Annotated in this window: 80 protein-coding genes and 5 pseudogenes (2 of these 85 only partly in view); 33 read left to right on the top strand and 52 right to left on the bottom strand. The window is 43.5% G+C overall.

Translation table 11 applies throughout. From position 1 onward, the window contains the following. Positions 1-1497, top strand: partial view of an Hsp70 family protein gene (locus OCV19_RS06630; RefSeq protein ID WP_065676966.1) — the 3' portion only. 468 nt of this gene lie to the left of the window's left edge; only the last 1497 of its 1965 coding nucleotides appear in the window; its start codon lies off the left edge, out of view; its stop codon occupies positions 1495-1497. Positions 1498-1651: 154 nt separating this feature from the next. Next, positions 1652-4492 (top strand): Hsp70 family protein, encoded by a 2841-nt coding sequence (locus OCV19_RS06625; RefSeq protein WP_065676967.1) that lies wholly within the window; start codon positions 1652-1654, stop codon positions 4490-4492. 163 nt (positions 4493-4655) lie between these two features. Here OCV19_RS06625 and OCV19_RS06620 read toward each other — a convergent pair whose 3' ends face one another. From OCV19_RS06620 to OCV19_RS06585, 8 genes are all read right to left on the bottom strand, one after another. Next, entirely contained in the window at positions 4656-4871 is a 216-nt protein-coding gene (locus tag OCV19_RS06620; protein ID WP_012604204.1) for a hypothetical protein, read from the bottom strand. Between the two features lie 268 nt (positions 4872-5139). Then, complete coding sequence (locus OCV19_RS06615; protein ID WP_017060433.1) at positions 5140-5613, bottom strand: DUF2947 domain-containing protein; 474 nt, start codon at positions 5611-5613, stop codon at positions 5140-5142. A 152-nt stretch (positions 5614-5765) separates the two neighbouring features. Further along, positions 5766-6353 carry a ribosomal protein S5-alanine N-acetyltransferase gene (gene rimJ, locus OCV19_RS06610; protein WP_017060432.1) on the bottom strand — a complete coding sequence of 196 codons (588 nt, stop codon included), beginning with the start codon at positions 6351-6353 and terminating at the stop codon, positions 5766-5768. Between the two features lie 18 nt (positions 6354-6371). After that, positions 6372-7916, bottom strand: coding sequence for a transcriptional regulator TyrR (tyrR, locus tag OCV19_RS06605; RefSeq protein ID WP_048611644.1), 1545 nt, complete (start codon positions 7914-7916; stop codon positions 6372-6374). Positions 7917-8039: 123 nt separating this feature from the next. After that, positions 8040-9092, bottom strand: coding sequence for a YcjF family protein (locus tag OCV19_RS06600; RefSeq protein WP_065676968.1), 1053 nt, complete (start codon positions 9090-9092; stop codon positions 8040-8042). Between the two features lie 14 nt (positions 9093-9106). Then, on the bottom strand, positions 9107-10480 hold the full coding sequence (locus OCV19_RS06595; protein WP_017067718.1) for a YcjX family GTP-binding protein: 1374 nt from the start codon (positions 10478-10480) through the stop codon (positions 9107-9109). A gap of 211 nt (positions 10481-10691) precedes the next feature. Next, on the bottom strand, positions 10692-10877 hold the full coding sequence (locus tag OCV19_RS06590; protein ID WP_004734731.1) for a hypothetical protein: 186 nt from the start codon (positions 10875-10877) through the stop codon (positions 10692-10694). 164 nt (positions 10878-11041) lie between these two features. Beyond that, complete coding sequence (locus tag OCV19_RS06585) at positions 11042-12559, bottom strand: fumarate hydratase (protein WP_017068776.1); 1518 nt, start codon at positions 12557-12559, stop codon at positions 11042-11044. 254 nt (positions 12560-12813) lie between these two features. Here OCV19_RS06585 and pabB point away from each other — a divergent pair, with 254 nt between their 5' ends. Next, a complete protein-coding gene (gene pabB, locus OCV19_RS06580) occupies positions 12814-14193 on the top strand; it encodes an aminodeoxychorismate synthase component I (RefSeq protein WP_065676969.1) in 1380 nt (459 codons plus the stop codon). Positions 14194-14355: 162 nt separating this feature from the next. On the opposite strand, the gene OCV19_RS06575 is transcribed toward pabB, so the two are convergent. Together OCV19_RS06575 and OCV19_RS06570 are read right to left on the bottom strand one after the other, a co-directional pair. Further along, on the bottom strand, positions 14356-16074 hold the full coding sequence (locus OCV19_RS06575) for an ATP-binding protein (protein ID WP_065676970.1): 1719 nt from the start codon (positions 16072-16074) through the stop codon (positions 14356-14358). A 1-nt stretch (position 16075) separates the two neighbouring features. After that, positions 16076-16618, bottom strand: a complete 543-nt coding sequence (locus tag OCV19_RS06570; protein WP_017060423.1) for a heme NO-binding domain-containing protein — start codon at positions 16616-16618, stop codon at positions 16076-16078. Between the two features lie 303 nt (positions 16619-16921). On the opposite strand from OCV19_RS06570, the gene OCV19_RS06565 reads away from it, so the two are divergent. From OCV19_RS06565 to OCV19_RS06555, 3 genes are all read left to right on the top strand, one after another. Then, entirely contained in the window at positions 16922-17521 is a 600-nt protein-coding gene (locus OCV19_RS06565) for a CoA pyrophosphatase (protein ID WP_017065423.1), read from the top strand. Positions 17522-17830: 309 nt separating this feature from the next. Continuing rightward, entirely contained in the window at positions 17831-19084 is a 1254-nt protein-coding gene (locus tag OCV19_RS06560; RefSeq protein ID WP_052878186.1) for an aromatic amino acid transport family protein, read from the top strand. A gap of 120 nt (positions 19085-19204) precedes the next feature. Next, positions 19205-20566 carry an L-serine ammonia-lyase gene (locus tag OCV19_RS06555; RefSeq protein ID WP_065676971.1) on the top strand — a complete coding sequence of 454 codons (1362 nt, stop codon included), beginning with the start codon at positions 19205-19207 and terminating at the stop codon, positions 20564-20566. Positions 20567-20720: 154 nt separating this feature from the next. Here OCV19_RS06555 and OCV19_RS06550 read toward each other — a convergent pair whose 3' ends face one another. Continuing rightward, positions 20721-21863, bottom strand: coding sequence for an amino acid permease (locus OCV19_RS06550; protein WP_086738256.1), 1143 nt, complete (start codon positions 21861-21863; stop codon positions 20721-20723). 780 nt (positions 21864-22643) lie between these two features. On the opposite strand from OCV19_RS06550, the gene OCV19_RS06545 reads away from it, so the two are divergent. Further along, positions 22644-24266 carry a methyl-accepting chemotaxis protein gene (locus OCV19_RS06545; protein ID WP_261875692.1) on the top strand — a complete coding sequence of 541 codons (1623 nt, stop codon included), beginning with the start codon at positions 22644-22646 and terminating at the stop codon, positions 24264-24266. 85 nt (positions 24267-24351) lie between these two features. Here OCV19_RS06545 and OCV19_RS06540 read toward each other — a convergent pair whose 3' ends face one another. After that, positions 24352-25842: a SulP family inorganic anion transporter gene (locus OCV19_RS06540; protein ID WP_065677448.1), complete on the bottom strand. Its 1491-nt coding sequence runs from the start codon at positions 25840-25842 to the stop codon at positions 24352-24354. Positions 25843-26400: 558 nt separating this feature from the next. On the opposite strand from OCV19_RS06540, the gene asnS reads away from it, so the two are divergent. Further along, positions 26401-27801 carry an asparagine--tRNA ligase gene (gene asnS, locus OCV19_RS06535; protein WP_065677449.1) on the top strand — a complete coding sequence of 467 codons (1401 nt, stop codon included), beginning with the start codon at positions 26401-26403 and terminating at the stop codon, positions 27799-27801. Positions 27802-27934: 133 nt separating this feature from the next. Here the strand turns inward: asnS and OCV19_RS06530 are convergent, their stop codons facing one another. Both OCV19_RS06530 and OCV19_RS06525 read right to left on the bottom strand, forming a co-directional pair. After that, the gene (locus tag OCV19_RS06530; RefSeq protein ID WP_065677450.1) at positions 27935-28141 is read right to left on the bottom strand and encodes a hypothetical protein; all 207 of its coding nucleotides are present in this window, start codon (positions 28139-28141) and stop codon (positions 27935-27937) included. A 127-nt stretch (positions 28142-28268) separates the two neighbouring features. Then, positions 28269-29672 (bottom strand): aminotransferase-like domain-containing protein, encoded by a 1404-nt coding sequence (locus OCV19_RS06525; protein ID WP_065677451.1) that lies wholly within the window; start codon positions 29670-29672, stop codon positions 28269-28271. A 218-nt stretch (positions 29673-29890) separates the two neighbouring features. On the opposite strand from OCV19_RS06525, the gene OCV19_RS06520 reads away from it, so the two are divergent. The 3 genes from OCV19_RS06520 (at position 29891) to OCV19_RS06510 (ending at position 33438) form a co-directional block, all read left to right on the top strand. Beyond that, complete coding sequence (locus tag OCV19_RS06520) at positions 29891-30190, top strand: hypothetical protein (RefSeq protein WP_065677452.1); 300 nt, start codon at positions 29891-29893, stop codon at positions 30188-30190. A 352-nt stretch (positions 30191-30542) separates the two neighbouring features. Beyond that, positions 30543-32045, top strand: coding sequence for an HD-GYP domain-containing protein (locus tag OCV19_RS06515; RefSeq protein ID WP_065677453.1), 1503 nt, complete (start codon positions 30543-30545; stop codon positions 32043-32045). A 202-nt stretch (positions 32046-32247) separates the two neighbouring features. Beyond that, a complete protein-coding gene (locus OCV19_RS06510; protein ID WP_017065416.1) occupies positions 32248-33438 on the top strand; it encodes an amino acid aminotransferase in 1191 nt (396 codons plus the stop codon). Between the two features lie 86 nt (positions 33439-33524). Here the strand turns inward: OCV19_RS06510 and OCV19_RS06505 are convergent. From OCV19_RS06505 to OCV19_RS06495, 3 genes and pseudogenes are all read right to left on the bottom strand, one after another. Next, a pseudogene (locus OCV19_RS06505) lies at positions 33525-34397 on the bottom strand (IS3 family transposase); the annotation flags it as partial. Beyond that, positions 34364-34873, bottom strand: a complete 510-nt coding sequence (locus OCV19_RS06500; protein WP_261875691.1) for a helix-turn-helix domain-containing protein — start codon at positions 34871-34873, stop codon at positions 34364-34366. The pseudogene OCV19_RS06505 and the gene OCV19_RS06500, both read right to left, overlap by 34 nt. A gap of 118 nt (positions 34874-34991) precedes the next feature. Next, a complete protein-coding gene (locus tag OCV19_RS06495) occupies positions 34992-35633 on the bottom strand; it encodes an outer membrane beta-barrel protein (protein WP_029405474.1) in 642 nt (213 codons plus the stop codon). A 150-nt stretch (positions 35634-35783) separates the two neighbouring features. Here OCV19_RS06495 and OCV19_RS06490 point away from each other — a divergent pair, with 150 nt between their 5' ends. Both OCV19_RS06490 and OCV19_RS06485 read left to right on the top strand, forming a co-directional pair. Next, the gene (locus tag OCV19_RS06490; RefSeq protein ID WP_019822585.1) at positions 35784-37673 is read left to right on the top strand and encodes a DUF294 nucleotidyltransferase-like domain-containing protein; all 1890 of its coding nucleotides are present in this window, start codon (positions 35784-35786) and stop codon (positions 37671-37673) included. A gap of 5 nt (positions 37674-37678) precedes the next feature. Then, positions 37679-38395 carry a 3'-5' exonuclease gene (locus OCV19_RS06485; RefSeq protein ID WP_065675169.1) on the top strand — a complete coding sequence of 239 codons (717 nt, stop codon included), beginning with the start codon at positions 37679-37681 and terminating at the stop codon, positions 38393-38395. Between the two features lie 207 nt (positions 38396-38602). On the opposite strand, the gene OCV19_RS06480 is transcribed toward OCV19_RS06485, so the two are convergent. The 4 genes from OCV19_RS06480 to OCV19_RS06465 all read right to left on the bottom strand — a co-directional run bounded on the left by OCV19_RS06480 (position 38603) and on the right by OCV19_RS06465 (position 44533). After that, complete coding sequence (locus tag OCV19_RS06480; RefSeq protein WP_065675168.1) at positions 38603-40492, bottom strand: GGDEF domain-containing protein; 1890 nt, start codon at positions 40490-40492, stop codon at positions 38603-38605. 20 nt (positions 40493-40512) lie between these two features. Further along, positions 40513-41661 carry a sugar ABC transporter substrate-binding protein gene (locus OCV19_RS06475; RefSeq protein ID WP_065675167.1) on the bottom strand — a complete coding sequence of 383 codons (1149 nt, stop codon included), beginning with the start codon at positions 41659-41661 and terminating at the stop codon, positions 40513-40515. Positions 41662-42012: 351 nt separating this feature from the next. Continuing rightward, entirely contained in the window at positions 42013-43107 is a 1095-nt protein-coding gene (gene serC / locus OCV19_RS06470; RefSeq protein WP_065675166.1) for a 3-phosphoserine/phosphohydroxythreonine transaminase, read from the bottom strand. A 163-nt stretch (positions 43108-43270) separates the two neighbouring features. Continuing rightward, entirely contained in the window at positions 43271-44533 is a 1263-nt protein-coding gene (locus OCV19_RS06465; RefSeq protein ID WP_065675165.1) for a DUF945 family protein, read from the bottom strand. Between the two features lie 183 nt (positions 44534-44716). On the opposite strand from OCV19_RS06465, the gene OCV19_RS06460 reads away from it, so the two are divergent. The 3 genes from OCV19_RS06460 (at position 44717) to OCV19_RS06450 (ending at position 47980) form a co-directional block, all read left to right on the top strand. After that, the gene (locus tag OCV19_RS06460; protein ID WP_065675164.1) at positions 44717-46660 is read left to right on the top strand and encodes an ATP-binding protein; all 1944 of its coding nucleotides are present in this window, start codon (positions 44717-44719) and stop codon (positions 46658-46660) included. After that, a complete protein-coding gene (locus OCV19_RS06455) occupies positions 46653-47150 on the top strand; it encodes a response regulator (protein ID WP_065675163.1) in 498 nt (165 codons plus the stop codon). Before OCV19_RS06460 ends, OCV19_RS06455 begins: the two co-directional genes overlap by 8 nt. Before the next feature lie 287 nt (positions 47151-47437). After that, entirely contained in the window at positions 47438-47980 is a 543-nt protein-coding gene (locus OCV19_RS06450) for a hypothetical protein (RefSeq protein ID WP_048609214.1), read from the top strand. A gap of 161 nt (positions 47981-48141) precedes the next feature. On the opposite strand, the gene OCV19_RS06445 is transcribed toward OCV19_RS06450, so the two are convergent. Next, positions 48142-48723 (bottom strand): TfoX/Sxy family DNA transformation protein, encoded by a 582-nt coding sequence (locus OCV19_RS06445; protein ID WP_017060401.1) that lies wholly within the window; start codon positions 48721-48723, stop codon positions 48142-48144. A 357-nt stretch (positions 48724-49080) separates the two neighbouring features. On the opposite strand from OCV19_RS06445, the gene OCV19_RS06440 reads away from it, so the two are divergent. From OCV19_RS06440 to OCV19_RS06420, 5 genes are all read left to right on the top strand, one after another. Next, positions 49081-50001 carry an HDOD domain-containing protein gene (locus OCV19_RS06440; RefSeq protein ID WP_065675162.1) on the top strand — a complete coding sequence of 307 codons (921 nt, stop codon included), beginning with the start codon at positions 49081-49083 and terminating at the stop codon, positions 49999-50001. A gap of 54 nt (positions 50002-50055) precedes the next feature. Continuing rightward, on the top strand, positions 50056-50961 hold the full coding sequence (locus tag OCV19_RS06435) for a lysine exporter LysO family protein (protein ID WP_017071961.1): 906 nt from the start codon (positions 50056-50058) through the stop codon (positions 50959-50961). A gap of 173 nt (positions 50962-51134) precedes the next feature. Continuing rightward, the gene (locus OCV19_RS06430) at positions 51135-51662 is read left to right on the top strand and encodes a hypothetical protein (RefSeq protein WP_065675161.1); all 528 of its coding nucleotides are present in this window, start codon (positions 51135-51137) and stop codon (positions 51660-51662) included. Positions 51663-51780: 118 nt separating this feature from the next. Beyond that, complete coding sequence (panP, locus tag OCV19_RS06425; protein WP_065675160.1) at positions 51781-53424, top strand: pyridoxal-dependent aspartate 1-decarboxylase PanP; 1644 nt, start codon at positions 51781-51783, stop codon at positions 53422-53424. A gap of 359 nt (positions 53425-53783) precedes the next feature. Further along, a complete protein-coding gene (locus tag OCV19_RS06420; protein ID WP_004734686.1) occupies positions 53784-54638 on the top strand; it encodes a MurR/RpiR family transcriptional regulator in 855 nt (284 codons plus the stop codon). Positions 54639-54762: 124 nt separating this feature from the next. On the opposite strand, the gene OCV19_RS06415 is transcribed toward OCV19_RS06420, so the two are convergent. Next, entirely contained in the window at positions 54763-56055 is a 1293-nt protein-coding gene (locus OCV19_RS06415) for an iron-containing alcohol dehydrogenase (RefSeq protein ID WP_019822608.1), read from the bottom strand. A 406-nt stretch (positions 56056-56461) separates the two neighbouring features. Between OCV19_RS06415 and OCV19_RS06410 the strand changes: the two genes are divergently transcribed. Beyond that, positions 56462-56725, top strand: coding sequence for a GrxA family glutaredoxin (locus tag OCV19_RS06410; protein ID WP_009847069.1), 264 nt, complete (start codon positions 56462-56464; stop codon positions 56723-56725). Between the two features lie 119 nt (positions 56726-56844). Here the strand turns inward: OCV19_RS06410 and OCV19_RS06405 are convergent. The 5 genes and pseudogenes from OCV19_RS06405 to bglX form a co-directional block, all read right to left on the bottom strand. Continuing rightward, positions 56845-57083 (bottom strand): annotated as a pseudogene (locus OCV19_RS06405) (IS4 family transposase); the annotation flags it as partial. A gap of 386 nt (positions 57084-57469) precedes the next feature. After that, complete coding sequence (locus OCV19_RS06400; RefSeq protein WP_276206523.1) at positions 57470-57940, bottom strand: sugar O-acetyltransferase; 471 nt, start codon at positions 57938-57940, stop codon at positions 57470-57472. A gap of 155 nt (positions 57941-58095) precedes the next feature. Further along, the gene (locus OCV19_RS06395) at positions 58096-61443 is read right to left on the bottom strand and encodes a hypothetical protein (RefSeq protein WP_065675159.1); all 3348 of its coding nucleotides are present in this window, start codon (positions 61441-61443) and stop codon (positions 58096-58098) included. A 105-nt stretch (positions 61444-61548) separates the two neighbouring features. Further along, entirely contained in the window at positions 61549-63198 is a 1650-nt protein-coding gene (locus tag OCV19_RS06390) for a sulfatase family protein (RefSeq protein ID WP_065675158.1), read from the bottom strand. Between the two features lie 58 nt (positions 63199-63256). Next, the gene (bglX, locus tag OCV19_RS06385) at positions 63257-65674 is read right to left on the bottom strand and encodes a beta-glucosidase BglX (RefSeq protein ID WP_240508216.1); all 2418 of its coding nucleotides are present in this window, start codon (positions 65672-65674) and stop codon (positions 63257-63259) included. Positions 65675-66011: 337 nt separating this feature from the next. Between bglX and OCV19_RS06380 the strand changes: the two genes are divergently transcribed. Beyond that, entirely contained in the window at positions 66012-67445 is a 1434-nt protein-coding gene (locus tag OCV19_RS06380) for a glucoamylase family protein (RefSeq protein ID WP_083994243.1), read from the top strand. Between the two features lie 122 nt (positions 67446-67567). Here OCV19_RS06380 and OCV19_RS06375 read toward each other — a convergent pair whose 3' ends face one another. The 11 genes and pseudogenes from OCV19_RS06375 to OCV19_RS06330 all read right to left on the bottom strand — a co-directional run bounded on the left by OCV19_RS06375 (position 67568) and on the right by OCV19_RS06330 (position 81816). After that, entirely contained in the window at positions 67568-68839 is a 1272-nt protein-coding gene (locus tag OCV19_RS06375; RefSeq protein WP_065675157.1) for a BatD family protein, read from the bottom strand. Between the two features lie 5 nt (positions 68840-68844). Beyond that, positions 68845-70686, bottom strand: a complete 1842-nt coding sequence (locus OCV19_RS06370; RefSeq protein WP_065675156.1) for a VWA domain-containing protein — start codon at positions 70684-70686, stop codon at positions 68845-68847. Next, positions 70679-71422, bottom strand: coding sequence for a VWA domain-containing protein (locus OCV19_RS06365; RefSeq protein ID WP_370736603.1), 744 nt, complete (start codon positions 71420-71422; stop codon positions 70679-70681). The genes OCV19_RS06370 and OCV19_RS06365 overlap by 8 nt, the downstream gene beginning before the upstream one ends. A 218-nt stretch (positions 71423-71640) precedes the next feature. Further along, a complete protein-coding gene (locus OCV19_RS06360) occupies positions 71641-72099 on the bottom strand; it encodes a DUF4381 domain-containing protein (RefSeq protein ID WP_065675154.1) in 459 nt (152 codons plus the stop codon). After that, on the bottom strand, positions 72089-72868 hold the full coding sequence (locus OCV19_RS06355) for a DUF58 domain-containing protein (protein ID WP_167352274.1): 780 nt from the start codon (positions 72866-72868) through the stop codon (positions 72089-72091). Before OCV19_RS06355 ends, OCV19_RS06360 begins: the two co-directional genes overlap by 11 nt. Before the next feature lie 146 nt (positions 72869-73014). Beyond that, positions 73015-73983 (bottom strand): AAA family ATPase, encoded by a 969-nt coding sequence (locus OCV19_RS06350; RefSeq protein ID WP_065675152.1) that lies wholly within the window; start codon positions 73981-73983, stop codon positions 73015-73017. Between the two features lie 229 nt (positions 73984-74212). After that, positions 74213-75562 carry a CehA/McbA family metallohydrolase domain-containing protein gene (locus tag OCV19_RS06345; protein ID WP_139093554.1) on the bottom strand — a complete coding sequence of 450 codons (1350 nt, stop codon included), beginning with the start codon at positions 75560-75562 and terminating at the stop codon, positions 74213-74215. Between the two features lie 717 nt (positions 75563-76279). Then, positions 76280-78187 (bottom strand): family 43 glycosylhydrolase, encoded by a 1908-nt coding sequence (locus OCV19_RS06340; protein ID WP_065675150.1) that lies wholly within the window; start codon positions 78185-78187, stop codon positions 76280-76282. Positions 78188-78677: 490 nt separating this feature from the next. Further along, positions 78678-78806: pseudogene (locus OCV19_RS24955) on the bottom strand (fibronectin type III-like domain-contianing protein); the annotation flags it as partial. 69 nt (positions 78807-78875) lie between these two features. Continuing rightward, positions 78876-79938 (bottom strand): annotated as a pseudogene (locus OCV19_RS06335) (ISAs1 family transposase); the annotation flags it as partial. Between the two features lie 207 nt (positions 79939-80145). After that, entirely contained in the window at positions 80146-81816 is a 1671-nt protein-coding gene (locus OCV19_RS06330) for a sulfatase family protein (RefSeq protein ID WP_206377674.1), read from the bottom strand. 600 nt (positions 81817-82416) lie between these two features. Between OCV19_RS06330 and OCV19_RS06325 the strand changes: the two genes are divergently transcribed. Then, positions 82417-83805, top strand: coding sequence for a glucoamylase family protein (locus tag OCV19_RS06325; RefSeq protein WP_083994240.1), 1389 nt, complete (start codon positions 82417-82419; stop codon positions 83803-83805). A 327-nt stretch (positions 83806-84132) separates the two neighbouring features. Here OCV19_RS06325 and OCV19_RS06320 read toward each other — a convergent pair whose 3' ends face one another. Beyond that, complete coding sequence (locus tag OCV19_RS06320) at positions 84133-85140, bottom strand: hypothetical protein (protein ID WP_065675148.1); 1008 nt, start codon at positions 85138-85140, stop codon at positions 84133-84135. A gap of 584 nt (positions 85141-85724) precedes the next feature. Between OCV19_RS06320 and OCV19_RS06315 the strand changes: the two genes are divergently transcribed. The 4 genes and pseudogenes from OCV19_RS06315 (at position 85725) to OCV19_RS06300 (ending at position 89466) form a co-directional block, all read left to right on the top strand. Further along, positions 85725-86066 carry a hypothetical protein gene (locus OCV19_RS06315; RefSeq protein WP_065675147.1) on the top strand — a complete coding sequence of 114 codons (342 nt, stop codon included), beginning with the start codon at positions 85725-85727 and terminating at the stop codon, positions 86064-86066. A 10-nt stretch (positions 86067-86076) separates the two neighbouring features. Next, a complete protein-coding gene (locus OCV19_RS06310; RefSeq protein WP_065675146.1) occupies positions 86077-87486 on the top strand; it encodes a putative glycoside hydrolase in 1410 nt (469 codons plus the stop codon). A 112-nt stretch (positions 87487-87598) separates the two neighbouring features. Then, positions 87599-87832: a sulfatase-like hydrolase/transferase gene (locus tag OCV19_RS06305; protein ID WP_139093552.1), complete on the top strand. Its 234-nt coding sequence runs from the start codon at positions 87599-87601 to the stop codon at positions 87830-87832. 179 nt (positions 87833-88011) lie between these two features. Further along, positions 88012-89466, top strand: a pseudogene (locus tag OCV19_RS06300) (sulfatase family protein). A 73-nt stretch (positions 89467-89539) separates the two neighbouring features. Here the strand turns inward: OCV19_RS06300 and OCV19_RS06295 are convergent. The 12 genes from OCV19_RS06295 to OCV19_RS06240 all read right to left on the bottom strand — a co-directional run bounded on the left by OCV19_RS06295 (position 89540) and on the right by OCV19_RS06240 (position 107103). Beyond that, positions 89540-91165, bottom strand: coding sequence for a sulfatase family protein (locus OCV19_RS06295; protein ID WP_083994239.1), 1626 nt, complete (start codon positions 91163-91165; stop codon positions 89540-89542). Between the two features lie 74 nt (positions 91166-91239). Further along, the gene (locus OCV19_RS06290; RefSeq protein ID WP_065675142.1) at positions 91240-93444 is read right to left on the bottom strand and encodes a glycoside hydrolase family 3 N-terminal domain-containing protein; all 2205 of its coding nucleotides are present in this window, start codon (positions 93442-93444) and stop codon (positions 91240-91242) included. Between the two features lie 68 nt (positions 93445-93512). After that, a complete protein-coding gene (locus OCV19_RS06285; protein ID WP_065675141.1) occupies positions 93513-93992 on the bottom strand; it encodes a hypothetical protein in 480 nt (159 codons plus the stop codon). Further along, positions 93992-94813, bottom strand: a complete 822-nt coding sequence (locus OCV19_RS06280) for a carbohydrate ABC transporter permease (protein ID WP_065675140.1) — start codon at positions 94811-94813, stop codon at positions 93992-93994. Before OCV19_RS06280 ends, OCV19_RS06285 begins: the two co-directional genes overlap by 1 nt. Then, positions 94810-95691, bottom strand: a complete 882-nt coding sequence (locus OCV19_RS06275) for a carbohydrate ABC transporter permease (protein WP_065675139.1) — start codon at positions 95689-95691, stop codon at positions 94810-94812. Before OCV19_RS06275 ends, OCV19_RS06280 begins: the two co-directional genes overlap by 4 nt. A 43-nt stretch (positions 95692-95734) precedes the next feature. Next, complete coding sequence (locus OCV19_RS06270) at positions 95735-96979, bottom strand: extracellular solute-binding protein (RefSeq protein ID WP_065675138.1); 1245 nt, start codon at positions 96977-96979, stop codon at positions 95735-95737. A 109-nt stretch (positions 96980-97088) separates the two neighbouring features. Then, positions 97089-98075 carry a LacI family DNA-binding transcriptional regulator gene (locus tag OCV19_RS06265; RefSeq protein ID WP_065675137.1) on the bottom strand — a complete coding sequence of 329 codons (987 nt, stop codon included), beginning with the start codon at positions 98073-98075 and terminating at the stop codon, positions 97089-97091. Between the two features lie 190 nt (positions 98076-98265). Then, on the bottom strand, positions 98266-101649 hold the full coding sequence (locus tag OCV19_RS06260; RefSeq protein ID WP_065675136.1) for a GH36-type glycosyl hydrolase domain-containing protein: 3384 nt from the start codon (positions 101647-101649) through the stop codon (positions 98266-98268). Between the two features lie 43 nt (positions 101650-101692). Next, positions 101693-102802, bottom strand: a complete 1110-nt coding sequence (locus OCV19_RS06255) for an ABC transporter ATP-binding protein (RefSeq protein ID WP_065675135.1) — start codon at positions 102800-102802, stop codon at positions 101693-101695. 413 nt (positions 102803-103215) lie between these two features. Continuing rightward, positions 103216-103569, bottom strand: coding sequence for a DUF2799 domain-containing protein (locus OCV19_RS06250; RefSeq protein ID WP_065675134.1), 354 nt, complete (start codon positions 103567-103569; stop codon positions 103216-103218). Positions 103570-103967: 398 nt separating this feature from the next. After that, positions 103968-105683 carry a sulfatase family protein gene (locus OCV19_RS06245; protein WP_065675133.1) on the bottom strand — a complete coding sequence of 572 codons (1716 nt, stop codon included), beginning with the start codon at positions 105681-105683 and terminating at the stop codon, positions 103968-103970. Between the two features lie 88 nt (positions 105684-105771). Next, positions 105772-107103, bottom strand: a complete 1332-nt coding sequence (locus OCV19_RS06240; RefSeq protein ID WP_065675132.1) for a hypothetical protein — start codon at positions 107101-107103, stop codon at positions 105772-105774. 718 nt (positions 107104-107821) lie between these two features. Between OCV19_RS06240 and OCV19_RS06235 the strand changes: the two genes are divergently transcribed. The 5 genes from OCV19_RS06235 to OCV19_RS06215 form a co-directional block, all read left to right on the top strand. Then, positions 107822-108160, top strand: a complete 339-nt coding sequence (locus OCV19_RS06235; RefSeq protein WP_065675131.1) for a hypothetical protein — start codon at positions 107822-107824, stop codon at positions 108158-108160. Positions 108161-108239: 79 nt separating this feature from the next. Continuing rightward, the gene (locus OCV19_RS06230) at positions 108240-109670 is read left to right on the top strand and encodes a sulfatase-like hydrolase/transferase (RefSeq protein WP_065675130.1); all 1431 of its coding nucleotides are present in this window, start codon (positions 108240-108242) and stop codon (positions 109668-109670) included. A gap of 309 nt (positions 109671-109979) precedes the next feature. Further along, positions 109980-111281 carry an anaerobic sulfatase maturase gene (locus tag OCV19_RS06225; protein ID WP_065675129.1) on the top strand — a complete coding sequence of 434 codons (1302 nt, stop codon included), beginning with the start codon at positions 109980-109982 and terminating at the stop codon, positions 111279-111281. Positions 111282-111399: 118 nt separating this feature from the next. After that, on the top strand, positions 111400-114018 hold the full coding sequence (locus OCV19_RS06220) for a glycoside hydrolase family 3 C-terminal domain-containing protein (RefSeq protein ID WP_065675128.1): 2619 nt from the start codon (positions 111400-111402) through the stop codon (positions 114016-114018). Positions 114019-114207: 189 nt separating this feature from the next. Further along, positions 114208-115343: the 5' portion of an efflux transporter outer membrane subunit gene (locus OCV19_RS06215; RefSeq protein ID WP_065675127.1), read on the top strand. 235 nt of this gene lie beyond the right edge of the window; 1136 of the gene's 1371 nt are visible here — the first part of the coding sequence; the start codon lies at positions 114208-114210; its stop codon lies off the right edge, out of view.

Genomic DNA, 115343 nt, shown 5'->3' with positions numbered 1-115343 from the left:
CTTGAGCACCTTAAAGACGCTTGGAACCACGCTAACCCAGAACACAAGCTGGCAGACCAAGATGTAACGATCACAGTTCCTGCTTCGTTTGATCCTGCGGCTCGTGACCTAACAGCAGAAGCTGCACGTAATGTTGGTTTCACTCACCTAACGCTTCTTGAAGAGCCACAAGCGGCTCTTTACAGCTGGATTGATAACAGCAACGACACATGGCGTGATGAAGTAAACGTTGGTGACATCGTTCTTGTTGTCGATATCGGTGGTGGTACAACCGACCTTTCGTTAGTTGAAGTAACACAAGATGACGGTAACCTAAGCCTGAACCGTATCGCAGTAGGTGAACACATCCTACTTGGCGGCGACAACATGGACTTAGCTCTTGCTTACCGCTTGAAGATGAAACTGGCGCAAGAAGGCAAAGAGCTGGCTCCTTGGCAGGTTCAAGCAATGACTCACGCATGTCGTGATGCGAAAGAAGCACTGCTTAACGATGCTGAACTGCAATCTGTGCCTATCGTTGTTCCAAGCCGTGGTTCTAAACTACTTGGCGCAACACTGAAAACAGAACTGACTCAGCAAGAAGTACAACAAACATTGGTTGATGGCTTCTTCCCGAAAGTGGCCGTGACTGAGCACCCAGTACAAAAAACGCGTGGTGCACTGACTCAAATGGGTCTGCCTTACGCTCAAGACGCAGGTATTACTCGTCACATTGCCGCATTCCTTTCTAAGCAAGCGAACGCGCTTTCTGGAAATAGCGAAGCGGCTCAGCAAGATTTCAACCCGTTTGCAAACATGCCTGGTATGCCAGGGTCAGAAGCGCCAGCGGCTGACTTCATCAAACCAACAGCAATCCTGTTCAATGGTGGTGTTCTAAAATCGAACCTACTTGCTGATCGTCTTTCAGATACGATCAATGAATGGCTAATTAATGCTGACGAAGAGTTCGCAAAACAGCTTTCAGGTTTAGATTTAGACCTAGCGGTTGCAAGTGGCGCTTCTTACTACGGCGCAGTTCGTCGTGGGCAAGGCGTTCGTATCCGTGGTGGTATCGCATCTTCTTACTACGTTGGAATTGAAAGCGCGATGCCAGCTATCCCAGGTATGGCTCCTCCAATGGAAGCACTGTGTGTTGCACCATTTGGTATGGAAGAAGGCTCAAGCGTTCAAGTTCCTAGCCAAGAGTTCGGTCTAGTGATTGGTCAGCCAGTTCACTTCCAATTCTTCGGTTCAACCACTCGTCGTGAAGATGAAGCGGGTACGCACCTTGATCACTGGGCTCCAGAAGATCTGGATGAGCTTCCTGAAATCCAAGTAACACTGCCTGTATCTGAAGGCCGTCGCGAAGGTGAAGTCGTTCCAGTAACTTTGGCTTCTCGCGTTACTGAGCTAGGTACCTTATACCTAGAAGCGATTGCTACTGACAACGGTCAGAAATGGCACGTTGAGTTCGACGTTCGTGAAGACTCGAATAACGACTCAAACGAACAAGCATAATGAATCAACGGCACCTTAGCGGGTGCCGTTTCTTTATCAATACGGTTCTCAACCTAGTCCTGCCTGTTTCTCAGGAATGGCGTTTACGAATAACAACAATAAGACCAAAGCTATCAAAAAAACTGGTCATCACTCTGGAAGAATAAGGTTTTGTATGGCAACTCCTCGTTTTTTAGTCGGCATTGACTTAGGCACAACCAATACGGTTGTCGCTTACTGTGAAATCAACGACGACCTACAACATGCTCCCGTTTCTCTTTTCGATATTGACCAACTCATCGGCCCCGGTGAAGTGGTTCGCAAGCCCCTACTCCCATCATTTCGTTACCACCCAGCACAAGGTCAAATCTCCCCTTCTGACCTGACAATGCCATGGGAACCAAGCCCCGTTGAAGGCGATATTAAGAACGTTATCGTCGGTGAATGGGCACGTGAATTAGGCGCTAAGGTTGAAGGCCGCCAAGTATCGAGTGCTAAGAGTTGGCTATCACACCAAGCGGTTGATCGTAACTCCGACATTCTGCCTTGGGCTGGCGCAGCTGATATCGATAAAGTCTCGCCAGTTGTGGCGAGTGCAAGCTACCTCAACCACATTCGCCAAGCATGGAACTACCGTAACCCGAGCAACAAGCTAGAAGACCAAGATGTTGTGGTTACCGTTCCTGCTTCCTTCGATGAGACCGCACGTAAGCTAACACTCGAAGCCGCAGAACTGGCGGGCTTAGGTAATATTCTATTACTCGAAGAGCCGCAAGCCGTTTGTTATGACTGGTATGCCCGTCACCAACAAACCGCAGCAGATGAACTTCAACAAATCCCACTGATTCTAGTGTGTGATGTTGGCGGTGGTACCACCGATTTAAGCTTAATTGAAGCCAAATTCGATGCGAACAGCGACGGTAATAACGAGCTCGCACTCGACCGTATCGGCGTTGGTGAACACTTGATGCTTGGTGGTGATAACCTCGATTTAGCACTTGCTCACCTCGCTGAGCAACGCTTCAATCAAAACAAAAAGCTGAATGCCTCTAGCCTAACCAAACTAATTCAACAAACTCGCGCCGCAAAAGAGAGCCTACTTTCTGCCAATGCACCCGATGATGTGAAGATCACAATGCTAGGCAGCGGTTCTAAACTGCTTGGCGGTACTAAGAGTATTGGCTTAACCAAACAAGAAGTTCATCAAATCGCATTGGAAGGTTTCTTCCCGCTTTCTGAGTTTGCTGAAACACCCGACAAACGCCGCAGTGCTGTGGTTGAGTTTGGTCTGCCTTACGTGGCTGATCCTGCGGTGAGTAAGCACGTCGCAGAATTCCTAACAACACACCAACAAGTATCTAAAGCCGCATTAGAAAACTCAGACTCTATTGAGTTCGATGACACCAAACCTGCAATTCCAGTTGGCGTGCTGCTCAATGGTGGTGTGTTTAACAGTGAATTGGTCACTGAACGAATCACACAGCTACTTGGCAACTGGAACGGTTCTCCGATCACAGTGCTTGATAACCCTCATCCAGATTGGTCTGTTGCCCTTGGCGCGGTTGCCTTTGGTAAAGCCCGCCGTGGTGCACAACTGAAAATCGGTGGTGGTGCAGCTCGTTCTTACTTCTTGCATCTACAAGAGAAGAACAAGATGGGTAAAGCGCTTTGTCTGCTTGCCAAAGGTACTGAGGAAGGACAAGAGATACGCTTAAACAGCCGTCGTTTCTCGCTGACTTTAGGTGAGCCAGTACGATTTAATCTACTGACTTCAACACACGATCAAATTGCTCACGACACCGCCATTCAAAACGGTGTGATGGTCAATGTGGATGCCGACTTGTTCTCCCCTCTCCCACCGTATATTTCTACGTTGGAAGGCTCAGGTACTGCAGAACTTCAAGCCAACCAAAAAGAGCGTGTTGAAGTCCTGCTCGCTTGTCAGTTAACCGAAGTCGGCACACTGAAAATGGAGTGTGTGAGCACAGAAGATGACTCTAAGCGTTGGTTGCTTGAGTTTGAAGTAAGAAATAAGCAAGGCGATGAATCTGATACCTCCGCGCTTCACCCAAGATTGGAAGAGTGTAAGGAATTGATTTCTCGCCTGTACAGCGGCAACAAGAAAAGTGCTGAATCGAAAGAGATCAAAACGCTATCGAAAGATCTTGAGAAGCGACTAGGTAAACGCGATGAATGGGACTTCACGACCCTTCGTAACCTATTTGATACCTTCTCATTAGGTCGTAAGCGTCGTCGCCGCTCAGAAGCACACGAGAAGAACTGGTTACGTTTGGCGGGATACTCGCTACGTCCTGGCTTTGGCGATCCGACTGACTCATGGCGTATCAAGCAAATTTGGGGCCTTTACCAACAGAACATTCAGTTCAAGAACCACCAAGGCTGGACAGACTGGTGGGTATTCTGGCGTCGTGTGGCCGGTGGACTAAACCAAGAGCAGCAAGAGAGTATCTTGGCGGACATCGCTAAATACCTTCACCCAGGTGCAATGAAGAACTCTAAGACAGCCAAAGATGCGCAAGACAATGGTTATGAAGCCATGGTTCGTTTAGCGGCGTCACTTGAGCAACTTGAGGTTGAAGACAAAGTGCTGCTGGCAAGTTGGTTCTTAAGCAAGGCGATTAACCATAATCAGTTTGAGCAAGCGCACTGGTGGGCGCTAGGTCGATTGGCTTCAAGAACACCTTTGTATGGTAGCCAACACAGCGTGATTCCTAGAGAACAAGCTGAACAATGGTTACCCAAACTGCTTGAGCAGAACTGGCATAAAGAGCAGATGATCGCCTTTGCAGCGGTGATGATTTGTCGTAAAACCGGTGACCGTCAGTTTGATATCTCTGACGACTATCGCAATCAAGTGATTGAGAAGCTTAAGCAAAGCAAGGTACCTGATTCATGGTTAACACTAGTGAGTGAAGTGACTGAACTTTCTGAGAGCGAATCTAAGCGTGTGTTTGGTGATGCGTTACCAAGCGGGTTAAGCCTGATTAATAACTAGTTTTAGGGCTCATTAGATTGGATCGCTAACTAGTAAAGAAAAAGCCACTTTCGATTCGTTGAAAGTGGCTTTTTTATTGGTGGCTTAAGGCTGGTATGTTTCGGGTTTAGTCGACTTATAGCTTTTTGGTTAAGAGCCTTAGCCGTGTTGCAGTTCATCATTATTAATGTTTTGTTCCAGTTGGGTTGATAGGAAAATCCGTATTTTCATAAATGTCAGATAGTTTTTTCGGTTTCTTCTCTTTTGCTCCTTTGTTTGATTGATTATGAGTTTCGCTTAAAAGCCATTCCTCATGCATTTTTGCTGAATCCAAAAACTCTGGATCCTCCATTGCTTCCTTGCGAAGTTTATTTACACGTTCGAGAGTATCCCAAATCATAATACTTCACCTCCACTAAGGCAGTAATATAAAGATAGCCCAACCCCACAAAACTTCAACTAACCCAATGAGATAGCGATCTCAATTTCGTAATTCACTCGCTTTAAATGAGTGGATATGGTCACCTTTAGTTGGGCTCAAATAGTGAGTATTTCCCCATGATCTTCGAAGATCATTAGGCACAAAAAAAGCGAGATCAATGCTCGCTTTTTGTTTGTCTGTCTGTTGTTCGAATCACCAACAGCTGCTCGATTAAATCACACCGAGGTTAAGCACGGTTACCGATTTTCACCTTGCCATTGGTAGCAAACCAAAGGGCTTCTGAACGACGGCGACCGATTAGAATCGGGCCATCATCGTAGAACAAGAAGTTCTTCCAATGCTTCTTGAAAATCGCCCATTTGGTTTCAAGAACATTGTACTTTTCGTAACAAAAATAAACAGTTACGTCATCTTGCCAATCAATAAAGTTAAGAATCTCTTCTGGCATTTCTGGCTCATCCGCTTCCCAATGCGCCATCCAGCTGATCTCTTCATTCCAGTTCGATGCTTTGCTTGGCCAGTCTTGCGAGCTCAGTCGTTCTGCGTCTGGACTTTGAGGGCTCACGTTCTCTTTCCAGAACTGAGATGCTCTCGCCTGTGTCATTGGCTTAATCTTTTCCAAGTCCTCTGCCGGCAGCGGCATTGACTGGTGTGTGAAAATCCATTTTCTTTGGTATTCGTCCAAAGTTGTGTATGACATCAAAATTCCTCAAATATCTTCTCAGGCTGATGGATTTACCATGCCTATCTGTTCTTTTTGATGCAGTGACGGTTTCATTTTATCTATGTCGTCACTGCCTCTAAATCTGTATTTACGCTTAATTGGTACTTACGCCTAATGACTATTGATCTCTATACAGCGCGTCTATCTTCCCAGTTTGGGTTAACTAATGCCGTCAGTATATGGTCTTCCCATTTACCGTTAATCTGTAGGTAGTCTTTAGCAAAACCTTCTCGGACAAAACCAAGATGTTCTAATACACCAGCACTGCGTTCGTTGTGAGGCATGTAGCCCGCCATTAAGCGGTGCATGTTCTGCACATCAAACATGTAGTCTTTAGCCATGCTCAAGCCTCTGCGCATGTAACCGTGGCCCTGTGCACTTTGCGCCAATGAGTAACCGACATTACAAGCGTAGAACGGGAAACGCGACAAATTACTGAACGATATGGTGCCTAACATTTCATTAGAGTCAGCGTTAATCAGTAAACAGTAATAGCCTAGCCCCATTTTATGAAGCTCGTTTAACTTGATCAGTCGCTGCGCCCAACTCGCTCTATCAAAGAACGCGTCTTCGCGAATCGGTTCCCAAGGTTTCAGGTACTCTCTGTTAACCTGAAAGTACTCGCTGATCATGCCAGCGTCATCAATTTCAGCCGTGCGTAGAATCAGATTACCATCATGCTTATAAATGCGCTCTGGTGTACTCAAATCTTCCATAATCTTGTTCTTATTCGATCAGTTCTTTCTGATACCGTAATCACGAAGCTTATTCGCAATTGAGGTATGAGATACATTCAAACGTTTTGCTAGCTTCCGGCTTGATGGGAAAGACTGATAAAGCTTCTCTAGAATCTGAGATTCATAGTCTTTCATGATTTCATCGAGCGAGCCGTCTAGGCTTAAGTTCGCCATTCCTGCCGTCATTGTTTCAAGCTGTGGCAAATGGAATTGCTCAACCGTTAGTGTGTCTGAATCTAGCTCTGTTAGTGCGCGTAGAACCATGTTGTCTAACTGACGAATATTGCCCGGCCATTGGTAATTACCAAGCTGGTCGACTAATTCTTGAGTCAGTTTTGGTTTTAACATACCTAATTGCTGCGCGTACTTTGCAACGAACAGTTCCAACAGCGGCGCTACGTCGTTTGAGCGTTCACGCAATGCAGGGATAGACAGAGTCAGTACATTCAAGCGGTAGAACAAGTCTTCACGGAACGAACCCGAGTCGGCTAATTCAGAAAGACGGTGGCGCGTTGATGCAATAATACGAACATCAGCGTGCATCTCTTCTTCTTCACCAACACGACGGAATGAACCATCTTGTAGGAAACGCAGCAGTTTGATTTGTAGATGCGGGCTCATCTCGCCAATTTCATCTAAAAATACCGTACCACCATTCGCTTGTTCGAAAATACCTTTATGACCTTGCTCATGGTTGAATGAACCCGGCGCATGACCAAACAATTCCGTTTCCGCTACGTCATCAGGCATCGATGCACAGCTTAGAATCAAGAATGGGAAAGACGATCGATTTGAACGGTTATGACACGCTTTCGCCAACATCTCTTTACCCGTACCCGTATCGCCTTCAATTAATAGAGGCTGATCCAGCATAGCCAATTTCTTAGCTTGGCTGATCAAGGCTTTATGGCGATTAGAGACACCAACAAAGTGTTCGAAACCTAGGTTGTTCTGTTCTGGGATTGAATCTGGCGAGTTCATCTCTTGATTACAAGAGCGAATCGTCATTACTGCGCTTGCCAGTACCGCTTCGTTGACATCACCACCAAGGTAAATCGGCAGGATCTCAATAGAGAAATCTAAACCATCCAACACGACAACTTCACGATGACGCGTTACATCGCCTTCGATCCAGCGAGCAAAGTTAAAGCTAGGAACAAACGTCGCTAGCGGTTCACCGATGACTTCATCTTCTTGTTTGTTGAAGAGGTTCAATGCAGCGTGGTTAGCCATATCGACTGAGCCTTTAAGGTCAATCGCAATCACAGGATCAGGTAGGTTTGCCAGCAGAGCAATCAGCTCTGTGTTATGCCTTTCGCTTGGCATAAATTGGATTTTACGTACATCCTTCACACCTGAAATTCGGCGAATTTCAGCCATAAGTTCACTAAAAGCATCAAAATCGATATCAGGGCAGTTTAGGTAAATAATGCCTTTAACATCAATTTCGATTCCTCTTAAATCAATGCTTTTTGAGGCCAAGATATCGAGCAACTCACGCGTTAAGCCGAGTCTGTCTTCACACAATACTTCAAGACGCACAAATAGTCCTATTATAGGTGTCAGGATAAGTTGACAGTAGTGTGGATTAAGCTCTGAGTTCAGTCAAGAAGAAGAGTAAACATATGTTTACTCTTCTTCTCAAACTATTGAGCTTCAAATGCTTTATTTGAGAGTGATACGCTTTATTTCAGAAAGGACGGCTTTGCGGAGGTCTGCCAGTTTTACTTTTCGTTCGTTATGCCAAGGCATCGGACGCAGCAATGTCATGGCTTTTAGACCCAGTCTCGCAGTAAGGATACCGACACCTAGACCCTGCCCTGCTCGAGCTGAAACCTTACCTGCAAGATCCATCGAGACGAGATCCATACTTGCATCAATCGCGAGCTCACTGGCTCCTGCAGCAGCCATGTTGATTAACACCAGTTTGAATAGCTTAATCCGAGACCAGTAGCCAAGCTCAATGCCATACACATCAGTAAGCTTGTCTATCATGGTGAAATTTCGCCAAGCCACCAGCAACATATCTGCAGCCGCCAATGGGCTCACTGCAACCAAAGCCGCCGATTCGGTCGAAAACTTAGTGACGATTTGAGTCGCTACTTTGTCTTGTTGACTCACGACTAACGCATCGTACATATCCAACACTTCTGCATCACTGTGTGCTGGGTTAATGCTGTTTCGCCACTTATCGTACGAAGGCGACTCAGCGATAATGCCGCCTTGCTTGGCGATGTTTTCACAGAACGCTTTGCCCTTACCGACACTTTGACTTTGGAGTAGCTCTTCACTCTGCTCTTGCACACTAAAGTGATCTTTAAGTAAGCGCAGTTTCCACAGCTCTTTGCCTATTGCGCCTAAACCCAATGAAGCAATGGCAGCAATAAAGCCAGCCCAACCTAACGCAAGCCAGTCACCCGTTTGAATCGCGGTAATGACCGAATCAATTGCCTGCCATCCAACTAGGCCAGAAAAAGCGACCAATAGACCCGTCCCAAACCACTTCTTCTTTTTGCTCGGTCGAATCACTTGTTCCAATTGCTGCTCAGCTTCACCATCAAGATCGGTTTCCACTTGTGGTGCGACAGGGACAAATTTCTCTTGCTCTGTGAACAGTTGTTGAGCACCTAAATCAGGGCCAACGTCGCTCTTGTCTTGCTCATCAAAAGAGGTCTTCAACGGTTCATTAAAGACCTGCTTTGTTTTTAATTCACTCATTTTGATTGCCTCAATTACTTCAACTTGTCGCCAATGAGATACTCTAAAACCTTGTCGACTCTTAGATGTTGGCAAGGCTCATCGGAGTGTTGTTCCATTGGCCTAAAGCTCGTGAAATCAAACTGGTTGGTTTCCCAATACTGTTTGTTCGGCAGTTTGCGCGGCACCTCTCCCGGATACATGGTTTGAGGAACATTATCCAAAGTCACACCTTGCAACGCCGGAACATTGTCTGAGCCCGACGAGATATAGCCCGCGCTGGTCGCTTGAATAGACGCGATACTCATACAACTCATGTCGATGTGTTCAAACGCCGCCTGCTGCCAAGCCGGATGTACCATCTGTTGTAACAGTGACACCAAGTTCGGATGTTGATCCGGTGTCACGTGGTCAGCCTTGGTGGCTGCAAACAAGATTTTGTCGATCTTCGGTGCAAACAGACGCCTTAAGATATTGCTTCGCCCGTACTTAAAGCTCTTAAGTAACTGTTCTAACGCGCCACGCATATCCATGAACGAGTCATAGCCCGCATTAAGTGGCTGTAAACAATCCACCAGCACGATTTGTCTGTCGAACGTCGCGAAGTGATTCTTGTAGAACGCTTTCACGACCTTCTGTTGATACTCTTCATAACGCGCTTTTAAAACCGCGTAGTTACTTGTTTTTGAAAACTTACCTTCAGGAGCGATACACGGGAAAAATTGCAGCACAGGCGCGCCTTCAAGCTCACCGGGTAATACGAATCGACCCGGCTGTACCCAATGCAGCCCGTTACTTTTACAAGTATGAAGGTACTGGGTGTAGCTATCGGCAATCGCGACCAGTTTCTTTTCGTCCGCTTCTGCTAGCAAATCGATATCACCGCGCATTGCGTTCCACTGTTGGGAGTAAGTTTCTCTGTCGCCTTTCAATGCGGCAAACTGAGATTGGCTCCAGGTATCGAAGTCCATATCCAGTAACGGCAAATCAAGCAACCATTCACCTGGATAATCGACAATATCGAGATAAAGGGTGCTGTTTTTACTCAGTAGCTTCTTTGCGCCCTTCGCAGGCTTATATTTGATTGCTAAACGAATCTCACTGACATCACGCGTTGGCACCGGCCATTCTGGTGGCTGTGCATTCAACGACTCCATCGCTTCATCATAAGAGAAGCGTGGGATCATCATGTTGTGTTGCGGGATGCGCTTTGCGCCAATAATTCTTCCATCTCTCGCTGATGCAAGCAGAGGTAGATTTTTGTGGGTAGACGTATGAAGAAGCTGATTAACCAGCGAAGTTATGAATGCTGTCTTACCCGCACGAGAAAGCCCCGTGACCGCTACTCGAATATGAGAATCCGTTCCTCTGCTTATAAAGTCACTCATTTCTTGAGTTAGGTGTTTCATTTGAACGACTCCGTGATAATTAGGCTAGCTGGTTATGATAATAAAGAGGCAAGCCTATGTTTTTTCCCAGTTGGGATAGTTTGTATGCTTTTGTTTGTTCTTTTGCTAATAGTGGTGAGTATGCAATATCCATTCTTAATGCTAGATGAATAAAAGCCCCTGACTACATTCATAATCAGGGGCTTTAGAATTTTTGCACGATATCCGACGTTTAATCGTCTTCAATCAACTTGTAGATAACAAACAGTGCAATCTCTGCAATTAGCCAAAGCGCACATGTAATCGTCACGTATTTATTATCAAAGATACTGATCCCTTTCAAGATCAGGTCGTAGCCAACAAAAGCACCAATCACCACTGCCAAGATAATCTGTAGGATCTGAATAAAACGAGGCATTCCTCTCTCCTATGTTCTTATATCAAACTATGTGTTTATCACTATATCATTGATAATATGACAAAAGTGCAGATAATGCTGCACTTTTGTCTTTAACTTTCTGTCAAAAATTGCAATTCAAACGCTGAAGTTAGCGACAATTACGATTTTTTGGCTTCGGTTAGTTACGCTTTCTCAGCTTCAGCAATCTTCACTTTCCACGTGTCAGGGCCGATCTGGTGTGCGTTCACGCCGTTAGAGTCAACCGCTACCGTTACAGGCATATCTTCAACTTCAAACTCGTAAATCGCTTCCATACCGAGATCTTCAAACGCAACTACGCGTGCTTTTTTAATTGCTTTCGCTACTAAATAAGCTGCACCGCCAACCGCCATTAGGTAAACCGCTTTGTGCTCTTTGATTGATTCAACCGTTGCAGGGCCACGTTCCGCTTTACCGATCATGCCCATAATGCCAGTTTCGTTCAGCATCATGTCAGTGAACTTATCCATACGTGTTGAAGTTGTTGGACCCGCAGGACCTACCGCTTCATCACCTACAGCATCAACAGGACCCACGTAGTAAATGAACTTGCCTTTGAAATCAACGCCAGCTGGTAAGCCTTCGCCGCTTTCTAGCATGCCTTGAATACGTTTATGAGCAGCATCACGACCGGTTAAGATCTTACCTGACAGAAGAACCGTTTCTCCGGTCTTCCACTCTTGTACGTCTTCTTTAGTCACTTCATCAAGGTTAACACGGCGTGTATTTGCGCCCGCTTCCCAAGTGATGTCTGGCCACTCTTCTAGTTTAGGTGGCGTTAGTTCTGCTGGGCCGCTGCCGTCTAGTGTGAAGTGAACGTGACGCGTTGCTGCACAGTTCGGGATTAGGCAAACTGGCTTAGATGCTGCGTGCGTTGGTGCAGTTTTGATTTTCACGTCAACCACAGTCGTTAGACCGCCAAGACCTTGTGCACCAATACCAAGCTTATTTACACGGTTGAAGATGTCTAAACGAAGCTCTTCTTCTGCGTTCTCTGGGCCTTTTTCGATCAGCTCTTGAATATCGATGTGTTCCATCAAAGATTCTTTTGCTAGTACCGCTGCTTTTTCAGCCGTACCGCCGATGCCTATACCTAGCATGCCCGGTGGACACCAGCCTGCACCCATTGTTGGCAGCGTCTTCTCTACCCATTCTGCAATATCATCAGAAGGGTTCAGCATAACCATCTTGGTTTTGTTCTCAGAACCGCCGCCCTTAGCCGCGATTTGAATTTCAACTTTGTTGCCTGGAACCATATTAATATGGACAACCGCTGGTGTGTTGTCTTTGGTATTAATACGCTTACCTGCAGGGTCCATTAGGACAGATGCACGCAATGGGTTATCTGGGTTGTTGTAAGCTTGACGAACGCCTTCATCAACCATCTGTTGTACTGTTTGATCCGTTTCCCACCTAACATCCATACCGATGTTCACGAAACAAGTAACAATACCCGTATCCTGACAAATTGGACGATGGCCTTCCGCAGACATGCGTGAGTTGATAAGAATCTGAGCAATAGCATCTTTAGCTGCTTGGCTCTCTTCTTTCTCGTACGCTTTTTCTAGGGCTTGGACAAAGTCTAAAGGGTGATAATAAGAAATGTACTGAAGTGCGTCAGCGACACTGCTGATCACATCTTGCTTACGAATAACCGTCATTGCATGCCTCTTTATTGTTCTGGTTCCATGTGGGTTCACAGTTTGACTATATGTGCCAAATCGAATTAGGTGGTTTAGCTTTTTATTGTGTTGAGCTGTATTTAGTTGCTTTAGCAATCGCTTGCATAGCTTTAAACTAAACCACTTGGATTACTCCGTTCTAATCAAGAACCCATTTTATTTTCAATTTATGATACTCTTGCTTCCTCTCACACGCCATGCAGTGATCGAACTCTTTGTCACAAATTAAACAAATGAATAACAACGAATTTCGCTCTATCCAAATCAAGCCGCTTGAATATCAATCAACTTTAGCTAAACAGCTGTTTTCCCATATTGAAAACCTGCCGTGGGCAATGCTATTACGCTCCGCTTCAGAAAGCCACGTTGATAGTCGATACGATATTTTAGTTGCTCAACCCATCGCCACCTTCGAAACGATCGGTGCAAAAACGACCGTTAATGTTAATGAGACGTGCGAGGTTTCAGACTCCGATCCTTTCGAACTACTCGACCAATATCAGCAACAGTTATTGCCTGCGACTAAAGAGCACACTGAGTTGCCATTCGTTGGCGGCGCTTTAGGCTATTTTAGTTATGATTTAGGGCGCAGAGTAGAGACACTTCCTTCACTCGCAACGCGTAATATTGAAGCACCTGACATGGCGGTTGGCTTATATGAATGGGCTGTTATCGTTGATCACCAACTGAAAACGGCGTGTATTGTCGGTAACAATATCGATGAACATCATGATTGGCTGATGCAGAAAATGGGTCAATCACACCTAACACATGCGCCCTTTGGATTAACCACACCGTGGAAATCCAATATGAGCGAAGAGAGCTACGCCACCAAGTTCGATAGCGTTCAAGAATACCTGTTATCCGGGGACTGCTATCAGATCAACTTAGCTCAGCGCTTCAATGCTCAATACAAAGGCAGTGAATGGCTGGCTTATGACAAGTTAGAGCAGTACAACTCAGCGCCCTTTTCGGGTTTTATCCGTTTGGCCGACTGCGCAATCATCAGTGTTTCGCCAGAGCGTTTCTTAGAACTCAAAGACAATGTGATTGAAACCAAGCCAATTAAAGGCACACGACCTCGTTCTGAGAACCCGATGATTGATGATGCTAACGCGCAAGATCTGGCAAGCGCCGATAAAGATCAGGCGGAAAACTTGATGATCGTCGACCTACTTCGTAATGACATTGGCCGAGTGGCAAAACCGGGCACAGTGCATGTACCAAAGTTGTTCGATATTGAGAGCTTCCCTGCCGTGCACCACTTGGTAAGCACGATACGAGCAGACCTTGATGAGCAATATTCTGCGACTGACCTTCTGAGAGCGTGTTTCCCTGGAGGATCGATTACTGGCGCACCAAAAGTTCGCGCGATGCAGATCATTGAAGAGTTAGAACCACATCGACGTTCAGCGTACTGCGGCAGTATTGGCTACATCAGCCGAAATGGCAGAATGGACACCAGCATTACCATTCGTACATTAGTCGCCGAGAATAATACGCTTTATGCATGGGCTGGCGGAGGTGTGGTGTTCGATAGTGATTGTGCTTCTGAATACCAAGAAACACTGGATAAGCTGAGTCGAATTCTACCGGTACTTGAAGATTGCTAAACCTAATGTCATTAACTGCGAGTTCCGCGATTTAATGACGAGTTCCGCTGCTTAACGGCCAGCAAAAACTCGATATAAAAAGAAACCGAAGGATCGCAAGATCACTTCGGTTTTTTAGTCTTTGAACTAGAGTACATGACTCACAACGCTTTATTCGCGTGTTTAAGCGACCTTCACCGCTGAGACACCCCACTTCTTGAGCATCTCTTTCAGATCGTTGGCGGTGTAAGGCTTACTCAAAATGTCATCCATGCCACACTGAATACAACGTTCGCGTTCTTCAAGAGTCGTTCCGGCAGTCAGTGCCACAATAGATTTAACGTAACCTTTCTCTCTTAGCTTCTCTGTTGCTTCAAACCCGTCCATAACAGGCATTCTGCAATCCATGAATACAATGTCGTATTCGTTGTCTGACGCGAGCTCAAATCCTTCGACACCATTACTTGCGATAGCTGGTTCAATCTCATGTTTACGGAGCATCTGTTGGATGATGATCTGGTTCATCTTAATATCATCAACCACCAGCACTTTAAGTAGTGACAATTCCACTTCAGACTCAAAGCCCTTGGTAACACTATCACTCTCAGCTGGAACATCGACAACTTGAAGAGGAATCGAGATGGTAAAGGTCGTACCTGAGCCAACAACACTGGTCACCCCAATATCGCCATTCATCAAAGCCACCAGCTTGCGACAAATCGCTAACCCAAGCCCGGTGCCCTCATAGTTTCGGCTACTTGAGTTGTCTGCCTGCGTAAAAGGTTCAAACAGCGTCTTATGCGCCGATTCAGCAATTCCGACTCCGGTATCTTCTACAGAGAAAACAAATTGGTTTTTGTCCCACTCAATATCAACATTCACATGCCCCTCTTCTGTAAATTTAATCGCATTACCGATTAAGTTCACAAACAGCTGTGTGATGCGCTCTAAATCGCCTTGGAAATGGGAGGGAACATTTGACGCAACACTGATATTGAATTCAAGCTGCTTCTCTATTGCTCGATTGACGAAGATGCTTTCAATCGTGTTTCGCAAGTCATTCAGGGCAAATTTCTTTGGAATCAGTTCTAACATCCCTGCGTTAATTTTGCTGAAATCCAGCAAGTCATTAATGATGGTTCTGAGAAACTCTCCAGACTGGCGCAGGTTGTTCACTATTTCACGTTGAGAGCTGTTTAGTTCCGTATCACTGATCAATTCTGCACTACCTAACAAGCCATTAAGCGGAGTTCTTAACTCATGGTTAATCATGGCCACAAAGTCACGCGTTGCCCTTTCGGACTCTTCCGCTCGTTTACGTGATTCAATATTTCGGTTGATTGCTAGTTGATGGGTTAAGGCACTGCAAATAAGGTCCGTTACTAACAACAGTTGGCTTTGTATAAACTCGTAGTCTTGGTCTAACAACCTGACTCTGACGATTAACGCGCCAACTATGACTTTTTCAACCTCTAAAGGCACGGTCAGCAGGTCGTCTTGCCAATGAGGTTCTTGAATGTCTTGCTCTAACACCTCGACAGTCTCATCGCCATAATCACAGGTCTGTAACTGAGGGATGAGCTTGGGAGGTAGAATCAAACGACTGGCTTCGATTAAGTAACTGCTGGTCACATTGGTCGTTAATTCAGATAGCATAACATCATCGAGATCATTTCTTAGAAACGCGCGCCCAAAATCAATCAACAGGTTGTCGATTTGTTCTTGGAATTCAATGCGGCGTATATTCGCGTTGGAGCGCTTTTCTAACTGACGCAAAGCAAGCTCAAGTTGTTGGTTAGCCTCGAACAGCTCGAGGCTCTTCTGTTCCAACAATCCTTCAGCCGCTTTTCTTGCCGCGATTTGACGTTTGAGCTTCTTCTCTAGGGCAGATGCCAGATCCATATTACTTTTCTACTTTGAGATTAAACCTAACCACGCTTTGGTCATCATTTTGTGGCGTCATCTCCACCGCGATAGATTCACCGTGGTATTCAGCGCATCCTTCTATAAGTCCTAAGCAAACATGAGACATACACCTTGCGCTTTTGTAGTCAAAAACAAGTTGTGCTTCGGTAGTGGTGATAAAACTGAATTCAGGTGGCTCAGCATCTGGATAGAGCTTCTTCACTTCAACGTGAATGTAGCGCTCTACGTGCTGAATAAATTGAAAGGTGGTATTGCTGTGAGCAAGGCTCGCTTTATTTGGTAATGAGGCCAGTAAGTTCTTAAAAACAGACTGCCCAAAAACGCGTTGCAAGCTTGCTGCATCAATATCGGTTTTCTTACTCAAGTTGATAATCAACCTGACAAGGTCTTTGTGGTCGTAACTGCCGACCGACGTATAGATCCCTTCATCTTCTGACATTTCTAGAACTTCTTCCAAAAGCTCTAGCCCAAACTTGTCTTCAACAAGCTCTAAAAATTCGGTGAATATGATTCCTTTCATCTCATACCTTTTCTTCTATTTCTTTTTAGAATGGTCCACTAAGTTATTGTTATCAAATTCTTAAACAAAAAATATACGTTTCGTCACCCAATTTTATGACATCGATAACGCTTACTCGCCTGTATGCACACATTGAATATAGCAAAAATCGTCATGTTGAGGAGATTCAGTGGTAAAAAGCCCCTCATGGCATCCAATTGATAACTAAAAGAGGGAAAGTAAATGAAGAAAAACTCAATATTGGTAATCAACCCACGGTTATGTCTATACTTAAAATCATAATAATCAATATATTGGCTTGATATGAATAAAGAAAACTTCCTTCAGCAATTCCAACTTAACCCTACCGTTGGCTATCACCCTGAGTCAGTAGAGCGTGTTTCGCACATCAGTGGCGAGCAATTACGTAAAGCGGCAGTGGTGGTAGGTTTAGTTGAAAGAGAAGATGGTTTACATGTCATTTTTACTAAAAGAGCGGCTCATTTAAAGCATCACCCCGGCCAAGTCAGCTTTCCTGGTGGTAAACACGAACTTTCTGACCCTTCTATGCAATTCACTGCACTCAGAGAGCTCCATGAGGAGGTGGGAATTCGATCGGATCAAGTTAAAATTGTTGGGCAATTACCTGCATTGAGTACTATTAGTAAATTTTCTGTGACGCCGATTGTTGCCATGGTCGATCCTGACTATAAAGCCATCATCGATGAGAACGAAGTTGCCTCAATTTTTGAGGTGCCCGCTACCTATGTTTTAGACCAAGCCAAGTTACACAGCCACACTGTTAACTTTAAACAAATCAAGCATCGAGTTTTTGCTATGCCCTTCCAAGAGCACCTAATTTGGGGCGTTACGGCGCAAATCATCCAATCACTGCAGCAGCATGTAGTGCAACGAATTACATAGCAACTACGTTTTATTTAATCTCTGTTAACAAAATCCAGACTTTCTATGGAACAGATTTATTAATGCAATTTTACGCAAACGTTTCCCTGGTATAAATCTATACAACCCCGCCTTTCGCATAAATAAAACTAATACCAAGCATAAACATAAATCACCTGTAGCACGCTATTTTCGTGATCAAAAATCCGTTTTTCGCATATCATGTGACGCGCCGTTTCATTACATGATTTAGATCTATTTTTTGCAGACGAAAATTCTGCAGAATTAGCCCCGACTTATTTCCTGTTCCCAAAAAATGAGTAATTTAACATGAACACAACAACTTCTTCGGCAAATGCCGTTAAAGATTCAAGCAAGTTTAACTATAAAGATTTTACCTGGTGTTTATCACTATTCGGTACAGCAGTTGGTGCTGGCGTACTATTCCTTCCAATCAAAGCTGGTGCGGGTGGTTTTTGGCCATTAGTTATCCTAGCTCTAATTGCGGCACCAATGACTTGGTTCGCACACAAATCTCTAGCTCGCTTCGTACTGTCTGCTAAAAACCCTGAAGCTGATATTACAGACACAGTTGAAGAGCACTTCGGTAAGACTGGCGCAAACATTATTACTTTTGCTTACTTCTTCGCTATCTACCCGATCGTTCTTATCTACGGTGTTGGTATCACAAACACGGTTGACTCTTTCCTAGTAAACCAAATGGGTATGGAATCTATTCCACGTCCTCTTCTTTCTGGTGCACTTATCCTTGCTATGACAGCAGGTGTTGTATTCGGTAAAGAGCTGATGCTTAAAGCAACTTCAGCAATGGTTTACCCACTAGTATTCATCCTACTAGCGCTATCTTTCTACCTAGTTCCTGATTGGAACACTTCAATGATGGACGTAAGCCCAGAATGGTCAACAATGCCTTCTATTATCTGGCTTGCTATTCCAATCATCGTGTTCTCTTTCAACCACAGCCCAATCATTTCACAGTTCTCTAAAGAGCAACGTCGTGTATACGGTGAAGACGCAGTTAAGAAAACTGACGCAATCACTGGTGGCGCAGCAATGATGCTGATGGGTTTTGTAATGTTCTTCGTATTCTCTGTAGTGCTTTCTCTATCTCCAGAGCAACTAGCAACAGCGCAAGCACAGAACATCTCTGTTCTTTCTTACCTAGCTAACGTTCACGAGTCTCCACTTATCTCTTACATGGGTCCTCTTGTAGCATTCGCAGCGATTACTTCTAGCTACTTCGGTCACTTCCTAGGTGCTCACGAAGGTCTTGTTGGTCTAATCAAGTCTCGCTCTGGTTCTTCAATCTCTAAGATTGAGAAAGCATCTCTAGCGTTCATCGTTGTTACAACTTGGATTGTTGCGGTAGTTAACCCAAGCATCCTAGGTATGATTGAAACAATGGGTGCTCCAATGATTGCAGCTATCCTGTTCCTAATGCCTGTATTCGCGATGCAGAAAGTACCAGCTATGGCTAAGTACAAAACTTCAGCACCTGTGCAAATCTTTACAGCTTTATGTGGTCTAGCGGCTATTAGTTCTGTAATCTACGGCGCTCTTTAATCTCAAGCCCTTTTTATAAGATGGCATCCATCTTATATCGCGAGATTAGACAAAAAATATAATGATAATAAATGAGCCTCCCTACTCCCCTTGGGAGGCTCTCTTTTTGAGGTAATCGCTATGATTAGTGTATTTGATATCTATAAAATCGGTGTTGGTCCATCGAGCTCACACACAGTTGGACCAATGAAAGCGGGTAAAGAATTTATTGATGACCTACGTTCAATGGGAAAATTGCGCGACATCACTAAAATCACCGTGGACGTATATGGATCACTATCACTGACAGGGAAAGGTCACCACACAGATATCGCAATCATCATGGGTCTTGCTGGCAATACTCCTGAGCGTGTTGATATCGATTCTATTGCTGGCTTCATTGCTCGCGTAGAAGAAACTGAGCGCCTTCCTGTTGGCATGCACTGTCATACAGTATCGTTCCCACGCGATGGCGGTATGAACTTCCACACTAGCAACCTTTCTCTACACGAGAACGGCATGAGCATTCATGCATGGGTTGGTGACGAAGTTGCATACTCAAAAACGTACTACTCAATTGGTGGCGGTTTCATCGTTGACGAAGAGAACTTCGGCAAAGAAGAAGAAAACCCAATCAAAGCACCTTACGAATTCACAACAGCTGAAGAGCTGGTTAATCAGTGTAAAGAAAGCGGTCTTTCTATCAGTACACTGGTTATGAAAAACCAAGCAGCATTCCACTCAGACGAAGAGTCTCGCACTTACTTCGCTAACATTTGGAAAACGATGCGTGAGTGTATGGATCGCGGTATGAATACTGAAGGTATCCTGCCTGGTCCACTGCGTGTACCTCGTCGTGCAGCAGCACTTCGCCAACAGCTAATGACTTCAGAAAAAACAACCAATGATCCAATGACAGTTGTTGACTGGGTAAACATGTTTGCTTTCGCAGTAAACGAAGAAAACGCAGCTGGCGGTCGTGTAGTAACGGCACCAACAAACGGCGCATGTGGCATCATCCCTGCTGTATTGGCTTACTACGATAAGTTCATCCAAACAGTGACAGAGAAAGACTACATCCGTTACTTCGCAGCTTCTGGCGCGATCGGTGGTCTTTACAAGCGTAACGCTTCTATCTCTGGTGCTGAAGTTGGCTGTCAGGGTGAAGTTGGTGTGGCATGCTCTATGGCTGCTGCTGGTCTTGCTGAGCTTATGGGTGGTAGCCCTGAGCAAGTATGTATGGCTGCAGAAATCGGCATGGAGCATAACCTAGGTTTAACGTGTGACCCAGTTGCTGGCCAAGTACAAGTACCATGTATCGAGCGTAACGGTATTGCTGCAGTTAAAGCAATCAACTCAACTCGTATGGCACTTCGTCGTTCTTCTGCTCCTACTGTTTCTCTAGATAAAGTTATCGAAACAATGCTAGAAACAGGTAAAGACATGAACGCTAAATACCGTGAGACATCTCAAGGTGGTTTGGCTGTTAAGGTTGTTTGTTAATTAGCATTAGTTTGCTAATAGCCTCTAACACAGCTTGCTTGGTAACGAGCAAATAATAAAAAAGGAACGCCGATGCGTTCCTTTTTTTCTATCTAAATTCCGGCTACTTATATCTAAGATGCTCGATTTGCATCTTAGATAATGGGCCAAAGAACTAGATCACTTGTGAGATAAGCAGGAAGCAACCAAACAGCAGTGAGAACAACATCATTGCGCTGCCACCTTCTGCTCGGTATCGGTCATCAGCAACTTTCATGAAACGCTGTTTGTGGACCATAACCAGAGGAACAAACACCGCTAGGAATACCAAGATGATGCCTGCGTAATTCAGCACTTGTAGGAACTTGTCTGCAGCAAGCAATGAACCCGCTAACGGCAAGATAAAGCTAATGCAGTACGTTACCGCTGTATTTTGGTTGAACATGTCTTTGTTCTGGTTGAACAATGCCATCGCTACACCAAAGAAAGAGGTCAACAACGCCAAGCCTGTGAAGGTAGACAGAACGTTACCCACCCAAGGAGACTGAGCCTCAAAAGCCGCCATCAAATCTGATACGTTCTCAAAGCTTCTGAATTGCTCTTCACTCAAGTTACCCACTACCGCGAACAACCAACACAGGTAACACACTAATGGGATCAGAGAACCGATGATCACCATGTTACGCAGCTGTTTGTCTGTCGCTTCGTGGTTGTAAGAAACCAAGGTTGGAATCACCACCATAAAGCCAAAGCTCGTAAACAGGATGGCACTGGTTTTGATTAGTTCAACGTGGTCATGGCTGGTTACCTGCATCAAGTTTTCTTGAGTCATGCTCGGCGCTAAGAAGGCCATAGTTGCAAACAAGCTAGCAAGCATTACGAAGAACAATGCTCGGTTGAGCTTATCAATCACACCAGTACCACTTGCGACTACTGCGCCAGCAAGCAAGGTAAACACGGTTTGGCTGGTAGTCGCGGTAATTTCGACGCCAAAGTTAGACAGTAACTTACTCAGCAAATCACCTGCGCCCAAGATGTAAGCCATTAATAGGCAGATCAACAACGCGTATAGCAAGCCGTTAGTCAGTAACTGACCTTGTTTACCCAAGGTTTTTCGGGCAATTGAGTTTAGTCCTAGGCCGCCACCCGCTTTGATGGTCGCTTCTAGAAGTAGTAATGCTGCGTAAGTCGTACCGAAACAAATCAGTACCATAAGCAGTGTGCCGTAAAGCAATCCGAATTGAGCTAATACCATTGGGATCGCAAGCATACCAGCACCGAGAGCGGTACCAGCGATAATTAGGGAGCTACCCATCATTTTAATATTCATTGTTTTTAACTTATTTGTTTAGTTTTTATAGATGTGAGTCTTCGTTCATCGAGCGGATGACAAAGGAGTTCAGATAGAAATAAAGTTATAAAACGAATAACAATAGGAGCGATAAGCGGTAAAGAAGCGTGCAGAGACGTTGTCGAACAGGGCGTTCAAAGGGGAGCTTGTCTTAAAAGAGGTAAAACGAGAAGCGTGAGTAAGCATTAACTGATGTGGTGAACCTTCCGTAGGTTCAATAATCGGCGATGTAATCTTGAATTTCATGTATGTGTCCAATAAGTCACATTCCATAGTATTTGAAGCAGCGTATCCGTTGCTGCCCTACCTCTATCATAGAGGTCTTTTCATCTTATCGAATGAGCCTCGAAACACAACGCAATAACCACAATTTTTGCTATTAAATTGAACAAAACAGCCATTTGGATATAAATTGACCACTAAGTCGCCTAAAACAATAGCCTTTATTGATAAAAGACAAGCGGACAAATACATCGAGCGAATTAACAACCTAGGCTTTTCTAATTATCAGCACAATCAAAACTCGATGCTGCACTTCAATTTTCCCAAAACAACAGTCTGTTTTAAGAACAGCGAGGAGCTTGAAGCGCGTTCCATTTCAACACCAGATTCCGCACAAACTTGCTACATCACAGAAACATAACCACAACCGGAGTATGGTCACACAATTCGTTATACCCCATAGGTGGTAGGGATTCTTACTAGTACAGTATTTACGTCATTATAATTAATAAAAACAAACACCTTATGCGCTCAACAATCACCTTTAAAATCCTAGTGGCCCTCGCCATCGTGTTCACTTTTTTGCTGGCAATATCGACCTATTTCCAATATTCGCAACAAAAGCAACTTGTAAACTCAGTGTTAAGTGAGCAGCTTCACGACAAAGCAAGTAACTACTTCGATAGCCTCAACATGATGATGCTCACCGGCACCATGGCACAAAAAGAGACCCTTCGTCAGAAAGCACTGGCTCAAGAAGGCATCGAAGACGTTCGTGTCTTACGCGCTGACGCTGTCAGCAAGTTATATGGTCCAGGTAATGATAACCAAACGCCGGTTGACGATATTGATAAACGAGCGCTAGCGGGCGAAACCGTTATCGAACCTTTTTCTGCTGATTGGGGCAAAGGCTTGGTTATTGCTCTGCCAATGAAGTCGAGTGAAGATTACCGAGGAACCAATTGTGTCGCCTGTCATATGGCACCAGAGGGTGAAGTCTTGGGTGCGATTCGCCTCGAATATAACCTCAACCATGTTAACTCGTTGATCAACACTCAAACCATGGCTGCTATTGGCATTATGGCGGTGATCTCGTTTGCCGGATTCGTGCTTACGATGGGATTAATTCGTAAGATTATCGTACGCCCTCTACAACAGACTTCTCGCTTTATGACCCAAGTCAGCAACGATAAAAACCTATCCACTCGCCTGCCCGAACAAAGCAAGGATGAGATTGGCACGCTGGCTAACTCCATCAACTCTTTCATGGGAACCGTATCTGACAGCTTAGAAAAGGTACAAAACACCTCGCACAAGTTGAATGCCTCGGCTAACCAACTGACTAGCGTCGCGCAAATTACCGAGCAAGCTGCCAGCGACCAGCAAAGCGAAACCGCCGAGGTGCAATACAATGTCGAAGGGATACAGTCACAACAAGTCAATGTAGAACAAGCGACTTTAACGGCTTCAGAGCTTATCAATCACACCGCTGATGTGGCGTGTAAGAGTGCCAACCAAGCACACGACGCAAGCAGTGAGATAAAAAACCTCGTTAGCAGCATAGAAGAAGTGAAACACAAAATACTGACACTCAATGAGCAAACCGGAGAGGTCTCTTCAATATTGAGTGTAATTCGTGGCATTGCAGACCAAACCAACCTTCTGGCATTGAATGCAGCGATTGAAGCGGCGCGAGCGGGAGAACAAGGGCGTGGGTTTGCGGTAGTGGCTGATGAAGTTCGCCATCTTGCATCGCGAACCGCAGAAGCAACAGGCAGCATTGAGTCAATCATTCATCAATTCCAGCAAGGCAGCGAAGAGTCGCTGAATTCTGCCGACCGCGTTTGCGAACAAGCCCATCAAAGCTCAACCGATATCGACGCACTTTCAATTGAAATGAATGGTGTGGTCGAAGAGATGAAACAGGTGCTGGCTCACGCACAGAATATTCAGCAGCAAACGCAATCCACCACACAAGCGACTCAGGATGTTCAACAAAAGGTTGAAACCATCACCTCTCACGCAAACAACACGTCGCAATCTGCGGCTGAAACTCGAGACATCAGCAATGACTTGGAAGAACTGTCTGATCACCTTGAATCACTGATTAATCAGTTTACTTTGTCGAGTACAAAGAAGAAGTCATAGATCGCCAACAAAAAAGCGCTCAACAATGAGCGCTTTATCTTCCTAGCAATGTCTAGTGAAGCGTTCAAAGAACCTTAAACAATGATTAGTGTGTAATGGAAACCGCGGTTAAGTCTTTATGCTTGTGATACATCGCGTGTTTGACTATCAGATTCGCACTCACGCTATCCATTCCTGACACTTCAACGTAAGCCCCTTTTTTACGGAACTTGAACACAACCTTATCAAGCGCCTCGACCGAGGTATTATCTAAGAATGACGCATCCGATATATCGATGGTCACTAAAGAGGTCGCGTTGTCATAATCAAATAAGTCGACAAACGCATCTGACGAAGCAAAGAAGACATGACCTTTTACTCGGTGAATGGTATGCATTTCGTTTGTCACGACTTCATCGGATATAAACACCATGGATTTGCTGGCATGTGCATAAAACAGAGCCGACAACACCACGCCAACCGCAACACCTATTGCTAAGTTATGAGTAAACACCACCACCGCCACGGTTGCCAGCATGGTTACATTGGTTGGCAGTGTGTGATCTTTAAGCTCAACAATGGAACGCCATGAGAATGTGCCGATTGAAACCATGATCATCACAGACACTAAAGCGGCCATCGGTATCAGCTTCAACCAATCAGAAACAAACACCACCATTAGCAACAAAACCACTCCAGCGATCAGGCTGGATAATCGGGTTAAGCCACCTGATTTGATGTTAATGATCGACTGGCCAATCATCGCACAACCCGCCATGCCACCAAAAAGGGAAGCCACGATGTTCGCAACGCCCTGCCCTTTACACTCATTGTTTTTGTTACTTTCAGTATCTGTCAGATCATCGACGATTGTCGCCGTCATCAATGATTCCAATAAGCCAACCAGAGACAGAGCGATAGAATATGGAAGGATGGTTGCAAGTGTATCAAACGTGAATGGAATATTAGGAATCAAGAACACAGGCAGTGAGTCGGGAAGCTTGCCCATATCGCCAATTGTTCTCACGTCTAAGCCGAACAACAAACTAATGATTGTCAGGGCGACAATAGCGACCAGTGGAGAAGGTATTGCACGACCAAACTTTGGAAAATAAGGAAGCAGATAAATGATCGCCAAACCCAAAGCGACTAATACGTAAACGCTTGATGGGACGTTGATCAATTCAGGAAGTTGAGCCATGAAAATTAAAATTGCGAGCGCGTTAACAAATCCAGTAATCACCGATTTAGAAACGAAATTCATCAGGTTACCAAGCTTTAGGTATCCAGCCACGATTTGAATGACACCAGCTAAAAATGAAGCAGCGAGTAGATATTCTAGTCCGTGCTCTCTCACCAAGGTGACCATTAATAGCGCCATAGCGCCTGTTGCACCAGAAATCATTCCCGGACGACTGCCAACCAAAGCAGTGACGACACAAATACAGAACGAGGCATAGAGCCCTACTTTAGGGTCAACGCCTGCAATAATTGAAAATGCGATGGCTTCAGGGATCAGTGCGAGTGCAACCACAATCCCAGATAATGAATCTCCTTTAACGTTTGATAACCAGTGTTTTTTTAAATAATTAAGCATGTAATTCTCTTTTACTTGTACAGCCAGTCCTGCCTTGTTGAGACATAATTTGATCGACTGTTTTTCTTGAATGAGCGAGCGCTCGAAAAGTGCGGGTGTAGAGAGAATGCAGGGGTTAAGGCGGCGTAATTAACACGTAGATATTAAACTCCTCTTGTTGCTTTAGTGGGAAATTAAGAAGGTGACCAAGTCCAATATGACTGAATCCGCGCCAATATAGAGTGAGTCTCAACACAATCACACTCCCATTATTGAAAACAAAGGTTTCGATTACGCCTTGCTCGTTCAACAGCTCACATAGGGTCAAAGGTAAGGCTGACGCTAATATCGAACAAAAAACACACCCTCAAACCTATTTATCGTCAGTAGACACAATATTTCTTTCACCAAGCAAGAATAAAGGTTGAAGCTGTCGGTATGACAGGTAATATGTTCAATCGATTTAAAAAGTTTATACAACTTAATGTTTCGGTTAATTATTGTGCAAATGTATGTTTATTTGCAGCAATGCCAGAGACTTTGAGTTGAATTTGTCCCTCAATGGAGAATGAAATCAACATGACTTACGCGCCTGTAACAGACGTACTTGGCGGCAAGCTAGCGGTAGACAGTGAAGTAACTGTTCGCGGCTGGATCCGTTCACGTCGTGATTCCAAAGCTGGAATCTCTTTCCTTGCCATTTATGACGGCTCTTGTTTCGACCCGATTCAGGCCGTGGTTCCTAATAATCTTAATAATTACGAAAACGAAGTATTAAAGCTAACGACTGGCTGCTCTGTTGAAGTAACGGGTAAGATTGTTGAGTCTCCTGCGAAAGGTCAAGACTTCGAACTAGCAGCAACTGACGTTAAAGTTGTAGGCTGGGTTGAAGACGCTGACACTTACCCAATGGCTAAGACACGTCACTCTATCGAATACCTTCGTGAAGTTGCTCACCTACGTCCACGTACAAACGTGATTGGCGCAGTAGCACGTGTACGTAACTGTCTATCTCAAGCGATTCACCGTTTCTACCACGAGCAAGGCTTCTTCTGGACTTCTGCTCCGCTTATCACTGCATCTGATGCAGAAGGCGCTGGTGAAATGTTCCGTGTTTCTACGCTAGACATGGAAAACCTACCACGCACTGAAAAAGGCGACGTAGACTTCAACGAAGATTTCTTCGGCAAAGAGACGTTCCTAACAGTATCTGGCCAACTTAATGCTGAAGCTTACGCTTGTGCACTAAGCAAGGTTTACACGTTCGGTCCTACGTTCCGTGCTGAAAACTCAAACACAAGCCGCCACCTAGCCGAGTTCTGGATGGTTGAGCCTGAAGTTGCGTTTGCAGACCTTAACGATGTAGCGAAACTGGCTGAAGACATGCTTAAGTACGTTTTCGCTGCTGTTCTTGAAGAGCGCCGCGACGACCTTGAATTCTTCGCTTCTCGCATCGACAAGCAAGCAATTACTCGTCTAGAGCAATTCGTTAACGCTGACTTCGCACAAGTTGACTACACTGACGCAATCCAAATCCTACTAGACTCTGGTAAGAAATTTGAGTTTGACGTTGAGTGGGGCATCGACATGTCTTCTGAGCATGAGCGTTACCTAGCTGAAGAGCACTTCAAAGCACCTGTTATCGTTAAGAACTACCCGAAAGACATCAAAGCTTTCTACATGCGCTTAAACGACGACGGCAAAACAGTTGCGGCAATGGACGTACTTGCACCAGGCATCGGTGAAATCATCGGTGGTGCACAACGTGAAGAGCGTCTAGACATTCTAGACGAGCGTATGATTGCTATGGGTATCGACCCTGAGCACATGAGCTGGTACCGCGACCTACGTAAATACGGCACAGTGCCACACGCTGGTTTCGGTCTTGGTTTCGAGCGTCTAGTATCTTACGTAACAGGTATGGGCAACGTTCGTGACGTGATTCCATTCCCACGTACACCACGCTCTGCAAACTTCTAATTCGAAACCTATTCGATATTAAAAGTTAAGAACAAATAAAAACCTCCGCACTTGCGGAGGTTTTTTTATGTTCGGAATAAAACGAGACGACGGCTGTTTCTGCGTACTACCATCTGGACTCCTTATTCAAAAGCTAATCCACGTCTTGGTCGATAGCGTATTTTATTGCGAGACCGCAGATTGCCATCATAACGAATGGGATCGCGGCAGTGGTGTATTCAGCCCACGCCATATCAGCGAATGCTTTTGCAAGCAGTACGTGGCCGAGAACAAGCAGAAGCGCACACACAATCGCGACAATAATCAGCTTAACTTCATTTCCCATAGTCATTTTCAACATAACGGTATCTCCAATATTTGGTCTACCGTTATTGAATCACAACTCTTTGGTCAATTAGGCGTACAGTTACCCCACAAACAACCCGTACAGTTGGAATGATTGTCTTTTTTATGAGGGACTTAAGGTTTTACGAGTGCGTAAGTTGATGTGCCAGTTTGCCAAGCCAGATGAGCGCCTGTTCTTTCTCTTCTGTCAGTTCATAAGAGAAGTTCAATCGTATCGCGTTATCCACTCTGCCCTGCTCACTAAACAGATCGCCAGATGCGACGCTAATACCTTGTTCGATAGCCAGTTGATGAAACTGTTGGCTGTCGAATTTTTCAGAGAAACGAATCCATACCAAGTAGCCACCAGCCGGTTCTTCAATCTCGATTGAATGCGGAAAGTACTGCTTAATGACATCGATAAATCGCTCTTTCCTGACGACAAGGTTTTTACGCAGTTTACGAAGGTGATTGTCGTAGCTTTCATGTGTTAAGAAATGGGCGACACCAAGTTGAACGGGAGCGCTGCTTGATAACGTAGAAAGAAGCTGTAACTTTTGAATCGCATCGTTAAAACGCGTGTTCACAACCCACCCTACTCGATAACCCGGACATAGGCTTTTTGAATACGACCCACAAAGCAAAACGGAATCGGTCTTATCGAAGGCCTTAAGTGGCTTCGGCTTATGCCCTTCGTAATAAAGATCGCCATACACGTCATCTTCAATAATGTAGGTTTCGTGTTGTTCTGCAATTTCTACCACACGGCGCTTTGCCTGTTCCGACAAACTGGTTCCCGTTGGGTTTTGAAAAGTCGTCATCAGCCAACACGCTTTAACATCTTGGTTTTGTAGTGCGTTTTCAAACTGCTCTATATTCAACCCATTGATTGGGCAAACGTCCACTTCGATAGGGTTAAGCCCTAGCCTCTCGACCGCCTGCAGAGCACCATAGAATGCGGGAGACTCAATCACGACGTTATCACCCGACTTGGTGACCGTTTGCAGGCTCAAGTTAAGCGCTTCCATTGCGCCAGAGGTAATCACGATGTCTTGATGATTAACCGTGATCCCTTGCTGCAGATAACGCTGCGCGATTTGTCTTCTCAAGGACTCACTGCCCGGTGGTAAATTATTGATCACACTGGCGCCAGTCATTTTCCTGCCCGCGCTGGCAAGGTTTCGAGTCAAGGTAGGTAACGGGAACAGGTCAGGATCTGGGAATGCAGAGCCGAAAGGAATCACTCCTTCAGCTGAACTCGACTTCAAGAAATCAAATAAGCGGTCATTAATGGCTTTCTTTTCACTAACGAGAGGCTGTGCGTAATCAACGCCGTCCAGCCTTGGCGCTACAAAGTAGCCCGACTGAGGTTTAGCGATGATCCACCCTTCGCTTTCTAGCAACTGGTAGGCTTGTAAGACAGTACTATTGCTGACGTTGTAATTTCGACAACTCATGCGTACCGAAGGGATCTTCTCTCCGGATCGCCACGTATTGTTGGCTATCTGAGTTCGAATATCCTTTGCAAGCTCTTCATAACGCGCCATCTAATTGTACTACCTAGAGAAATTCTGTGAGCCGGTGATTTTATCACTTACGCCAACAACTATTGCTGCTATCCATATGATCGCACCTAATTTCCACAATAGTGTGAATTGGTTCACAGATAACTTTGTAAGCTTTGCTAAGTTTGTACCCAAGGTAGGAGCTAAGTTGGCTTTCTACCTCAATAATTTGATGTAACCCAAAAACATGCGAGATAACAATGAAAAAAATAGAAGCAGACCAATTAAGTTATAAAGGAGAGTCAAACGGTGTTCACAGTTGGACAACACCGAGCGGTCAGCCATATTACTGGCACCCAGATTGGCTCCATATTGCTGAAGATGCGACAGGCTCACATCCAAAGCAAAAGATCGATGTCGAACAAGACCAAGCACCAACGGAAAAACACGCGGTGTCTGCTATTCTGAAACACATCAACCAATGGGCTGCAGACAAACTAGCGTCTCACCCTGAGATTGAAACCAGCTCTATTGAAGCTGAAATCAATCTGAAAAAGTAATTTGATTTAAAGTAAGTAGCGACCCCAATTACTCGCGACTTTGCTCAAATATATCGACTGAATAGCCTCGAACCTCATTGAGGCTATTCATGTATCTTCATAGTAACGCTGCAATAACCTCCATCCAGTTTACAAATCACTCACGCAATCCACTTTCTTGTATCAATCAACGAAAGCTATCGATAGAATTCTCGGTCTTATTCACATTAGCTATACATTTAACTCTTAATTCCAAGCTCGTGAATCAATATCAGACTTACGTAAAACAAAAAGAGTTTCTTAAATCGGGCAAAAACCTGAGAAACCGGTGTGAATTACGTGAACCTAAAAAGAACTGAACCAAGGCTTATCGATGGATACTTCAAACTATAATCAATCGCTAACGACTAAGTTATACGTCATTGCTGGCGTGCTGTTTGGCACCTATGGCAGTCGGGTGTGTCCTATGCTCGAGAGCTTAACGGCGTTAGAGATTTTCACACAAGTCAGTATTGTGTTTGTCTTATTATGGCTCGCGCGTCGTTACCTATTAGCTCAACATACCTTGGTCAAGCAAGGCCGATTCGCGCAACTCGATACCCTGCTATTTTTTGTTGCAAGTGTGCCTTTCGCGCTCTACTACAACTTAAGCTATGAATTCACCATAGATAGCAATTTGAAGGTGCTGTTTGGAATGAGTCTATTCGGCTTCTTTACCGGAACCATTCTTCAATTGAACGCCAAGCTCAGCCAAATGGATAAAATGGAGACGACTGGTCAATTTGATTTCCAACTGGTTGGTGAAAGAAGTTCACTGGTCAAGCAGATGATAGGCTTGGTTATCGTGCTTCTGGTAACACTGACGACTATGTTGACGATGATTGCCGTCAAAGACATCTTCTGGCTAGAACATAACCCTGACCGCTTATTAGATGGCACCGGCAAGATCAGCGTGATCAAAGAGTTTATTTATTTGGCTGTGGTGCTGGGTGGCTACGCGATAACCATCATGACGCTTTGGAGCAAGCTAATTAAGCGTATTCTCCTAAGCCAAGAGCACGCATTAAACAAAGTCACCAATGGCGAGCAAGGCGTTCGCTTACCTATTTTCGGCTACAACGAGCTTGGCTCTATGGCTTCTATGACTAATACCATGCTTGATAGCCTAGAAACCGCGCAAAACGAAGTCAAAACCACACGTGACGTCGCCATTGTGAGCTTATCGGCATTGGCTGAATCTCGAGACAATGAAACGGGCGCTCATATCCTAAGAACTCAAGAATATGTAAAGGTACTCGCACAAGAACTCAGCAAATCAGAAACCCACTCAAGCTTGTTAACACCAAACTACATCGAGTTGCTCTACAAATCTGCGCCTTTGCACGACGTGGGCAAAGTCGGTGTGCCTGATAGCGTATTATTGAAACCTGGTAAATTGACGGACGAAGAGTTTGAGATAATGAAAGGTCACCCCGCGATTGGTGCTGAAGCGTTATCTATCGCAGAAAAGCAGTTGGGAAGTAGCTCTTTCTTAAGAGTAGCAAAGGAGATATCTCTGACTCACCACGAGAAATGGAATGGCAGTGGTTATCCTAATCAGTTGTCTGGTGAAGATATCCCGTTATCTGGCCGTTTAATGGCATTAGCTGATGTTTATGATGCGCTCATCTCGAAGCGAGTCTACAAGCCAGCCTTTACTCATGAACAAGCTAAACAGATCATCTTAGAGGGCAATGGGACGCATTTTGATCCGCAAGTTGTCCAAGCTTTTCTAGCGGTTGAACAAGCGTTTGTTTCAATTGCCGCGACCTACAAAGATGGCAAAAATGTAGCGAGTGAACTCGAGCGCGAAAGCTTTATTGCTCAACCAGCGTAATCTATTCAAAATCCACTAACTTCTTGCACCCTATAGGTTAATCCGTAGGGTGTTTTGTTATCAAATACCCTCTTTAGTCAATAAATCTGATTGAAATGGATTTTTTTTGGTCTTTCTGTTCACTTCGTATTGTCTTAAAAATTCCATACAGGTATAACTACCCATAGATACTATCCCCTCTCAATTGACATGGATGAAGATTATGTTTGAAAAAGTGTTAGCTGCTCCCGCCGATCCTATCCTCGGCCTTACTGAAGAGTTTAAAAAAGACTCTCGTGCAGAGAAAATCAACCTTGGCGTTGGCATCTACAAAAATGAAGATGGTCAAACACCAGTACTTAAAACAGTAAAGAAAGCAGAAGCTGCACTTCTTGAAAACGAAAAAACCAAATCTTACCTAACGATTGAAGGTACAGCTGAATACGGTCTAGCGGTTCAGAAACTTCTTTTCGGTTCAGACGCAGAGATCGTTGCATCTCAACGCGCTAAAACAGCACAAGCTCCAGGTGGTACAGGTGCACTTCGCGTAGCGGGTGAATTCATCAAGCGCCAATTGGGCGAAGTGAAAATCTGGATCAGTAACCCAACTTGGGCTAACCACAACGGCGTTTTCGCAGCTGCGGGTATCGAAACTGCTCAATACAGCTACTACAACGCTGAAACTAAAGACAAAGACTTCGCTGGCATGGTTGCTGACCTAGAGAAAGCTTCTGAAGGCGATATCGTTCTTCTTCACGGTTGCTGTCACAACCCAACAGGTATCGACCCAACAACTGAAGAGTGGGAAGTACTGGCTAAATTGGTTGCTGAGAAGAAACTGCTGCCTCTATTCGATTTTGCTTACCAAGGTTTTGCAAAAGGCGTTGAAGAAGATGCTGCTGGCCTACGTATTTTTGCTCAATACAACAAAGAGATCCTTGTTGCTAGCTCGTTCTCTAAGAACTTCGGCTTGTACAACGAGCGTGTTGGCGCATTCACTCTGGTTGCAGAATCTGCAGACGTAGCAACAACTGCGTTCTCTCAAGTTAAGAGCATTATCCGCTCTATCTACTCTAACCCACCAGCGCACGGCAGTGCTGTCGTTACTCACATCCTTGGTGATGCTGATCTACGTGCTGAATGGGAAGCAGAAGTAGCAGAAATGCGCGACCGTATCCAAGAGATGCGTGAGCTATTTGTAACGACACTGAAATCTGAAGGTGTTGATGCAGACTTCACATTCATCGAACGTCAAAACGGCATGTTCTCTTTCTCAGGTCTAAGCAAAGAGCAAGTAACTCGCCTAAAAGACGAATTCGCAATCTACATTGTTGGTTCTGGCCGTATCAGTGTTGCTGGTATGACTAAGTCAAACATGGGTCCTCTATGTAAAGGTATCGCTGCGGTTCTTTAATCGAAAAGCGAAACCTGCACTTGCAGACCAATAGATGTGTAAAAGCCAGCAATTATGAAGTGACCCCATAAAGTTGGACATTTCTGTTAAGCGGCTTTCAAGGCCTGAGTTCGATATTCTATCGGAGTCAGGCCTTTTAGTTTCACTTTTATACGTTTGGTATTGTAGTACTCGATGTATTCTTTAATTTGCTCTATCAGAGCATCTGCATCTTCAAAGCTTTGGTTGTGATACATCTCGGTTTTGAGTAAAGCAAAAAAGTTTTCAGCAACAGCATTATCCAAGCAGTTACCTTTTCTCGACATGCTTTGCGTTAACCCACTCTCCGCTACCTTTTTCTGATACTGTCGATGGCGATATTGCCAACCTTGATCGCTGTGTATAATTGGCTTTGAGTTGGGTTTCAGCGTTGATATAGCCTCCGTCAACATATCCGTGACAAGCGGCAAGCAGGCATTTTTGGCCACTCTATAAGCTACCACTTCCTGAGTAAACAAGTCGACAACTGGAGACAAGTATACTTTCTGCTCTTTGACTTTGAACTCCGTGACATCAGTTACCCACTTTTCATCGGGTTGAGTCGCACTAAAATCTCTTTCAAGCACGTTGGGAGCAGCTTTTCCTGACTCTCCTCGGTATGAACGATACTTTTTAATCCTGACCGTCGATTTAAGGTTGAGCTGAGCCATAAGCCTTTGAACCGTTTTGTGATTAAGCGAGACCCCCTGATTTTTTAGTTCTAAATGAATACGACGATAACCGTATCGGCCCTTATGTTCATGATAAATTGACTTTATCAACCGCAGCTCACGTTCGTAGCTATTTGGGCGCTTGCTCGTTTGAGCCTGATAATAAAAGACACTTTTTGCCAGCTGTAGAGTCTGCAGTAAGTGCTTCAACAGGTACTTGCCTTTAAGAGTTAGAGCTATGACCGCTTTTTCTTTGTTCGACGGTTTTTTTCCTGCTCCAACTCTTCCAACTTTTTTAAAACAGCATTCTCGGTTCGTAAGTAGACTAACTCCTCTTTTAGCTCCTCAAGTGTCATTTCATTATCAGGCTTAGTGGTTCGTTGAGGTTGCTGTTTCATTGAGGGTCTTCCTTTCTGGCGCATTTTGAGCCCCTTGATACCGAGCTCATTAAATCGTTTGAGCCAGGCAGACAGTGTCCCAGGGGATGAGAGGTTTAATACTGCGCTAGTGTGCGTGAGAGACCATTCATTCGTCCACATTAAATTCAATGCTTTTCGTTTTGTTTGAGCAGTCGCGGCATGCTTAGTTGGTAAAAATGAATCAGTACCATGGATGGCAAAGACTTGAGCCCAATACCGTATCTGCCTTGAAGAAATTGAATATTGTTTTGCTAAGTAGAGAGATGACGTGCCATCTAAGTATTGCTTAGCAATGATACATTTTAGCTCTCGGCTATATTTGGACATAAAAAGACCCCCAATAATTGGTGTCCAACTATTGGGGGTCAGTTCATTAAGCTGGCTTTTTTGTGTCTGTCTCTTTATATATAAGATCTATTAGGGCACGTAGCCTTTCCGTTACTGGCTAATACTCTAGGAAAAATTCCACACCTAGCTCGTTAGTACGCTCACTACGAATCTTACCTTCACCATCTCGATGTTGGTATGACCCACCAATCGCAAACTTGTTGGTCACTAGATAACGTAAACCTAAGTGATAGATCTCTTCATCAAACAGGTCACTTCGATTCACTTGCACACTCCCGTTAGCTATCCAACGTTTCGCAAAGCCATAGTTAAGCTCAGCTTTTACCCCTTGGATGAACTCAGTGTCTGAAGATTCAGTTCGGTTGGTGTCATTATCTTCAACCTTACCTTTCGTGATACCAAGCAGGTAGTAAGCCACTATATCTAAATCTTTCTTAATGCTGTAACGGTAACCAACACCTGGCATCAGCGTATCAATTCGAGTTGTGGTGTCATCAGGGTGAATAAAGCGTGCGCTGTAGTCTCCCAGCAACAACCAATCATCCGTCATCGCGTAACTGACGCCTAATCCATACGACGAGGCATTGTTATTACTGCCTGCATCTTCATTTAAACTGCCCGAATGCGCCGTGGCATAAATATGGTCGTAATCCAAAATATCCACCGCGTTAGTGTCCGCCCACAAACTTGGAGAAAACATAAAAACCGCAGATACAAAACTAAGCTTCCACTTCGACATTCCTATCATCCTTAAACTGTCACTCCATTAATTGAAAGGTTAGTCTATCCATAAGACTTTAAAAAGGTTTTAGCTCACAGATTGATTTGTGACGGCAAAATATTATCAAATGTTGTACCATGAAATCATACAAACCAATGGATGATCATTATGGATGCTGAGTTATTAGAGATTCAAAACTTTCTGGCACAATACCCCCCTTTCACAGAACTCCCTGAGGAGATGTTGGCGAAAGTGACCAGTAGCGTGGAAATTTCTTATTACCGCCAAGATACCCCTATCATTCACTTTGGTGATCAAATTCATGACTTATACATCGTTCGAAGTGGCGAAGTCGAAGTCTACCGTCGTAAAGGCGAACTCTATAACCGCCTTGATGAAGGCCACTTGTTCGGTCAAATGGGCCTACTGACCAACAACAAGGTGCGTTTCCCTGTTAAAGCGACCGAAGACACCCTGCTCTACTGTATTCCTGAGCCTATCTTCCAAGAGCTCTACGACAACTATGACTCCTTTGCCGATTTCGTAGAAGTAGAAGATAACGCGCGACTACGCCAAGCCAACTCAGACAGCAACGACGCTAACGACCTAACAACATCCAAGGTTAAAACGCTACTGACCAGCGAAGCGCCAATGATCGAAAAAACGCGCACGATTCAGCAAGCTGCGACCATGATGGCACAAGATAATGTTTCGTCTTTGCTGATCATCGACCCAGATATCGTTGAAGATGATGAAGATGACTCAACACCCGTGATTGGCATCATCACCGACCGAGATTTGTGTACGCGTGTTCTCGCCGAAGGTCTTGATCCATCGGATGAAGTATCCAGCGTTATGACGCCTGAGGTTATCTCACTCGACCATAATGCTTACGTATACGAAGCTATGATGACCATGCTTCGCTATAACGTGCACCACTTACCAGTGCTTAAAGATAAGAAGCCGATTGGTATTATCGAAGCGACCGATATTGTTCGTTATGAGTCTCAAAACTCGCTGTTATTGGTAAGTAGTATCTTCCAGCAACAAAGTATCGAAGACCTGAAGGTGCTTTCCGAGCAAGTGAAAGATAGCTTTGTGCGCTTAGTTAACGAAGATGCCAATGCCCACATGGTGGGTACTGCAATGTCGGTAATTGGCCGTAGTTTTAAACAGCGTATTATCGAGTTGGGTGAAGAGAAGTTAGGTAAATCACCAATCCCATACTGTTTCCTTGCGTTAGGTTCGATGGGACGTGATGAGCAACTACTGGTTACCGACCAAGATAACGCCATCATCCTCGATGACACATACGACGAAGCAAAACACGGTAAGTACTTTGAAGAACTTTCAAAATTCATTTGTGACGGCTTAGACCAATGTGGTTATGTTTACTGTACTGGCGACATCATGGCGACCAACCCAACGTGGCGTATGACTCGTCGACAATGGGAAGAGTGCTTTGCCGATTGGATTGATGATCCAAACCCGAAAGCCCTATTGAATGCTTCTATCTTCTTCGACTTAGATGGCGTTTATGGTCGTCTGAAATGGGCTGAGCAATTGAACAGCTTTATTGTTCGACGCGCACGTAAGAATAACCGCTTCTTAGCGTGTCTTGCACGTAACGCACTCAACCGTACACCGCCGCTTGGCTTCTTCAAAGATTTCGTGATGGAAAAAGATGGCCGTCACAACAACTCTATCAACCTTAAGCGTCGTGGTACTGCGCCACTGGCTGATTTGATTCGTGTTCACTCACTGGCGGTAGCCTCTCGCTCTAAGAACTCGTTCGAACGCTTAGATGACATTATTGATGCTGGTATTCTGCCAAAAGGCCGAGCTCAAGATTTGAAAGATGCGATGGAGTTTATCTCTCTGGTTCGTATTCGCCACCAAGCACACGATGTCGACAACAACATCGAGCCTGATAACAACATCGAGCCAGAGAACCTGTCTGACTTCGAACGACGTAACCTAAAGGATGCATTCCAAATATTAAGTAATGCACAAAACTTCCTTAAGTTCCGTTATCAAGCCAGCAACAAATTTAAGTAGGGCCTATGAACAAACTATTCAGATCACCTGCGGTCGATTGGCCATTTAAGTTTGCTCAGAAGCTAGAACGAGCGAGAGACGAACGCTTAAAGCACTTTTATAGCCAGCCTCTTCCTGCGCCTGATACGCCACTTTCAGAAGTGATGTTCTTGGCTGTCGACTTTGAAACCACGGGGTTAAACCCAAACAAAGACGGCATCATTACCATTGGTTTAGTGCCATTTACACTCAATCGCATCTACTTACGACAGGCCAAACACTGGACTCTAAGACCAAAACAGAAGCTTGAAGAAGAATCTGTCGTGATTCATGGCATCACTCACAATGACATCATTGATGCGCCAGACCTTAGCGAAGTGTTGGGCGAGATCTTAGAATCAATGGCGGGACATATACCTGTGGTTCACTATCGTCGTATCGAACGTGACTTTTTGGACAATGCATTGAAAGTACGACTCGGTGAAGGTATTGAGTTCCCAGTCCTCGACACGCTCGAGATTGAATCTCGGATCCAAAATAAACTGGCTGGCGGCTTGTGGAATAAGTTGAAAGGTAAGAAGCCAGCTTCAGTGAGGCTGGGGCAGAGTCGTCGTCGATACCACCTGCCCGACTACACGCCGCACCATGCGCTAACCGATGCCATAGCGACCGCAGAGCTTCTCCAGGCGCAGATTGCTCATCACTTTGACGCAGAGATGCCTTTGAAGAGTTTCTGGCTCTAGCTGGCGTTGAACGGAACGTACACATTTAAAGCCCACTACTTCCCATAAGTGGGCTTTATCATTTTTATCGTCTGTGTTTATACGGCAGTTGGCCCAACCAAACGCTTCTCCCAAAAGCGTTTAAAGCTTATTTTAACGTCACGCCACAGCAGTTCCGCTCTAATGGGCGTCGAAAATCGTGATCGCTATTTGTAAGCGTGATTGGCATTACTTCCCAAACACAGACAACGTTTGGTAATAACGACGCTTTTGCTGATACATATTCTCATCAGCGACTGAGAACAATTGCTCAACGTCTGTTGAATCACTAGAGGCTGCACCAATCGAGAATCTGACAGGAATAGAGATACCCGCTTTGGTCTCGATTGCCTGTTGCTCCTGAGCAATATACAACTGCTCAGCCATCTCTGCGACATTGAGCGAATTCGACTTACCAGACGTTAAGGTAAGCACCGTAAATTCATCTCCACCCAAACGATATAGATTACTGGCAGGTGTCAATTCGTGGCTGATTACGTCTACGCAGCGCTGTATCAGCTCATCCCCGACTTCATGTCCATGAACATCATTCGTGGTTTTCAAGCCATTGATATCAATAATGATCAAAGAAATCTGATTTTGGTTGTCGTTAATGCTGCGTTTACTGAACTCGAAATCTTCATTAAAAGCTTTACGATTCAAACAGCCAGTTGGCATGTTGATGCGCGTAATATTTTCGAGCTCTAGCCAACCGGCTAATTGTTTTTGGTACATGTCAAAAATCAGAAGATCTTCTTCACTGAGTAGAGCAAATGAGCTCGAACAAAAATACCCAATTGCCGTCCCCTGCGAGTCACAGAGTATCAAGTCAGCCTCGCCAGTTCGGTTAAAATGAAATTGAATTGAATGTTGAACAAGTAATGTCTTTAACTCTTGATCGACCATTTGAGGAATCAACCGATATTCAGCCGCCTGTCTCGATGATGCAAACTGCACGATCTTCAAAATACGATGCTTCTGGGATTCTTCACGCGCAAGCGAATACGTTAACTTGCTGGTTTTCTCTTCAACTAAGTCCTCTAGCTGTACATTAAATCTTTCGAGTTTATCGTTGCTTTCGGTCAGTTCACGGACTTGGTATTGTATGCGACCCCACATGGTTTCCAATAAACGACTCAGTGTGACGAACTCAGTAAAACGATGTTCATCCACACTATGAGTCGGTGATTGGTTATGCGAATACGACTTAACAGATTCAGCCAACAAGTTTAACTGCCCTGAGAACCAGCGGCTTAGGAACAGAGCAAACACAATCGCGATGGCAAGCGTCGCCACCAATATTCTGACAAAAACCACCTGAGCTTGTTGCATCTCTAATAAGCGCGCACTGTCGGAAATATGATGTTTGACGTTCAGTACCAACTTGTCGGTAAAGAATTTACTGTCGATAGAGATAATGTTCGCACTTTGTTCAGAAGACTGAGCATCCGTTGAATCAACATAGTTAAACTCAACCGACTCATTTTGATAAAGGAAAGGCGTCACTTTAGTGTTAAGTCTGTCATACCCCATAAGAACCACAAGATAACCCTGCGGCGTGTATGTAGAACCTTCTATCAAACGATAAGGTAGAATCGGCGCGACAAAAGCAATACCGGCAGTGGCATTGTCCGCCACTTCAGTTTCGGTAAACTCGGTGTGGAACAATTTCCCTTGCCCATAAACCGATTGAGGACGCTTCAAGCTTTCTAATAACTGGCTCTGCTCAAAATGGTACAAGCTGCCTTTGCTGTCATAAATGGGCTTCCAGTTTTGGTCCAGAATATAAGTTGCGGACACACTCTCCGCTAGCGCATTGAAGCTATCCATCTTGTCCCAAACAACACTCGAGAAAAAGATATTACCACCCGCTTTAATCAATGATCGGTCTTGCGAATACCATTGGGTTAGGCTCGCCGTCAGATTAATTTGCTCTTGTACGGTTTGACGAATACCGGTCGTAGAGTTGTCCAGCTTGGTTTCTTTTTGCTCTAAAGAACTTTGGTTCTGTTTATTGAGAATCAACTGTCCCGCTAGGTAAACAGGAAGCATTGAGCAAGCCAGCAACACCAAGCCCATGGTGTATTTTAAAGATAGCTTCAATCTCTTACCCTCATATTCGCCGAGTAATATTGAACAAAACCATTGTAAAACTTATGCAGTTCACTCTTTGGCATCCCTGACTTGTAACGCTGATACGCCCGAGCCGATGCCTCCCAAACGATCGCCATCTTGTAGTCACTCGACATCATTTGCGACGCTTGAAACTCATCGTACATATTTGAAAATGTCTGGTTACCTTCCTTAACACGACGTTGATTAACCTCATAAAACGGCGAAACCATGGCACTCGAGTGAGCTAAATAGGTGAAACTGTTTGATTGCAGGTATTGAATGACTTCTTTCAAAGCTAATTTCTTATCTGGGTTCTTCATGCCTTTTTCCGTGACAGCAAAAATCTTCGCGCCACTAAATGAAGACATACTCTCACCACGATAGGTCGGCAACGAATTGATATACAAATCTCGACCAAAAGCGGCATCGAGTTCGCTGAACGCCCAATCACCGTCAATCAAAAACTCGACTTCCCCATTGATAAATCTCTGTCTCGCGCAAATATCACTGCACGATGATTCGATGACTTTTTTCTGCTGCAACATATCGATGAAATCAAAAATGGCAACTAATCCTTCACCGTTAATATTGTTCGACGATAATAAGTCTTCAGAAAAAAGCTGATAGAAAGCCAAATAGAAGTACATGTTTGGATTGGGAAAAAGCACACTCACTTGATCAGACTGATCAGAGCGCTCAATGAGACTTTCCCATGTCACAACTTGCGCTTGAGGTTTGATCGAATACAGAACGACCTGGTTTCCAATACCAACCGGTAACGCCTTAAGCTCACCGTTAATGACCACCGCATCGAGCGCCTTTTTCTCATAGCGTTGGGTATCAACCCAAGCCTCGGGAAGTGTCGCTAATTCGATATATTCAGTTAGACCTAAGAAGTCAGAAGGAACCCAAATGGCGTCGGGAAAAGTATTGTCTCTAGGGTCAGCAACAAGAAGTTCAGAACGAATACTGTTGACGTCAAACGAACGAATTTCTACGCGATGATCCGTCATCGCTTCGATATGTTCTTTTACATAATCGGCCGTTTCATAATTAATACCAGCCCATATTTCAAGTGTGGACGAACAAGCAACGGCTGGAAATAGCATCGCAAATAGACTCAATAACCTCACTCTTGCTTCCTTGTGGTAAAAATTAGACGTTGGATTTTAATCGCCAATCAATAAACCGGGCGATGCGACTTATCGCTCGCTGCTCATGATTAGAGACCTAACTTTGGGCGACACGTTATATAGTAAAAAGTGCCTGAATAACAGTTGCTACTCTCGCTTTAAGAGAAAGGTCTGCTCATTCCGATACATCCGTCATATCTCTGGATGACTGTTCTTACAATAAATCAACATACCATACCCTTTATTATTAACGACAAAAAAAATGCCGCAAAAGCGGCATTTATCTCGTTTGGTGCATTCGACACAATAAAAATCAAATAAGCAATTTATCGGTCAAAGCCCTGTCATCGATTAAGCGTACTTCTCTTCGAAATCTTTCATGAAGCTAACCAGTGCTTGAACGCCTTCCAGAGACATCGCGTTGTAAAGTGATGCTCGCATCCCACCTACCGCTCTGTGGCCTTTTAGTGATTTCAGACCAGCAGCATCAGCCAACTCTAAAAACTTAGCATCTAGCTCTGGTTTCGCTAATTGGAATGGCACGTTCATTCTTGAACGGTTTACTGTATGAACATCGTTTCTGTAGAAAGCTGAGCTATCAATCGCATTATAAAGCAGCGCAGCTTTCTCTTTGTTCACTAATTCCATCGCTTCAACACCACCTTGAGCTTTCAACCACTTGAATACGAGGCCTGATAGGTACCAAGCATACGTTGGCGGTGTGTTGAACATTGAGTCTTTTTCAGCAAGTACTTTGTAGTTAAGAATGCTCGGCAATACGTCGTTTGCTAGCTCTAGCAGATCATCACGCACGATAGCAATGCAAATACCAGCAGGGCCTATATTCTTTTGAGCGCCAGCGTAGATAACACCGTACTGAGACACATCGATCTTACGAGACAGAATGTTAGATGACATATCCGCTACGATTGGCTTATCCGTTTGAGGAAGCTCACTGATTTCAATACCATCGATGGTCTCATTTGGACAGAAATGTACATACGCCGCTTCCGGGTCGATTTTCCAATCTTTAGCTGGAACAACCGCTGCTTTGCCATCAATTGACGTCTTGGCGTTGAATACATCGATTTCGCAATATTTGCTCGCTTCAGTCACTGCACTTTCTGCCCAGTAACCCGCATCAATGTAAGTCGCTTTCGTCGCGTCACCTAAAAGGTTTAGAGGAACAGCAGCGAATTGAGCACGAGCGCCCCCCTGACAGAAAAGAACTTTGTAGTTGTCTGGGATGTTCAGAAGATCACGTAGGTCCTGTTCGGACTCGTCAGCAACTTGAATAAATTCCTTGCTGCGATGGCTGATTTCCATCACGGAAGTCCCTAAACCATTCCAATCAATAAAGTCCGCCTGCGCTTGTTTCATTACCGGTTTAGGCAGTGCAGCTGGGCCAGCACTGAAGTTGAATACGTTATCTAATGTAAGTTCCATGGGGATGATTGCTCCTGCTAAATAATAACTATGCAAGTAATACCATGTTTTACCCAACATAAAAACAACAAAAGAGGTCTTAAGACCTCTTTTGTTTTGTACCGTATAAAATGTTTAAGCTGAACCTGCTAAATCACCCTATCAGTATTCAAGCCTGTTCTGTTTATTGAACAAAAACCGGCATAAGTAGAGCGATTAATGGAATTTCTTGTCCATTTTCGAACACTAGGTTTCCATTTTCTAAGTCAGCGCTGATTTCATAACCACTTTCTGTTTCCTTGATCATTTCCATCACAAGCAATTCATCAATACCTTCACGGATGAATGGGTACTCTTCAACAAGCTCATTTGAGAAGCTAGAGTGAACGTTACCCTTTAATGCAGGTACAATCATCGAAGGATTACTGCTGATGTTTTCGGTTCCTTCCGGTACGCTCACTAACCACTTAGATTCGAATTGACCCTTACCTAGATCTAACGACATATTGTTCATTGAAAGGTCGAAGCCTTTAGCAAACAGGATATCGATAAATGGAATGATCTCGGCAACGTCTTCTTGCGTCATTATTGGATTAGATTGGTAAATCTCAAAGATTTTCTCAAACGATTCGCTATCCAATTTCGACATTTCGAAATCGACGTTTAGGTTGTTCAACTGGCCTTCACTGGTCTCGATGTTTGCGATATCCAGCTTAAGGTTGCTGCGCAGACGCTTAGTCGCTTCATCTAGATGTGATTCAAAATCGTACTTAGAGTTTTCAATGGTCATGAAAGGCTGCATTGCAGAGTCTGAAACCAAGAAGCTATCGATAGTAAAATTCTGAGTACCTAACCAGTAGCCTTTCGCTTGTTGGCCTGAACCCACACCTTTCAGATTAGACAGCGTTACCTCTTCACCGGTTTCAAAATCAATTTGAACTGAAGGGATTGAAAGCTCGTAATCGACTTGGCCTAAAACAGTCGCATGGCCAGAAAGATTCGATTTAGTGATCGAGACCGACGTACCATTCTCATCAGATCCTTGATGATTGAACTGGCTTAACTCGAAGTTAAAGTCAGTGTTGCCGTTTAGCTCAGTGCTAGTTGTCAGAGTTAGAGGCAGAATATCGGTATTCTCAAACGTCGACAGTGCATTTAGGCTCACTAAACCGTGGCTGACTGCACTATTGATGACAAACTCACTCGGCAGCCCATCAATCGCAAGTTGCTCTTTCAGGTTTTCATCCGTCACAGTTAAACGAGTGGTTACGTTGGAAGACAAGTAACCTCTATCGTATTCCACGATCTCAGCTTGAATGCTTGAATTGTTAAGCTTTGCAACGCCATCAGTAATCGCATTTTGTCCAATTTGGCCAACCGCTAAAGGCCAGCAAAGAGCCAATGAGATTGCGCCGCCAATTGCACCAATTTTTCTTAACTGTTCCATGAGTTCTCTTTCTACACGTGTCTGTTTTTTTTAGTCTAACCCATCAGTAGCAAACAAGAAACATTGAGTTAAATCAGTCTATTGCTCGATACTTCGATTGCCTCAATAAATTAACGGCTAGCTCTCATCCTTATTAGGCGGTTCTTGCTAGGCTAGAGACGTCGCTACTATTAAGGTTGAGCTGTGAATCAATACGCTGTTATCTGTTTGGACAATAATCCGGTTAGCATTGAAAGAATACGTTCGGAGCTGGCTCCGTTGGCTTCTGTATTCGATATTTATACTGCCGAGAACCTAGAAGACGCACATCACGCATTAGAAGATATCCATGATCACAACCAAACCGTTGCCTTGGTGATCACTCATCATCATTCTGAATTTAATGGCGTGCAATTTCTGATTGAACTCGAACAGCTGCCCCATAGTAATACCGCAAGAACGATATTAGTCAGCGCTTCGTCAGACATTCAATCCATTCTAACCGCTGTGAATGAAGGCAGGCTCAACCACTGTCTAACCAAACCAGTTCAAGATCAGGTTCTGTTCAAGTCCGCACAAAAAGAGCTGACCTCTTTTGTAATCCAATACGACTCAGAAAACCTGCTCTCTTACAGTAATGCATTGGATCAACAGCGCTTACTCAGAGCGCACATTGAACAAAAGATTCACTCTTTCCAATCGGGTTTCATTCACGATTACCACCAGCTTTCGGATAACGCCCTTGCAGAGCGTGTCGTCAGTGCCTTACAAGATGTGTTTTCAAAAGATGACAAAACCAAAGCCATTCGTGATTACTCGCCCGAACACCTGCTCACTGTGGAAGGCGAAGACAATCGCTTTTTATGGCTGATCATTGAGGGTGAAGCGGCTTTATATAAGAAAGATGAACTCGGGCAACAGCGGGAAGTGGTACGTCACTCCAAGGGGAACATTGTTGGCGGGATGTCATTTGTGACAGGTGAGCCTTCATTTTCTACCGCGATCACCCTAACGCAAACACGCGTTATCAAGCTGGATAAAGATAGCTTTGCTCAGGTGATGCATTCAAACAATACCCTGCTGCCTTTATTTACCAATCTATTGCTTCGTCATTTCAATCGACGTTTGCAACGCAGCATCACCAATAAGATCAAACTGCAGCAAACACTAGAATCATTAGAGTCCGCACATCAACAACTGATCGAAAAAGAGAAAATGGCGATGCTCGGGCAGCTTGTCGCGGGAGTCGCACATGAGCTGAATAACCCGATTGCAGCCATATTGAGAAGCATCGAAACTCTGTCAGACCATCTCGACCAGATATTGGCCAACCTGTCCGTTCCTGAGTCGAATAAAGGGACTGACGTACTGGCACATTCAAAGTTAGCTAAGCCACTATCAACAGCTCAAGAAAGACAGCTCGTAAAGCATCTGGCGTCGACTATTGATGACCGTGCGTTAGCAAAAAAAGCCGTGAGACTAAACCTAAGCCAAGACTCTACGGTGCTAGACACATTAAAAGCGTCCCCTGTCGCAGGCAAAGAGCTGCTCAATGACTTAGAGCATTACCACTATGTTGGAAACTCTATCCGCTCAATTCAAGTGTGCAGCAAGCGTATTGCCGACATGGTCAAAAGCCTAAAAAGCTACGCTAGAGAAGATGAAGAAGTTCGCCACTACACAGATATCCACGAAGGACTTGAAGATACCTTAGTGATCTTCGAAAACAGGCTTAAACATCACCAACTCGAAAAGCATTACGATACCGACTTACCACCTTTATTGTGCCAGTCGCTCTCGCTGCAACAAGTGTGGACCAACCTTATCTCCAATGCGCTCGATGCCCTAACTGAACGAGGAAAAGTGTCCATTACTACCTCTCAACAGATAAAAGGCGACGACGCGTTTCTTGTGGTGCAAATCTCCGATACTGGCCACGGCATTGCCAAAGAAGACATCAACACCATTTTCAACCCAAACTTCACAACCAAAAAAGAAGGCAACTTTGGTTTAGGGATTGGGTTATCCATTTCTCAACAAATCGTTTCGGCTCATCAAGGATTTATTTTGGTGGAGTCAGAGGTAGGCAGTCATACAAACATGCAAGTGTGGCTTCCATTCAAACAAGAAGGAGCACCTCATGAATAAGTACCTAATTTTATGTGTCGATGATGAACCTGAAGTTCTCAATAGTGTCCTTCAGGACTTGGCGATATTTGAAGAGAACTTTCTGGTTGAAGGTGCTGAGTCGGTCGATGAAGCCAAGCAAGTCATCAAAGAAATGGGACAAGATGGTATTAAGCTCGCGTTAATCTTGTGCGACCACATCATGCCAGAAGAAACCGGCATTGATTTTCTGATCGAACTCAACCAACACGACGCGACTAAACCAACACGTAAGCTGCTGCTCACAGGGCAAGCTGGGCTGGAAGATACCGTCACGGCCATTAACAACGCTGCACTTGATTTCTATATTTCAAAACCTTGGCAAGGCAACCAACTGAGAGACACTATTACTCAACAATTGACTGACTATGTCATTGCCAACGACAAACAATTACTTAACTGGACTTCCATCTTGGATACCGAGCGCATACTGACTTCAATGGCGGATAAACGCACCAGTTTTGGTGAATAGCACTGATTGGTTAATCGATACTGAGAAAAGCGGCATTCGATATAAGAAGCGTCCGAACACATACAAATTTTGGATAATTCGCTCGTCTATTTTTCTCATTCGCCCTAAAACATGAGATCTCCGTTACAGACTGATCCTTAATTTGCTTGTTTTTTAACTAAATGAGTAAGGTTTTACATTTTAAAGGATTACTTTTCCGTGAGTTAGATTAAACTGTCTCAATGTTTATGGTTTGCCGATTTGTCTCAAACCAAAGGAATTAACACTAATATAGGTTTACGGTCGTTATGCGCAAAATTCTACTTACTACCGCTATGCTATTGGCTTCTGGTCAAGCACTAGCTGTTGATGAACAACCACAGGTAATGAGCAACTTTAACTATGATTACTTTGAAGCACGCATCGGTGCTAGCCCTGTAACATTTGGTGGTGCGTTCAGTAAGTCAATTCACCCGAACGCTCACGCTATAGCACGTATCGATTCAGAATTTGAAGGCGATTACGACTCAGCTGTAGGTCTTGGTTTCCATGCTCCATTAAACAACTGGGCAGACCTAACTGGTGAAATGCTAGCTCGTATCGTTCAGCCTGAGAACTCAAGCTCTACTGATATCGGTATGGAAATCAACGTTGGTGTTCGCCAATGGCTTGGTCCACAACTAGAAGTTGGTGGTAAAGGTGGTTACGTTTCTATCGATGACAACGATGATTGGACAGGTTCTGTTTACGCGCGTTTCCACTCTACAGAGCTTTTCTCTTTAGGTGCCGAAGCTCGTATTAACGACTTCTACGGTGACCAACTTATGTTCACTGCTCGCTTCAAGTACTAATACTTAAAGCTCAAGCCCTAGCAAATAAGCTCTCTATGAACACTTAGCCTTTTGATACTTAGTCTTTTAAGAAATCCGGCTAAGACAGAAACAAAAAAACCGAGGACATTCCTCGGTTTTTATTTATTAACAGTAATCTTAAGCATATAAGGCAAACTTCTTTAGTGGCAGCTCTTTAGTAATTGCTGCTTGCGTGGCTCTTGTAATAGTTTCCAGTGAATACCATCAATTGCACCCGCAAATTTCCAAAGTAGTTTTAGGTCAACATCGTTTCCGTACGCTTCGCGAACCTTATTAAACACTTCAGGTGCGCCCAACTGCATAAACATTGAAACATCATCCACACCCGCCTTTTTAACCATGCGCTCTAACGTAAGCTGCATGTTTGGTAGATCTCTTAATCTACGGCTAGCTGATGACTTCTTGAAGCTACGCTGCTGAATTGAATTATCGATTGAAGTACGAATAATACTATCCAATTCAGGATGTTCACAGGTAAACAGATCCGTAATGTCGTAATAGTTTACGGTTGCTGTTGTCTGCTTCTTTACATGACGATACTTTTCACAATCAAGATCGGTCAGTTTTTTATCTAATGATTTTCCACCTCTAATGAATAAACAACCTTCACTCAATAAAGCGAACATAGCGTCATTTTGAAAGAGGCCAATACCTCCGAACATAGAACGTTTTTGATGCTCACCAAATTGATTCACGTAATTAATAAATGCTGTCTCGGTCATATCCGTTGATCCTTAATCAAATTACCCCGATTAGGTTGATCACCAGACAAGCAGCTTGTTATGCGAAAATTTTAAATCTATTTTGTTATTCTATAGGTGAATATTATGGTTTCGTTTTTCACCTTTAAATAAATCATACTTCGAAAAGAAAAATAAGTCTGGACTTAGTTCACATCAATCAATTGAGTATTCTGGTTTTTCATGATTGACGTCACAGTAAACTATCAAACCATGCTTAAATTTGGACACCTAGTGATACACCGGTTCAAATTATTAAAGGTTATGTGGACGGATGAGTATTGCCTCGCAGCATCGCGGCTTGTAAAATGGCAGGACATACATGTTTTTACTTTTTATATGAATCATTTATCGTTTTTCTGGCTACCTCAAAATAAGGCTCTTCTCTTAAAGGGTCTAGAATCAGAGTTTGCCCAACTTGTTGGACATTCTATCTCAGCGGGAAAAATAACACTTCCTCCTATCCCTAACGTTGTACTGAAGATTCAATCGCTTTGTACCCTTGAATCAACTGGGATTGCTGAAGTTGCCGAGTGCTTACTCGAAGACCCAGGCCTCGCTGCTATTGTCATTCGTGTGGCTAACTCTGTCGTCTTTAACCGACGCAATATTACTTGTGTTGATATTATGACGGCTGTGTCGCGCCTTGGCATATTAAGAGTACGTGACATCGTGACGGCTCAGGCTATTGAACAACTCAAACACTCAGTCAACCTCAGTAAAGAGTGTAATAAGTTATTGGTTCAGAGCGCGTCTGTATCAAAAGAGCTAGGCGCCACTATGGTACTGGTGACCAACGGCTTCAAAGAGCTCTCCCCTATTGAATACCGTTACCTTGAACATGAAAAATCACTGCTTGTTGGATTACTGGCTGACATTGGTTTGTTCTGTTTGGTTAGCGAATACCACCTCTACCTCGAAAATGGCAATTACCTAGATCACGACATCGCTTTACAGATCTTCCAAGGTCAATGTTCCGCTACCAGTAAATTGGTGCTTAATCGTTGGGGCTTCGACAGTGACTTTATTGATGTGTGCAGCAATACCATCAATAACCAAGAACAACGTGAAGTGTCTTACTTGGATATCGCTCGAATCGCTAACCACCTGCTGATGTTCAGAAACAAGGATGAGAACATCGATGATCACGAAGTTGAACTAAACGTGACAGGTGCAGAGGTGCTTTATAAATTAAGCAACTTGAGCAAGCATGATTTTAATGCAAAGCTAAGCGACGTGATCAATACTAGCGGCTTCTAAGTCACTGTTAAATTACAAGTAAGTGTAATATGAAGTAAATGCAATGGGGAAAGCATGTTTACAGGGATGATCTTTATATTTGCGCCACTCGTCGTGGGGTATCTTTTTGCAATTTCGAACGCTCAGACATTAGAATTTATCAACCGCTCAACATCGCGGTTGATCTACGTGATTCTGGCGTTGATGGGACTAAGCTTAGCCGCCCTCGATAACCTAGGCAGTAATCTGCAGACAATCCTTCTATATACCGTCACTTTCTTTGTCTGCTTAAGCGTTTGTAACCTAATGGCACTGCCCGCTATTGATAAGTTATTGCCACTCAAAACCGACAGTAGCAAGAAGAAGCTTCCCCTCTCTTCTATGGCGATGGAATCTGCCAAACTCATCTTAGTGGTGGGTTCAGGGCTAATCGCTGGCTTAGTGCTTCCTATTGGCCTTGATTGGGTTGATACCGCAAGCGAATGGATTCTGTTTGTTCTCCTGTTCTTTATCGGTATTCAACTGCGTAATAGCGGGCTGACACTTCGTCAGATCTTACTCAACAAGCACGGCATGGTTATCGCAATCACCATTATCATCACCTCAATGTTAGGTGGTGTAATCGCGGCTTACATCCTAGATATCCCTCTGTTCAAAGCCTTGGCAATGTCTTCCGGATTTGGTTGGTACTCTCTGGCTGGTATCTTAATGGGTGACGCCTTTGGCCCTGTCTATGGTGGCGCTTCTTTCATGCTTGAACTGTTAAGAGAGTTAGTTGCCTTGGTACTGATTCCAGTGCTGATTCGCAGTTATCCATGCACTTCCATTGGTTATGCTGGTGCGACTGCGATGGACTTCACCCTACCGGTCATTCAAACAACAGGCGGCGTTCGATGTGTGCCTATCGCTATCGTCAGTGGCTTTATCCTCAGTTTGCTTGTTCCGATATTGATGTTGTTCTTTGTATCTCTTGCTAACTAGATCGCAGGAATAGCGTTTGTTTTAGATTAGAATGCAACTCGAATACCAATGCCCAGACACCGATACAGTTACCGAAATAAAAAGACACTAAGTGTCATTGCTCAACAAATAACGATCACGGTAACCTGTAACGACAAAGTTATAAAAAGAATAAACTTACAAAAGGAACTACTATGAAACGCCTTTGCGTCGCATTACTGCTAGCTTCAACTTCTACTTTCTCTTTTGCAGCAGATTCAATGTCTGAGACAAACCAGTGCCAAGCAAAAAAATATGATGCGTACATCGACGCTTCTTTGAATTGGTATGCCGACCTTGCTGCATTAACCTCTGAGCAATATCCAGAGCTAACAGAAGTGAGTGAGTGGTTCCTAGAAGGTCGTAAGCACCACTTTGAGCTGAATCGTGCTGCGGTTAACTACTACCTTGTGAACGATTCAAGCAAAGTGGCAACAGAGCAGCCTGTAGAAGGCTGGTTGCAACTTGAGCAACACGACATTAAAACGCTATCAACACGTGATGATGAGCTTGGTAAAATCGCGAAAACAACGTTCGATGACCGCCAATCAACGCCTCACGCTCAAAACTACGAACTACGTTCTGCCTTTGCAGAGCTGCTTAGTCACCCTAAGCAAATCGACTCAGCGCTAAAGCGTTACAACCAGTCGATCAGTAAACTTGAAGCGATTAAGTGTAAATAACCCCGCATTTAATATGCTTTTTTGAGAAGTTGGATTTCATAATTAAGACGGGACATTGTTCCCGTTTTCGTTTAGATTGTCCCGCTCGCGTCAATATTAGAAAAATAACTCGCTTGCTATGGTTACGGAACAAAAAACAGCAGATGTTAGCTTCGACAGTCTTCTACGTATCTTCACGGTACCTGAAGGCCCAGATTCAACACTCACTCAAATTGAAGACAAACTTTCACGAAACCTGAATCAATTCTTACGTGAACATATTGTGGCTGAAGAAAAGCCGCTGCGTGAAATTGAGAAAGATTTTTCAAATGCTCATATCCCAGAGCAGCCTGAGTTTGTTTCTGAACATACTGAGCATCTCCTCGATTCTCTTGTGTCTCATTCGGTTCACACGTCTTCGCCAAGTTTTATTGGCCACATGACCTCTGCGTTGCCGTACTTCCTGATGCCGCTTTCAAAAATCATGATTGCGTTGAATCAGAATCTAGTAAAAATCGAGACCTCAAAAGCTTTCACTCCCCTAGAACGTCAAGTTCTGGGCATGTTACATCGCCTGATTTATCAAGATAGTGACCAGTTTTATTCTCGTTGGATGCACAGCGCAAACCACTCTTTAGGTGCGTTTTGTTCTGGCGGTACCATCGCGAACATTACGGCGCTTTGGGTTGCACGTAACAACGCACTAAAAGCGCAAGGTTCGTTCAAAGGTGTAGAAAAAGAAGGCTTGTTTAAAGCTATGAAGCACTACGACTACGAAGGCCTTGCCATCTTAGTCTCTGAACGTGGCCACTACTCTCTGAAAAAAGCCGCGGATGTCCTTGGTATTGGTCAAGAAGGTCTAGTATCTGTTAAAACAGATAACGACAACCGTATTTGTACTGATGATCTAAGACTCAAGATTGAGCAACTCAAGCAGAACAAGATCAAACCTTTCGCCGTCATTGGTGTGGCTGGTACAACCGAAACCGGTAATATCGACCCGCTAAGAGACATTGCTGAGGTGTGTGCCGAATCCGATTGTCATTTCCACGTTGATGCTGCTTGGGGCGGTGCGACTCTAATGTCTAACAATCATCGTCACCTGCTTGATGGTATTGAACTCGCGGATTCAGTCACGATTGATGCGCATAAACAGCTTTATATCCCTATGGGTGCGGGCATGGTTCTGTTTAAGAAGCCAGATGCGATGACTGCGATTGAACATCATGCTCAATACATTCTTCGTAAGGGCTCAAAAGATTTAGGCAGCCATACGTTAGAAGGCTCTCGTTCAGGCATGGCAATGCTGGTTTACGCCGCAATGCACATCATTAGCCGCCCAGGTTATGAACTGCTGATCGACCAAAGCATCAACAAAGCGCGCTACTTTGCCGACCTAATTAAAGATCAGAGCGACTTCGAACTGGTTTCAGAACCTGAGCTTTGCCTACTGACTTATCGCTACGTACCTGAATCAGTCAAAGCTGCACTGCTTAAAGCTGAGCCTGAACATCGTGTCGAACTGAATGAGTTGCTCAATGAACTGACTAAGTTTATTCAGAAGAAGCAGCGTGAAACAGGTAAGTCTTTCGTGTCACGTACACGCTTAAACCCTGAAGCATGGGCACATCAGCCAATCATCGTTTTCCGCGTGGTGTTAGCAAACCCACTAACAGGTAATGATATTCTTTCGTCAGTGCTTGAAGAACAGCGTGAGATCTCTAAACTAGCACCAAACTTGATGGGCAAAATCAACAAACTGGTTACGCAAATCAACCCATAGTCATTCAATTTTAGTTGCATCAAATTGAAAATTTCTTTCTTTTTGATGTAACTAAGCTGTCAGTTCATACTCATTTTGCATTCTTTTTGCTCAAACTCTCTTCCAATTCTGTAGTTTTCTAAAATTTTGTTGAGGTTTGTCATATTCTTAAGCATTCATGCCCTGTTTTTGTATTAGTAAATAGTATGTTGGGTTTATACTGACTCTATGGTGCTAGTTAGCTTGATATCTATTTGACGCAGCAGTATTTACGATACCAAATATACATTTGGCTTTGTGTTTACTGATATTTGCTTCAGCCATACCCCCTGGTAAAAGATATTAACTAGCAAGTTGTTCTCTATACCCTTGTGAACACTATGAATACATTAGAAAAAATACAAAAAAACCTGGAAAATTTCAGCAAGTCTGAGCGTAAGGTAGCCGAAGTAATTATGGCTTCCCCTCAAACTGCAATTCATTCTAGCATTGCTACCTTAGCTAAAATGGCTGACGTGAGTGAGCCTACAGTTAACCGCTTCTGTCGTCGATTAGACACAAAGGGCTTCCCTGACTTCAAACTTCACCTAGCTCAAAGCTTGGCGAACGGTACACCTTACGTGAACCGTAATGTTGAAGAAGATGATGGTCCAGATGCTTATACGCATAAGATTTTCGAATCAACTATGGCTTGTCTAGACGTTGCTAAAAACAGTCTAGATGCGATGCAAGTAAACCGCGCTGTTGACTTGCTGACTCAAGCAAAACGCATTTCATTCTTTGGACTGGGTGCCTCTTCTGCTGTCGCCAAAGATGCTCAAAACAAGTTTATTCGTTTTAATATCCCAATCACGTGTTTCGAAGACATCGTGATGCAACGAATGAGCTGCATTAACTGCAGTGATAACGACGTTATTGTTCTTATCTCTCATACTGGCCGCACTAAAAGCCAAGTTGAGATTGCAAACTTAGCGCGTGAAAACGGTGCGACAGTTATTGCTATCACAGCAAAAGATTCTCCACTGGATAAAGCGAGCTCGTTGTCTATTTCTCTGGATGTTCCAGAAGACACTGACGTTTACATGCCAATGGCAAGTCGCGTTGTTCAGATGACGGTTATCGATGTGCTAGCGACAGGCTTTACGCTACGTCGTGGTTCTGGTTTCAGAGAGAACCTAAAGCGCGTCAAAGAGTCACTTCGTGATTCACGTTACGAGAAGTACTCTCAGTTCTAATCTGCTTAGTCATGAACTGAAAACAGATGACCAGAGAACAAGTTAAATTAAAAAAACGGAGCCTAGAGCTCCGTTTTTATTTGTCTGTATAAAATGACTTATACAACGAACAAGTTTAAGACCGTTAGATAGTCCAACTATTGCCCTTCTCAACCACGCTATTTTCGGACGCATAAGAATTGATAATGGTAAAGCTCGACTCGACAGCTGGCTCTTGCCCAATTTGATTCATTGAAGCTCCCTCATGATGCCCTTCTCTACAACTGCACTTCTCACACACCTGCTTCAAAATGTGTACGAGCCTCTCGTGGTTAAGCGGCAAAGGGTTTCCTTTAATCGCCACGGATTTGAGCGCATCTGTAGACACCTCATCAAACTGTGCTTCACAGACACCAAATTCCAGCAAGTTGGGTAACTTAAGCGTATCAAGCACTTCCGATAACCAAGAAATTGCCTCCTCTTCTACTGCTTCTACGTTACCTGTTATTATCTGAGCGATTCGCTGATAACGCGCTAGGATGTCGCTTCTTTGCTGCTCTTTCGCGACAGCTATGTTCTCCAACATCACAAATGGCGCTAAACGCGCGGTAATCACACTATGAGGCGCAGAAATCTTACCTCCTAGTGCAGAGGCTAAACCATGGGCTGCGCCAAGCTTGGCATTGGTTATCGCCATACCACCGAGCATAGAAGCGAAAGCAAGATCAGAACGCGCTTGTGGCTCATCATAAACACATGCCTGAACCACAGAACCACTCAACTTACGCAGCCCTTCTTCACAAATCATGTCGGTTAACGGATTCGGCTCACCACACACGTAGGCTTCCATTAGATGAGTAAAGGCATCCATCGCACCTCGTCCAGATAGATAAAGATTGGTTCCATGAGTTAGGGTTGGGTCGACAATCGCTACGTCAGCCAGCATGTCTGGGCTTCTCAAGCTGATTTTCACTTGGTCTTGGCCTGATTTCAGCACCGCGTTTTTCGTGACCTCGGCACCGGTACTCGCCGTGGTTGGAATAGCGATAAACGGCAGAGGTTTGGTTTTAAGAGGAACATTACGCCCGACCACTTCGACATAGTCATACAAGTTACCTTGATTAGGTAAAACCGCGGCTAACGCTTTTCCCATATCGATGGCACTGCCACCGCCCATCGCTACGACCATATCTGGCTTAAATCGACGAGCGGAAATAGCCGCCTCTTCAACCATTTTAATATTAGGTTCACCGGAAACTGCGATGTGCTGATAACGCATACTCTGCGCATCCAGATAGTCAGTAACAATTGAAGTGCGCTCTAATGTATTGCCTGTAACCAATAACACGCTGTAGCCGTATTGATTAAAGAGAGACAATGAAGCGGAAAGTGCTCCATCACCAAAGATGATCTTTGTAGATGTCATAAATTGAAACATGGTGCCTCCTGCGCCTATGACCGAACAAAACTGCGAACTCTTGGTTATTGGAATTTAGCCTTTATATCGTGCATCAGTATTAAGATGCCTCGTTCTGTATGCGCTTTTTTTGACGAAGTGCAACTTGTCGCATTAAAGATGGATTAATGTCGTATTCTTAGGGGTAATTCACACTCTTAAATTAAGGGTAATCAATCTGAATACCCATCAGAAATCAGCATGGATCCTTTTTGTGACCATTATTTGCTCTGATAGACAAAACCTATTGTATTAAGAGGTAATTCCATCTTTATTTCCCCATGGCATTGAGGCATAGTTGGTTTTAAGAAATTTTGAGTGGCATTCACTAATGAATAGTTAACATAATCGAGTTAACGAGCCTCATCCCGTATTTAGGAGAAATTAAATGTTTGTAGTTATTTTTGGTCGCCCTGCTTGCCCATTCTGTGTTCGTGCAAAAGAGCATGCTGAAACTCTTAAAGCTAAACGCGATGACTTCAACTACCGTTACGTTGACATCCACGCTGAAGGTATCAGCAAAGCTGATCTAGAGAAGACTGTTGGTAAACCTGTCGATACAGTTCCACAAATCTTCATCGACCAAGACCACATCGGCGGCTGCACAGAATTTGAAGCATACGCAAAAGAAAACCTAGGTCTTTTCGACTAAGCTAGGATTTCTCACACGAGAATCGAGGCTAAGGCCTTAAACAGCTGACCCATTAAGGCGTTAGACTGTACGATTTATAGAAAGCCCGCTCACTGTAGCTAATGCTGTTCGGATAATCGCTACAGCTTAAATTTAGATGGAACAAAAAGGACTGAACGTCGTAACGTTCGGTCCTTTCTTTTATCTGGAAGAATGAAGTGACTCAGATTTTCTCTAATCCCTTTAAGTTTGACTGGGTTTCGTCTGGACTTAAAGCTAACCAACAGAACGGCGCATAAATACGGTTAATAGCGCCTGTAAAACTTACTCTAGCCTCTCGAATCCCTGAACCTGAAGCTATCTTAACCATCTCTAAGCGTGCTTATAGGTAAGTAATATGCCCCACTTTCGTAATCCCCTCACAAACGTTGTTGAAGGTTAGAATGTAAGACGGTGATAACTACTCCAATCTCACAGCCCTTGATACGCGAAACCTCTCCAGCAATATTAACCCTCCGTCGAAGTAAAACTTGAGGATGACAGTACATACAGAGCCTCATGAAGACTATTCAGGCATAAAAAACCACACTAGATGTGATGCCCATCAGTTAAGCTTAACACTTAGCTAAACCGCACCTAACCCATTTGTTATCGTATTAACATTCGAGCGTTTCACAACAGCAGGTGAACCAACACACACTGTGTTTGAGGGTAAATCCTTTACAACAACACTTCCTGCCCCAACGACAACATTATCACCAATAGTTACCCGGGGCATACGGCAACATTTGCGCCTAACCAAACGTTATTGCCAAGCGTAATCGCTCGTGCGTATTCATCACCTCTCGCCCTCTCCTCTGGATTTAAGGGATGACCGGGTGTTGCAATGACAACGTTAGGGCCAAATAGACAATTATCTCCAATGGTGACCTTCGCACCATCTAAAATCATACAACCATGATTACAATAGAAATTTTTACCCAGCTCTATATTATAGCCATAATCACAATAAAAAGGTGGCTCTATCCAGGCGTCGGTTTGGTATCCAATTATTTTTTCAAGAAACGCACCGATACCCTGCCTATCTGTCGGGCACGTTTTCGACAATTCAAAGCACAGCTTCTTTGCTAACGTTCTATCCTTGGTTAGCTCCTCATCAAAGGGAATATACGTTAAGCCCAACCGCATCTTTTGTTTCTCGGTCAATTGTGCCATGTCCACGTGTTCTTTTACCATTTTATTTACCTACGAATACCCATCACTTATCTAGTAAAAAGGGGTTGATAACGACTGCTTCAAATTAAAAACCTCCTGAGTTTTACCTCAGAAGGTTTTTCTATAACATGATGATTAGCAAGCTTCGTTATACACAACGAAGCATTAATACCTAACTAACAGCCTGTGATTGAACCGGAGCATTGCCCAATATCGAAGAGCAGCTCCTTAGCAACCGATAGATTCTCAACACTCATACGACTGTTTTGCTCATTCGCTCTCATTTTAAATTGCAACTCGAAACCGATTTCACCAGGACGCTTTCGCATAGCGAAGCTTAGGTTATCCGATGATTCATCACTCACCGACATCACTTCTTCCCACTTCACTTCAGCACCTGAGTCAGTCTTTATCACCGCACTGATAACAAATTCGCCATCATGGATCTGTCTCTCGTTAGCATCGAATGAAAACAAATAACGCGTTCCATCATCGTCTGCGCTAATGTCATATTCTGTTGTTGCAGAAACCCAACCGTTACTCCCCTGTGAAGCGGAGAATTGTAAACGACCATCACTTTGCGTTACCCCAGACAAGCTCCATGCCGCATCCTCAATACTAAAACCGACATCTTGCGCACCAAACGACTGTAACGCGGTGTTATCAAAAGCAAACTCTCCACTTTCAGTGACAAATTCAATATGTAAATACGCATGCCCTGCTGGTTGATTCGTCATAACCGTGACAAGCCTTGGCTGCTCACCTGACAACACTTTTTCGCTTCGCCCTGCCAATACGTCACCCTTAGTATTTGGACTCGAAGACCAGGTCAGCTGAACGTAGCCCGAACCTGATGAACCGGAAAGCGGTGCGACGTAAGCGGACACTTGATAACCGCTCCCTGCTAATCCAAGCGGCAAGTATGCACCTTGTGACAAACTGGCTGAGCCAGAAAGTTTAGCGGACGGCCCGAGTTCACCGTCAATAATCGCCACATTCCCTGAAGGTTGCCATCCTTGAAGCGTCCCAGTATCAAAGTTCGGGTTTTCAAATCGGGCAGGCTTATCTGTCAGAATGCTCACAATATCATTAAGTTCCACCCAATCACCTAGTGGGTCAATCACGTTGAAACTTGAAAACGTGTCATTACCTGGAACGACAAACGGCGATGTTTGGTAACCAAATGACCTAACTTCACCATTGTTTTTTACCCCTTCGATTAAACGCGGCGTCAATTTAGAAAAGTGTAAAATTCGACCATCCGAAGTCAACTCTTCACGAAGTTCAGGGTAAAAGAATTCATTACGGAATTGACCCATCACGCCCGGTTGAATAGTTTCAACCAATCCTATCGACCCAAACCAAAAATCCGCGATCCCAATACCACTCATCTCATAGCCAGTGTTATCTTTTGACCATCGCGTTAACAATGAAATCTGATCATCTCCAGCACTTTTCATAGTTTGGCGCCTGTTGTCGCGATACGCTTTATAGCCACCAAGCACGGCCGCTGAATGCCCCATCTGCCCAAAACCGAGTACAGCCGGGAAATGAATAAAGTTACCAGGATGATCGGAAGGCCCATCATTATAATACCCCCCCTTGTCAGGGTTGTTTCCTGCTGAAAATGCAGCAAAGTATTTAGCACCTAAATCATCCGATTCCGCTTGCGTGATGGCGTAATAATTGTCGTTTTGTTGTTTCCAATTTTTATCACTGTAGTGATGTTCCAAGATCAATGGCGCCCCCATAACAATAAAGGCCGCATGAGATGCACTAATGACAGGCTCCCCGTTAAGCCAATCATCGTATTTAAAGTTCTCTCGCCCATACACATAATCATCGTAGAGATCTGATACTCTTGGGTCTTGTGCAGCAGCCAACTCACCGAATAACCAGGTCTCGTTACTCATTCTATGGTTCATGCGTTTTGGACCAAAATCATCCGACTCCCACGTAATGCGCTGATGAGAACGAATTACGTCACCAGAACGAAGTAACGTTTGGTCTAAAAAGGTTTTGTACTGTGCCACTTTCGCATTATCGGGGTACATTTCTGCAGCCTTATGTACCGCAGGCAAAAATTTCATGCTGATATAGACTTGCATTTGGGGGTTGTTTGGCTCTGTCTCTCCATTGGCAATATAATTACGAACAAAGTGACCGTCTACACTCTTAGTTCCACCTTGCCCATCTTCATGTAACCCAGCGTGACGTTTAATCAACAATTCAATTAATGGTTCAATTTCTGGATCAGGCTGTACTTTATCAGCCGCCATCAGTAGATATAACGCCCAGCCAACGTTATCCGCAATTGGCAATGTATTAACACGCTGGCTCTCTAACTTCCTATGTAAAAACCCTTCAGGAGAAGCATTATTATCGGTTAAGTTGGAGGCGGTCAGCCCTTTAATTGCTCGCACATATTGGCTTAGTTCATCTTTCAGCCAATCATCAAACATTAACCGTTGATCCCTGTCGTCCCTTAACTTTGAGGCGTTTCCATCAGCAAACAGTAACTGACCATCTGCAGTTAATGAAAAACTGCTCCATTGTGTCGGTGACGAGTAATAAGGACGAAATGTCATCTGGTCGAGTTCTCTCTTAGGAACGTAAGATAGGTTGGTATACCCCTCATCTTTAGCCGCCAAATACAAGCCTTCACTGCCCTTTTCGCCAAACACACTGCTAAATGACAACCCTACAAAATCGGTTCCTTGATGCACGACTGTGGGTCTAGATGTGGTATGCCAAACCTTGGCAATTTGATCTTGAGACATCAAATAGATTTGCTGGTTTTCCGCATCAACCGCGATGTCTTGCACTGCACTTCCCAAGGTGATGTTTGTGATGACTGGTTGATGGTTATTATGGGTCGTTCTGTATACTGTGTTTCGCGCGGCCTCTACCCTATAAGCACCTTGATGATTACCAACATAAAGCTTAGATTTAAAATAGTTCATTCCATATGGTTGAGTTTGCTCAACATCGGAAGATTGCAGCATCAAACGCGTGAACTCTGAAAGCTGTTTAGTGTTAGTGTTATAAGCGAGGATTACATCATCTTTTACACCTGCGTCAGCATCACATAACGCCATATACAAAAATCGACCCGATGGCGTCAATGTTAAACCGCACAGACTGTTAGCATGTGAAAGATCCATATCAGGCACGGTATTAATGATGTCTTGAGATTGAATAGTATGTAGAAGGTTTTCACGCACATCTCGAATCTCAATATGCAGTGACTGCTGGCTGGCAATCGCATAATAACCCGCATTTTTGGCGGCAACCGCGATATCGGCGCTGCCCCCAGAAAAGTGCCAATCGCTGATCACAATATCGTTATCTGAAGGAGGTGGATTGCCCCCCTGTCCCCCTTCATCAGTACCACTACCGCCATTACAGCCCATTATAACTAGACTCACTGCGCCAATAGTCATTGCTTGGCTCAACATTTTCGCCAAATCAGTTTTTCGCCAAATAGCTTTTTCGCTTAACACTAAACTTGTATTGCCATTCATAACCATTCAACCTTCACAAATGCCGAATGAGCATTACGCTCAATCATCCTATTTATTGATCACGTGGCTCTGCATATAGAGCCACGTCGTACAAAAAATGTGTTATTACTTGAAACTCTCGGGAAACAATGATTCGAGTGAAGGGTTAGGCTGCCTCATTAAGTCAGCGTCTTTCCACTCCTCGATTGGGGGCACATCGTATTGTTTTTGCAGGTTCGCCAACTGCTCTCTGAGACGCTTTATTTCAGCTTGATATTCAGGAGAATCAATCGCGTTGTTCATTTCAGAAGGGTCGGCGGATAAGTCATAAAACTCCCACTCATCATTTGGGTGATAAAAATGAATGAGCTTATAACGTCCATCAGATACGCCATAATGCCTAGCTACATCATGGAATCCAGGGAACTCATAATAGTGGTAATACAAAGCCTCTCGCCACTCTGTTGCTTCTTCACCTGCAAGCAATGGTTTAAGAGATTGACCGTGCAATTTTTCGTTAACTTTGACGTCTGCAATATCAAGGAAGGTTGGAGCATAATCGATATTTTGCACCAGTTCATCAATCACAATGCCCTTTTCAATCACACCCGGTAATTGCATGACTAACGGTGTAGAAAAAGACTCTTCATACATAAATCGCTTGTCATAAAATCCGTGTTCACCGAGGAAAAAGCCTTGGTCGGAAGTGTAGACAACCAGCGTATTCTCGCTGAGGCCTGCCTCTTCTAAGTAATCGAGTACTTGACCAACGCTTTCATCGACAGCAATGATCGTCGCAAGATAATCTTGCATGTAGCGTTGGTATTTCCATTCCGCCATTTCCTGTTCGGTCCATTTGGCTTCGTAACGATTCATCTCATCATTACGTGCCTGATAAGCCGCATCCCATTTTGCTCTTTGTTCTGGTGTAAGGCGGGCTAAAAGGTGTGGCCAAATATCTTCTCGCCATTCACCACTGTCTTCTGCAACAGTCATCTTTAAGTCGTGACCATCTTGAGTATGATGCGCAATCGTCATCGTTTGGTTGCTCGCCGCTTGTCGATTATCGTAGTTATCAAAAAAGTTTTCTGGCAGCGGAAATTCTGTATTTTCAAAAGTTTGAGTATGCCGTGGTGCGGGCATCCAATTTCGGTGAGGGGCCTTGTGGTGCATCAGTAATGCAAATGGTTTTGTTTTATCACGGCTATTCTCAAGCCAGTTTAAAGACTTGGTGGTAATAATATCGGTGGTGTACCCCATCTCCATAGTGACACCGTCACTCGTTATAAAATCGGGGTTATAGTATTCCCCTTGGTCGTTCAAAATATCCCAGTGATCAAACTTAAACCCATTAGGAATACGGTTAATATGCCACTTACCAATCATTGCCGTTGTATAACCCGCATCTTGCAGCGTGTTAGCCCAATTAAATTGATTTCCATCAAATACTTGCCCGTTATAAGTAAAACCATTTTCATGGCCAAACTTACCTGTGAGCATCGCAGCACGACTTGGACCACAGAGTGAATTCGTCACGTATGAACGTTCAAATATTGCCCCGTTTTCCGCGATTCGGTCAATATTCGGCGTAGGCGCAAGCTTAGATATCGGATGCCCATAAGCGCTAAGCGCTTGTACCGCGTGGTCATCAGACATAATGAAAAGAATATTTGGACGTTCGCTCTCAACTGAGCTAGGAGTATCAGCCGCAACTGCGGACAATGAAACTGAGCATAATGCCCCCACAACCAAACCTGACAATACCGACTTTTTCATCGTTTGTTCCTTCAAAAAGAGCCTGCCAAGGCAGGCTCACTCGTTCATAAGTAATGGATTAATGAGTAATAGAAAAACTGGCTTGCTGAACGTTATCTGAAGCCGTTCCTACGAAGACATCAAACGTGCCCGACTCGTAACCCCAGCTCATATCTGCGCGATAAAATGCGAGGTCATCGGTTGAGAGCGTAAACGAAATGGTTTTACTTTCACCGGCTTCGAAATGAACTTTTTGAAAGCCTTTTAATTCTTTTACTGGGCGAGTAATCGATCCCACATGCTGCTTAGTATAAAGCTGAATAACCTCTTCACCATCAAAGTCACCGGAGTTAGTCACCTTAACGCTCACTTGTAAGTCTTTCTCTGAACTTAAGAAATCCGAACTTAGCTCTATATCACTGTAATCAAAGTGGCCATAGCTTAGACCGTGACCAAATGCGTATAACGGCGTATTCGGTGAGTCGTCATAACGCGACTTATAATGCTCTTGTCGTTGGTTAGGGTTATCGGCTTTATAAGGGCGGCCCGTATTCTTCTCGTTATAGTAAATCGGTATTTGACCGACTGAGCGTGGGAATGTCATTGGTAATTTGCCAGACGGAGAGTAATCACCCGACAACACGTCGGCAATGGCATAGCCACCAGCTGTTCCCGGATACCACGCATGTAAAATAGAATCAACGTTTTCATCTGCCCATCGTAAATCATTTGGACGACCACTCATCACAACAAGTACCATCGGCTTACCGAGTTTTTTCAACGCTTTCATCACTTCTTCTTGATTACCAGGCAATGTGAGTTCAACTCGACTTGCTGCTTCGCCTGACATGCGTTGGTCTTCACCCATAACCATCACTATCACATCAGACTTTTCAGCTGCAGCGATGGCGGCATCAAGATCTGACTGCAACTGAGGGTCGGCTTTATGAATACGCGGTACCGTTAACCCTTCTAAAGAATCAAGTTCCTCTTGAGTCGATAGGTACTCGTTGCTCGCACCTTTTGCATAGTGAATTTCTATATCGTTACCATAACGACTCTTTAAGCCATCAAGCACCGATACGGGATCGCTCTTACGATCCCCCGCAGCGGCCCAGTTACCTATCATGTCAGCTTTGCTGTCAGCAAGCGGTCCTATCAATGCGATAGAATCGACTTTCGTGGTATTAAGAGGTAATACGTCATTGTCATTTTTTAACAACACAAACGACTTTCTTGCGACATCTCGAGCGGCTTCGAGATTGTCAATGCTAAGAATTTCTCGAGCAGCTCTTTCTTTATCGTTATAACGGTATGGGTCTTCAAATAACCCTAATCGCCATTTCATTTCAAGAATTGAGCGAACTGACTTATCGACGGCATGTTCAGACACCTTACCCTCTGCCACTAATGACGCTAAATGTTCGATGTAAAGCTGACCAACCATGTCCATATCAGCCCCCGCATTGAATGCGATTTCTGCGGCATGTTTATCATCACGAGCGTAACCATGTGGCACCAATTCATTGATAGCGGTGTAGTCGGTAACAACAAAACCCTCAAAACCCCATTGGTTACGTAACACTTCAGTTAACAGTCGCTTGCTACCTGACGCTGGAACACCATTCAGATCATTAAATGCTGTCATAAATGTGCCGACACCAGCATCAACCATCGCTTTAAAAGGAGGCATCTGGGTCGTCCAAAGCTCATGCTCAGAAACGTCCGTTGAGTGATAATCTCGCCCAGCTTGCGATAGTCCATAACCAACGAAGTGTTTCGCCGTTGCCATTACCGTATCAGGTTTGCTCAAGTCATCGCCTTGAAACCCTTGAACACGCGCTACTGCCATTGCAGTAGACAAGAATACATCTTCACCAGACGCTTCAGAGACTCTACCCCAGCGAGGGTCTCTAACTAGATCTGCCATTGGTGCAAAGGTCCACATAATCCCATCGGCTGCCGCTTCTTTAGCCGCAAACTGTGCACTGGTTTTTGCTGCATCTAAATCCCAAGTAGCGGCTTCACCGATAGACTGTGGAAAAATTGTTTTATGACCGTGGATAATGTCATGCCCAACAATAAGAGGAATGCCCATACGCGTTTCTTCTACGGCAATTTTTTGTAGGTGACGACCAAACTCCGCACCATAGGCATTAAAAATGGCACCAACTTGCCCATCTCTAATTTGTTGCTCATACGATTCATTGATAAAGGGTCCCGTTGTATTTCGAAAACCACTTTGTAGATCAAGCTGACCTATTTTTTCTTTTAGTGTCATCTTGTTGATCAGCTCATCAATGAATTTATTCATCTCAGGTGAATCATCTTGCCAATGCACCTTCGAGGCTGGGCTTTGTTGCTCGACTTGGATTACATCCTTAAACATCGTTGTACCTGCCACTGCATAGCCTCCTAACGATAAACTTAGCGCCAAAAATGTTGGCTTAAATACTGCTCTCATAACTTTTCCAATACGTTTGATTTTGTTGAACATGCACTTTCCTCAGACTTTGAAGGATTGGGCATTTCTAAAAATCGGGGAAAATGCGCTTAATATGCTGATGAAAAACAATCCGTTTTCATGCCTTATTCAGCACGCCCCAATCAAATAATATCCTCACTTTAATTCAACTCGAAACATTTCGACAATATAGTTATCTAAAAGTGAGATTCAGCGCATGGTAACGATAACTTTCCTACTAAAAACAAGATATAACCCACAAAAAACAAGAAAGAAACGTTTCTACTTATAATGGTAGGCATAATGGTGTGAGTTGTTTTAATGCGTCGATCTACTCGACATTATTTCTTATCTACAATTAGGTTTTACTATGACAATCCATTCCAGGACTTTTGGTATATCGATTCTCACTTGGGGTCTACTCGCATGTAGTAGCGATACGGTTGACTCATCACATCCTGCTCTTCCCGACCCAATAGACCATATATACCTTTCTCAAAGCTTGTACCCTGCAAACTTTGAACAGCAACTCACTGATAACTTGCAGTTTTTCCAAGACGGTGTAGGGGTAAGTACCGCGGCCAAAGTTCCATTTAATAGCATTGATTTTGACGAAAGCGGGGCCTTAATTGAAAAACAGACAGGGCGTCTAAATGTAACGGCGCTGGGTCTATACCTAAACGTGCTCACAGAGATGGAAAAAGCAGGTTCAGAGAAGGCTCGACAAAGGCTATTTGATCTCATTGAGATCATGGAGGCGATGCCAAAGTGGAAGGGGAATTTCTATTGGATGTACAGAATTGAATCTGATGGACAAATTAACAAGCTTCCTAAGGCTGTTGCCTCTGCCGTCGATTCAGCGAACCTTATCACTTCCATGGCTGCGGTTGCTGGTGCCTATTGGACCAATTCTGACCCAAATCTTAGAAACCTTGCTCACCGTTTCGACACTCTAATACAGAACTCTTCAGCAGCATGGTTAGCACTGTATGATGCGGATAAAGGCTTACTAAGTGGCGGATTCAGGGACGAGCTACCCGATACTGGCGAGCCTGGCATCACCAGCTATTACATTGATAGAAAATCCAATGAAAGTCGACTTGCCCCCATTTGGGCTCATTTATTAACTCAAAACACCATCAAGCCCATCCCGGAAACTGTATTCACCAAAATGCGTTTATATCAAGCCGACTATGTAGCAAACGACGGACAAATATTACAACCAATGCTCACATGGAAAGGCGCATATTTTCAAGCCCTGCTGCCATCCATTTGGTTTAATGAGCCATACTTAGTTGGACAACCGCTACTGTTTGAACACGCTACTCAAACACAAATTGACTACACTCAACAGCATAATATTCCTTTTCTATCCTCATCCGCGACTATCGAAGGTGGTTACTCAGAATATGGCATAGACGCTATGAGTGAGCACTTTCACCGAAACGAAATAAACACCGCTCAAGAAGGTGTGGGAACCCCTCACGCCAGTGCTTTATACTCAATTTTGAACCAGCAGCATGCCATTGAACTCATGCTCAATATCGAGCATCACCACCCCCAAGTCGTTGGTGAGTATGGTTGGTACGACGCGATTAATATCAATGGCGAAGTAAGACGTCGATTAATAAGCCTTGACCAAGGTATGTTTGTGGGTGCTTTTATGGCAACTCACTTACAAGAAAGTGTCGAAAACTACATCAAGAAATCACTAGGGAACGAAGCTTGGAGCGGAGTCACTTCCATGTATAGCACGTTCATCGCAGATGGAATTTGTGACGATATTGGTTGTCGTGACATGTAATATTGCATGTTAATGCTCCCCATTGTTACTCAATCTAATGGCAACAATGGGGATGTTACGCCAAACCCCTAGAGCTAATAGGCATCAACAATGCCCATTGACGGTAGAACTCAATACTGTATTTACGGTATTAACGTAGACAATGCTTTTTCATTGACGACGCTCCTTGGCTTAACTGTTTGGCGTAGTGCTCTTAATAACATCGACTTCGCCTCATCCTGCTCAATACTATCGGCTGAATAATGCGCTGCAATGTATTTGTTAAACTCCGAACAATAAAGACGCTTTATCTCTACGCTTTCATGGGTCCAAAAATACGCGGCTCTCTGAGGCTCATCATTTAAAACTGATTGATAAAGGCTATTCCGTGTCGCTGTCCGTGGTCTACTTTTTCTTGAACTACATTGTTTTGTTTTTATATAGAGTCGATAAGCAACCACTAATGTCATCAACCACAACAGTGTCACTGCACCAGCAACCGTTCGCCAATCTTTAACAAAGGAGTCAGAAGTCGTTGATATAAAGAATTCATCGCTGTCAGAACTCACCATAGAAGATGTCACATTCAATTCAACGCCCCCTGCTGTTGCCGTTTGTATCGTGTTATCCGTCAGGTTAAACCATGGAATTGAAAGTGTGGGCAACACTAGCGCGCCACTTTGCCTTGGGACCAGCGTTTGTTCTATCGTCATGCTAGTCCCCCCATCATGCTCCTTAAAGCTAACAGGCTGGCTGTAAACATTGACGGTGCTAGGGTTAGGAATCTCCAATGTAGGGAACTGATCTATCCCTATCCCCTGAATAAAGAGTGTCACGGTTCTAGTTACTGCATCACCGACTTCGATCTCTAATCGATGATCCGACCATGTCTGCTCAATCGTAACTTGATCAGAGGGCAACCATAAACCACGATATTTTAATGGGATGTCATGCCCAGTAATGACTAACGGTTCCGCTTCGAGTGCGACCTGCTGCACCGCACCCATACCATCAACTTTACGATGAATAACCGATGCACCGCGCAACTCGAATTCACCGACAAGATCCGTTGATAAGGCAAATTGATAACTAGAAATTCTATATTGCTGGCTACCGACAAAATAGTAGTCATGATCTTGATTTACCCTTCTCACAGTAACGCCTTCAGCTTGTGGGGGAAGAACACTCGACAAATGAATATCTGCTGATGACTCAACAAAAAAGGTATAGATGACCTCACTATTAGGATACATAAGACGATTTGAGAGAGTATAGTGAACTAAAATACTATCTTGGCCACTTTCCTCCTGTTCCAATAATGTTGCGGTATAACGCTGACCAGCTATCCCACCATCGGCAAAAACAGGGGCAACAGCCAATAAACAAGTAATTAAATAAAGCGCATATTTTTTCATGGGAGTTACCATTCAATCGGATGTGGTGATGACGGTGGTTTATCTTGAGCTTGTAGAATAAGTTGATTTCTTAATAGCAGACTGGGGTCGACTTTTATCTGTGACAGTCTATTAATGACGGGATCAATCTCCCCTAGTTCGGCGAGTTGATGTTCAATGGCTTGCAAATCAGCTTCTGTTGGCGTCCCAAAGTCATCATCGATACTGCCCATACCAAAAATGTCAGCAGCATAATCTCCAGCTTCATTTTGCGTTTGTTGAGGACCAGACGACTGACTATTAAGCTCATCACTTACATCATTTTGTTCTGACTGTTCATTGGGCTGAGCTGAATTAGAGGATGCTGATGAAGCCCCTTCGTTTGAATCATCATTTTCCCCTTGCGCTTGTGAGCTGTCATCGCCCTGATCCTCACCATCTTCCCCACTATCGTCTTCTCGCTCTTCGCTACCTTCACTGTCTCCAGATTCTTGTTGTTCTGAATTCCCTTCAGCGTTGTCTTGCTCTTGTTCCTCTATTAACTGCTCTAGTTGCTTGTCGATAGCCGCTTGCACAACGTTCAAGTTGGCGGTCGCGTTTTCGTGCTTAGAATCTCTCACCAACACAGCCCTATACAACTCGGCAGCCCTTTCATACTGACCTAGTTTTGCTAATGCATTCGCTAAGTTATAGTCATTTTCTGGCTCATCAACTTTTAAAAATGCCTTTACCGCCCCTTCAAAGTCACCCTTTTCATACAATACAACGCCTTGCCAACGATTATCTGAAAACGACATAAACGCCTGATCATAATCTTTGAGTAGAAATGCTTCATAGCCTTGACGATCATCATTACGCCAAAACGTGGCATGAGCATTATCAATCGGTAATGCTCCAAGTATCACGACAGAAAAAAACACACCCCGACGGAACCCTGCAAGAAGTAGTAGCGCTAAAGGCCAAATAAGCCAATAGCCATCATTCAACAGCGGTGCAGACACAGGACTATGACTCACCATTGAATCCTGCCCTTCATGGTCCGCTATGAATTGATGTAGCTGTATAATATCTCTATCTGTCGCCTGGTAATCGACATAAATGCCTCCTACACGTTTGACTAATTGACTCAGTCGCATTGGATCGAGAGCGGATCTGGACGCTATGCCGTTACTATCACGAACGAGTGAACCATCATTATCAATAAACGTTGCGCCTTTTGGAGTAGCAACAGCTAAAACAGACAATCGATAATGACTATTTTTGAATAGGCTTTGAATCGCTTTTTGCTCACGCTCACTAATACCTGAAGTCACTAACACGATATCACCGAAAACAATATTAGCCTGCGTCATAAGCTGAATCGCTTCTTTTACACCTGCCGCTGCATTTTTACCCTGAGAAGGCATAATTTCAGGCGATAAATATTGTAACTGAGTCAAAACGGTATTTTTATCATGCGTGAGTGGACTAATAGTAAACCCTTGGTCGGTATAAGCGACGACGCCAGTATAACCGTGTGTGAATGAGGACACTAAGTCTGTCGTTTTGTAAAATGCTTGTTGAAAACGACTAGGTAAAATATCCGTCGCATTCATCGCATAAGACATATCAACCACCACCACTCTTGCCTGATTATCAATACTTGGTGATTGGGGGTCTTCACGCCAACTTGGGCCAGACAAGGCGACCATCGAAATTAGCCAACCGACCAGAACTAATGGTTTCAAGACATCTTTGTTTTTTGATAATTGATGTCTAACAAGATGCGGTGCAGTCAGTCCCGTCGCGTACCTTTTATGTTTAAAAAAATAACAAAGGGGAAGCACTAGCAAACCCGCTAACCAAAGCGGTTCATTGAAACTAACCATGCTGCCTCCCGTAGATGAATAGCAAAGACATAACAAGCAAAAAGCCGTAAATCGGGTATGGATATAGCTCAACTCTTGGTTGCCATACCGACTCAGCCTCTGCAATCGGCTCTAGTTCATCAATCAGATGATAAACATTGCTGAGCTCTTGCTGATTTCGAGCCCTAAAATACTGCCCTCCCGTGATATCGGCAATTTCAGTGAGTAGCGCCTCGTCTAAGTCATGTGAGGGGTTAGTTTCTTCCATGCCACCATAGGCGGTTTCAACCAACATTGATTCCGCGCCCAAACCAATGGTGTAGATCACAACACCACTCTCATCTGCCAGGCGAGTTGCCTCTTTGGGATCGATAATTCCAGCCGTATTACTTCCATCGCTCAACAGTATCAACACGCGTTGCGAAGCATCACTATCTAAGAACGTCTTGGTGGCAACCGCTAGGCCTTCACCGATCGCTGTCATGTATCCCACTAAGCCAATGCTAAGCTGCGAAATCTGCTGCTCCAAATTAGTGACATCGAGCGTCAATGGCGTGTGTAAATAGCCATGGTCAGCAAATAGTACCAATCCAAGTCGGTCTCCTTGCCGCTGACTGACAAATTGTGCCAATACGCTTTTCATGGCCGATAGACGGCTAATTGATTCGTCTTGGCTTCCGTTCATATCTTCAATGTACATTGACCCAGAAAGATCTACCGCCAGCATCACATCTCTATGCTCTGTAAAGGTGAACACGGGTTCTCCTAGCCATGTAGGCCGAGCCAAAGCCAAAACAATAAGCAACCATGCAAAAGACAGCAGTAATGCCGGTACTCTTTGCCTATGACTTCTTGTAATAAGCTCACTTGGTAGCTTGCCAAGCCTTAACTCAATCGATGGCGAACAAGGTGGCAACCAACGCCTTACGAGCCAGGCCAAGGGTAATAGTGCTCCCAAATACCAGTATTCAAGGACTAACATTGGCGACTCCAATCGAGCTTTTCAATCCAAGTTCGCGTCCGCTCAATAGAGCCTTTCCAATGCTCATCACTAAGAGAGGTCGAGGCAAATAGAGCATGGTGCCACTCCATTTCAATGGATGTGAACCAACGCTGTTCAAGCTGATTATCTAGCCACATTAACCACGCTTTTCCATGTAACCCAGCCACTTCCTCACGTCCTGCGATTGTCAGGGAGATTTTCCGCAGTAATTGATTCAGTTCAGATATATTCTTCGTTTTCTCAATGGCGAATAGTTCACACATAGCCTCTAATTGTGCTCGAGGACGTCGCGCACGTTTGCTCCAAAAAAACAGGGCTGCCGCAACCACTGGCAGCAGCAAAAACCAAACCGCGATAGGTAGCGGCCAAAAACTCGGCTCAAGTGGTATTTCAATGGGTGCTAACTCTATTAAAAGGACGTCACTTGTCATGAAGCCCCCCTAATTGGTCCACTAACGAATCTCCCGACGACAGCTGATAGAATGAAGCCTGCAAACGCCTAGAAACGTGCGCTAAATGTGTAATTCGTTGCTCAAAGTCTTGCTTTAACGACTCTCGATGGGAGGAATTACCAAAATTAATTCGGCAATATCCCGTGCTATCCGCAACCCAAGCTTGCTGTCTAAAGCTGGTGTCACCTTGTTCAATGGGATCAGAAATATGCACAAGTCGTATCGAGTTGTGCTTCGCTAGCCGTAACATGACATTTTCAGCGCGAGGTGATAACCCCAAGAAATCACTAATAAAAATTACATCACTCCCTTTTGGGCATAAGCGCGTTAACTGCTCCAATACTCGCTCAAAAATCAGTGCTGAATGTTGTGAAGAGGAGTGAGGCTCTGCGGGCATCGAGTTTAACGTTATCAACGCATTTAAAAGATGTAATACCCCGTCTTGACGAGCAACAGGAGCACAATCTTTTACCTCATGTTGATTAAATATAATCCCCCCAATTCGGTCCTTTTGCGCGACAGAAAGCCAACATAACAAACTCGCCAGGTGGCCAGCCTGCACAGACTTATAAAGCAATTTAGTCCCCATTTGCATCGAAGTAGAGACATCGACCACAAGCATAGTAGGACGTTCAGATTCTTCGGTGTATAGCTTGGTGTATGGCTTTCCCGTTCGCGCGGTAATTCTCCAATCGATACTTCGAACATCGTCACCAAGTTGATAGGGCCTTACCTCAGCAAAATCCATTCCTCGCCCTTTTTTGGAGCTCGGGTGATAGCCGCTGAGGTGTGACCAAATGCTCCGTGCCGGTGGCATCCAACGCACGCTCGCCTGTCGGTAGTGAAGTAATTCCTTTAAACACAGGTCATAGCCGTTACTATGGGCAGGTAACATCATACCGCCGCGACCAGTGCTAGTAGAGTTTGAATAATTTTATCCGCGGAGATACCTTCCGCTTGCGCTTCATAACTACGGATTATGCGGTGTCTCAAAACGGGATAAGCCACAATCATCACATCTTCCGGCGTTACAAAATCACGGCCGGATAACCAAGCATTGGCTCTCGCACATCGGTCAAGCGCCAATGTTGCACGTGGGCTCACACCCATTTGTAACCACGCACTTAACTGGTCGTCATAACGCTGAGGTTCACGTGTCGCCATCACTAAACGGATGAGGTACTCTTCTACATCTTCCGCCATATGCAAAGAAAGGATCTGTTGTCGGGCTGCGAACACCTCTTTTTGAGAAAGTAAGACTGACGGCTCGGCTACTTGGCCTAATGCTTCACCACGATTAAGGCGCAAAATAGCCAGTTCGCTCTCGCGATTTGGGTACTCTACGTTTAACTGCAGCAGAAACCGATCAAGTTGCGCTTCAGGTAATGGATAAGTGCCTTCTTGCTCAATTGGGTTTTGTGTCGCCATGACTAAGAAAAGCTCGGGTAACGAGTAAGTATGCTTACCTACGGTAATCTGCTTCTCTGCCATTGCCTCTAACATGGCAGATTGAACTTTCGCTGGGGCACGATTTATCTCATCCGCTAACACTAGCGAATTAAAAATCGGACCTGATTGAAATTGGAACTCCCCGGTTTCTGGGCGATAAATGTCGGTACCCGTCAAATCAGATGGCAGTAGATCGGGAGTAAATTGCAATCGATGAAAGTCGCCTTCAATACATTCAGCTAACGCCTTTACCGCACGTGTTTTTGCCAACCCTGGCGGGCCTTCCACTAAAATATGCCCATCCGCTAGCAAAGCGACAACCAACTGCCTAACTAGCTCATGCTGACCAACCACCTGGGTTTCAAGATAACGGGTCAATGCAGCGAACGTAGCAAATATCTTTTCACTCGACATAATAGTCTCACCAATAACAATAGAAACGTTTTTATTGATTATACCTATTACAAGACTTTGTGATTACAGTTTTCTTATTTAAGGTTAAATAGTGTGAAAAGAATCTCACCAACCACATAAGAGACCAAACTTAGTTACATTTACAATAGTAAATGTGCATAAACGTTTAACCAAGCAAAAGACACCTGCTCTAGGTGCCTTTATTTAAGGTTGGTTCCGCAAAAATAACTTAGCGTGTGGACTGCCAAAATATTGGGTTGGTGTAAAACCATAGATCTTGCCAAGGATCTTGCTTTTGGTTCCAGTGATCAATGCTAGGCTCTAGTGTGTCTGTATTCGTTCCTCGTAGACGGACATAGCCATTTTCAAAGTCTTTAGGAAGAGTCAGTTCAAACACCACCTTACCATCCACAACCTGCCATTCTTCCGAACTTATACGGCGATACACACTCGTGCTCTCATTACCATTTTCAGACAACACCGAGTCGTCGACTGCCCCTACGATGACATCAATACGATTCAGTTTAGGCCGTTCATTATTAAAGTTAACCGTTGTTGGAATATCGACTTCAACCTTCATCGTGATAGGTTGTTCACTTTTTGAGACCGTTAACGTTTCCCCAAGCGATGCTGTTTTGTTGGCGCTAGATTGCAAAGTCACATCAATACCATTGATAAGGTCACCAAACACCATGAAGGAGCGGCCATGCCTTAAACCGTCCATAATATCCTTCGAGGTTTTTTGCGCATACACATAGGTCTTAGTATATTGTCCTGGCCAAAAATCACGACCACCCGCTTCAGAGGCGACATGGCTATCCGATCCTGCGGTAATCCAAAATCGCATACCATTTCCCAAAAAGTAATCCCAAACGCCACCAACATTTGCTGTCATTTGATCAAAACCATTCAACGTAGGGTACTTATAATAACTGCCTCGGTTTCGTCCAGCTTGATGTCCTGGTGCAGCGACCATTCCAACAAACACATCTGGGTCCGTTTCATGCCATGTTTTCAGTTTTTCAGGCGTGACTCTTGCCCATTTATTAGGGCCTGTTGCTTGCCGACTAGGGTGATTTTTTATGATGAGAGGTTTTTCAGTTAACTCGGCAAACGAACGAATACCCGCTTGAAGGTGCTCAACAGTATTGCGTTGACGTGTTTTATTTCGGTATTCACGGATACTATAATCACGTTGAAAGTTAACCAGTAATTCACGCTCTGATGCATTAATTGGCATCATAACTGTCGCGTGTTCGCCCGCAGGTACATCGAGTTCAATACCAAAAAACTGCATAACGTCCGGTACAGCCTGCCTTGCCTCCAATAGATCAGGGTAAGCTTTATCATTAAGTAGCTTGGAATGTTCAGGTCCACCATGATCAGTATTAACCAACCAACTTAGCCCATATTTTTGAGCTGCATTAGCATTTTCTAAATAGGTATGTCCGCTATCTCCACCTTTTATAGGCGACCACGGAGACGTACTTTTATCCCACTTTACGCTCCAATGTGTATGCGCATGGTGATCACCAGCTAACCACTCTCTTCCCTCTTCGGCCAGTACATGAGGCGTCAACGATATACCGACAACGCATGCCAACAACGAGAGTTTAGTACTAAGGCGACGAGTATAGTGTTTGGATTGATTTAAGATGTTTTCAATATGCATGATAGTGCTTTGCTACCTTTTTTATTCAAGAACGTGATTTAGATAATAAAAAGGCTTAGCATGCTCGCTAAGCCTTTATGAACTGCCATCATAGATATGACATTCTGTCTTGCGACGTGCAAAGGCAGGGCAAGATTACGAAACCCCATGTTCTGCAAGGGATTGAGAAAGATAAGCATTACTTCTATTTGCTTCCTCTTGATCCCACCTTTAAATGACTTTTCTGCTATGAGTAAATTTAAAGTTATATGACGCACCAATGCGCTCTTGTACTTTCTAGCAAAGCTTTTTCGCTCAGTGGTGCTGAACTGATGTAGTATTTAACTTGCATCGTTTCTGGTAGCTTGTCACCTTCTTGGCGAATTGAAAATACAACAACAACAGTTGATAAATTAGGCCAATTAAATGCTAAATCACCAAAAAAACAGTGTTGTGTTCAACCATACTGACTCGTGTTTCAGTGCGACCATGGCCATTTTCTTGAGTAACATATTATAACAGTGGTGCGATTAACGAGAAGATACAAGTAACCATCAAGAACACCTGTCATATTATCGTTAACCTAGGGCATTTACCCCATGACTGCTTTGCCGTCACCCAATACTCTAAATCAACTCAATACTGCTACTTGACCATCTTAGGGAAAGACAGCTCAGAAACGCCAGTCTCGTTAAACGCCTCAACCGCGAAATAGTAGCTTTTAAGGGTATCTAACGAACGGATCTCCTTTTGTCCATCAAACTCATCATCCCATATCTGGTAGGTATGGTAGAGCTTATCCGGAGCAATGCCGAAGCGTACGTTATAACCAACAGCATCTTCAACCGGCTGCCATGCCACGTATACGTTGCGACGATCAGTATCTCGCTTCACCGTTACTTGTTCAGGTGTAGCTGGCAATTCACCATTGGCAGATCCAAATACTCGCAATCCGTTCAAGGCCAGATGTTTCACACCCACATGAACATTTTCAAAACGTACATAGCGGGCAATTATAGACTCATCGAGTTCAATATAAATATTGGAACGATTTTCATGCTTATCCAGGTTATTACTGATTTCTTCCCATGTTTCATTATCGTTGGATATTGACAAGCGGTAATGGGTATAAATACGCTTCTTGTAATCTTCCATCGCCTTGTTATGAGGAAGTGGTGCTCTATACTCATCTCCTGTTACCAGATAATCTGCATAGTTGATTTGAATTGCATTAATAGTCTTTGCTGACTGTAGATCAACCACCACATGCTGGGCGTCGTTATTTTCACTAGCAACCCAGAAGTTTCTTGGGTTTTCATCAGTCACAAAGCTCGCATCAAAAGTACGACCATTCCCGGGAGGCAATTCTGACGTCGCCCAAGCGGGCTTGTTATAGGACAGCAACATCCAGCCGGTGAACAGTTCATTGGGATCACTATATTTATCCGTTGGTGAAAATTGCGGAAAATCAGCAAAGCGCGCCGACGAGTACATAATACCATCAGCATCGATAGCGGAAGGTAGGATCACGTTACGCCGCTCAAACACCCAGTTAACTCCATACCAATTAGAACCACTACGCCAAATATTGCCAAAGGCATCCCTAAAGGTATTGCCATGCCCGGCACCATGAACATAGCCCCCCGGTTTATAAGTCACCGGGTTGTGATCCTGGTAAGTAAACGGTCCCAGAGGAGACTTTCCTGTATAAATACCGTCACCATATACATTTCCGTCTGTACCCGGACCAGAATAGGAAAGATAATATGTATCGCCGCTTTTTAGCATTTCGGGTCCCTCAACATAGGGAGCATGAGGGGAAGTATGATCGAAGCCCATCCTCTCCCACCCATGTACATCCGGGTGCATCGCTAACAGTGGTTTGGCAAAACGATCTATTTCTAATCCCTTCTTGCTCTCGTTTATTTTTGCTCCCCACAACGGAAACAAGTTGGATGACCCCCAGTAGACATACCATTGATCATCTTCATGATAGAGTGCCGGATCCCACAAGTTTTTATCTCCGACAACGGGATACCCAAGATTTTCGTCAACCTTTTTCCAATTTCCTGATGCTGGATCATCCGTGACAAACAGCGTTGTCATCCCGCCTTTTCGGTTAGACGAGAGCAAGTAAATTTTCCCGTCTTTTACCAAGGCCGCAGGCGCAATCATGTCTTTCCACTCGAGTCCGCTTTCTGGATCTTTCTCTGTTGTCGGATCTTTACCATCACTTGAAGTGAAATAGCTTACCGGCCACTCGCCCGTAGGCTGAATATGTTGCCAAGTGATAAGATCATTGGACATCCAATACCCGCGACCTTGACTGGCAAACATGAAATAGCCCTGATGCGTGCCGTCTTTTTCAAAACTCACAACAACCGGATCTGCACTTTGGCGAGTAACCAATCCTTCAGCCTTAATGAATTGGCGCTGCTCAGGAATTCTTTCACCATACTGATATTCGAGATCTATAGGATTAATATAAGTACGATCAGCCAACACACCATTACTAAACATGGATAAAACCACTAAAGATAAAATTCTACTCATAAAACCTCTATTTATAAATAATATTCAAATGTTTACCACCCCAACCCATAACAGTTATGCAAAACATGAGTTTTATTATAACAAACAAAGACATTCATTCCAAACCAAAACAATAAACAATAAACAATAAACAATAAACAATAAACAATAAACAATAAACAATAAACAATAAACAATAAACAATAAACAATAAGTAATAAGTAATTGCGTGGATTTTCAATTGATAAATATTGAATCACACCTCCGATAACCTTTAACAAATATTTTTGATGCCACTAACTAGATATAAACGAAAGGTAATGCATGAATCATACCCTCTTTTTATATTTTTAATCATTGTTAAATAGAGAAACTCGCCGTTAACGCTGGTTAACGACGAGTGTTTTATTGTACTAAAGAGTAGATAGCATTAATGACTCAACTATCATAGTTTCAGTAATCAAGATATTATCCGACGCTGTTCCTACGCGAACTTCATATTTATCAGCAATCATCTAGCTCTCAGATTTTCATCCCAGCAAGCTAAATCAGCCACATCAAAAGTTATATTAACCTCACGTGTTTCACCAGGTTGAAGTGAAACACGTTCAAACGCTTTTAAACGTTGAATAGGCAGGGCAAGATTACGCCCCCCTTGCCCAGCAAGGACTTGAGAAAGATAAACATTACTTCTATTTGCTTTCTTTTACTTCCTCTTGATCACACCTTAAAGTGATTTTTCTGCTGTGAGTAAATTTAAAGCTATATGACGCACCACAGCAAAGTTTTCTCCAGCTTGCTCTCTGCGTATTCAACAAGCATCTTCATTGAAACCGACATCTAAGCGCCAATTCATTTGATTCTAGATACAGCAATGCGCTCTTGCACTTTCTAGCAACGTTTTTTCGCTCAGTCATGCTGAACTGATGTAGTATTTAACTTGCATCATCTCTGGTAGCTTGTCACCTTCTTGGCGAATTGAAAATACAACGCCACAGTTGATTAACTAGGCCAATTAAATGCTAAATCACCAAAAAAATCAGTGTTGGTTCAACCATACTGACTCGTGTTTCAGTGCGACCATGGCCATTTTCTTGAGTAACATATTTATCGCCACCAAACGTGTTTACTGTCCGCGAATTAAATATTTCTGATATCGCTTCTTCAAGCCGTTTTTGATTTACTTTCACAGATAATAAATAGTCAGCTACCTTATTAACTATTTTCTCTGCTACTTGCCTTTGTCAACCCATCGCATCAATGGTAACAATGCATCCACGAATTGATAAAAGTTCGAGTAGCTCTGGTATTGCTTTAATCTCATTACTCTTTTCGGATGTCTTTAATTGCCCAAGAACAACTTGATTTGCCGCGCTAAACGCACTGACCATATGAATAGCACCACAACGTTTATCTTTGTTATAAGTACCTCTGAGCGTCTTACCATCGATTGCTATAACTTCGCCTGAGGTTGCATCATGACAATCTTTCATCCACGATGAGAAACACCGCTGTAATTGCTTAACTGATATAAGATTAATAACTCGAGCTATTGTATCGTGAACTGGAATACCATTAGTGAAGTCACCATATTGACGAAGCCTCTCTAAGTTATCTTCACCAAAGTCCTCAATATCTTCCCAACCTTCAGCTCCTGCTATGACTGCTGCGACCATCAAGAAAATAATATCTGTTAGTGAATGCTCTATTTTCCACGATTAACGAGGATCTCTAATAACCGAAATGTGTTCCAAGAGGCTTTTTTCGTCCATGCCATATACCTTGCAAAAGATAGTATATGATCACAGCCAATATTAATCGTCAAATCGATCATTTATTAAGCTGTTATTTTGAGATATTCACGGTAGTTTAAGGGAATACCTCATCACGTCTTAGCCCTTATTCCATAACGGTTTTTCATTATTTCCCCCTGCGTGCAAAGGAGCTCCTAACTTCGCAGCTCCCCTGCCATTTAAGCGCTATAAACCAAGTGCTCTACGCTCAGAACGCTTCATGTATGGATAAGGTGGCACAAAGTAATCCTCTGGCACTTCATATCGTTTACGAGCGTTCTCAAGTTCAGACATCATTTCCTTTTGCACTTCCGTATATTTATCAGAACCATAGACGTTATTAACTTCCTTAGGATCCAACTTTAGGTCGTACAATTCAAACAAGCCTTCGCCACCATTTTGAGAGTAAAAGTCAATCAGCTTGTAACGGTCGCTGCGCACACCATCATGGCGAGGGACGTTGTGGCCACCTTCCATATAATAATGGTAGTAAACCACTGGACGTTCTGCTTGCCATTCTGCATCTGACGTTTTACCTAACAGTACAGGAAGGAAAGATTTACCTTGCATTTCTGCTGGAGCGCTAAGCCCTACCGCCTCTAAAAATGTCGGTCCAAAGTCCATATTCTGAATCATGGCTTGTGGACGTTGATTAGGCTTAATTTGTGCAGGCCATCTAACCATAAATGGCATTTTGAAACCCTCTTCATACATGTAGCGTTTTTCTGCCCAACCATGTTCTCCAATAAAGAAGCTTTGATCAGAGCTGTACACCACAATCGTATTCTCAGCTAAGCCTGACTTATCTAGATAGTCTAGAATGCGACCCACATTTTCATCGATGGTCATTACCGTAGCCATGTAGTCACGCATGAAACGCTGATACATATATTCAGTGCGCGCGACTTTTTGCTCTCTGCTCACATCGCCAAAGCGACGTTTATACACTGGATCCTGCATCTTTTTAAAGTAATCAACGTTAACGTCATCATATGCGTCGTGGAAAGCAGCTAACTGCTCTTCGTTAAGTTCATTTAAAAACTTCTCGTATTGGCGACGCTCACGATCTGGCATAGACTTGATCCACTCCTCACGAATTCGTGCCTTTTCTGGAGTAGACGGCGCAGGTGGAAATGCATTAATACCAACGGGTCCCATACCATATAGCTGCATCCACGCTTTTGAAGCATGCTCGCCACGTGTACTGTGGTCATCAAACAACGTTTCTGGAGTTGGGAAGTTATGGTCGATAAACGTTTTCATGTGACGAGCCGGTGGGCGCCTTGGTGTATGAGGTGCTTTATATTGCACCTTAAGCAAAAACGGCTTATCTGCGTCTCTCGTTTCTTCTAACCAGTCAAGAGACATGTCCGTGATTAAGTCTGTTGAGTAGCCTTCAACTACTTGTTTTTTACCCTTATTGTCAATGAATTCCGGGTTATAATAGGTACCTTGCCCACCAGCACCATTTAATACCAATGAATAACCGAATTCATTAACCGGCGTTGGGTGCATATGCCATTTTCCAAACAATGCAGTCTGATAACCGTTTTGTTCCATAATCTTTGGAAAGATGACCTGGTTGGGATTCCAGCGAGAGCTATTATCGAGAACACCATTTTTGTGAGAATGCTTGCCCGTCATAACCGACGCACGGCTCGGTTGGCAAATAGAGTTGGTCACAAAGGTGCGCTCAAAGATTGCCCCCTCTTCTGCAATACGGTCTATTTGAGGAGTATGACCCAATGTGGGGTTATAAGCACTTATCGCTTGATTAGCATGATCATCCGAAAAAATGAATAGAATATTCGGTCTCTCTTCGGCTGCTGCCGCTGTCATAGCAGTAGTTGCGAGCATGAGACCCATTCCTTTTGAAAGGATCGAGCGTTTAAAATTCATAGTCTTTGCCTAATACAATAATCAGGTTCTTTCACGAACCAACGAACTAAAATACTTATCGAAGGTAATTCCGTCTTCGTATGAGGTTCCTTCTCGATACCAATAAAAGCGTTACTCGATAAAATAGTAAATCATTAAATTAAGTATGAATTTGACACAGTAGAAACCTTTCGACAAGGCAAATCGGATTTATATCGTCTAAACTGTGACAAGCACACGCTGAAACCCTGATAAATATTCAATTACCCCTAAATTTGTGACTCGACAATACAAAACAAACCATTCACTCAACCCTAAGATAACTATAGCAACCGCGACGTACCCACTAGCAGCATAAACTTATAATTATTTGATTTTAATCACCTAAAAGAAGAAAATTCAAATCCATCTCATAAAAAACAAAAAAAAGAAACGTTTCTCAAATCTCTTTATTCCTCACCAAGTAAGATGACTAGCCACCCACTAATTTCTAACTCACTCTTGCACCAATGTTCCCACCCAACCATAAACTCGATTACACTAATACTCCTTACTTGGTGTTATGTGGTGGTCACTGCTATGGAAAAGAAAACGAGCTCTCCTGAATGGTCTGTAACAGACATTCCTCAAAAAACGGACAGCCGCCAACTTAAATCGTCATCCATGGATCTCATTTACGTGAGAAAAGCATCCTACCCTGAGGAGTTTGAGCAAGATTATCAGTTAAATCTGCAATATTTCGCTGATGGAGTAGGCATAGATCCGGTTGCTAAAGTGCCATACGATCTAATCGATGTAGTAAACGGCTCCGCCATCAAAGCACGACTACAGATGAACTCAACCGCTTTAGGCTTATATTTACATGTGTTGGTTGAGATGGAACGCGCCAACTCTTTGATCGCCCGTCAACGCCTTATTGACGTTATTACGTTGATAGACAAGATGCCAAAATGGAATGGATTGGCCTATTGGATGTATCAAATAGAGCTCTCTGGAAAGCTGAGCCTTAGCTCAACAGCGACCGCATCTGCGGTCGATGCGGCTAATCTTATTACGTCATTAGCAGCTGTTGCTGGAGCTTACTGGCATGACGATGATCCAAGAATGCAAAACCTTGCTAAGCAGGTTGACGCTATCATTCGAAAGACGGCTGAAGGTTGGTACTCACTCTTCGATCAAGAAAAAGGGTTATTGAAAGCAGCTTGGAGCTTAGAAAATAACGACTATGCCGAGTACCACATTGACCGAAAATCCAACGAAAGTCGCTTGGCTCCACTATGGGCTCATCTTATTACCCGTGAGACGAGCAACGAAATACCCATTGAAGCGTTTACCAAAATGCAGGCATTCACTGCCAACTATTTATCTTGCAATGGTGACACGTTGGCACCACTACTAACTTGGAAAGGTGCGTACTTTCAAGCCATGTTGCCGTCCATTTGGTTTGATGAATACGCATTAGTACCCAACCCTGCTATGTTTGACGATTTAACTCAAGTTCAGATCGATTTTACATCAGCACTCAATATCCCCTTTCTCTCTTCCGCATCAACCATTGATGCTCAATATTCAGAGTTTGGTGTAGATGCAATGAGTGAGCACTTTTGTTTAGACCCTAACGAATCAGTACAAACAGATGTCGGTTCTCCCCACGCCACTGCACTGTCGGCTATATTAGATCCAACATCTGCTGTAACACGTTTAAAGGCAGTAAAAGCCAAACACCCTCAAATTGCGGGTCCATATGGTTGGTATGATGCAATAAACAGTCATGGTGATGTGGTTAATCGGTTAATCGGGTTAGATCAGGGAATGTTTGTGAACGCGTTCTTAGCGACTCAAATCCAGCAAGACGTAAAATGCTATATAATAAGCTCGTTTGGGCAACCAGCTTGGGATGCAGTAGAGGCGATGTACGCCTCATTTATCGCCGATGGAAGCTATGACAATAGGCTAAAATATGCATAATCCTTGATATAGGCGTTCAACATAAAATCGAATGTCCACAAATGGGAAAGATGGCTAGGGCAACTGTGAATTCAAGTTTATCCAGTGTTCTATATTAATGACTCTAGCGCCCCGCTAACCCTAGAAAAACTCCAATGATTATTCCAAAAAATAATCCTATACGTAGGACTCTAAGATTATTCAAGTGACATTACTTTCGTGTTATTTGTATACTAAAAGTCCTTTTTAGTCATAATTTATCAATTACGCCAACTAGCACCCTATTAACCTACATTGGTAGGTCAATAGGGCTATCAACCATTTAAGACGCTGCTACCGAAAGCATGATTAGAACGAGAAGTTAAGCCCTAACTTAGTTTTGAAGCCTTCGCTGTCACCCCAGCCAACACCGGTATGTCTTTCTGAAGTTACATACCCAAAGTTAGCAACTAAACGAACATTACGCGTTAATTGTTTGTTGCTATTGATGTTGTAATCTAAATTATTAGAACCTTCCCAGTTTTTCCCTGATTCAGAATGCCCATAGCGAACGTTAAACTCTGTTGTGACTCCAGCGAGATGGCGAATACGAACAAAAGGTCTCACATTGTAGGAATTACTACGTGTAAAAATTGCCGGAGCTGTATCTGCATTATCTAACGTCGTACCAGCATTTAAGTTTATACCCCAGTTCAACTGTCGAGATTGACGGTATGTATAGTTAATTTCACCATTTACGCGCTCCCAATCTAGATCCTCTTTTATCTCTGGGCTCCAGCCATTGTTATCTCTCGCGTAACGCTTTCTATTGAGGTTTTTATATTCACCGGTTACAAAAAATATGTGCTTGCCTAACGCATATTGTGCGCCAGGTTTAATTTGCCACTCAGTATTGTCTGCACCATCACTGGTAGAGCGACGGTAGAAAGATGGCTCAATAAAGAAGCTGAAATTGGGGTTGACCCATTTCTCGTATCGTGGAGCTATGCGGTAGTTGATACTGAAACCCTTATCGTCAGTCGAACCTTTCGTCTTTGAATGACTTTCACTTAATACGTAGCGTAATCTAAAGTTTTCATTAAAACGGGTAGAGCCGTCGGCAAGCACAAAGCTAGTATTGCTCAACTTACCACTTTCAGTAAAAACCGTCTCCGTATGCTCGATACCACTAAAAAAGTGAGTTCTCATTGGTCCTTTGCTAGCGCTTGATGAATTCTTTGGTGGAGGGGCAATAATTGTATCTTCATCCCCTTCCATAATAAGTATATCATCTGGTATGCCATTATCCGCGTTTGCAAATACTGCTCCCGATAAGACCAGAGCGCTAATCCCAAAAGCTATCTGCTTTTTGTCCATCTATTAACCCTTATAACGTGATTTTTACTAATAAGTATCACAACACAATCAACAATACCGATTGCATTGTATTGAACTGGAAAATTAATACAGCCAATCAATCTATAAATACAAAGATAAACGTTTCGACAACCAAGTCAAACAGTGGCACAAAACACAACAAATAGTTAAAACACTGATTTTAAATATAAAAAATAAAATTACGTGATACTCCGCAAATTTAAAAAACATTGGAATGTGAGCTAACTCTCGTACAATTGGATAAAAACCACCTTCCAATCACCAAACCCCTCTATAAAAAAAGCTAATGTTAGCAAAAAATCAATACCCCCCCCTACACATAGAATCGTTAAAACTAAGACAAACACCGCCATCACCCAACCCCGCCATGCTTACCAACGTTAACCCCTAGATAATTGAGATCAGAATCACAACAATCTCGCAAAAGACACTATAAAAATACGCATCACTCACGCAATTCATTTTTTAGTTTGCTTATCAATCCAAAATTTCATAAAAATACTGCGACATTAATGAAACGTTTCTACAAGGAACTGTTCTTAAGCTAAATTGGGAATTTATCCATGAAAAAATCACTACTAGCTTCGACGATGATTGCACTGCTTTCTTTCTCCACTAGCTCACTAGCGCTTAGTGACTTACCTGAAAGGGATGCCAATCGCATAAAAACAGAAGTCAATGAAATGACTAAAGTACTAAACCTGAATGAACAGAAATCTTCCGACATTCTCACTCTTAAAGTGCAGCTAAACAAAGCGACGAACAAGCTTTTGGAAAAGCACGGCTCGCGTAATGCAGAGTGGCAAGCAGAAAGAGAGCCACACTGGCAAGCTTATCGAAAAGGATTGCTCTCGGTCATTACAGATAAACAGTTAAAAGAATACAATCAGAAAAAGTCAATTTAGGAGCTATAACATGAAATTTAGAAAACTTACCTTAGCAGTAATGGTTAGCTCTGCATTTGTACTTACGGGTTGTTTAGATGACACCTACGATTATGGAAACGGCTCCGGTGGCGGTGGCGGAATTGACAATAAGCTATCTTGGGGAGTGCATCTATATAAGTCTGATAAACCTGATCACTATAAAGAAACGCCTTACGCGATAGAAGTAGAAGATCGTACAGGGCACTCTGTCGTTTTTGACGGTAACGTTATCGACCTTGAAAACGTCTCAATTGTAAGTGACGATTTTCCTAACTTTGCCCCGATGTCAGTCAAAATTTCAGAAGAACAGGCGAAACTTACGTTTGTCGCTGATAAAGGTTATGACCTTGGCATTACCTACAATGGAAATGGTTCAGAGGAACACCTGAAGCGTGGCGTGCTTAGGTTCATGCTCAAACCAGAAGCACCCGTAGGTGTTAATACCGACACATCAACTACGACATTACTCACTATGTCGGACGGGAGCAATATAGCATCCGTCGATATTAGTAGCTCTGTTGCCGCCTTGAAAGGTTCAGAAGCTCAACTTGTCACGGTGCCTTTGCATTGCTTTGAAGATGCAGGGATAGATTTAGCTAACGTTGAAACAGCAATGTCACTGGATATCGATGGGGCCATCAACTATGAAATAAGTGATGTATTCATGACTGCAAATGCCCTCCCCACAGCATGGGCAGTACAGGATATTCAGGCTTGTACAAATAGCTCGCAAGTAGAAACTGCGGATCGCTCAGTGTTACGCTCAATGTTAAAAGGTCAAAGCGCAGAAGGTTGGGCAACCAGACTCATAAGCAACAATGGCGCACTTGGCTACGGGCAACCTGGTGGCTGGGACGACAGCTTACCGCAATTTGCTGAAATCATAGCTACTGGTGACAATTACAAACCAGCAAACAAAACCTTTTTCCCACATATTGTCTCTCTTGAAGAGATCCCGACTGTAGATCTAGCCCAATATATTGAGACAGGCGCTCTAGAGTTCTTGCTATTTATGAGTGGCGCAGGGTCAGTACCAGGTCATGACAACTACGAAATTCAGTTTAAATTTGATGCTACAACACCGGAAGGTAGTGACGGTGGTATAGAGTCCGCATCCGTTGGCATCGATATGTCTGATGAAACTAAAGGCGCCACCGTTTGGAAGATCAGCATTCCAATGCGCGACTTGTTCGCTAAAACAAATAACGACGGTGTTGATATCGGTGTCCGCCTTAATGCAGTACAAAACATCAATAAGCTGACAAGCTGGGTAGCTTCACTGAACCCTGATGATGGACACAACTTTGAAGGGTTTAGATATGGGCTTGCCGATGTTGCTATTGTAAAAGAACCGACCCAAAGCGAACTTAAAACTATCTATACACCACCAGCTCAATAGTCCTTCGTCAAGGGTTATGACTATTTCAACGGCCACTTCGGTGGCCGTTTTTCTATTATTTCTGATGAATACTATGGGAGCAAAACTCGTAAAATGCGTGTTAGGTATAGCTGTGCTCGCAGCACTTAGTGGTAGCGCTACCGCCATCGAAACGAGTGACACTAAAGTTCAACCTAATGTCCTTCTTATCTATTTCGATGACATCGGTTACGCCGACATGGGATTTCAAAACATCAGTCAAGATGTCTTTACTCCGAATATGGATAAAATCGCCGCCGACGGTGCAATTTTTTCTGCTAACTATGTAACCGATAACAACTGGCGTGGCATCAATCATAACAAATAGCTGAGTATAGCCATTAATGCTGCGTTCATGCCTCCAAAGCCTGTTCGCAGCAGCTTTTATAGATAGCACCATCCAACGTTATATGCATTCAAAAACTGACTTCCCCCAACAATTGAAACGTTTGTATTCCGCTCTCAATAGTCCCTCTATCCATTAAAATACTCATAGGAAGAGATCGTATGAATCTATTTAAAATCGCTCCGCTCGTCGCGGCTCTTGCTACGATCGGCGCTCAAGCATCAGAAGAGCCCATTAGAAATAATCTAAATAGCCAACCTAACGTCATCGTTATATTTACCGACGATCAAGGTTGGGGAGATGTGGGTTACCACGGTTTCGATGATATTCACACACCTAATATCGATAAGCTGGCTGCAGGCGGTGTACATTTTCCACAAGCCTATGTTACCGCATCAGTTTGCGGTCCTTCTCGTTCTGGGTTAATGACTGGCGTCAATCAGCAACGCTTTGGCGTCTATGGTAATTTTGAAAATAATCATATCCCTCGCAGCCAACCATTAGTGATGGAAATGATGAAAGACATCGGCTACACAACTGGTGTAGTGGGCAAATGGCATATGGGAGAGCCCACAGGCAGACCAAATTAGCGCGGTGCGGACTTCTTTTATGGGTTTCATGGTGGCTCTCACAACTACATGAAATCTGATGCCAAAGAAGGAGGAAAGCCATGGCTCTCTCCCCTATATCGTAACACCACAACCGAACCGCCAATTCAAGAAGGTAACGGCTACCTAACCGAACTGTTTACTGATGAAGCGGTAGGATTCATCGAGAGAAATGCTGATAAACCTTTCTTTTTACACGTTGCACACTTTGCTGTACACCACCCATGGCAAGTCCCTGATGGCTATATCGAGCGTTTGGATCATCTAAAAGTCCATCATGAAGAGCGCCGCTTTTTTGCCGCACAGACTTTAGTACTTGATGATGGCGTTAGCGCCATTATGGATACTCTCAAAGAAAAAGGGCTATACGATAATACGCTGGTGTTCTTTATGAGTGATAACGGCACGCCATCCGGGCAAGGATTTGAACAACCGAGGAAAAAGATACGCGGAGAGACAACCATGTCGAGCCCGGGACCATTTAATGGCTTTAAAGGCGATACCTATGAGGGCGGCATCCGCGTACCGTTTATTATACACTACCCTGCGCAAATTCCTGCTGGCGAACGTTTTGAATCTATGGTCAGTGCACTGGATGTCATGCCAACAATTGGCGCGCGTTTTGACGTTACAGAGACCAACGCGACCCCATTTGATGGCGTGGATCTTTTCCCTTACCTATTAGGTGAAAAAGACTCCGCTCCTCATGACACGCTGTATTGGCGTCGTGATAATGACTACGCCATCAGAGATGGTGATTGGAAACTTGCGGTCAATGATGACAACGGGCCAAGAACCATTTGCTTATTCAACATGATCGATGACCCATATGAATATAATGACTTAGCTTCCAAGGAGCCAGAAGTCGCTCAGCAACTGCAAAATAAATTTGATGCATGGGAAGCCGAGCTACCCGTAAACAAACTGAGCCACAAGCCAGTGAATAGAAATCGTGAGTTTAAATCCGGTCACCGTGTCGATGTTCAAGCGTTTAATCGCACACAATAAAACATCGCGCTACCTCCAGTCACAACCCGGCACTCCCAAGAGTGCCGGTTATATTGTCGTATTATGGTAGCTTTTACTCTTCGCAACACCCACGTTCATTGACATGCGTTTGCGCGGCCACTTGGTAGCTCTCTGGATATAACTCTTGTAGCGTTGGCGCTGCGACAGCTTCTAACGGTGCATTTTCCCACTGCGAACGCGGTGGTACGTCATATTGCTTCTCAAGCTCTGTGATCGTTTGTTTAAGTCCTTGTATGACAGCCTGATATTGAGGTGCATCAATCGCATTATTCATTTCATGTGGATCCGCCTCCAAATCATAAAACTCCCATTCATCCATCTGGTAATAAAAATGCATCAATTTGTATCGGCTATCGCGTGTGCCGTAATGACGTGTTACGTCGTGCATTGCTGGGTACTCGTAGAAGTGATAATACAGTGCAGTGCGCCAATCATCGGCTGGCTCTCCTGTTAACAAAGAGACCATTGATTGACCTTGAATATCCTCTGGAATAGCGACCCCAGCGAACTCCAAAAATGTCGGCGCATAATCGATATTTTGAACCATTTTGTCGATTACTGTTCCCGGTTTGATTTTATCCGGATACTGAATTAATAATGGCGCTCGAAACGACTCTTCATACATAAAACGTTTATCAAACCAACCATGTTCGCCCATATAAAAACCTTGATCAGACGTATAAACCACAATCGTATCGTCAGCTAAACCATGACGCTCCAAGAAGTCGAGAACAGCCCCTACCGACTCGTCGACAGAAATAATAGTAGCAAGATAGTCTTGGACATAACGTTGATATTTCCATATTGCGATCTCTTCCTCCGTCATCTTCGCTTCGTTGGTGTTAAACCAATCATTGCGCGCTTGATAAGCTTCATCCCATTGCTTTCGTTGCTGTGGCGTGAGGCGTTCGAGTAAAAACGGCCATATGTCTTCTCTCCACGCCGTCTCCCCTACGCCACGTGTCATTTTCAAATCATGACCTTCTTGAGCATCACGATAGATATTCATGGTTTGCATGGCTGCAGCAGAACGGCCTTCATAGGTATCAAAATAGTTATCGGGCACCGGAAATTCTGTATTTTCGAATGCTTTAGTATGCTGAGGGGCAGGCATCCAGTTACGGTGCGGAGCTTTATGATGGAGAAGAAGCGCAAATGGCTGATCGTTATCGTTTTGTTTTGATAGCCACTCGAGTGACTTTTCGGTGATCAGCTCTGTAGTATAGCCATGTTCTCGCTTGACGCCATCTTTTGTGATGAAGTCTGGGTTATAATACTCACCCTGATCGTTTAACAGTTCCCAGTGGTCAAAATCGAGTCCATCTGGCGTTAAATTGATGTGCCATTTACCAATACATGCTGTGGTATAGCCATGTTGCTTGAGTATTCTTGGCCAAGTTGGCTGGTGCCCATCAAATAGCTGACCATTGTGGTTAAAACCATTTTTGTGACCAAATTTTCCCGTCAACATTGCAGCTCGTGAAGGTCCACAAAGTGAGTTAGTCACAAAAGATTGGTCAAAGCGCGCACCATTGCGAGCAATACGGTCGATATTTGGCGTAGGGGCAAGGTGAGCAATATCACTTTGGTAAGCACTCACCGCTCGCATGGCATGGTCATCGGACATAATGTAGATAATGTTTGGCTGTTTCTGTCTTGGTAGACCTTGATTTTCCATAGATTAACCTCAAAAAAAACCTGCTCGTTGCAAGCAACAGCAGGTTCAAATTCATTTAAAAATTACGAAACGTTTTAACCGTTACTTAAGCCAGATGCTTGCAGTAAGAACGAAGCTTTTAACGACGCGTTACTGTCAGAACCGACATAGAGCTCGATACGTGATTCAGTGACTTCTAGGCGTTGTTCTTCTCCGTAATATTCTAGTGAGCAAGACGGGATCTCTAAACACACGGTTTTCGCTTCACCAGGGCGCAAATCTACGCGAGAAAATGCCTTCAATTCCTTTTCTGGTCGACTCGTCGTAGCATGGATCTGCCGCGTGTAACACTGCACAACCTCTGTCGCCACATGCTCTCCAATATTGCGCACGTTGACTTTAACCTTTAACGTATCCTCCAAAGACAGTTCACTATGACTGAGTTCTAAATTACTGTATTCAAATTCACCATAGGTTAAACCAAAGCCAAACGGATATAATGGTGTATCCTTTTGATCTTTATATGGTTGATACTCTTGGAATGCTCGCATTTTGCCCAGTTTTTTACGCGCGTAATAAATAGGGATTTGTCCAGTCGAGCGAGGCACTGACATGGGTAAACACCCACTAGGCGACACGGCGCCAAACAATAAGCGAGCAACCGCATGCCCTGTTTCCGTGCCACTTTGCCAAGCGTACAGTAACGCGTCAGCAAATTGTTCCGTTGCCATTGACGGTACAGGGCGCCCTGTACACTGAACAACAACTAATGGTGTATCGGTTTCACCAATAGCTTGAATAAGCTGCTCCTGCCCCGCTGGCAACGTAAGCTCGGCGATATTTCTCGCTTCTCCGGTTCGACGATGGCTCTCCCCAGTGCATAGAATAGTGAGATCAGCCCGATGAGCACATTCAACCATCTCATCAGTAAAAGAAGCGTCTTCAGTGATGAGATCGACATTTAGATTATTTTGCTCAATATACGCTTGGATACCCTCATAAATTGAAGTCACATCTTGCGACCGCCCGTCCAAACACCAAGAGCCTAAGTGCTGTCGTTGGCTATGAGCGTGCGGGCCGATAACCGCAATCGTCAGCTTACTTTGTAAAGAGGAAGGACTGGCGAGTGGTAAGATCCCAGAGTTTTTTAATAACACCATACTTTGCTCAGCGAGTTGCTGAGCTTTAGCGACATGCTCAGGGTGACGCAGTATGGTTTTGTGACGATTTTCATCAACATACGGTTTCTCAAATAGCCCAGCCTTAAACTTAATCGTTAACACTCGACGAGTCGCTTCATCAATGGTGTCCATGTTAATCTGACTGGAAGAAACTAAATCGGGTAAAAAATCTTGATAAGCCTCATTGGTCATTGCCATGTCAACACCGGCTTCTAGCGCCTTTTTAGCCGACGCTTTGGCATCTTTGGCCACACCAAAATACTCTAAATCTGAGATTGAACCCCAATCACTGACCACAAAGCCATCAAAGCTCTGCTGCTGCTTTAACCAACCATTAATTAACTGGTTACTTGCAGATACTGGGGTACCGCCTAGATCATTAAACCCCGACATCACAGTAGCTACGCCAGCTTCTACTGCCGCCTTGAAAGGGGGCAAATACACGTTATGAAGCGTATTATCGGTAATCTCTGTAGTATCGTAATCACGCCCCCCCTCAGCGGCACCGTAGCCAATAAAGTGTTTAGCGCAAGCTACCATTGAGTTCTCATCGGCCATATCATCGCCTTGGAAACCCTTAACGACAGCTTTCGCCATTGCGCTCGTCAAAAAAGGGTCTTCTCCTGCACTTTCAATTACCCGCCCCCACCTTGGGTCGCGAACAATGTCTAACATTGGTGCAAACGTCCAGTGAATACCAAGTGAAGACGCTTCTTTTGCGATACAACGATAAGCTGATTCAATCATGTCAGGATTAAAAGAGGATGCCTGCGCTAAAGGAATAGGTAAAACGGTTTGCTGGCCATAGATGACGTCTCGAGCAATAATCAAAGGGATGCCTAATCGACTTTGTTCGACTGCAACTTTCTGAAATTCATTTAATTGCTTGGGATCAACACTTTCTCCCGGAGCGTTGCCCGCCCAGGCAGTATCCGCCAAGATTCTTGAACCCCAAGATCCTTTTTTCACCCCATCTAAGTACTGTTCACGATTATCATCATAATCTAGCATTGGGGTCTGGCATAGTTGACCGATTTTTTCTTCTGTTGTCATTCGCGAGAGTAAATCCTCTACTCGCTGATGAATAGATAGAGTTGTGTCTTGATACGGCTGTGCCATATATACTCCAAGAGTCGTTTAAGATTGGAAAAGAGAGGCACAGTCACGAGTATGACCGTGCCTATCATTTAGAGCTGAGAATGGACGTAATCGGGGAATGCTTGAACCAGAAATTCTTTCATTTCAGCTTCTAGCTCTTCATCATTTGATGCTATTGCGCGTTCTAGCAGTATTTCTGCAACCTCAGGAACGTATTTACTATCAAGCTGAACATATAAATCGATGAATTGATAGAGTTCATCGTCAGACAGCTTTGGCATCAATCGCTCAGGAGCTAACAAGGCATCATCATAAAAGGCTGGCGTAATGCCTAATGTGACATTATCCCAAGCCTCTATCACCTGCTGATAGCCACCCAAATAATGCTCGTCATTACGGATTTCCAGTTTATTCGATCCCTTTAGCGCAATGACATAATTACCTTGTTCTTCCTGTTGTTGAGCAAACTCAAAATAACTTTTTGATAAAAAGTAAACTTTGCCCCATGCGAAGAAATAAGCAATCAGTATAAAGCCAAGGAGCATGCTCATTCGTTTTAACTGCACCATTATTTAACTCCTACACCCGTAAATGCCTTGATAAAGTTTTTCTGCATAAAGAAGAAAACAAAAACAACAGGCACAGCAATCATGGTCGTCATTGCCCAAACCTGCTCAAGGTTGCCTGCTGGTATATCTTGCTGGAACTTAAACAGCGCCATTTGCAGAGTCAGCATAGAGTCATCACGAATATATAGTAGTGGTCCCATGAAGTCGTTCCACGCCCCCATAAAGGTTAGGATACCGACCGTTGCCATCGCTGGGCGCATCATTGGTAATACGACTTTGAAGAATATACGCATCTCACTTGCACCATCGATTCTTGCCGCTTCCAAATACGCCTCATCAACCTGAGTCATGAACTGATACAGAAGAAATATATTGTAAGCACTAATGGCTCCCGGAATGATAAGCACACGATAAGTATTAATCCAATCCCACTCATACATCATCATATAAACAGGGATCGTAAACAAAATCGCCGGAACCATCATAGAAGACAAGATCAATCGCAGCCACACCTGACGACCTGGCATATTGGTTTTGGCAATAGCAAACGCAACCATTGCCGATAGCAAGCAGTTCAACACTGTAACTGATACAGAAACGAATATTGTATTAAAAAATATACGCCCTAGATTAACACTGTTAAAAATCTCAATATAACCATTTAGTGACCATGTTGATGGTAATGAGTTCGGAGAGTGCATAATCTCCGAACCTGGCTTAAACGAGTTGATAATCATAAAGAAAAATGGATAGAGCACTACAATACTAGCAATTGTGAGTGATACATATATCATCACCTTGCCTTTATTCAGTTCTTTCATTCTTTATTACTCCCGTTTGTTATTTTTAACTGAATCATCGTCAATATGAAGATCACGATTGCAAGCAATAAACCAACTGTCGATGCTTCACCCATTTTCATTTGTTCAAAACCAATTTGGTACAAGTGAAGTACAGGTGTTAACGCTGAATTATGAGGCCCACCTTGCAAGTCAAAGTTCATAAAGACTTCGGTAAACATCTGCAAACCGTTGATAACATTAATTGTAAGAACAAAAATAATCTGTGGCTTAATTAGCGGTAGAATAATCTTGGTGATCTTTCTCGACCATGTTGCACCATCAATGTCAGCAGCTTCTAACAACGACTTGTTAATACTTGCAATACCACCGAGGAATATGATCATTTGTACACCAAACCACTTCCATGCACTAAACACTGCAATGACCGGCATCGGTAACCATTTTTCAAACTTCCAGAACACAGGAGAATCGAGCAATTGAATCTCTAGCATCGTCGACTGGATAGGTCCATTTGGTCCTGCAATAAAATCAAAAATCAGCATGGCCACAGTAACTGATGTAACTACCGGTATAAACAGCACAGTTCGAAATAACCCTGATAACACGGTTACTTCGTTTAGCATCAACGCTGCACCAAGTGCAATCACAAAGCTTAATGAAATAAATATCGCCTGATTAAAGAAGACGTTAAATATCGACTTCCAAAACTTATAGTCCGTGATGGCATTAACCCAGTTCCCGATACCAACAAACTCGGTATTTTCAGGGTTTAATATATTAATATCCAAAAAACTATTTTCTAACGATAGAAAAAATGGATACAACATGAAAACCAGAAAGTACGCAACCCAAGGCAACATAAATAGGTAAGACACCCAGTAACGCTTAATATTCATAACTATTCCAATATAATAATTGTCAGAGATGTTTTATTACACACTATCTTTTTAGTATTTTTTTAACGTCTTCTGCCGCAGCTTCTACTGCCGCTTCTGGCGTCATTTTTTCCATAACAACAGATTGAGAATAGTACTTAAGTAGAATACTAGACACTTCAGACACGGCTGCGGATGATTCGTTCATTACAACATTATTCAGCTGTTCGACAAACGGCTTGATATCTTCTTGCTGGAAATAAGGATGAGACTGTAATGAACCTAATGTCGGAAGGTTCTGCAACTCCATGTTCGCTTGCAAATGATTATCCTCTTCCATTAGAAGCTCAATAAGCTGCCAACTACGCTCTTCAACCTTGCGTGTATTTTTGAATACCATCAGCGCACGGCCATCCAGATTAGAGTAATGTGTCCCCCCTTCAACTAGTGTGGGAATAGGCGCAATTCCAACATCCTTACCAATCTGCATCGGATATCCCGCCGCATCTTGTAAGTTTGCTTTCCACGCAATACCGTATTGTGGCCACATCCCTATCGTTCGAGAGAAAAAGTTCTGCTCCATCGTTAACGGTGCGAATTGCTGTATTTTTTTCATGGTTTCTAAAAATTTAACCATTGATGCTTCATCTTTATCAAATACAGGATGCGTACCATAACGATTTAATAACTGATACTTACCTTCATTAAAGTTATAGTAGAGCGGCGATAGCATATTCCAATACCAGCCTCCCCAAGATAAAGCATCATTCCACAATGCGGCTCCGTGAACATTTGCGCCATTGTCACGTGCCGGAAGATTATTGATTTTTTCAGCCGCAGATAAAAACGCATCCCATGTTTTTGGTGGTGATTCAGGGTCTAACCCAGCTTCTCGAAACAAATCCTTATTGTAAATCATCATTTGAGTCGTAGCGTGCCAAGGAATATAGTAATTACGATTAAAATGCTTGGCCATAAATTGAGGTTCAATTCTTTCCTCTAATTGATTGAAGCCATCAAACTCATTTAAATACATTAAACGTCCGAGTTTTGCATACCTCGGAACCATATAACCAAAAACACCGGCATAAACATTTGGATAATCACCAGCTGCCATGCGTGTTTCTAAATTTGAATCATTGGTTAATATTAAAGTTACATCAGGATAACGGCGCTCATATTCGGGTTTTATAAACTCGTTTACAAACGTCATTTGCTCCCCTGACGACACCATAAACTCAATTCGTTCCTTTGCCACTGCTGAAGAAGTTACAGTCAGTAGCATAATCGTAAGCCAACGGTTTATCATGTGTTATCCTCGTAAGGCTATGTAAATCACATCTGAACAATTGCGGCATATTATTGCCACGATTTCTCATGGCAACGATAAAGAACTAAAAAATGTTTGTGTTTAAATACTAAATAGAGTCTCGAGCAACATACTTAGTTGGTAATATTGTTACTGGCTCAATATACTCTTCATTATTCATTGCATTAAATAGCACTTCGACAGATTTGACTCCCATATCAAATTTATCATGTGTGACCGTACTCAATGCAGGTAAACACCTTTCAGATTCTCGAATGTCATCAAAGCCAACCAGCTTTAATTGTTCAGGAATTTTAATCTCTTTCTCATTAGCGGCTTTAATAACACCGAGGGCCATTTCATCATTACCCGCAAAGATTGAACCTGGTATCGATTTCTTAGAGAAAAGTTCTAGTGCTTTCTCATAGGCGTCTTTTTCAGTAAAATCTGAACGAATGATCAGTTCATTATTGAACTTAAGATTATAAAACCCGAGTGCTGCTATATAGCCATCTAACCGTTTCTGGTTGTCGTACGAGTCGGTAGGACCACTCATATAGTAAACTTCTTCACTTCCACTATCGATCAATTGCTTAGTCGCACTAAATGCACCACCAAAGTTGTCAATCAAGATATTGTAGATATTAGGTGCAGTAATTTCTCTATCAAGCACAACAACAGGAAGATTGTTTGCTGCCACAGATTCTAAGAATTCATCATCAAACGCATTACTCAAGATAATAGCGCCATCGATCATCTGATCTTTCAGATAACGATGGGCTGTTGACTCTGCACCACCATAAAGGCTACAGGCGATTAAGTCATACCCCATCTCATGCACTTTTTGCTCAATTCCTTGCACAAGTTCACTATAAATTGGACCAAACCAAGAGTTAAAGAAAACCCCTATCGCGCCAACGTTTTTTTGTCTTAAACGTTTTGCATTGCTGTTTGCCGAGTAGTTGAGTCTTTTTGCAACTTCAAGAACATGTTTCCGCGTTTTCTCACTAATACGGTCACTGTTGTTCATCGCATAAGAGACGGTCGAAATTGACACATTCGCTTCTCTGGCAACATCTTTGATTGTATGTCTCATTTCAGTATTGACCCTTCACTTTAATAGTATCCTTATCTAGCTGAATCACTTGCGTTTTCTAACCGCTTTATTGAAGTATACTGCATTAGATAAAACGTTTCTACTAATCAGAAATAGGCAAAATCTTTGATAGAGCTACATTCAAATCATGGCATGTTCTCCCCCCACTAAAGTGGGGGGGGACATAGCGTTACAGCCAAACGGTTAGTTGATTACACTCATCAATTAACATGCTGTTTATAATAGACTTATCTATCTTAGCGCCACCCGTTCGGTATGCATTAGCTGTTAACGAAACCGCTACATCGTTACCGTTAAGTTCAATACGTTTAGGTGTGAATTCACCTTGCTCAGGTAGGATATTAAGCTTGCACGATTTTCCATAAAGCGTGAAGTCTAAACTTACCTTACCCATGCTTTTAGCGATAACTGGATCCAAAACTAGAGAATCCTTTTCATAGCGGACACCAAGCACGTTACTCATTACTTGGTTGATATAAATACCAGGACCACTAGAGTAGATACGCCAGCCACCTTTAACAGCAACGTCACCTGACTTCAGCTTGTCGAAATCACGGTATGCCTCATAACGGTCGTTAAACTTGCCATCTGAACTAGAGAAATACGCATTCGATTGACGAATTTCAGCATTTGGTACTGCTTGTTGAATTCCAACCGGAACAATTTTGTATAAGTTCTCAACAACTTTGTCGGCTTTACCCATTTTACATAACGCTTCTATAAAACGAATGTGGGCATGGCAATACTGCAGGCCGACTTCACGGCCAAGGTTTGCAGCAAGCTCTGCGCGTTTAAAGTAGCTTTGCTTACCACCGTTGTATTCCGCCATTTTCTCCATTAAACGTACGCCATCAGGATGAACTAGGTTCTCTTCGATGATTTGCATGTGGCTTTCTGCCATCTCTTTACTGAACGTTTCAGAGATAATCGATCTTGATGCAGGAAGAAGGCGGTATTTGATACCTGTTTGCTGATCTGATGGGTGCAGCAAGTACTCGACTTTATCTACGTCTTTGTTAGGCAGATGGATAAAGCCTGCGATCACATCATCTTTGACAAGGAGCTTATTGAAATCCGCTTCCATGTTAACCGTCAACTCGGTGATCAAAGTAACAAACTCTGTATATTGCTTACTTGAAGAAAGAGCTTTCGTCAGTGTTTTTAGCGACTGCAGCGTAAGAGGAATTGTCCAACCACTAACCATATTCTCTCTTAAAGACTGATTAGCTGGCTGCAACGTATCATCCCAATCACCATCGCCGTAGCATGATAAATGTGTACCAGGGACCAAGTTATCGAAGATGTGTTTAACCTGACGTTCTAAGTGAGCAAAGATCGTGTACTTCTGATCAGTGAACTCGAAACCATCTTCGATACTCGTATAAGGCACCTCACGATTTAGTACATCAATATCCCCTGTTGTGGTGATGTAGTCTGCGATCGCCTTAAGCGGCCAAACCACAATGTCACCATGACAATCTTCTTGCTGAATTTTTGAATATTTGTCGAACATGAACCACTGTGGCCATGTGCCTGTTTCAATGTGCTGATGGCTATAAATAGTCTCTAGTAAATCGACAACTCGATCGTATCGCTGCATAGACATGAACAGTTCAAACGGCCCTTGTGATACATCACGAGTTCCCCATGCAGCACCAGAGTACTGCTCTAACCCATGTGGTGTACTGTAGTGAACTAAGGCATTGTGAGTAAACCACTGCATTGTATCGTTCAACTTTTGAGCATTGTATGCGTCATTTTCAAACTCTACATTGAACTGATTCAGAAGCTGGTTTTGCGCCTCTTGATAGGCATTAATCTCAGAATCAAAATCTAGCATTCCGATAGCTAAATCATCTTTACCATCTAACGTACCAGAAATTGTGACACTGGCTTTTGCAGTAACGGTACCTGTTAGTAACAAGTATCGAGTTGAGTCTTTGCAAACGACCGTAGATACGTCCGTTAAAAAGTCATTTGCTGACATGACGTATGCCATCTCAGGGTAAGTTGAACCTACAAGTTCATTTTTGCCATCGACACGGAAACAGTTACCTTCACGCGTAACGGTAACATCATTTTCGTTCTCGTTATTGCCCATCAATAGCTGGTTGGTAATCGTAATTTCTAGCGCCTCTGACAAGCCTTGCGTTTCAACATCAAGCTGAACCGCCGTTTGCTCTTGTGAGCTAAAACTTGTGACAATAATGTAGCCGCTCTGATATTTATATATCCAACGAGAGAAGTTTAAGCCAACTTCAAATGCCGATGGCATAGTTAAGAGACGGTGTTCACAACCTTCTTTAATCCAAATACGTTGCCCGCTGAACTTGAACATATTCAAGGATGTGCGCTCTACCCCTAACAGCTTATTAAAAGAGGTATTACCGAGAACAATATGCGAGTTAAACACGCCGTACATGCCATGAGTAGAGCTCATCACTGCATTTTCAAAGTTTTGATTGTTCCCCGTTGAAATCATGTGACCTGTAGAGCGCTCAAGAAGATACTCTTTTCCTGCTAAGGTCACGTAACGGCTATCGCCTTGCTTATCGCCGTAAAAGAATGACAGCAACTGGCCGTTATTCTCTTCTGGAAAACGCTGTTTCCTTGAAAAAAACGTTTCGACTTCAGCTAAAGAAAAATCCTCTCCGACGACACTATTCGCTGTATCCAAATAAAAGTCGATAAGTCCTTGCTCTGACACTCGGTGCTCGCCTGGCAGCACATACTCTTGTCGTAATTGATTCAGCTCTTTTGGCTCAGTGACGTTAGAAAGCGGAAGATCAGTGCCAAAATCAATATAGAACACCGACTCTTGCGTCTCTGAACTACGCAGGTTAACTTTCTCTGTTTGTAGCGCAACATAGCCCATCTCAAACTGTAATTTAAAGTTTGGAAGTTGCTCTTCAAACAACGCTGCTGGTTGTGCGTCGAAACGGTAGCTTTTACCAAAGAATTGGTAGCCATCAGTAGAAAATGCCACAACTTTATCTGTAAGCGAACCAATCTGAGTACAAGGGTTACCCGTACTTTGAGGAAGATTTTGGCGAGAACACACCACATAACCTTCATCTTTAGTTTCGAATATTTGGTGATCTAAGTACTGGCTAACATAGCATTCGTTACTCTTTACTGCGCCTTCATCAGCTAGCGCCAAGTCTTGCCCGAATACAAGATCATAAGTCAACGTTGATGCAGATACGTTGTCAACCTTAGTCGTGAAGTAGAGCTTTTCAGAATCGGCAGCGAAAGAGATAACAACTGAAGCACAAAAGGCGTCCGTTTTCGTTTCCCAAACCACTAAGCCATCATCATTGCGATAGGTACGCATCGCTTTGTTGAAATGCATGAGTGGCGTGAATTCAATCGTATCTTCATGATGAGTACGAAGATAAATATTGGATAGTGCACTCTCAAATTCGCTTGGGCTGTACAAATTAAGCATCACTGTGCCATGCTTAATAGTGTGCAGAACATTATGCTCTGAGAAATCTAACGTTAGATGTCCGTTAGTGATTGAATGAAATGAATCAGAAATTGCGTGAATCATGTAAAAGTACCTACTTACTAAAAATTAAAATGGGGCATTCTGGTTAGAGAAAAATGTTTTGTTCTGTCTCTTTATCGAACACATGAACTTTATTCATGTTAAGTGACACGCTATGGACACTCTGCTTGCAAAGAGAAAGCTCCGGATTCGTTTCCTTACAAATAAGCTGTTCTCCATTAAAGTTCAGATAAAGGAAAGACTCTGAGCCCATCTCCTCAACCTCTGTTACATATGCATCAAAATTGTTGTCACCTGGTGTCATCGATAATTGCTCTGGACGCACACCTAGATAAACATCCTTACCAACATAGCCAGCAAGGTGACCTTGCTTTTCTTTAGGAAAAGTAAAGACGTTGTCATTGACCTGGATAACCACCTCACCATTTGTCCCTTCTATTAGCCTACCTGATAGCATATTCATCGTTGGTGAGCCGATAAACTCTGCAACAAATTTATTCGCAGGCTTGTGGTATAGATTCATAGGTGTATCGACTTGCATGATGGCACCACGATTAAGCACGCAGATGCGGTCACCCATCGTCAATGCTTCAACTTGGTCATGAGTCACATAGATCATTGTGGCGGGCTTACCAGACGTTTTCAGGTCTTCATGAAGTCTCGAGATTCGCATCCGCATTGAGACTCGAAGTTTGGCGTCTAAATTTGATAGTGGCTCGTCAAAAAGGAAGACTTCTGGCTTTCGCACCATAGCTCGCCCTAGCGCGACACGCTGACACTGACCACCAGACATTTGTCCCGGCTTACGATCAAGTAGTTCTGTAATCTCTAAAATGTCAGCGGCTTCATTAACGCGCTTCGCGATTTCATCTTTCGGTTTTTTACGCGTCTCCAGACCAAATGCTAAATTCTCTCGAACTGTCATATGTGGGTATAAAGCATAGTTTTGGAATACCATCGCAATGCCACGATCTTTTGGCTGGACGTCATTACATAACTTGTCGCCAATGACGAGCTCGCCACTCGAAATACTTTCTAATCCAGCAATCATTCTTAACGTCGTTGATTTGGCACATCCAGACGGACCAACCAAAACCATAAATTCACCGTCTTTAATGTCGAGTGTGAAATCATGAACAGCGTGAAAGCCACCTTTATAAATCTTGTTTATATTTTTGAGCTTGACCTGAGCCATAAGCGTACTCTTCTGAATAAAGTTATAGAAACGTTTCAATAGATACTATGAGAGACGACCATAACTGTCAACAAAAGGTGCGAAATCATGAACTTTGGTCACACTTTTCTTTAGACATGTGTCAAAACAGTACATTGGGCTTTTATTATGATTAAAAAAGAAGAGGGGTTAACGGTAAGTTATTGAATTTAAGTTAATTATATTATTTGGCACTTCATAGCAACAGTCCTAAATTGTCACGCTGGAGAATAGCAAGTTCAATAAAACGTGAGCAGGTTCTAACTCTGCTAATTTAATATCGAAACGTTAAAGGTTGAAATGGCGAAATTTTGTAGAAAAACTGCCGTTATCTGTAGATTAAACAATCAAGACGAGTAAAGCTGAAGATCATCCTCAACTTTACTCGTGTTAACTCAGTCTCGACTTATATAGTCCCAATCTTTCTGCTGCATATCATTCAAGCCCATGTTGTATTGCGCAATGAACAACGGAGCGAGTTTCTCACAGGTGTTTTCATAGTCGACTCCGGCCCAAGCCACTTCATAACCATTTTGACTACAGAACTCTGTTAAGCCTTTATTATAACCTGCCTGAAATGACGCCACTTTCTCGGTCGGAATGGCCTGGTCTTGTGCCATTGCTTTACCTTGAAATGCTAAGTCATAGCCTCTTTGTCCCCAATCGTTTGATGCAACATCATTGGTAGAAGAACACCCGGACGCTAGAAGAATAGTACTCAATACAACTGCTGATTTTAAAAACCTCATATCCCCTCCTTACGTGGCTTCATAGCAAACAATATTTGGATGTTCATGAAGCTACATTTACTTATTTACAAGAGCCTTCTATGCGTAAACTTAATTAGTATGACTCAACGGATTCACTTTTAGTGTAGCAGCAAAAAAAACCTATAAATCATATAAATAGCTTTCGACAAGGAATCACCACTTTCGCGTTTTTTTGTCAAAACGTTTCAGCGTACTGGCAGCAACGATTTAACTGTAACTTAGGCATTTCAAATTTCTGTCAAAAAAATCCCTTCACAATTCAAATTCTTCGGAATCATGGAAACGTTAAAACTAAAATCATTCTCCAGTTTCAATAACAACTAGACATAAAAAAAGCCAGTAGCATAGCTACTGGCTCGATCCATCACGGGGCTCGTTTATAGACCTAATCTCTCTCGCTCTTGTTTCATCATGAATGGGTATGGTGCTTTAAAGTAATCTTTTGGCACTTCATAGCGAACTCGCGCATTTTCAAGCTCTTCCATCATTTTATCTTGAACTTCTTTATACTTAGGATCACCGTAAACATTGTTCACTTCTTTTGGATCCATTTTCAGGTCATAGAGTTCAAAAATACCTTTACCTTGTTCCTGAGAGTAAAAATCAATCAGTTTATAGCGATCACTTCTAACACCATCATGACGCGGTACGTTGTGAGCACCTTCCATGTAGTAGTGATAGTAAACGACTGGTCGTTCTTCATGCCATTGAGCATCTGATGTTTCACCAAGCAGAACTTTCAAAAATGATTTACCCTGCATCTCTTGCGGAGCTTCTAAACCAACCGCATCTAAAAACGTTGGTCCAAAATCCATATTCTGAATCATTGCCTGTGGACGCTGCTCTGCTGGGATTTTAGCGGGCCAACGAATCATGAATGGCATTTTAAACCCTTCTTCGTACATGTAGCGCTTTTCTGCCCATCCATGCTCACCAATAAAGAAACTTTGGTCAGAGCTATAAACAACAATGGTATTTTCCGCTAATCCTGACTCATCTAAGTAATCAAGAATACGGCCAACGTTCTCGTCAATAGTCATTACGGTAGCCATGTAGTCCCGCATAAAACGTTGATACATGTATTCGGTACGTGCCACTTTGAGATCTCTTGGCACATCACCCCAACGGCGCGCATACATAGGATCCTTCATCTTTTGCCAGTAATCGACATTCACATCATCATAGGCGTCATGAAACGCAGCTAACTGCTCTTCATTTAGTCGATTAACAAACTGATCGAAATGCCATTTTTCATCGTTTGTCATGCTCTTAATCCACTCTTCTCGAATACGAGCCTTTTCTGGTGAGCTTGGAGCTGGTGGGAATGCATTAATTCCAACAGGTGTCATACCATAAAGTTGCATCCAAGCATTGTTCGCATGGTCACCTCGCGTTGCATAATCATCAAACAACGTGTCAGGTGTTGGGAAATTATGGTTAATGAAGGTCTTCATATGACGAGCAGGCGGTCGCCTAGGAGTATGAGGGGCTTTATATTGCACCTTCAACAAAAATGGCTTATCTGCATCTCGGCTCTCTTCAAGCCAATCTAACGACATATCAGTAATCAGGTCGGTAGAATACCCTTCCATTACTGTCGTTTTGCCCTTTTGATCAACAAATTCCGGGTTATAATAAGTACCCTGCCCACCAGAGCCATTCAATACTAAAGAGTAACCAAACTCATTAACTGGCGTCGGATGCATATGCCACTTACCAATCAGTGCCGTATCATAGCCACTTTGTTCCATGATCTTTGGAAAAATCACTTGATTAGGGTTCCAACGTGACGTGTTATCAATAACCCCATTTTTGTGAGAATGCTTACCCGTCATAACAGAAGCACGACTTGGCTGACAAATGGAGTTTGTCACAAACGCTCGCTCGAAGATGGCACCTTCATCAGCGATACGATCAATATTAGGAGTATGGCCTAACGTTGGATTGTAAGAACTAATAGCTTGGTTTGCATGGTCGTCCGAGAAAATAAATAAGATATTTGGTCTTGCATCTTCTGCAGCAACACTTGCCATTGCACTTGATGCCAGTAATAGCCCAATCCCTTTAGAGAGAATAGAACGATTGATATTCATATATATATAACCTATTAAAAATGAACACTTAGCGAGCATAAATCGATATTCACACTCACTACGTAGCTTTATATTTTTTGCTACTTAATTAGTTATTGTAGTGATTGTTATTATTGAAGAAATCAAGGCCTAAGTGCTCTGGCATTGCTGCCAAACCAAATAAGAACGTGGAAAAATCAACACCTTCTATCCACTCAGCCTTCCACTCTGGTTGATCATGGCTATAACGCCATAGAATTTCATACCCACCATCTAATTCAAACTTAGCGTTAATCGAATCATCTCGATACGTCGCAATGAGATCGTCTTTCGCTCGCTCATTAAACGGTAAATAACCTGCTAGAATATGAGGTGAAATGACCAAGTTCTCGTTAAACTGACGGTCACCTTCAAAGTGAAAACGGTCGACACAGTAACCGTTAGGACAAGCACCAGCACCACTTCCCCATTCATATTCTTTGATGTCTACGCCGTCAATATCGACATCTTGCCAAAAAGCGTAATCCGCTTTTGCAGATTGCTTCAACGCTTCAGAGAACTGCGTGTTAGTCGAGAAGTCACTCATTAAGTAATTATTAAAGAGGAAGTTAAACTGAGAGGTAAACCATGTTTCACCTTCCGAAAGCACAGGGATATTATTATATTTAGCAACAGGCAAATATTTGGTCGATGCATACCAAACATCCCAGAACTTACGAGCGTTAGCCGGATTAGCGGTCTTAATTCGCTTATCTTTAGCCTGCTGATTTGCCACGGATGCTACAAGCATATATTCATTAAAGGCTTTCGTACGCCATTTTTTGAAGCTACCGTCTGTGTACTGAGCTAGATAAATTCGACCTGTTTTCACATCGGCGATATACGGTGTTAAATCTGTATTGCCATATAAGAAATCAGCTAAACGGGTAATTTCAGCGTTGTCGCTAAAATAGTTTTTTGCGAACTGAGCACCAAGAATCATAATAGCACTATCTACAGGGCTCCAATCATCCCCTGCTGCTTCACCAGTTTGCGTATTGTAGAAGTGGATAAATGTATTCGTTGCATTTTGGGGAACAGTAATTGTAGGGTCTTCTCCTGCAAGCATGCGTAACGTTTGCAATGCTAACTGTTCAGCTTTCGGTTCCCAACCGTTCGCGTGCCCAATAGTCAAAGCGACCAAACCCATACCCGAATTCGCTATCGAGCCCAAATGGTCACGGTGACCATTTAAATGCAGCTTATCTTCATAAGAACCATTATCATTGCGCAATTGTTGCCAATATGCGTAGCCACCTCGGTACAAACTTTCAATTATTTCAGCATCACTCTTTTGCTCCACTCGAACGGGGGAAGTTTGTTCGACGTCATTTGATGCATAAGTCGGAAGGCTCGCTGATAACATCGCCCCGACAATAAGAGCCGTGATTTTCTTTTTCATGTGTTTGATTCCAATATTATACCGACATACGTTCTGACCATTATACGCTGTCAGACAGTCACTAAATCTTAACTCAGTATAAACGTTTCTACATGACATACAACGCAAGCATGGATAGACTGTGCGCTAAATCACTTGATACTAGTTCTAAAACAATACTTTAACATGACAAAACACCCTTAATACTACCTGTTATCTAACTGAATTATATTAATTTTTCTTGAATCTTCCGGTAATAATTCCATCCAATTTGTTTAAATAAATAACACTGTACTTAACTGGAAAATGCACTTTTTATAGTACAATTGAAAAATTCACATCAAAACAAGACTAATGCAATTATGATTTAACAATCATAGAGTTAAGCTTAAACACGCCCATATCAACCATTAAAAACAAGAAAATCATAAACTTAAAGGAAACAATATTTTACAAAACGATATAGCCACAACACATCGATAGCAACCGTTGTCGCTAGATAACCGTTAAATTCACACCAGACTCAATCTTCCTTCTTTCTGAATAAAACGACGAGCCACCATAAACTCATATAAGAAAGAGTTATATATTCGTGATCCTCACCTCAAATACCACCTCCAAATAAGACCTAAATCACACTAACCTAACTAGTCATTTGCCTTTTTAAATATGTGCACATAAGTTAGCTCCAACCAATGCGAAACGTTTATATAAAATTACTATCTGGAGACCTACAATTATGAAAAAACTGTTTATTGCTGCCACTGCTATTACTTCTATGTTTCTTTCTACTAGCGTATTGGCAAATGCTGAAATTAAGCCCAACGACTTAAAACGAATCACTGGTGAAGTTCATGAAATGACAGTATTTCTTGATCTATCAGAAGCAGAGTCCAACGCGATTCTAGATGCCAAAAAGAACCTAGCAAGCGCTAACTATGACCTTGTTGGTAAATATGGTGCTCGTACTGCAGAATATAAAGAAGCAAGAAAGCCAGTATGGCGCGACTACCAAAAATCTCTTTTTGCTGTCATCAGCAAAGAAGATTTAAAACGATTTAATCAATCAAAAAAATAGCACTGAAATACACCGCGCGCATTGTGGCCAAAACCCGCTTCCAATGCGCCCGTCTACCTTGCCAATGGAATTTTAATTCATGACTTCTAAGTTTGTAAAAAAAGGAATGGGCATTGCTATTGCCTCTGTGATGGCAGGCGGTATGCTGGCCAATACAGCAGTGGCCGACACACCATCTTCAGAACCTCAGCAGCCCAATGTTGTACTTATTTTTGTCGATGACATTGGCTATGCGGACATGGGTTTTCAGAAGATTCGAGATGATGTTATCACTCCACACATGGATAAAATTGCCCATGATGGCGCGATTTTTTCTGCTGGGTATGTCACTGGTTCTGTCTGTGGCCCATCTCGAGCAGGGCTATTAACGGGGCGCTACCAACAGCGCTTTGGTTACCACGACAATATTGGTCCACGAATTAGCGAAAAAGGCATAGAGCAAGGGCTCGACCTTTCAATAAAAACGTTTGGTAACTACTTCCAAGACGCTGGCTATGTCACAGGATACATTGGTAAATCACACGATGGTGACGATAAAAAATACTGGCCTCATAACCGCGGATTCACTGAATTCTATGGATTTAACAATGGTGCTGCAGATTACTTTGTAAGTGGCCACAACGTTGAAAATTCAGAAGAAAAAGCTTTTTCTTCTCTGCATCGGAATGATGAAGTAATCGAAAACTTTGATGGCTATTTAACCGATATTTTCGGAGACGAATCCGTTAGTTTTATCGAACGCCACAAGGACAACCCATTCTTCTTATACGTACCATTTAATGCCTCTCATGGTCCCATGCACGCAAAAGAAGAAGACCTGAAAAAATTTGCTCATATCAAGGATCCTCTTCGCCAAAAATCCCTCGCCATGACTCACAACATGGATATCAACGTCGGTAAGATTGTTGATAAATTGGAACAGCATGATTTGATGGACAACACCATGATTGTTTTCCTATCGGATAATGGTGGCAAGCCTAAAAACAATGGTTCAATGAATACCCCCTTAAGAGCGATTAAGGGCACTACATGGGAAGGCGGCATCAGAATTCCATTCGCCATCTCCTATCGCGGTCACATTCCTGCTAATCAGGTGATCGATGAGCCTGTGATCTCTTTAGACATTTTACCAACGACCCTAGCTATTGCGGGTATTGAACCTAAAAAAGATTGGCAACTAGAAGGCGTAAATCTAATGCCAAGGTTAACAGGTGAAGTCGATAAACTTGAGCCTCGATTCTTATACTGGCTAACCGCTGCTCGTAGCGCAATCCGTGATGATGACTGGAAACTAGTTGTACCAAATGTTCATGTGAAGCGTCCTCGCTATGAACTGTACAAAATTAGCGAAGACATCAGCGAATCTAATGATCTTGCAAAAACGTACCCAGAACAAGTTGAGCGACTAAAACAAGAGTTTGAGCGTTGGGACTCAGAAAATGAAGCCTCTCGATGGGGTTGGAATAAAGATCGTTACCCATACACTAATGGATGGAGAGGTCGCGACTAGTATAAGCCGAGCTCGTTTGGCGCAAGTCAGCTTCAGCACTGACTTGCGCTTCTCGATAAAATTCATGTCGTTTGCTTAAGACTATCGTCACACTAATGGATAAAAATCTCATAGATAACGAAGTTAGTCAGGAGGCAAGCCTTGAATAGCAATTCAGCCTCTTGTATAAACCTTACCAATATAAACGTTTAAACAGATTCACAATAAGTCGCCATTACGGCAACTTCCTCCAAGGTGGAGCAGTGGTAATCACGGATATGGCTAAACAGAACACCACTAATTTAAATATCGATCGACTGAGGAGAAGCAATGACTTCCGCTAATCAATGTCACGTAATGGCAAAACCCAGCAGTTCCGTTTGTAACTTGGATTGTACTTATTGCTTTTACCTAGAGAAGGAAAAGCTTTATCCAGAACGCAAAAGCCAATGGAAAATGTCGGAAAGCACTCTTGAGTTGTACGTCCAACAATATATCGACGCACAAGATGGCGAGCACATTGAATTTGCCTGGCAAGGTGGTGAGCCAACGCTGCTTGGTTTGGACTTTTTCCGCAAAGCCGTTGAATTTCAAAATAAGTATAAAAAACATCACCGCATCACGAATGCATTCCAAACCAACGGCCTTTTATTAAACGAAGAGTGGTGTCAGTTCTTTAAGCAACACAACTTTTTAATTGGTATTTCCATCGATGGACCCGCCCACGTACATGATCATTACCGAGTATCACGTTCAGGCAATCCAAGCCATGCTAAAGTAATGGCCGCTATTGATTTAATGAAGGAACACTCCGTTGATTTCAATACTTTGACAGTTATAAATAACGAAAATGCCAAATATCCAGAAGAAATATATGACTTTCTGGTCGGCATTGGTTCCTCTTATTTACAGTTCATTCCTATTGTCGAACGTGAAGCTCAGACAAAATCAGAAAATGGTTTGTACTTAATCAGCCCAGAACACTCTCAAGAAGCCAAGGTAACCCAATGGTCGGTTGCACCAAAAGCTTACGGTGAATTCCTGAATCGAATTTTTGACCGTTGGGTGAAAAAAGACGTTGGCAAAATATTCGTTAACACTTTCGATTCTACATTGGCAACTTGGTGTAATGAACCGTCTGGTATTTGCGTTCAATCAGAAACCTGTGGTCATGCCTTCATTCTTGAAGCGAACGGTGACATGTACAATTGTGACCATTTTGTTTACCCAGAGCACAAACTAGGCAATGTTCATCAATATAGCATTAAAGAGATGAACCAAACCGATCGCGCCCATCAATTCGGCCAAGCTAAGAAAGACACCCTGACTTTACAATGCAAACAATGCGAATATCGATTTGCTTGCCATGGTGGCTGCCCTAAACATCGCTTTGCCGTCTCTCAGTCTGGTCAGCCGGGTCATAGCTATTTTTGCGAAGGCTACCAAACCTTTTTCAAACACACAGAAAAAGATATGAAGACCATGCGAGACCTCATCAATCGCGGTCGACCAGCATCAGACATCATGTACGTCTACTTGCAAAAACAACTTGCTAGCCACCAATTCACCGGAGGTCGTAATAGCCCTTGTCATTGTGGAAGTGGCAAAAAAACAAAACGCTGTTGCGGGTAACATTCTGTCCTAGCCTCGTTTAAAGAACACGCTAACATTCTTTGTTTAATTCGTTAATGAAGAGCAATCTGACTCTTCATTTTTTTACTCTCAATAGAAACGTTTCAACGGAATCATTATGAAAAAAGTATTACCGCTGTGTTTTGCCGTGTTGAGTACATCGGCACATTCTAGCCCTCCACCAAACGTTAACAAGGATATTCCTTTTTACGATCATACTCTGTCGATTGAACAACGACTCAACGATATCAGTGAACGTTTAACTGATGAAGAAAAAGGACATATGATCACCTTGTGGAATAAAGGTGTTCCCCGCTACGGATTAAAGTCTTTTATGCCAGGCGAAGCTTTACATGGCCTCGCAGCCCCTCGAAATAACGCCGCGACCGTCTTTCCTCAATCCATTGGGCTAGCCGCAACATGGGCGCCAGAAGCCGTTCAGAGAATGGGAGATGCAGTTTCAGATGAAGCAAGAGCGCAGTACCACAATGGCCCAGTATTAAAAGATGGTAAGAAGGGGCCACTCACTTTTTGGTCTCCTGTTATTAATATTGCTCGAGATCCTCGTTGGGGTCGAACACAAGAAGCTTACGGCGAAGACCCTTTAATTAATGGCACAATGGCCAGCCACTATGTACAAGGTCTACAAGGTGATCACCCTAAATACCTGAAAACGGCAGCCGGTGCGAAACACTTCGTCGCCAACAACGAAGAACACAACCGCTTTAACGGTAATGCCAATATTTCAGAGAAGCAGTTACGCGAATATTATTTCCCAGCTTACAAGCAAGTGGTTCAAGAGGCTAATGCACAAATCGTTATGACAGCGTATAACAAGCTTAATAACGAGCCTGCCGTTACCAACACCTGGTTAGTTCGAGACGTGTTGCGTGGAGAATGGGGATTTGATGGCTTCGTGCTCGGTGACTATGGCTCTGTACTGATGACCACTAAAGGTTGGGGAGAGCGTAGCTTCCACGGCCACGACATCTATGACAACTATGTTGATGCGACTGCCGCAGTACTTAATGCTGAAACACTGGATTTTGATAACACCAGGCTTTTCCGCCAGGAAGCGATGACTGCTATCGCTCAAAATAAAACGACCAGTGATCAATTAGACCGAGCATTTAGAAATACAATGCGCGTAGGTTTGAGGCTCGGAATGTTCGACCCAGAAGAGCTGTCGCCATGGAAAGATATCCCGTTTGAAACAATGACGACATTTAAACCACTCGCGCTTGAACTTGCAGAAAAAAGCATGGTTTTGTTACAAAATGAACCCGTGGAGAGCCAGCCCGTATTACCTATCGACAAAACAGCAACAAAATCTGTCGCTATCATTGGCCCTAATGCGAACGTCTTAAACTTCGGCACATACTCTGGCACAGCCAGAAATCCGATCACGCCACTACAAGGCATCCGCGATTACCTTGGTGATGACGTGGACGTCATGTATATCCCATGGACACACAACCAAGGTGAGCTGAACCCAATCCCACTTGAAAGTATTACCTTACTTGATAACCAAGGCCTAGGTGTGTGGACCGCTGATTATTATACTAACCGTAATGGCAGTGGTAGCCCTGTCGCAAATAACACCGTTGGAAATATTGATTTTGACTTTGGCGATCAACCACCGCACAAAAACTTAAACCACGAACATTTCGCCGTAAAATACACAACGACGATCGTTCCTCCGCAAAGCGGCTTGTATACATTGGGGGTAGAATCTCAAGGCTATGAAATGGTGTTTGATATTGATGGTTCCACTATTTTCAGAGACCACGGTAATAACAACGAGCCACTTCGAACGACGACAGAGATTGAATTAGACTCTCAACAAACTTATACCTTCACTGTCCTAGCGATGGAAAAACGCGGCAGCACCGAGCGCTCTGTTAAATTTGGTTGGGAACTACCGTCAGAAGACACGTCCTATGAAGGCGCCGAGCTAGACGCAGCTAAGAAAGCTGATGTCGTCATCGCGGTGATGGGTTTATCGACAGAGTATGAGCGAGAGTCGATTGACCGTACCTCTGAAGGACTACCTTCTGAACAAATTGATTTGCTAAAAAGCATCGTTAAGGTCAATCCAAAAACAGCCGTTGTGTTGCAATCAGGATCTTCTATCGAAAGCCCGTGGTTGAAAAATAACGTTCCTGCCATTTTACAAAGCTGGTACCCAGGCGAACAAGGTGGTGCCGCTATCGCCAATACGCTGTTTGGTGACAATAACCCTGGAGGAAAATTACCGTTAACCTTCGTTAAATCTTGGCAAGATCTCCCTGCATTTAACGACTACGACATTACTAAGGGCCGCACCTACCTTTATTTTGATAAAGAACCTCTATGGGCATTTGGTCACGGACTGAGTTACACCAACTTCACCCTCAAAGATCTTGAGATGAAATCGACCTCAGTAAAAGCAGACGGCACAATCGAACTATCGGTGCAGGTTGAAAATACAGGTGACCTAGCCGGAGACGAAGTGGTTCAAGCCTACATTGTTGACATGTTTGAGCGTAGCGAAAAGCCTAAACAACGACTTAAAGCGTTCCAACGAGTGAGTGTGCCTGCAGGTCAAAGCCAATCTGTCACGCTAAACATTGATGTCTCTGATCTTGCTTATTGGGAAGAATCCACCAGCAGTTGGCAGTTAGGCGACCAATATAAAGTAATGGTCGGTAACGCATCAGACAATCTTGTCCTATCCAAATCTTTCACTATTAAGTGAATATAATCTGGGTGGCAGTACAAGCCGTTTTGTACTAACCCTCGATTAAACGAAAAACATCAGTGGCGAGTGAATTCACTCTGCCACTGATGTAACGAAAAGCCTTTCTATGAGGTCATCATGCACCACAACGGCACACGGCTAAACATCATAATAGTAACTAGACTCCTCACCGTCTCCTTGGGGGCGATGACTTTATTTGGCTGTAGCAAAACAGCCATAGTCGACCCTCAACCTCTATTAGTTGACTACCCTGATAGTTTTAGCGAAACAGGCTTCATTAGCACGAATGATAATTGGTGGCGAGAGTTTAACGACCCAACCTTAAATACCCTGATCAATAAAGCGCTATCAGATAACTATTCTCTACAATCTTTTCAATCTAGGCTAACGAAGGCACGAGCATTAGCCAATGTTGCGGATGCGCGTCGCTACCCTGAACTGATGGCATCAGCCTCTAGCCAAGTCGAGGCGGAACGAGGAAGTTCACATCACGATACTGTCCAGCACTCATCACTATTTACGTCCTTAAACGCAAGTTGGGAGCTCGATTTATGGGGAAGAAATCAGGCACTGTCTGATTCTGCTTTCTATAGCTTGCTCGCGACAGAAGAACAATTCCGTGCATTCAGCGATACATTAGCAGCGAGTATCGCCCGTACTTGGTACCAACTCGTTGAGCAAAAGAAATCCATCGACATACTCAGCATGCAAATATCCAATACCAAGATCATTACTGAAGTCACTGATCATCGATATAAAACAGGCCAAGAAGGTATCAGTGCGGTTTGGCGCCAAGAGCAGCTTCTTGAAAATCTACATTCAAGACAAGCCGCTGCAAAGAGCAATTTCGACGTGTTAACCAAACAACTTAATGTATTGATTGGCAACGTGCCGAACTCTGCCATTGACTTGACAACGTTAGTCTTGCCTATCTATCCCGGATTGCCAATGGCTGGGTTACCCGCCGAATTATTGCAACGACGTCCAGATGTCAAAGGGGCATGGTATCACTATCAATCTTATGAAATGAGTTCAGATGCAGCCGCAAGTGCTCGTCTCCCCAACATCACGTTGAGCAGCCAACTTCAATCAAGCGATATGTTAGACAGCATCGACCTGTGGCGCTTAGGGCTAGGTATTCGAATAAATGCACCGCTTTTCAACGCTGGCAAACTGAAGAACCAGCAGAAAGCGGCCGAAGCTGATGCTCAAAGCGCACTCCACCAATATACCCAAATCGTCGTCGAAGCCATCGCTGAAGTAGAAGTGAGCCTTTTAAAAGAACAACAGCAACAAGCTACTCTGCAGTCGCTAAAACGCCA

It is taken from the genome of Vibrio celticus (assembly GCF_024347335.1).
Taxonomy (GTDB): Bacteria; Pseudomonadota; Gammaproteobacteria; order Enterobacterales; family Vibrionaceae; genus Vibrio; species Vibrio celticus.
Note: the sequence above shows the minus strand (reverse complement) of the source record. Positions and strands in the feature narration are given on the sequence as shown.

Bases quoted from the DNA above. Each gene is read 5' to 3' on its own strand.
- OCV19_RS06625 (WP_065676967.1), top strand. From the start codon at position 1,652: ATGGCAACTCCTCGTTTTTTAGTCGGCATTGACTTAGGCACAACCAAT.
- OCV19_RS06620 (WP_012604204.1), bottom strand. From the start codon at position 4,871: ATGATTTGGGATACTCTCGAACGTGTAAATAAACTTCGCAAGGAAGCA.
- OCV19_RS06615 (WP_017060433.1), bottom strand. From the start codon at position 5,613: ATGTCATACACAACTTTGGACGAATACCAAAGAAAATGGATTTTCACA.
- rimJ (WP_017060432.1), bottom strand. From the start codon at position 6,353: ATGGAAGATTTGAGTACACCAGAGCGCATTTATAAGCATGATGGTAAT.
- OCV19_RS06600 (WP_065676968.1), bottom strand. From the start codon at position 9,092: ATGAGTGAATTAAAAACAAAGCAGGTCTTTAATGAACCGTTGAAGACC.
- OCV19_RS06595 (WP_017067718.1), bottom strand. From the start codon at position 10,480: ATGAAACACCTAACTCAAGAAATGAGTGACTTTATAAGCAGAGGAACG.
- OCV19_RS06590 (WP_004734731.1), bottom strand. From the start codon at position 10,877: ATGCCTCGTTTTATTCAGATCCTACAGATTATCTTGGCAGTGGTGATT.
- OCV19_RS06585 (WP_017068776.1), bottom strand. From the start codon at position 12,559: ATGACGGTTATTCGTAAGCAAGATGTGATCAGCAGTGTCGCTGACGCA.
- pabB (WP_065676969.1), top strand. From the start codon at position 12,814: ATGAATAACAACGAATTTCGCTCTATCCAAATCAAGCCGCTTGAATAT.
- OCV19_RS06575 (WP_065676970.1), bottom strand. From the start codon at position 16,074: ATGGATCTGGCATCTGCCCTAGAGAAGAAGCTCAAACGTCAAATCGCG.
- OCV19_RS06570 (WP_017060423.1), bottom strand. From the start codon at position 16,618: ATGAAAGGAATCATATTCACCGAATTTTTAGAGCTTGTTGAAGACAAG.
- OCV19_RS06565 (WP_017065423.1), top strand. From the start codon at position 16,922: ATGAATAAAGAAAACTTCCTTCAGCAATTCCAACTTAACCCTACCGTT.
- OCV19_RS06560 (WP_052878186.1), top strand. From the start codon at position 17,831: ATGAACACAACAACTTCTTCGGCAAATGCCGTTAAAGATTCAAGCAAG.
- OCV19_RS06555 (WP_065676971.1), top strand. From the start codon at position 19,205: ATGATTAGTGTATTTGATATCTATAAAATCGGTGTTGGTCCATCGAGC.
- OCV19_RS06550 (WP_086738256.1), bottom strand. From the start codon at position 21,863: ATGATGGGTAGCTCCCTAATTATCGCTGGTACCGCTCTCGGTGCTGGT.
- OCV19_RS06545 (WP_261875692.1), top strand. From the start codon at position 22,644: ATGCGCTCAACAATCACCTTTAAAATCCTAGTGGCCCTCGCCATCGTG.
- OCV19_RS06540 (WP_065677448.1), bottom strand. From the start codon at position 25,842: ATGCTTAATTATTTAAAAAAACACTGGTTATCAAACGTTAAAGGAGAT.
- asnS (WP_065677449.1), top strand. From the start codon at position 26,401: ATGACTTACGCGCCTGTAACAGACGTACTTGGCGGCAAGCTAGCGGTA.
- OCV19_RS06530 (WP_065677450.1), bottom strand. From the start codon at position 28,141: ATGTTGAAAATGACTATGGGAAATGAAGTTAAGCTGATTATTGTCGCG.
- OCV19_RS06525 (WP_065677451.1), bottom strand. From the start codon at position 29,672: ATGGCGCGTTATGAAGAGCTTGCAAAGGATATTCGAACTCAGATAGCC.
- OCV19_RS06520 (WP_065677452.1), top strand. From the start codon at position 29,891: ATGAAAAAAATAGAAGCAGACCAATTAAGTTATAAAGGAGAGTCAAAC.
- OCV19_RS06515 (WP_065677453.1), top strand. From the start codon at position 30,543: ATGGATACTTCAAACTATAATCAATCGCTAACGACTAAGTTATACGTC.
- OCV19_RS06510 (WP_017065416.1), top strand. From the start codon at position 32,248: ATGTTTGAAAAAGTGTTAGCTGCTCCCGCCGATCCTATCCTCGGCCTT.
- OCV19_RS06500 (WP_261875691.1), bottom strand. From the start codon at position 34,873: ATGTCCAAATATAGCCGAGAGCTAAAATGTATCATTGCTAAGCAATAC.
- OCV19_RS06495 (WP_029405474.1), bottom strand. From the start codon at position 35,633: ATGTCGAAGTGGAAGCTTAGTTTTGTATCTGCGGTTTTTATGTTTTCT.
- OCV19_RS06490 (WP_019822585.1), top strand. From the start codon at position 35,784: ATGGATGCTGAGTTATTAGAGATTCAAAACTTTCTGGCACAATACCCC.
- OCV19_RS06485 (WP_065675169.1), top strand. From the start codon at position 37,679: ATGAACAAACTATTCAGATCACCTGCGGTCGATTGGCCATTTAAGTTT.
- OCV19_RS06480 (WP_065675168.1), bottom strand. From the start codon at position 40,492: ATGGGCTTGGTGTTGCTGGCTTGCTCAATGCTTCCTGTTTACCTAGCG.
- serC (WP_065675166.1), bottom strand. From the start codon at position 43,107: ATGGAACTTACATTAGATAACGTATTCAACTTCAGTGCTGGCCCAGCT.
- OCV19_RS06465 (WP_065675165.1), bottom strand. From the start codon at position 44,533: ATGGAACAGTTAAGAAAAATTGGTGCAATTGGCGGCGCAATCTCATTG.
- OCV19_RS06455 (WP_065675163.1), top strand. From the start codon at position 46,653: ATGAATAAGTACCTAATTTTATGTGTCGATGATGAACCTGAAGTTCTC.
- OCV19_RS06450 (WP_048609214.1), top strand. From the start codon at position 47,438: ATGCGCAAAATTCTACTTACTACCGCTATGCTATTGGCTTCTGGTCAA.
- OCV19_RS06445 (WP_017060401.1), bottom strand. From the start codon at position 48,723: ATGACCGAGACAGCATTTATTAATTACGTGAATCAATTTGGTGAGCAT.
- OCV19_RS06440 (WP_065675162.1), top strand. From the start codon at position 49,081: ATGAATCATTTATCGTTTTTCTGGCTACCTCAAAATAAGGCTCTTCTC.
- OCV19_RS06435 (WP_017071961.1), top strand. From the start codon at position 50,056: ATGTTTACAGGGATGATCTTTATATTTGCGCCACTCGTCGTGGGGTAT.
- OCV19_RS06430 (WP_065675161.1), top strand. From the start codon at position 51,135: ATGAAACGCCTTTGCGTCGCATTACTGCTAGCTTCAACTTCTACTTTC.
- panP (WP_065675160.1), top strand. From the start codon at position 51,781: ATGGTTACGGAACAAAAAACAGCAGATGTTAGCTTCGACAGTCTTCTA.
- OCV19_RS06420 (WP_004734686.1), top strand. From the start codon at position 53,784: ATGAATACATTAGAAAAAATACAAAAAAACCTGGAAAATTTCAGCAAG.
- OCV19_RS06415 (WP_019822608.1), bottom strand. From the start codon at position 56,055: ATGTTTCAATTTATGACATCTACAAAGATCATCTTTGGTGATGGAGCA.
- OCV19_RS06410 (WP_009847069.1), top strand. From the start codon at position 56,462: ATGTTTGTAGTTATTTTTGGTCGCCCTGCTTGCCCATTCTGTGTTCGT.
- OCV19_RS06400 (WP_276206523.1), bottom strand. From the start codon at position 57,940: ATGGTAAAAGAACACGTGGACATGGCACAATTGACCGAGAAACAAAAG.
- OCV19_RS06395 (WP_065675159.1), bottom strand. From the start codon at position 61,443: ATGAATGGCAATACAAGTTTAGTGTTAAGCGAAAAAGCTATTTGGCGA.
- OCV19_RS06390 (WP_065675158.1), bottom strand. From the start codon at position 63,198: ATGAAAAAGTCGGTATTGTCAGGTTTGGTTGTGGGGGCATTATGCTCA.
- bglX (WP_240508216.1), bottom strand. From the start codon at position 65,674: ATGTTCAACAAAATCAAACGTATTGGAAAAGTTATGAGAGCAGTATTT.
- OCV19_RS06380 (WP_083994243.1), top strand. From the start codon at position 66,012: ATGACAATCCATTCCAGGACTTTTGGTATATCGATTCTCACTTGGGGT.
- OCV19_RS06375 (WP_065675157.1), bottom strand. From the start codon at position 68,839: ATGAAAAAATATGCGCTTTATTTAATTACTTGTTTATTGGCTGTTGCC.
- OCV19_RS06370 (WP_065675156.1), bottom strand. From the start codon at position 70,686: ATGGTTAGTTTCAATGAACCGCTTTGGTTAGCGGGTTTGCTAGTGCTT.
- OCV19_RS06360 (WP_065675154.1), bottom strand. From the start codon at position 72,099: ATGACAAGTGACGTCCTTTTAATAGAGTTAGCACCCATTGAAATACCA.
- OCV19_RS06355 (WP_167352274.1), bottom strand. From the start codon at position 72,868: ATGGATTTTGCTGAGGTAAGGCCCTATCAACTTGGTGACGATGTTCGA.
- OCV19_RS06350 (WP_065675152.1), bottom strand. From the start codon at position 73,983: ATGTCGAGTGAAAAGATATTTGCTACGTTCGCTGCATTGACCCGTTAT.
- OCV19_RS06340 (WP_065675150.1), bottom strand. From the start codon at position 78,187: ATGAGTAGAATTTTATCTTTAGTGGTTTTATCCATGTTTAGTAATGGT.
- OCV19_RS06330 (WP_206377674.1), bottom strand. From the start codon at position 81,816: ATGCTCGCAACTACTGCTATGACAGCGGCAGCAGCCGAAGAGAGACCG.
- OCV19_RS06325 (WP_083994240.1), top strand. From the start codon at position 82,417: ATGGAAAAGAAAACGAGCTCTCCTGAATGGTCTGTAACAGACATTCCT.
- OCV19_RS06320 (WP_065675148.1), bottom strand. From the start codon at position 85,140: ATGGACAAAAAGCAGATAGCTTTTGGGATTAGCGCTCTGGTCTTATCG.
- OCV19_RS06315 (WP_065675147.1), top strand. From the start codon at position 85,725: ATGAAAAAATCACTACTAGCTTCGACGATGATTGCACTGCTTTCTTTC.
- OCV19_RS06310 (WP_065675146.1), top strand. From the start codon at position 86,077: ATGAAATTTAGAAAACTTACCTTAGCAGTAATGGTTAGCTCTGCATTT.
- OCV19_RS06295 (WP_083994239.1), bottom strand. From the start codon at position 91,165: ATGGAAAATCAAGGTCTACCAAGACAGAAACAGCCAAACATTATCTAC.
- OCV19_RS06290 (WP_065675142.1), bottom strand. From the start codon at position 93,444: ATGGCACAGCCGTATCAAGACACAACTCTATCTATTCATCAGCGAGTA.
- OCV19_RS06285 (WP_065675141.1), bottom strand. From the start codon at position 93,992: ATGGTGCAGTTAAAACGAATGAGCATGCTCCTTGGCTTTATACTGATT.
- OCV19_RS06280 (WP_065675140.1), bottom strand. From the start codon at position 94,813: ATGAAAGAACTGAATAAAGGCAAGGTGATGATATATGTATCACTCACA.
- OCV19_RS06275 (WP_065675139.1), bottom strand. From the start codon at position 95,691: ATGAATATTAAGCGTTACTGGGTGTCTTACCTATTTATGTTGCCTTGG.
- OCV19_RS06270 (WP_065675138.1), bottom strand. From the start codon at position 96,979: ATGATAAACCGTTGGCTTACGATTATGCTACTGACTGTAACTTCTTCA.
- OCV19_RS06265 (WP_065675137.1), bottom strand. From the start codon at position 98,075: ATGAGACATACAATCAAAGATGTTGCCAGAGAAGCGAATGTGTCAATT.
- OCV19_RS06260 (WP_065675136.1), bottom strand. From the start codon at position 101,649: ATGATTCACGCAATTTCTGATTCATTTCATTCAATCACTAACGGACAT.
- OCV19_RS06255 (WP_065675135.1), bottom strand. From the start codon at position 102,802: ATGGCTCAGGTCAAGCTCAAAAATATAAACAAGATTTATAAAGGTGGC.
- OCV19_RS06250 (WP_065675134.1), bottom strand. From the start codon at position 103,569: ATGAGGTTTTTAAAATCAGCAGTTGTATTGAGTACTATTCTTCTAGCG.
- OCV19_RS06245 (WP_065675133.1), bottom strand. From the start codon at position 105,683: ATGAATATCAATCGTTCTATTCTCTCTAAAGGGATTGGGCTATTACTG.
- OCV19_RS06240 (WP_065675132.1), bottom strand. From the start codon at position 107,103: ATGAAAAAGAAAATCACGGCTCTTATTGTCGGGGCGATGTTATCAGCG.
- OCV19_RS06235 (WP_065675131.1), top strand. From the start codon at position 107,822: ATGAAAAAACTGTTTATTGCTGCCACTGCTATTACTTCTATGTTTCTT.
- OCV19_RS06230 (WP_065675130.1), top strand. From the start codon at position 108,240: ATGACTTCTAAGTTTGTAAAAAAAGGAATGGGCATTGCTATTGCCTCT.
- OCV19_RS06225 (WP_065675129.1), top strand. From the start codon at position 109,980: ATGACTTCCGCTAATCAATGTCACGTAATGGCAAAACCCAGCAGTTCC.
- OCV19_RS06220 (WP_065675128.1), top strand. From the start codon at position 111,400: ATGAAAAAAGTATTACCGCTGTGTTTTGCCGTGTTGAGTACATCGGCA.